Source organism: Mucilaginibacter sp. GW821-FHT07G05 (assembly GCF_059418565.1).
In genome coordinates this window covers 173,015-288,357 of the sequence record NZ_JBWKQC010000008.1, presented here as the reverse complement: position 1 = coordinate 288,357, position 115,343 = coordinate 173,015, and the positions used below count along the sequence as shown (strand labels likewise).

Annotated in this window: 108 protein-coding genes and 1 tRNA gene (2 of these 109 running past the window's edge); 56 read left to right on the top strand and 53 right to left on the bottom strand. The window is 44.3% G+C overall.

The window, feature by feature from the left end:
• The 5 genes from aspS to AC07NA_RS20235 all read left to right on the top strand — a co-directional run.
• Nucleotides 1-320 carry the 3' end of an aspartate--tRNA ligase gene (aspS, locus tag AC07NA_RS20255; protein WP_494899323.1) on the top strand. Its footprint begins 1,426 nt before the window's first position, so the window shows 320 of its 1,746 coding nt (coding positions 1,427-1,746); the start codon falls outside the window, past its left edge; its stop codon occupies nucleotides 318-320.
• Between the two features lie 131 nt (nucleotides 321-451).
• A complete protein-coding gene (locus tag AC07NA_RS20250; RefSeq protein ID WP_494899322.1) occupies nucleotides 452-934 on the top strand; it encodes an FKBP-type peptidyl-prolyl cis-trans isomerase in 483 nt (160 codons plus the stop codon).
• A gap of 69 nt (nucleotides 935-1,003) precedes the next feature.
• On the top strand, nucleotides 1,004-2,305 hold the full coding sequence (locus AC07NA_RS20245; RefSeq protein ID WP_494899321.1) for an amidohydrolase: 1,302 nt from the start codon (nucleotides 1,004-1,006) through the stop codon (nucleotides 2,303-2,305).
• Between the two features lie 466 nt (nucleotides 2,306-2,771).
• Complete coding sequence (locus tag AC07NA_RS20240; protein ID WP_494899320.1) at nucleotides 2,772-3,563, top strand: hypothetical protein; 792 nt, start codon at nucleotides 2,772-2,774, stop codon at nucleotides 3,561-3,563.
• The gene (locus AC07NA_RS20235; RefSeq protein WP_494899319.1) at nucleotides 3,563-4,228 is read left to right on the top strand and encodes a hypothetical protein; all 666 of its coding nucleotides are present in this window, start codon (nucleotides 3,563-3,565) and stop codon (nucleotides 4,226-4,228) included. Before AC07NA_RS20240 ends, AC07NA_RS20235 begins: the two co-directional genes overlap by 1 nt.
• A 69-nt stretch (nucleotides 4,229-4,297) precedes the next feature.
• On the opposite strand, the gene AC07NA_RS20230 is transcribed toward AC07NA_RS20235, so the two are convergent.
• Complete coding sequence (locus AC07NA_RS20230; protein ID WP_494899318.1) at nucleotides 4,298-5,815, bottom strand: serine hydrolase; 1,518 nt, start codon at nucleotides 5,813-5,815, stop codon at nucleotides 4,298-4,300.
• Nucleotides 5,816-5,917: 102 nt separating this feature from the next.
• Between AC07NA_RS20230 and AC07NA_RS20225 the strand changes: the two genes are divergently transcribed.
• Complete coding sequence (locus AC07NA_RS20225; protein ID WP_494899317.1) at nucleotides 5,918-8,095, top strand: S9 family peptidase; 2,178 nt, start codon at nucleotides 5,918-5,920, stop codon at nucleotides 8,093-8,095.
• 664 nt (nucleotides 8,096-8,759) lie between these two features.
• Here the strand turns inward: AC07NA_RS20225 and AC07NA_RS20220 are convergent.
• Genes AC07NA_RS20220 through AC07NA_RS20205 form a run of 4 tightly spaced genes read right to left on the bottom strand, consistent with a single transcriptional unit; the run spans nucleotide 8,760 to nucleotide 13,104 of the window.
• Entirely contained in the window at nucleotides 8,760-9,839 is a 1,080-nt protein-coding gene (locus tag AC07NA_RS20220) for a glutaminyl-peptide cyclotransferase (protein ID WP_345211667.1), read from the bottom strand.
• A 4-nt stretch (nucleotides 9,840-9,843) separates the two neighbouring features.
• Nucleotides 9,844-10,212: a YraN family protein gene (locus AC07NA_RS20215; RefSeq protein ID WP_494899316.1), complete on the bottom strand. Its 369-nt coding sequence runs from the start codon at nucleotides 10,210-10,212 to the stop codon at nucleotides 9,844-9,846.
• A complete protein-coding gene (gene dnaG / locus AC07NA_RS20210) occupies nucleotides 10,212-12,185 on the bottom strand; it encodes a DNA primase (RefSeq protein WP_494899315.1) in 1,974 nt (657 codons plus the stop codon). Before dnaG ends, AC07NA_RS20215 begins: the two co-directional genes overlap by 1 nt.
• Before the next feature lie 52 nt (nucleotides 12,186-12,237).
• The gene (locus tag AC07NA_RS20205; RefSeq protein WP_494899314.1) at nucleotides 12,238-13,104 is read right to left on the bottom strand and encodes a DMT family transporter; all 867 of its coding nucleotides are present in this window, start codon (nucleotides 13,102-13,104) and stop codon (nucleotides 12,238-12,240) included.
• Nucleotides 13,105-13,251: 147 nt separating this feature from the next.
• Here AC07NA_RS20205 and AC07NA_RS20200 point away from each other — a divergent pair, with 147 nt between their 5' ends.
• From AC07NA_RS20200 to AC07NA_RS20160, 9 genes are all read left to right on the top strand, one after another.
• On the top strand, nucleotides 13,252-13,743 hold the full coding sequence (locus AC07NA_RS20200; protein ID WP_494899313.1) for a DUF6252 domain-containing protein: 492 nt from the start codon (nucleotides 13,252-13,254) through the stop codon (nucleotides 13,741-13,743).
• A 33-nt stretch (nucleotides 13,744-13,776) separates the two neighbouring features.
• Nucleotides 13,777-15,213 carry an asparagine--tRNA ligase gene (asnS, locus tag AC07NA_RS20195; RefSeq protein ID WP_345211662.1) on the top strand — a complete coding sequence of 479 codons (1,437 nt, stop codon included), beginning with the start codon at nucleotides 13,777-13,779 and terminating at the stop codon, nucleotides 15,211-15,213.
• A gap of 318 nt (nucleotides 15,214-15,531) precedes the next feature.
• The gene (locus AC07NA_RS20190) at nucleotides 15,532-17,319 is read left to right on the top strand and encodes a glycoside hydrolase family 15 protein (RefSeq protein ID WP_345211661.1); all 1,788 of its coding nucleotides are present in this window, start codon (nucleotides 15,532-15,534) and stop codon (nucleotides 17,317-17,319) included.
• A gap of 348 nt (nucleotides 17,320-17,667) precedes the next feature.
• Nucleotides 17,668-18,138, top strand: a complete 471-nt coding sequence (locus AC07NA_RS20185) for a nuclear transport factor 2 family protein (protein WP_494899312.1) — start codon at nucleotides 17,668-17,670, stop codon at nucleotides 18,136-18,138.
• Nucleotides 18,139-18,620: 482 nt separating this feature from the next.
• Nucleotides 18,621-21,092 carry a TonB-dependent receptor gene (locus AC07NA_RS20180; protein ID WP_494899311.1) on the top strand — a complete coding sequence of 824 codons (2,472 nt, stop codon included), beginning with the start codon at nucleotides 18,621-18,623 and terminating at the stop codon, nucleotides 21,090-21,092.
• 108 nt (nucleotides 21,093-21,200) lie between these two features.
• Entirely contained in the window at nucleotides 21,201-21,824 is a 624-nt protein-coding gene (gene pnuC / locus AC07NA_RS20175) for a nicotinamide riboside transporter PnuC (protein WP_494899310.1), read from the top strand.
• A gap of 162 nt (nucleotides 21,825-21,986) precedes the next feature.
• Nucleotides 21,987-23,078 carry an acyl-CoA dehydrogenase family protein gene (locus AC07NA_RS20170; RefSeq protein ID WP_494899309.1) on the top strand — a complete coding sequence of 364 codons (1,092 nt, stop codon included), beginning with the start codon at nucleotides 21,987-21,989 and terminating at the stop codon, nucleotides 23,076-23,078.
• 43 nt (nucleotides 23,079-23,121) lie between these two features.
• Nucleotides 23,122-23,823, top strand: coding sequence for a hypothetical protein (locus AC07NA_RS20165; RefSeq protein ID WP_494899308.1), 702 nt, complete (start codon nucleotides 23,122-23,124; stop codon nucleotides 23,821-23,823).
• Nucleotides 23,824-24,040: 217 nt separating this feature from the next.
• Nucleotides 24,041-24,610: a thiamine pyrophosphokinase gene (locus AC07NA_RS20160; RefSeq protein ID WP_494899307.1), complete on the top strand. Its 570-nt coding sequence runs from the start codon at nucleotides 24,041-24,043 to the stop codon at nucleotides 24,608-24,610.
• Here AC07NA_RS20160 and AC07NA_RS20155 read toward each other — a convergent pair whose 3' ends face one another.
• Nucleotides 24,611-24,760, bottom strand: a complete 150-nt coding sequence (locus AC07NA_RS20155; RefSeq protein ID WP_494899306.1) for a hypothetical protein — start codon at nucleotides 24,758-24,760, stop codon at nucleotides 24,611-24,613.
• 333 nt (nucleotides 24,761-25,093) lie between these two features.
• Between AC07NA_RS20155 and AC07NA_RS20150 the strand changes: the two genes are divergently transcribed.
• The 6 genes from AC07NA_RS20150 to AC07NA_RS20125 all read left to right on the top strand — a co-directional run bounded on the left by AC07NA_RS20150 (nucleotide 25,094) and on the right by AC07NA_RS20125 (nucleotide 30,656).
• On the top strand, nucleotides 25,094-26,215 hold the full coding sequence (locus AC07NA_RS20150) for a DUF6515 family protein (RefSeq protein ID WP_494899305.1): 1,122 nt from the start codon (nucleotides 25,094-25,096) through the stop codon (nucleotides 26,213-26,215).
• A gap of 111 nt (nucleotides 26,216-26,326) precedes the next feature.
• The gene (locus AC07NA_RS20145; RefSeq protein ID WP_494899304.1) at nucleotides 26,327-26,674 is read left to right on the top strand and encodes a four-helix bundle copper-binding protein; all 348 of its coding nucleotides are present in this window, start codon (nucleotides 26,327-26,329) and stop codon (nucleotides 26,672-26,674) included.
• A 490-nt stretch (nucleotides 26,675-27,164) separates the two neighbouring features.
• Entirely contained in the window at nucleotides 27,165-28,475 is a 1,311-nt protein-coding gene (locus AC07NA_RS20140) for an ammonium transporter (protein ID WP_345211543.1), read from the top strand.
• A 110-nt stretch (nucleotides 28,476-28,585) separates the two neighbouring features.
• Nucleotides 28,586-29,344, top strand: coding sequence for a molybdate ABC transporter substrate-binding protein (gene modA / locus AC07NA_RS20135; RefSeq protein ID WP_494899303.1), 759 nt, complete (start codon nucleotides 28,586-28,588; stop codon nucleotides 29,342-29,344).
• On the top strand, nucleotides 29,341-30,036 hold the full coding sequence (gene modB / locus AC07NA_RS20130) for a molybdate ABC transporter permease subunit (protein WP_494899302.1): 696 nt from the start codon (nucleotides 29,341-29,343) through the stop codon (nucleotides 30,034-30,036). Before modA ends, modB begins: the two co-directional genes overlap by 4 nt.
• Complete coding sequence (locus AC07NA_RS20125) at nucleotides 30,033-30,656, top strand: ATP-binding cassette domain-containing protein (RefSeq protein ID WP_494899301.1); 624 nt, start codon at nucleotides 30,033-30,035, stop codon at nucleotides 30,654-30,656. Before modB ends, AC07NA_RS20125 begins: the two co-directional genes overlap by 4 nt.
• Before the next feature lie 231 nt (nucleotides 30,657-30,887).
• Here the strand turns inward: AC07NA_RS20125 and AC07NA_RS20120 are convergent, their stop codons facing one another.
• The 3 genes from AC07NA_RS20120 to AC07NA_RS20110 are packed head-to-tail and all read right to left on the bottom strand — an operon-like array spanning nucleotide 30,888 to nucleotide 32,062.
• A complete protein-coding gene (locus AC07NA_RS20120) occupies nucleotides 30,888-31,154 on the bottom strand; it encodes a hypothetical protein (protein WP_494899300.1) in 267 nt (88 codons plus the stop codon).
• 57 nt (nucleotides 31,155-31,211) lie between these two features.
• Complete coding sequence (locus tag AC07NA_RS20115; RefSeq protein ID WP_345211707.1) at nucleotides 31,212-31,481, bottom strand: hypothetical protein; 270 nt, start codon at nucleotides 31,479-31,481, stop codon at nucleotides 31,212-31,214.
• Between the two features lie 11 nt (nucleotides 31,482-31,492).
• Nucleotides 31,493-32,062 (bottom strand): sigma-70 family RNA polymerase sigma factor, encoded by a 570-nt coding sequence (locus AC07NA_RS20110; protein WP_494899299.1) that lies wholly within the window; start codon nucleotides 32,060-32,062, stop codon nucleotides 31,493-31,495.
• A 187-nt stretch (nucleotides 32,063-32,249) separates the two neighbouring features.
• Between AC07NA_RS20110 and AC07NA_RS20105 the strand changes: the two genes are divergently transcribed.
• The 3 genes from AC07NA_RS20105 to AC07NA_RS20095 are packed head-to-tail and all read left to right on the top strand — an operon-like array spanning nucleotide 32,250 to nucleotide 34,579.
• A complete protein-coding gene (locus AC07NA_RS20105; protein ID WP_494899298.1) occupies nucleotides 32,250-33,047 on the top strand; it encodes a DUF1223 domain-containing protein in 798 nt (265 codons plus the stop codon).
• 28 nt (nucleotides 33,048-33,075) lie between these two features.
• The gene (locus tag AC07NA_RS20100; RefSeq protein WP_494899297.1) at nucleotides 33,076-33,801 is read left to right on the top strand and encodes a cytochrome b/b6 domain-containing protein; all 726 of its coding nucleotides are present in this window, start codon (nucleotides 33,076-33,078) and stop codon (nucleotides 33,799-33,801) included.
• A 4-nt stretch (nucleotides 33,802-33,805) separates the two neighbouring features.
• Nucleotides 33,806-34,579, top strand: a complete 774-nt coding sequence (locus AC07NA_RS20095; RefSeq protein ID WP_494899296.1) for a molybdopterin-dependent oxidoreductase — start codon at nucleotides 33,806-33,808, stop codon at nucleotides 34,577-34,579.
• Here AC07NA_RS20095 and AC07NA_RS20090 read toward each other — a convergent pair whose 3' ends face one another.
• A complete protein-coding gene (locus tag AC07NA_RS20090) occupies nucleotides 34,580-36,415 on the bottom strand; it encodes a PAS domain S-box protein (protein ID WP_494899295.1) in 1,836 nt (611 codons plus the stop codon).
• A 174-nt stretch (nucleotides 36,416-36,589) separates the two neighbouring features.
• Here AC07NA_RS20090 and AC07NA_RS20085 point away from each other — a divergent pair, with 174 nt between their 5' ends.
• Nucleotides 36,590-37,936 carry an MFS transporter gene (locus tag AC07NA_RS20085; RefSeq protein WP_494899294.1) on the top strand — a complete coding sequence of 449 codons (1,347 nt, stop codon included), beginning with the start codon at nucleotides 36,590-36,592 and terminating at the stop codon, nucleotides 37,934-37,936.
• Between the two features lie 12 nt (nucleotides 37,937-37,948).
• On the opposite strand, the gene AC07NA_RS20080 is transcribed toward AC07NA_RS20085, so the two are convergent.
• The 6 genes from AC07NA_RS20080 to AC07NA_RS20055 all read right to left on the bottom strand — a co-directional run bounded on the left by AC07NA_RS20080 (nucleotide 37,949) and on the right by AC07NA_RS20055 (nucleotide 45,909).
• Complete coding sequence (locus tag AC07NA_RS20080; RefSeq protein ID WP_494899293.1) at nucleotides 37,949-39,076, bottom strand: alpha/beta hydrolase fold domain-containing protein; 1,128 nt, start codon at nucleotides 39,074-39,076, stop codon at nucleotides 37,949-37,951.
• A 76-nt stretch (nucleotides 39,077-39,152) separates the two neighbouring features.
• A complete protein-coding gene (locus AC07NA_RS20075; protein ID WP_345211715.1) occupies nucleotides 39,153-40,151 on the bottom strand; it encodes a glycoside hydrolase family 43 protein in 999 nt (332 codons plus the stop codon).
• Nucleotides 40,148-41,365, bottom strand: coding sequence for a DEAD/DEAH box helicase (locus tag AC07NA_RS20070; RefSeq protein ID WP_345211766.1), 1,218 nt, complete (start codon nucleotides 41,363-41,365; stop codon nucleotides 40,148-40,150). The genes AC07NA_RS20075 and AC07NA_RS20070 overlap by 4 nt, the downstream gene beginning before the upstream one ends.
• A gap of 359 nt (nucleotides 41,366-41,724) precedes the next feature.
• On the bottom strand, nucleotides 41,725-43,392 hold the full coding sequence (locus AC07NA_RS20065) for a M1 family metallopeptidase (RefSeq protein ID WP_494899292.1): 1,668 nt from the start codon (nucleotides 43,390-43,392) through the stop codon (nucleotides 41,725-41,727).
• Nucleotides 43,382-44,038 carry a M949_RS01915 family surface polysaccharide biosynthesis protein gene (locus AC07NA_RS20060; protein WP_494899325.1) on the bottom strand — a complete coding sequence of 219 codons (657 nt, stop codon included), beginning with the start codon at nucleotides 44,036-44,038 and terminating at the stop codon, nucleotides 43,382-43,384. The genes AC07NA_RS20065 and AC07NA_RS20060 overlap by 11 nt, the downstream gene beginning before the upstream one ends.
• A 2-nt stretch (nucleotides 44,039-44,040) precedes the next feature.
• Nucleotides 44,041-45,909, bottom strand: a complete 1,869-nt coding sequence (locus tag AC07NA_RS20055) for a CocE/NonD family hydrolase (RefSeq protein WP_494899291.1) — start codon at nucleotides 45,907-45,909, stop codon at nucleotides 44,041-44,043.
• A gap of 270 nt (nucleotides 45,910-46,179) precedes the next feature.
• On the opposite strand from AC07NA_RS20055, the gene AC07NA_RS20050 reads away from it, so the two are divergent.
• Nucleotides 46,180-47,607: an amidase gene (locus tag AC07NA_RS20050; RefSeq protein WP_494899290.1), complete on the top strand. Its 1,428-nt coding sequence runs from the start codon at nucleotides 46,180-46,182 to the stop codon at nucleotides 47,605-47,607.
• A gap of 46 nt (nucleotides 47,608-47,653) precedes the next feature.
• Here the strand turns inward: AC07NA_RS20050 and AC07NA_RS20045 are convergent, their stop codons facing one another.
• The 4 genes from AC07NA_RS20045 to AC07NA_RS20030 form a co-directional block, all read right to left on the bottom strand.
• Nucleotides 47,654-48,235, bottom strand: coding sequence for a Crp/Fnr family transcriptional regulator (locus AC07NA_RS20045; RefSeq protein WP_494899289.1), 582 nt, complete (start codon nucleotides 48,233-48,235; stop codon nucleotides 47,654-47,656).
• A 155-nt stretch (nucleotides 48,236-48,390) separates the two neighbouring features.
• Complete coding sequence (gene odhB / locus AC07NA_RS20040) at nucleotides 48,391-49,968, bottom strand: 2-oxoglutarate dehydrogenase complex dihydrolipoyllysine-residue succinyltransferase (protein WP_494899288.1); 1,578 nt, start codon at nucleotides 49,966-49,968, stop codon at nucleotides 48,391-48,393.
• A 113-nt stretch (nucleotides 49,969-50,081) separates the two neighbouring features.
• Entirely contained in the window at nucleotides 50,082-52,883 is a 2,802-nt protein-coding gene (locus tag AC07NA_RS20035; RefSeq protein WP_494899287.1) for a 2-oxoglutarate dehydrogenase E1 component, read from the bottom strand.
• A 273-nt stretch (nucleotides 52,884-53,156) separates the two neighbouring features.
• Nucleotides 53,157-53,858, bottom strand: coding sequence for a hypothetical protein (locus AC07NA_RS20030; RefSeq protein ID WP_494899286.1), 702 nt, complete (start codon nucleotides 53,856-53,858; stop codon nucleotides 53,157-53,159).
• Between the two features lie 237 nt (nucleotides 53,859-54,095).
• On the opposite strand from AC07NA_RS20030, the gene AC07NA_RS20025 reads away from it, so the two are divergent.
• The 3 genes from AC07NA_RS20025 (at nucleotide 54,096) to AC07NA_RS20015 (ending at nucleotide 57,278) form a co-directional block, all read left to right on the top strand.
• Nucleotides 54,096-54,794 (top strand): 3-keto-disaccharide hydrolase, encoded by a 699-nt coding sequence (locus AC07NA_RS20025; protein WP_494899285.1) that lies wholly within the window; start codon nucleotides 54,096-54,098, stop codon nucleotides 54,792-54,794.
• An 86-nt stretch (nucleotides 54,795-54,880) separates the two neighbouring features.
• Nucleotides 54,881-56,614: a GMC oxidoreductase gene (locus tag AC07NA_RS20020; protein WP_494899284.1), complete on the top strand. Its 1,734-nt coding sequence runs from the start codon at nucleotides 54,881-54,883 to the stop codon at nucleotides 56,612-56,614.
• A 16-nt stretch (nucleotides 56,615-56,630) separates the two neighbouring features.
• On the top strand, nucleotides 56,631-57,278 hold the full coding sequence (locus AC07NA_RS20015) for a gluconate 2-dehydrogenase subunit 3 family protein (RefSeq protein WP_494899283.1): 648 nt from the start codon (nucleotides 56,631-56,633) through the stop codon (nucleotides 57,276-57,278).
• A 595-nt stretch (nucleotides 57,279-57,873) separates the two neighbouring features.
• On the opposite strand, the gene AC07NA_RS20010 is transcribed toward AC07NA_RS20015, so the two are convergent.
• Nucleotides 57,874-59,178, bottom strand: a complete 1,305-nt coding sequence (locus AC07NA_RS20010) for a DASH family cryptochrome (protein ID WP_494899282.1) — start codon at nucleotides 59,176-59,178, stop codon at nucleotides 57,874-57,876.
• A 46-nt stretch (nucleotides 59,179-59,224) separates the two neighbouring features.
• Nucleotides 59,225-59,455 (bottom strand): DUF2256 domain-containing protein, encoded by a 231-nt coding sequence (locus AC07NA_RS20005; protein WP_494899281.1) that lies wholly within the window; start codon nucleotides 59,453-59,455, stop codon nucleotides 59,225-59,227.
• Nucleotides 59,456-59,542: 87 nt separating this feature from the next.
• Here AC07NA_RS20005 and AC07NA_RS20000 point away from each other — a divergent pair, with 87 nt between their 5' ends.
• From AC07NA_RS20000 to AC07NA_RS19985, 4 genes are all read left to right on the top strand, one after another.
• On the top strand, nucleotides 59,543-60,196 hold the full coding sequence (locus AC07NA_RS20000; RefSeq protein ID WP_494899280.1) for a TetR family transcriptional regulator C-terminal domain-containing protein: 654 nt from the start codon (nucleotides 59,543-59,545) through the stop codon (nucleotides 60,194-60,196).
• Nucleotides 60,197-60,386: 190 nt separating this feature from the next.
• On the top strand, nucleotides 60,387-61,709 hold the full coding sequence (locus AC07NA_RS19995) for an ABC1 kinase family protein (protein WP_494899279.1): 1,323 nt from the start codon (nucleotides 60,387-60,389) through the stop codon (nucleotides 61,707-61,709).
• A gap of 64 nt (nucleotides 61,710-61,773) precedes the next feature.
• Entirely contained in the window at nucleotides 61,774-62,769 is a 996-nt protein-coding gene (locus AC07NA_RS19990; protein WP_494899278.1) for a hypothetical protein, read from the top strand.
• 16 nt (nucleotides 62,770-62,785) lie between these two features.
• Nucleotides 62,786-63,118, top strand: a complete 333-nt coding sequence (locus AC07NA_RS19985; RefSeq protein WP_494899277.1) for a Dabb family protein — start codon at nucleotides 62,786-62,788, stop codon at nucleotides 63,116-63,118.
• A 51-nt stretch (nucleotides 63,119-63,169) separates the two neighbouring features.
• Here the strand turns inward: AC07NA_RS19985 and AC07NA_RS19980 are convergent, their stop codons facing one another.
• The 4 genes from AC07NA_RS19980 to AC07NA_RS19965 form a co-directional block, all read right to left on the bottom strand.
• Nucleotides 63,170-63,838, bottom strand: coding sequence for a MarC family protein (locus AC07NA_RS19980; protein WP_494899276.1), 669 nt, complete (start codon nucleotides 63,836-63,838; stop codon nucleotides 63,170-63,172).
• Nucleotides 63,839-63,950: 112 nt separating this feature from the next.
• Complete coding sequence (locus AC07NA_RS19975) at nucleotides 63,951-64,637, bottom strand: ATP-dependent Clp protease proteolytic subunit (protein WP_494899275.1); 687 nt, start codon at nucleotides 64,635-64,637, stop codon at nucleotides 63,951-63,953.
• A gap of 2 nt (nucleotides 64,638-64,639) precedes the next feature.
• Nucleotides 64,640-64,912 carry a hypothetical protein gene (locus AC07NA_RS19970; RefSeq protein WP_494899274.1) on the bottom strand — a complete coding sequence of 91 codons (273 nt, stop codon included), beginning with the start codon at nucleotides 64,910-64,912 and terminating at the stop codon, nucleotides 64,640-64,642.
• Entirely contained in the window at nucleotides 64,893-65,423 is a 531-nt protein-coding gene (locus AC07NA_RS19965) for an RNA polymerase sigma factor (RefSeq protein WP_494899273.1), read from the bottom strand. The genes AC07NA_RS19970 and AC07NA_RS19965 overlap by 20 nt, the downstream gene beginning before the upstream one ends.
• A gap of 413 nt (nucleotides 65,424-65,836) precedes the next feature.
• Here AC07NA_RS19965 and AC07NA_RS19960 point away from each other — a divergent pair, with 413 nt between their 5' ends.
• Entirely contained in the window at nucleotides 65,837-66,943 is a 1,107-nt protein-coding gene (locus AC07NA_RS19960; protein WP_494899272.1) for a hypothetical protein, read from the top strand.
• A gap of 93 nt (nucleotides 66,944-67,036) precedes the next feature.
• Here the strand turns inward: AC07NA_RS19960 and AC07NA_RS19955 are convergent, their stop codons facing one another.
• Nucleotides 67,037-68,209: a PepSY-associated TM helix domain-containing protein gene (locus tag AC07NA_RS19955; protein ID WP_494899271.1), complete on the bottom strand. Its 1,173-nt coding sequence runs from the start codon at nucleotides 68,207-68,209 to the stop codon at nucleotides 67,037-67,039.
• Nucleotides 68,210-68,211: 2 nt separating this feature from the next.
• Nucleotides 68,212-70,614, bottom strand: coding sequence for a TonB-dependent receptor (locus tag AC07NA_RS19950; RefSeq protein WP_494899270.1), 2,403 nt, complete (start codon nucleotides 70,612-70,614; stop codon nucleotides 68,212-68,214).
• A gap of 152 nt (nucleotides 70,615-70,766) precedes the next feature.
• Between AC07NA_RS19950 and AC07NA_RS19945 the strand changes: the two genes are divergently transcribed.
• On the top strand, nucleotides 70,767-71,390 hold the full coding sequence (locus AC07NA_RS19945) for a class I SAM-dependent methyltransferase (protein WP_494899269.1): 624 nt from the start codon (nucleotides 70,767-70,769) through the stop codon (nucleotides 71,388-71,390).
• A gap of 181 nt (nucleotides 71,391-71,571) precedes the next feature.
• Here AC07NA_RS19945 and AC07NA_RS19940 read toward each other — a convergent pair whose 3' ends face one another.
• Both AC07NA_RS19940 and AC07NA_RS19935 read right to left on the bottom strand, forming a co-directional pair.
• On the bottom strand, nucleotides 71,572-72,297 hold the full coding sequence (locus tag AC07NA_RS19940) for a hypothetical protein (RefSeq protein ID WP_494899268.1): 726 nt from the start codon (nucleotides 72,295-72,297) through the stop codon (nucleotides 71,572-71,574).
• Between the two features lie 136 nt (nucleotides 72,298-72,433).
• Complete coding sequence (locus AC07NA_RS19935) at nucleotides 72,434-73,489, bottom strand: hypothetical protein (protein ID WP_494899267.1); 1,056 nt, start codon at nucleotides 73,487-73,489, stop codon at nucleotides 72,434-72,436.
• A gap of 91 nt (nucleotides 73,490-73,580) precedes the next feature.
• Between AC07NA_RS19935 and murB the strand changes: the two genes are divergently transcribed.
• Nucleotides 73,581-74,603 (top strand): UDP-N-acetylmuramate dehydrogenase, encoded by a 1,023-nt coding sequence (gene murB, locus AC07NA_RS19930; RefSeq protein ID WP_494899266.1) that lies wholly within the window; start codon nucleotides 73,581-73,583, stop codon nucleotides 74,601-74,603.
• Between the two features lie 281 nt (nucleotides 74,604-74,884).
• Nucleotides 74,885-75,424, top strand: coding sequence for an RNA polymerase sigma factor (locus tag AC07NA_RS19925; protein ID WP_345211741.1), 540 nt, complete (start codon nucleotides 74,885-74,887; stop codon nucleotides 75,422-75,424).
• Between the two features lie 479 nt (nucleotides 75,425-75,903).
• On the opposite strand, the gene crtID is transcribed toward AC07NA_RS19925, so the two are convergent.
• Nucleotides 75,904-77,373 carry a bifunctional phytoene desaturase/3,4-desaturase gene (gene crtID / locus AC07NA_RS19920; protein ID WP_494899265.1) on the bottom strand — a complete coding sequence of 490 codons (1,470 nt, stop codon included), beginning with the start codon at nucleotides 77,371-77,373 and terminating at the stop codon, nucleotides 75,904-75,906.
• A 98-nt stretch (nucleotides 77,374-77,471) separates the two neighbouring features.
• On the opposite strand from crtID, the gene AC07NA_RS19915 reads away from it, so the two are divergent.
• The 4 genes from AC07NA_RS19915 to AC07NA_RS19900 are packed head-to-tail and all read left to right on the top strand — an operon-like array spanning nucleotide 77,472 to nucleotide 79,766.
• Nucleotides 77,472-78,308 carry a phytoene/squalene synthase family protein gene (locus AC07NA_RS19915; protein ID WP_494899264.1) on the top strand — a complete coding sequence of 279 codons (837 nt, stop codon included), beginning with the start codon at nucleotides 77,472-77,474 and terminating at the stop codon, nucleotides 78,306-78,308.
• A gap of 8 nt (nucleotides 78,309-78,316) precedes the next feature.
• Complete coding sequence (locus AC07NA_RS19910) at nucleotides 78,317-78,850, top strand: hypothetical protein (protein ID WP_494899263.1); 534 nt, start codon at nucleotides 78,317-78,319, stop codon at nucleotides 78,848-78,850.
• Nucleotides 78,847-79,530 (top strand): lycopene cyclase domain-containing protein, encoded by a 684-nt coding sequence (locus AC07NA_RS19905; protein WP_494899262.1) that lies wholly within the window; start codon nucleotides 78,847-78,849, stop codon nucleotides 79,528-79,530. The genes AC07NA_RS19910 and AC07NA_RS19905 overlap by 4 nt, the downstream gene beginning before the upstream one ends.
• A complete protein-coding gene (locus AC07NA_RS19900) occupies nucleotides 79,527-79,766 on the top strand; it encodes a cytochrome b5 domain-containing protein (RefSeq protein ID WP_494899261.1) in 240 nt (79 codons plus the stop codon). The genes AC07NA_RS19905 and AC07NA_RS19900 overlap by 4 nt, the downstream gene beginning before the upstream one ends.
• A 275-nt stretch (nucleotides 79,767-80,041) precedes the next feature.
• Here the strand turns inward: AC07NA_RS19900 and AC07NA_RS19895 are convergent, their stop codons facing one another.
• Nucleotides 80,042-80,956 carry a PfkB family carbohydrate kinase gene (locus AC07NA_RS19895; protein ID WP_494899260.1) on the bottom strand — a complete coding sequence of 305 codons (915 nt, stop codon included), beginning with the start codon at nucleotides 80,954-80,956 and terminating at the stop codon, nucleotides 80,042-80,044.
• An 86-nt stretch (nucleotides 80,957-81,042) separates the two neighbouring features.
• Between AC07NA_RS19895 and AC07NA_RS19890 the strand changes: the two genes are divergently transcribed.
• Nucleotides 81,043-81,116, top strand: a tRNA-Asn gene (locus tag AC07NA_RS19890).
• Between the two features lie 148 nt (nucleotides 81,117-81,264).
• On the opposite strand, the gene AC07NA_RS19885 is transcribed toward AC07NA_RS19890, so the two are convergent.
• Entirely contained in the window at nucleotides 81,265-82,170 is a 906-nt protein-coding gene (locus AC07NA_RS19885; protein ID WP_494899259.1) for a helix-turn-helix domain-containing protein, read from the bottom strand.
• 184 nt (nucleotides 82,171-82,354) lie between these two features.
• On the opposite strand from AC07NA_RS19885, the gene AC07NA_RS19880 reads away from it, so the two are divergent.
• A complete protein-coding gene (locus tag AC07NA_RS19880; RefSeq protein WP_494899258.1) occupies nucleotides 82,355-83,404 on the top strand; it encodes an NAD(P)-dependent alcohol dehydrogenase in 1,050 nt (349 codons plus the stop codon).
• Between the two features lie 62 nt (nucleotides 83,405-83,466).
• Here the strand turns inward: AC07NA_RS19880 and AC07NA_RS19875 are convergent, their stop codons facing one another.
• From AC07NA_RS19875 to AC07NA_RS19855, 5 genes are all read right to left on the bottom strand, one after another.
• Nucleotides 83,467-83,907 (bottom strand): sterol desaturase family protein, encoded by a 441-nt coding sequence (locus tag AC07NA_RS19875; protein ID WP_494899257.1) that lies wholly within the window; start codon nucleotides 83,905-83,907, stop codon nucleotides 83,467-83,469.
• A gap of 39 nt (nucleotides 83,908-83,946) precedes the next feature.
• A complete protein-coding gene (locus AC07NA_RS19870) occupies nucleotides 83,947-84,333 on the bottom strand; it encodes a four helix bundle protein (RefSeq protein ID WP_494899256.1) in 387 nt (128 codons plus the stop codon).
• Between the two features lie 149 nt (nucleotides 84,334-84,482).
• Nucleotides 84,483-85,886 (bottom strand): dihydrolipoyl dehydrogenase, encoded by a 1,404-nt coding sequence (lpdA, locus tag AC07NA_RS19865; RefSeq protein WP_494899255.1) that lies wholly within the window; start codon nucleotides 85,884-85,886, stop codon nucleotides 84,483-84,485.
• A 480-nt stretch (nucleotides 85,887-86,366) separates the two neighbouring features.
• On the bottom strand, nucleotides 86,367-86,831 hold the full coding sequence (locus tag AC07NA_RS19860; protein ID WP_494899254.1) for a hypothetical protein: 465 nt from the start codon (nucleotides 86,829-86,831) through the stop codon (nucleotides 86,367-86,369).
• A 3-nt stretch (nucleotides 86,832-86,834) separates the two neighbouring features.
• Nucleotides 86,835-87,296, bottom strand: a complete 462-nt coding sequence (locus tag AC07NA_RS19855) for a DinB family protein (RefSeq protein ID WP_494899253.1) — start codon at nucleotides 87,294-87,296, stop codon at nucleotides 86,835-86,837.
• A gap of 156 nt (nucleotides 87,297-87,452) precedes the next feature.
• On the opposite strand from AC07NA_RS19855, the gene AC07NA_RS19850 reads away from it, so the two are divergent.
• The 3 genes from AC07NA_RS19850 to AC07NA_RS19840 are packed head-to-tail and all read left to right on the top strand — an operon-like array spanning nucleotide 87,453 to nucleotide 90,956.
• Entirely contained in the window at nucleotides 87,453-89,171 is a 1,719-nt protein-coding gene (locus AC07NA_RS19850; protein WP_494899252.1) for an ArnT family glycosyltransferase, read from the top strand.
• A gap of 15 nt (nucleotides 89,172-89,186) precedes the next feature.
• Nucleotides 89,187-90,212, top strand: coding sequence for a lipid A deacylase (locus AC07NA_RS19845; RefSeq protein WP_494899251.1), 1,026 nt, complete (start codon nucleotides 89,187-89,189; stop codon nucleotides 90,210-90,212).
• A 24-nt stretch (nucleotides 90,213-90,236) separates the two neighbouring features.
• The gene (locus AC07NA_RS19840) at nucleotides 90,237-90,956 is read left to right on the top strand and encodes a DUF2490 domain-containing protein (RefSeq protein WP_345211731.1); all 720 of its coding nucleotides are present in this window, start codon (nucleotides 90,237-90,239) and stop codon (nucleotides 90,954-90,956) included.
• An 84-nt stretch (nucleotides 90,957-91,040) separates the two neighbouring features.
• On the opposite strand, the gene AC07NA_RS19835 is transcribed toward AC07NA_RS19840, so the two are convergent.
• Nucleotides 91,041-91,784 (bottom strand): head GIN domain-containing protein, encoded by a 744-nt coding sequence (locus AC07NA_RS19835; protein ID WP_494899250.1) that lies wholly within the window; start codon nucleotides 91,782-91,784, stop codon nucleotides 91,041-91,043.
• Nucleotides 91,785-91,951: 167 nt separating this feature from the next.
• On the opposite strand from AC07NA_RS19835, the gene AC07NA_RS19830 reads away from it, so the two are divergent.
• Both AC07NA_RS19830 and AC07NA_RS19825 read left to right on the top strand, forming a co-directional pair.
• On the top strand, nucleotides 91,952-92,617 hold the full coding sequence (locus AC07NA_RS19830) for a DNA alkylation repair protein (protein ID WP_494899249.1): 666 nt from the start codon (nucleotides 91,952-91,954) through the stop codon (nucleotides 92,615-92,617).
• 623 nt (nucleotides 92,618-93,240) lie between these two features.
• Nucleotides 93,241-94,578 (top strand): APC family permease, encoded by a 1,338-nt coding sequence (locus tag AC07NA_RS19825; RefSeq protein WP_494899248.1) that lies wholly within the window; start codon nucleotides 93,241-93,243, stop codon nucleotides 94,576-94,578.
• Here the strand turns inward: AC07NA_RS19825 and AC07NA_RS19820 are convergent, their stop codons facing one another.
• Nucleotides 94,579-95,157 (bottom strand): hypothetical protein, encoded by a 579-nt coding sequence (locus AC07NA_RS19820; RefSeq protein WP_494899247.1) that lies wholly within the window; start codon nucleotides 95,155-95,157, stop codon nucleotides 94,579-94,581.
• Nucleotides 95,158-95,302: 145 nt separating this feature from the next.
• On the opposite strand from AC07NA_RS19820, the gene AC07NA_RS19815 reads away from it, so the two are divergent.
• From AC07NA_RS19815 to AC07NA_RS19800, 4 genes are all read left to right on the top strand, one after another.
• Nucleotides 95,303-96,067 (top strand): SDR family NAD(P)-dependent oxidoreductase, encoded by a 765-nt coding sequence (locus AC07NA_RS19815; protein WP_494899246.1) that lies wholly within the window; start codon nucleotides 95,303-95,305, stop codon nucleotides 96,065-96,067.
• A gap of 46 nt (nucleotides 96,068-96,113) precedes the next feature.
• On the top strand, nucleotides 96,114-97,022 hold the full coding sequence (locus tag AC07NA_RS19810) for a helix-turn-helix domain-containing protein (RefSeq protein WP_494899245.1): 909 nt from the start codon (nucleotides 96,114-96,116) through the stop codon (nucleotides 97,020-97,022).
• A gap of 47 nt (nucleotides 97,023-97,069) precedes the next feature.
• Nucleotides 97,070-97,426: a hypothetical protein gene (locus AC07NA_RS19805; RefSeq protein WP_494899244.1), complete on the top strand. Its 357-nt coding sequence runs from the start codon at nucleotides 97,070-97,072 to the stop codon at nucleotides 97,424-97,426.
• A gap of 107 nt (nucleotides 97,427-97,533) precedes the next feature.
• Entirely contained in the window at nucleotides 97,534-98,064 is a 531-nt protein-coding gene (locus tag AC07NA_RS19800) for a hypothetical protein (RefSeq protein WP_494899243.1), read from the top strand.
• 55 nt (nucleotides 98,065-98,119) lie between these two features.
• Here AC07NA_RS19800 and AC07NA_RS19795 read toward each other — a convergent pair whose 3' ends face one another.
• The 3 genes from AC07NA_RS19795 to AC07NA_RS19785 all read right to left on the bottom strand — a co-directional run bounded on the left by AC07NA_RS19795 (nucleotide 98,120) and on the right by AC07NA_RS19785 (nucleotide 101,816).
• Complete coding sequence (locus AC07NA_RS19795) at nucleotides 98,120-99,361, bottom strand: carboxypeptidase-like regulatory domain-containing protein (RefSeq protein WP_494899242.1); 1,242 nt, start codon at nucleotides 99,359-99,361, stop codon at nucleotides 98,120-98,122.
• A gap of 34 nt (nucleotides 99,362-99,395) precedes the next feature.
• Nucleotides 99,396-100,607 (bottom strand): carboxypeptidase-like regulatory domain-containing protein, encoded by a 1,212-nt coding sequence (locus AC07NA_RS19790; protein ID WP_494899241.1) that lies wholly within the window; start codon nucleotides 100,605-100,607, stop codon nucleotides 99,396-99,398.
• A gap of 123 nt (nucleotides 100,608-100,730) precedes the next feature.
• On the bottom strand, nucleotides 100,731-101,816 hold the full coding sequence (locus tag AC07NA_RS19785; protein WP_494899240.1) for an acyltransferase family protein: 1,086 nt from the start codon (nucleotides 101,814-101,816) through the stop codon (nucleotides 100,731-100,733).
• A 132-nt stretch (nucleotides 101,817-101,948) separates the two neighbouring features.
• On the opposite strand from AC07NA_RS19785, the gene AC07NA_RS19780 reads away from it, so the two are divergent.
• Nucleotides 101,949-103,193 carry a Na+/H+ antiporter gene (locus tag AC07NA_RS19780; protein ID WP_494899239.1) on the top strand — a complete coding sequence of 415 codons (1,245 nt, stop codon included), beginning with the start codon at nucleotides 101,949-101,951 and terminating at the stop codon, nucleotides 103,191-103,193.
• A gap of 17 nt (nucleotides 103,194-103,210) precedes the next feature.
• Here AC07NA_RS19780 and AC07NA_RS19775 read toward each other — a convergent pair whose 3' ends face one another.
• Together AC07NA_RS19775 and AC07NA_RS19770 are read right to left on the bottom strand one after the other, a co-directional pair.
• Nucleotides 103,211-103,813, bottom strand: a complete 603-nt coding sequence (locus tag AC07NA_RS19775; protein WP_494899238.1) for a DUF1684 domain-containing protein — start codon at nucleotides 103,811-103,813, stop codon at nucleotides 103,211-103,213.
• A 122-nt stretch (nucleotides 103,814-103,935) separates the two neighbouring features.
• Nucleotides 103,936-104,730 (bottom strand): SDR family oxidoreductase, encoded by a 795-nt coding sequence (locus AC07NA_RS19770; RefSeq protein WP_494899237.1) that lies wholly within the window; start codon nucleotides 104,728-104,730, stop codon nucleotides 103,936-103,938.
• Nucleotides 104,731-104,858: 128 nt separating this feature from the next.
• Between AC07NA_RS19770 and AC07NA_RS19765 the strand changes: the two genes are divergently transcribed.
• Nucleotides 104,859-105,263: a winged helix-turn-helix transcriptional regulator gene (locus AC07NA_RS19765; RefSeq protein WP_494899236.1), complete on the top strand. Its 405-nt coding sequence runs from the start codon at nucleotides 104,859-104,861 to the stop codon at nucleotides 105,261-105,263.
• Nucleotides 105,264-105,333: 70 nt separating this feature from the next.
• Here the strand turns inward: AC07NA_RS19765 and AC07NA_RS19760 are convergent, their stop codons facing one another.
• Entirely contained in the window at nucleotides 105,334-105,492 is a 159-nt protein-coding gene (locus tag AC07NA_RS19760; RefSeq protein WP_494899235.1) for a GTP cyclohydrolase I, read from the bottom strand.
• A complete protein-coding gene (gene folE / locus AC07NA_RS19755; protein ID WP_494899234.1) occupies nucleotides 105,461-106,000 on the bottom strand; it encodes a GTP cyclohydrolase I FolE in 540 nt (179 codons plus the stop codon). The genes AC07NA_RS19760 and folE overlap by 32 nt, the downstream gene beginning before the upstream one ends.
• A gap of 185 nt (nucleotides 106,001-106,185) precedes the next feature.
• Between folE and AC07NA_RS19750 the strand changes: the two genes are divergently transcribed.
• Nucleotides 106,186-107,724, top strand: a complete 1,539-nt coding sequence (locus AC07NA_RS19750) for an MFS transporter (RefSeq protein ID WP_494899233.1) — start codon at nucleotides 106,186-106,188, stop codon at nucleotides 107,722-107,724.
• 88 nt (nucleotides 107,725-107,812) lie between these two features.
• A complete protein-coding gene (locus AC07NA_RS19745) occupies nucleotides 107,813-108,256 on the top strand; it encodes a hypothetical protein (protein WP_494899232.1) in 444 nt (147 codons plus the stop codon).
• Nucleotides 108,257-108,262: 6 nt separating this feature from the next.
• Here AC07NA_RS19745 and AC07NA_RS19740 read toward each other — a convergent pair whose 3' ends face one another.
• The 6 genes from AC07NA_RS19740 to AC07NA_RS19715 all read right to left on the bottom strand — a co-directional run.
• Nucleotides 108,263-109,114 (bottom strand): sugar phosphate isomerase/epimerase family protein, encoded by an 852-nt coding sequence (locus tag AC07NA_RS19740; protein ID WP_494899231.1) that lies wholly within the window; start codon nucleotides 109,112-109,114, stop codon nucleotides 108,263-108,265.
• Between the two features lie 871 nt (nucleotides 109,115-109,985).
• Entirely contained in the window at nucleotides 109,986-110,339 is a 354-nt protein-coding gene (locus AC07NA_RS19735) for a hypothetical protein (RefSeq protein ID WP_494899230.1), read from the bottom strand.
• A 115-nt stretch (nucleotides 110,340-110,454) separates the two neighbouring features.
• A complete protein-coding gene (locus AC07NA_RS19730; RefSeq protein WP_494899229.1) occupies nucleotides 110,455-110,838 on the bottom strand; it encodes a hypothetical protein in 384 nt (127 codons plus the stop codon).
• A 157-nt stretch (nucleotides 110,839-110,995) separates the two neighbouring features.
• Nucleotides 110,996-111,556 (bottom strand): hypothetical protein, encoded by a 561-nt coding sequence (locus AC07NA_RS19725; protein ID WP_494899228.1) that lies wholly within the window; start codon nucleotides 111,554-111,556, stop codon nucleotides 110,996-110,998.
• A gap of 247 nt (nucleotides 111,557-111,803) precedes the next feature.
• Nucleotides 111,804-113,657, bottom strand: a complete 1,854-nt coding sequence (locus AC07NA_RS19720; RefSeq protein WP_494899227.1) for an alkaline phosphatase — start codon at nucleotides 113,655-113,657, stop codon at nucleotides 111,804-111,806.
• Nucleotides 113,658-113,740: 83 nt separating this feature from the next.
• Nucleotides 113,741-115,343, bottom strand: the 3' portion of a protein-coding gene (locus AC07NA_RS19715; RefSeq protein ID WP_494899226.1) for an ABC transporter permease. Its footprint extends 806 nt past the window's final position; only the last 1,603 of its 2,409 coding nucleotides appear in the window; the start codon falls outside the window, past its right edge; it ends in the stop codon at nucleotides 113,741-113,743.

Sequence of the window (115,343 nt, the reverse complement as noted above, 5' to 3'; positions counted from 1 at the left end):
GCACCGAAATTGGCGGTGGTTCTATCCGTATCCACGAAAAGGGTTTGCAATCGTTAATGTTCAAACACCTGGGCTTTTCGCCTGAAGAGGCGCAAAAACAATTCGGCTTCCTGCTGGATGCCTTTGAGTATGGCGCTCCTCCGCATGGTGGTATCGCTTTCGGTTTCGACAGGTTATGCTCTATCTTCGCCGGACTGGATTCTATCCGAGACGTGATCGCTTTCCCTAAGAACAATTCGGGCCGCGATGTAATGATCGATTCACCGTCAACCATTTCTGACGCGCAATTGAAAGAATTAAGCATCAATACTACTGTTTAGTAATCAGTATTATACATATAAGGGAAGCCGCAAAGCTTCCTTTTTTTATGTTTGGCTGTAGCACTTTGCCTTGCATCAACGTTATCCTTATTATTGATACTTTTGCAATTAATTAACTGACATATAAAAAAATGAAAAAATACCTTTTAGTACTTCTTGTTGCTATCGCTTCATTATCAGCCTGTAAAAAAGATAAAAGCAGCTCTGCTAATCCCAATCAACCTGCAATAGATGATGCTACGATACAGGCTTATATAAAAACCTATAACGATACTACCAAAGCGGCTAAAATAAATGCCACCAAAGATGATAATGGCATTTATTACCAGGTAATTACTCAAGGCGCAGGTGGCAACCCAACTTCATCATCAACCGTTAGCGTAAATTATTCGGGCAAATTATTAAATGGCACTATATTCGACAAGGGTACCGGTTATACATCTCCATTATCAGCACTAATAAAAGGATGGCAGATTGGTATTCCTTACGTTAAAGCAGGTGGCCGTATTTTATTGCTTATACCTTCAGGGTTGGCGTATGGAAGCAGCGGAAGTGGAAAAATACCTGCAAATTCACCATTGTCATTTACTATCGACCTTTTAAGCTATAAATAATAGCTGATCAATAAATACATGTGCGGTATGTTTTACCTAAACTATTTATATTTAGGCAAAACATACCGCATGAAAAAGCTGCCTTTCCTTCTCTTTTCACTCTTCTCTCTTTCGGCATTAGCGCAAACCGATGCTATACGAACTTCAATAGCTAAAAAAGCCGATGCCTTGCAACCCAAACTGGTAGCCTGGCGCCGCGACTTTCACGAACATCCCGAATTAGGTAACCGCGAAACACGAACCTCCGCCATTATTGCCAAACATCTCGAAAGTTTGGGTATAGAGGTAAAAACTGGCGTGGCTACAACCGGTGTGGTTGGTATTTTAAAAGGCGGCAAACCGGGACCAGTGGTGGCCTTACGTGCCGATATGGATGGCTTGCCGGTTACCGAACGGGTTAATATACCCTTCGCATCAAAAGTTACTACACAATATAATGGACAGGATGTTGGCGTAATGCATGCCTGCGGGCACGATTCGCACATGGCCATACTGATGGGCGTGGCCGAAATACTCTCTGCCATGAAGAAAGACCTGCATGGCACCGTGAAATTTATATTTCAACCGGCCGAAGAAGGCACGCCGCGAGGTGAGAAAGGCGGAGCCGAAGAGATGGTAAAACAGAGCGTTTTAGAGAATCCCAAGGTTGATGTGATATTCGGCTTGCACATTAATTCGGCTATTGAGGTGGGTAAAATCACCTACCGCCCGGGCGGGACAATGGCTGGTGTAAGCGATATGCAGATCATTGTAAAAGGTAAATCATCGCATGGAGCATATCCGTGGCAAAGTATCGATCCGATAGTGGTATCGGCTCAAATTATCAATAACCTGCAAACCGTTGTAAGCCGTAATGTAGATGTTACCGAAAACCCTGCCGTGGTAACCGTGGGCGTAATCAAGGGCGGAACACGCTTCAATATCATTCCCGAAAATGTAGAGATGCTGGGCACGCTGCGCTATTTTACCGCAGGCGACGAAAAACTGGTGACCGAAAACGTGAGGCGCATAGCCATCAAAACAGCCGAAGCGCAGGGCGCGACTGCCGAAGTGAAAATACCTTTCAGTAACCATTACCCCGTAACATTTAACGATATAGCCCTTACCGCTAAAATGCTGCCTACCCTGCAAGCCACCGCCGGAAAAGAGAATGTAATGCTAAGGCCGCCTGTAACCGGCGCCGAAGATTTTAGCTTTTTCCAGGAGAAAGTACCCGGCCTATTCTTCTTTTTAGGTGGAATGCCCAAAGGCACGAACCCTGCAATAGCCCCATCGCACCACACTCCCGATTTTTACCTCGACGAAAGCGGCTTCGGCCTCGGTGTAAAAGCCCTGTGTAATTTAACGCTGGATTATATGGCTGGGAAATGAGGTTTTTCAGGTTTGGGATTTGAGGTTCGGGGTTTCAGTGACATTCATTCATGGCCTGTCACCCTGAGCTTGTCGAAGGGTGCGTGGGCGAAGGCCTCTGCGCGCGATCCTTCGACAAGCTCAGGATGACCCAATGCAAGTAAGCACATCCCTGCCATTCCCAATTAAACCTGATAGTAACGCATACCGGCCATGCGCCCAATGCCTGCAGGCGTATGAGTGAATAGCAGGGCTGCCGGAACCAACGGAGTACAGGCACTGATTTTCAAGTAAGCTTTAGTCGGTATAAACATATTAAAATTGTATAACCGTGGTAAATATTGCTGATAAAAGCTATTTTTAGCGAACGGATGCGCATCCGTTATGTTCCTGAACCATATCATATTGTTGCCTTATGTTGAGATCATTTTTCCTGCTAATTGTGTGTTGCTGCTGTTGCAGTGCATTTGCTCAAAAGCCCGATTTAGTGAAAACCGCCGATGCTATACAAAAAGAGGGCGAAGCGCTTTACCGCAGCGAATGGGCATCGTGGTACGGTACCGATATTTTTACCGCGCAGTGTGCTGACAAGGCCGGCAAGCAGGCGGGCTATCTATCGTACGATAATGGCAAGGGGCTGGTAAACGTATTCTACTCTAAAGATGCCGAACCTGTTGTTTTGGCTACCACTACGTTTGATTACAGTTACGACCCTAAACAGAATTATAAGCTCGACACTACCCGCAGGGCGCTTACCAAAAGTGAAAAGGAGCTTTATATTTTGCGTGCCGCGGCCATGAAAACCATAAATACCGATACCGTTTTTAAGTTTTACAATAATGCCAGTTTAAACCCTGTACCCTTTATTTACAATGGTATTAAAAAGGTTTATGTGTTAACCGGTCCGCATGTGAGCGGGGTGGTGCTTTTTGGTAATGATTACCTGATCAATTTTAACAAGAAAGATGAGGTAAGCGGCGTCACTAAATTACACAACAGCATTATCGTAGCTGACTACGGCAGCAAAACAGACAGCAGTAAAGCTATTTTAGGAGTGGTGCACTCGCATATAAAAGGTAAAGATGAGTTTATGACAGTAACGGATGTTTGCACCTTGCTGCTTTACCAGCGCTTTACTACCTGGAAAACATGTTCGGTAATATCAGAGAAATATGTATCGACCTGGGATTGCCTTAACAGCAAGCTCAGCATACTTACCCATGAAGAGTGGGAAAAAACTGATAAATTGAGACAGGCGCTTGAAACTTCAAAAAACTAATGATGGCAACTGAATTTTTAACCTTTAAAAAATTTAACGACGAAGCTTTGGCCGGGCAATTAACCGAAGTGTTGAAGCAAAATAGCATTGAATTTATTGTTGAGGTTGATGAATTGAGCTTTGATCCGTCGTTTAAGTTTAACAGCGAATTAGCTAAAGAGTACCTGGTTAAAATTGCCCCTGCCGATTTTACAAAGGCCGAGCAAGCTGTTAACAAGACCGAGGCTTTATACGTGAACGAAGTGGAGCCCGATCATTACTTATTTGGTTTTACCGATGAAGAACTAACAGACGTGATTGCGAAAAATGATGAATGGAGCAATTTTGATCAGCAACTTGCCCGTAAAATTTTAGCAGACCGTGGCTTTGATGTAAGTGAGGCCGTATTGACAGAGCTTACTAATAAACGCTTAGCCGAACTAAGTAAACCCGCGCCATCACAAAGAGGCCTGGTAATAGTAGGTTATATAACAGCTGCGCTTGGCGGGGCAATAGGTATTTTTATAGGCTGGTATTTAGCCAATCATAAACGCACCCTGCCCAATGGCAGCAGTGTATATGCCTACAGTGCCGCCGACCGAAAAAACGGCAGCCAGATATTTTATTTAGGCATTGTTGTTTTTGTGATAGTGATGATAATAAAAATCATTTATGGGGCCGATTAAAATCATCAGTCCAACATGTGAACACTTTTATCTTGCCTCCTGAATCTTAACTCTCGCTTCTCCCCAAAACTACATCTTCTTAAACTCGTAAGCGCCTTCTTCCACAAAGTCGGCTACTTTAACCCGTACACCTGTTACTTTGCCATTTTGCACGTTGAAAGGGAATATGGCTTTGCCGAAAACAGGGTCGCTGAAGGTGACGTAGAAACGGTTGCCGCCTAATGGTTGCAGCTTCGCGAACATTTTGGGGTGATGCTCAAAACGGATATTAAGGTCATTATTCTCACCTTTTTCTACAGTGAGGTTGCCGTATAATGGGTTATTGTATTTGCCTTCGTAGTTGTTGGTTGATAATGCCGGGCGCGGGTTGAGCAATACGCTGTCGCGGAGTTTTTTATCGGCTGCCAGTTCGGCTGCCTTGTAGGTTTTAAACTCGTTGAGCGATATGCCGCTGTAGTCGCGGTATGGCAGGTTCAGGTAAGCATCTATCACGTTCCAGTTAAGGGTTTCAATCAGGTTGTTTTGGTCGGTATTGGTTAAAATAACTATACCCAGGTTTTGATCGGGTACCAACGTTACCGACGATACAAAACCGCTCACCCCGCCGGTATGCCAAATTACCTTATGGCCATGATAGTTTTGTACTATCCAGCCGAGGCCATACAGCAGGAATTCGCCGTTCTCGTTTTCGCCAACAATATCCTGCGGTTGGCGGGTAGCCTGTATGGCCGCGTTAGGCAATACCTGTTTAGCGCCCACCTTGCCATTATTTAATAAAGCCATTACCCACTTACCCATGTCGCTCGCGGTTGAACTGATGGATCCCGCAGGCGCCATGTTGTCGATGTTAGCGTATGGTATGGCAATCAGCCTGCCATCGGCAATGGTATGCGGTACGGTACGGTTAATTGATTTGGGCATAGCCACGCTCAGGCCAAGGGTATTACCCATGCCCAGCGGGGCGAATATCTTTTCTTTCAGGTAGATGTCCCAGTTTTGGTCGGCCACTTTGGGTATGATCTCCCCGGCCGTTAAAAATGCCGAATTGGTATAGCCCCATTTGGTACGGAAGGGGTAAACAGCCTTCATCTGCCCCAGGCGGGTCATAATTTCGCTGCGGGTAAGGTTGCTGTTGTAAAAGGAAAAATCGCCCTGAAAGGTTTGAAAACCCAGGCGGTGGCAAAGCAGGTCGCGCACGGTAAGCAGTTCGGTAGCGGATTTGTTTTCCAGTTTAAAATCGGGCAAAAAACGGGTCACCTTATCATCCAGCGATAGCTTTTTATCTAAAAAAGCCATGGCCACTGCCGTTGCGGTAAAGGCTTTGGTGTTGCTGCCAATCATAAACAGGGTGTTTTCATCTACCTTGTTATTCAGCCCCATCTCCTTGATGCCATAGCCGCGCATCAGCACAATGCGGTTATCTTTCACAATAAAAACAGAGGCACCGGGGATGCGCCAGTTGGTGAGGGCGCGGGTAATATAAGTTTGCAAACTATCTGTAATAAACTTGTTGCGACCCGGGTTTTGTGCTTGTGTAGTGGCAAAAAGCATAAAAGAACAGGCGAACAGGATGAGTATTTTTTTCATTACAGATTTATTAAACAGGGTATAAAATGCTAATTTAACGCAAAAATTAAAGAGGCATTACTTCTTTATCAAATATTTCAATTCAATATTAAATACGTGTACATGAACATTAAAATTTATCGTTTGCCGGTTGTGGCACTGTTGTTTTTGCTTTCGTTGTTATCGCAAAATGTGCAGGCGCAATTTGGCAGAGGAACTAATTGGTTAAAAGACGGTTATCGCTACTACCGTTCGTTTGAGGGAGGCATTGCAGAGTTTGATGTGCGCGATGCCGATAAGAAAACCGTAATTGTAAGTAAGGAAGCATTAACCCCACAAGGTAAAAGCGCTATCAGCATCCGCAGGTTTACTATTACTGATGATGCAACCAAAATGCTGATCAATACCAATACCAAAAAGGTGTGGCGCTATGATACCCGGGGCGATTACTGGGTATATGATGTAACGGCCAAAACGCTTAAGCAAATTGGTAAAGATAAACCGTCGTCGTCATTAATGTTTGCCAAATTCTCTCCGGATGGCACCAAGGTGGCCTACGTGAGCGAGCACAATGTTTATGTGGAAGACCTGGCAACCGGCGCAACAAAAGCGCTGACTACCGATGGTTCATCAAGACTGATCAACGGTACGTTCGACTGGGCTTACGAGGAAGAGTTTGATTGCCGCGACGGCTTCCGCTGGTCGCCGGATAGCAAGAAAATAGCCTACTGGCAAATTGATGCCCGCAAAATTAAGAATTACCTGATGCTGAATACCACCGATAGCGGCGCGTATTCTTTCAATGTTCCGGTTGAATACCCTACTGCCGGTCAGGATCCAAGTTCATGCAAAATTGGTGTGGTTAGCGTTGATGGCGGCGCAACCCAATGGATTAATGTACCCGGCGATAACATACAGCATTACATTCCTCGTATGGAGTTCACTACCAACCCTAACGAGATCATTTTGCAGCAGCTAAACCGCGCGCAAAATGAATGCAAAATTTTCATCGGCAATGTATCAAACGGTACCACCCGCGGCATTTATAGCGAAACCGATAAAGCCTGGATTGATGCTAAAGGCGAAGCCATTGGCTGGGATTGGGTTAACAAAGGCAAGGAGTTCATCTGGTCGAGCGAGAAAGACGGCTGGAGACATCTTTACCGTATTAGCCGCGAAGGCAAGCAAACCCTGATCACTAAAGCGAACTATGATGTAATCAGCGTATCGCTTATTGATGAGCCGGGAGGTTTTATCTATTTCACGGCTTCGCCGGATAATGCTACGCAAGAATACCTGTACCGTGTTAAAATAAGCGGCGGTAAACCCGAGCGTATAACTCCGGCAGATCAACTGGGTTCGCACGATTATACGCTTTCGCCAAACGGTAAAATGGCTATTCATAATTTTTCAAATGCCAATACCGCTTACCAAAGTGAAACCATCAGTCTGCCCGATCATAAACACCTTACAGGCCAAACCATCGCGGTAGCTAAAGATGTAAAGAACCCTGTTGAGTTTTTTACAGTGAAAACGGTTGACGGTATTGATATTACCGGCTGGGTTAAAAAACCTAACAATTTCGACCCATCAAAAAAATACCCTGTTGTATTTTACGTGTACGGCGAACCGGCCTCACAAACTGCTGCTGATACTTATGGCGCAGGCATGAACCGCATGTACACCGGCAATATGGCCGATGACGGTTATGTTTATATCTCTGTGGATAACCGTGGCGCGCCTTTAGCCCGCGGCCGTGAATGGCGCAAGGCTATTTACCGCAACATTGGCGTTATCAACATCCGCGACCAGGCAATGGCTGCAAAAGAGATCCTGAAGTGGCCTTATATCGATAGCAGCCGTGTAGCCGTTTGGGGCTGGAGCGGTGGCGGTTCATCAACCCTTAACCTGCTATTCCAATTCCCTGAAATTTACAAAACAGGTATAGCCATAGCTGCCGTAGGTAACCAGTTAACGTACGATAACATTTACCAGGAACGCTACATGGGCGTACCAACCGACGACGAAGGCCGTTCATACTTTATAAAAGGGTCGCCCATCAGCAACGCTAAAAACCTTAAAGGTAACCTGCTGTACATACACGGTACCGGCGACGATAACGTGCACTACAACAATGCCGAGCAATTGATAAACGAGTTGGTTAAATACAACAAGCAGTTCCAGCTGATGTCGTACCCTAACCGTACGCACTCCATATCAGAAGGGCCGGGTACATCGTTGCACCTGCGCACGCTGTACACCCAATACTTAAAAGAACATTGCCCTCCGGGAGGCAGATAATGAGTTTAAAAAAAGTCCCTTTTCAATTTTTGAACAGGGACTTTTTTGTTAGTTGTGCTGTAAGAATTCCCCTCGGGACGGTAAGCTGAAAGCTTACGCCATGCACAAGTCACGAGTTACGCTCTGCTAAACTCGCGACAGCGTGGGGCTATTTTTAAAGTCCTCTCCTTTGGAGAGGATTTAGGTGAGGCCTCCTCCACGTCAGCAAACAGCTTCGGGCGAAAACGGGCAGAACTGTGGAGGCCAAGAGCGCAAAGGCGGGCATAGGAGCTTGTTGCATGAGGGCGGGGTTTGCGTATGGGGGCAAAAGTTCCAGCCCTAAGTTCTGCACGTTTTGCAGGGTGGGGGCTGTGCGGCAAAGAGGCCTTTTGCTGGACAAGCTTTTGTTACTTTTGAGCTCAAAAGTAATGGGGCCCTGCGCCCAAGAGCAGACTAACGTTAATTACAGCATTATCTTAACATAAAAAATACAGAACGTGACGAGATTGCTTCGTTCCTTGAGATGAGGTGTTAAAAAACTGTCATTCTGAACGTTTGAAGAATCTTCTTCAGTATGCTTATCTGCGATAGATGCTTCGTTCCTCAGCATGACAGTGGTTGTGAGCCATCGTCATTTTACCCTCAAAGTCCAAAAACAATTAAATTCTCGCTATGGCAAATTGCGCTACACTCCCTTCTTCACCAGCTTTATCTGGAACAACTTATCCCACTTTTTGCCGGTTACGAAGAGGCGTTTGCCTTTGGCGTCCCAGGCTATGCCGTTGAGTACGTCGGCTTCGAGGTTGCGTTTGTTTTGGGGGTACAGTTCGGTCAGATCGGCACGTTGCAGTACGGCACCGGTTTTGGGGTCAATCACCAGCAGGTCATTGGTGGTGTATACATTGGCGTATAGTTTGCCGTCGATATATTCCAGTTCGTTTACGTTATCAATTTGGTGTTCGTTATCATAAACGGCTATGCTGCCAATCTGGTGGTAATCGTTCTTATCTAACAGTAAAATAACGTTGCCGCTATCGGTATTGTAAATCTTTTCGCCATCAAAACATAAGCCCCAGCCTTCTTTACCGGCTGTGTAGCTGAAGGTTTTGAGCAGTTTAAAGGTTTTCAAATCGTACACATAACCAATCTTTTCGCGGTAAGTAAGCTGGATGATCTTATCGCCTATGATGGTGATGCCTTCGGCAAACACTTTCGGATCAACCAATACCTGCTGAACTACCTTACCGGTAGCCAGATCGGTTTTACGCAGACTCGATTGCCCAGTTACTTCTTCGTTAGGCGGAGGGGTTAAATAACCGCCATCGCTTTCATACAAAAAACCATCGTGGTATTCCAATCCCTCGGTGTATGAACTGGTATCGTGCGGAAATACTTTTTCTATCTTAAAAGTCAATTCTTCGGGCGCTTTGGCAGCCATCAGTACAATATTGGTAGAAGCCTCCAAACTGTTACCACCGGTAAACATACGCGCGGTAATTACCTTGGTGCCCAGCGGAATGGTATCGGTTTTAAGTGTTACGCCCAGTGTATCGGTACGGGTAGCGATCCGGGCAGAATCTAACAGGTATACTACCGAATCTATTTTGGCATCGGCCGGAAAGGTTACTTTGATATTTACGGGCGTGCCTGCATTATAGCTGGTACCTGCATCCGGACTAATACTCAGATCGGTTGTTTTTTTAGTGTCTCTACAGCTGCATGCAAATAACACAGCCGCGGCTAACAGTATATTTAGTTTCTTCATAAGTTTATTGGGCAGACGGCCAAAAGGCATCTTCAATATGCTTTAACGTATAAGTTGTATTTTTATTAAACAAGATAGCAATTATATCAAACCTCACCTCACCCTGGTGGTTCATAATATAAATGTACTCGTCGGCGGCGGTGGCAAGCAATTGCTGCTTGCGCTCGTTCACAAAATCTTCGGGCTCGCCAAAACCTGTGCCTGTGCGGGTTTTTACTTCGGCAAATATAATTGTACCGTTTTTATATGCAATAATATCAACCTCGGCTTTGCCATGGCACCAGTTTTCGTCGAGTATTTCGTAACCGAGGCTTTCGAGGTGCGCTTTTGCCAGTGCTTCGCCGCGGCGACCTAAATCGAGGTGAAGCGCCATTATTTAATAATAACTGAACCTAAATAATCGGAAATATGTTTTTCAACTTTTTTCATCCGCACATACTGGTTCAACAAAATCTCCTGATCGTGCTCGTTTTGGGTAACCTGTAGCTCATTGCGCAGGTTCTCCAGTATTTTACCAACCTTATGTTTTTTAAGGTGGAAGATAGCGCCCAGTATAGTCGCCTTCATGTTCGATTGCTCGTCGTTAACACCAATGCGGTGCATCTCGTACCAGTTTTCGCTCAAAATATACTTGGTAGCCAATGAAGTTACGGTAAGATCAACCACCTCTTTATCGGGATGATGTATGTAATGCTGATCTTCGGGCAGTACGCCATTCTCCACCTGCGCACGGTAATCTTCTACAAATATTTTGCAGGCAGCATTATCAAAGGCCACATCGCTCAACTCGGCAATCATAAACGGACCGATATAAGTATCGGCAATACCATCCCAATTGATCATGCGGCTGCCGTATAGTAACAACAGGCGGATAATTTCTTTCTCCTGATTATAATCTTCCTTAACTGCCTTTTGTTCGGCCTGCTGCGGCTCATCAAAAAACAGGTCGTCGGGCGGTGCATCCGGCGCGAAGCTGTTGCCGCCACCGTTGTTGCGATAATTACCTTGCTGATTATTTTGTTGCTGACCATCTTTTTTAGCTTTGGCCAGCTTCATTTTATTCAATTCGGAAAGCAGCGCACGCTCATCAATATGCATGATGTAACTGCACTCCTTTATAAATACCGATGCCTTGATAGAATCCGGGATCTTGGCGATACTTTCTACCACCTCTCGGATCACCTCGGCCCTCTTTATCGGGTCGTTACCGGCATCTTTCAGCAGGATATCGGTTTTATACAGGATGAAATCCTTACGATTTTCTGCTATATGAGTTTTAAAGGCATTGGTACCCACCTTACGCACGTACGAATCCGGGTCATCCCCGTTAGGGAACGATACCACCTTTACGTTGAGGCCTTCTTCCAATATCAGGTCGAGTCCGCGTAAGGATGCTTTTATCCCGGCCGCGTCGCCATCGTACAAAATGGTTATATTTTTGGTTAAGCGGCCAATAAGGCGAATCTGCTCTACCGTTAACGAGGTGCCTGATGAAGCCACCACATTTTCTATCCCTGCCTGATGCACTGATAGTACATCGGCATAACCTTCTACCAGGTAACAGTTATCCTCATCGCGAATGGCCTTCTTGGCAAAGAACAAACCATAAAGCACATTCGATTTATGGTAGATCTCCGATTCGGGCGAGTTAACGTACTTGGGTACGCTTTTATCACTTTTAAGGGTACGACCGCCAAAGGCGATCACCCTGCCAGTAAAACTATGTATCGGGAACATTACCCGGCCACGGTACCTGTCGTACAAAGTACCGTTATCGCGTTTTACCGAAAGCCCGCTTTCTACTAAAAATTCCTGCTGATAGCCCTCCTGTAAGGCACGCCCGGTGAAGGCTTCCCATTGATCGGGCGAGTAGCCCAGCTCAAACTTGCGCATGGTTTCGGCAGTAAAGCCGCGCTCCTTAAAGTAGCTTAGGCCAATGGCCTTGCCCTCGTCGGTATCCCACATGCTTTCCTGGAAGAATTTGGCAGCATAGCCCGACACGATCATCAAACTTTCGCGACGGTTCAGTTCTTCGAGGTTCTCCTTGGTTTCTACCGTTTCTTCTACCTCAATGCCGTATTTTTTGGCCAGCCATTTAAGCGCTTCGGGATAGGTGAACTTTTCGAGCTCCATTAAAAAGGTAACCGCCGAACCACCCTTGCCCGATGAAAAGCATTTAAAAATGCCCTTAGCCGGTGATACCGTGAACGATGGCGTACGCTCATTACTGAACGGCGACAGGCCTACGTAGTTGGCGCCGCGCTTTTTTAACTGCACAAAATCCCCTATCACCTCCGCAATATCGGTGGCTTCCATTATCTTGTCTACGGTGGATTTTGTGATCATAAGCGCTTACAAAGGTAGGGCAATTCATCCATTGCCATTAACATTGCATAAGTCAATTTACAATTTTATTTGATGATGAGGGCTTTAAAAATGTAATTGCTATGCCGCCAAGCACAATAACGCTGCCTATTATTTCGGTAAGGCCCAGCTTTTCGTGCAGCAGCCAAACCGCCAGTAAACCGGTAAACACCGTTTGGCTAAGCAGCGTAATAGATACGTTAGTTGACGGCAAATGTTTAATAGCGTAGTTAATGGTTAACCACCCCAATAACTGGCAAACCACGCCTGTGGCAACAAAATAAAACCAGGTAGCTGCCGAAAAAGCGACGAGGTTGTTCCCCTGAAAAAGATTAAAAATAAACAGCACAACAATAGAGCTTAGCATGCTGTAAAACATAAACGTAAGGGTATTAACCCTTTGCAGCACATTTTTGGTGAGCAATATATAACAGGCGTAAAAGAAACTGGCCAGTACTGCCAGCAGCACACCAATGTTAACCTGCAAGTGCATAATGTTTTGATAACCCACCAGTACTACCATACCCACTATGGCCACAGCTGTCCCCAACCAAAACAACCAGCCCGATCTTTTCTTTAAAATAATGAGGCTCAATAAGCCTACCCAAACCGGGGCCAGGTTGGCCAGCAAGGTTGATACCGTAGCGCTTATTTTGAGGATGGATATATTCCACACCGATATATCTGCCGCGAAGATGATACCGCTTAATATGGCTACGCCGATGTCTTTCCGGTCTATTTTCAACAGGCCTTTGTACAGGCAATAAGGCATCAAAAGCAGCCAGGCAAAAAACATGCGGTAAAAGGCGGAGGTAAGCGCCGGGGCATGGGCAAGCCTTACAAATATGGGGGAGAATGCGATGAACAATATCCCTAAAAATAAGCTTAGCCTTGGGTTCATTATTTAAAATATTAAAACGGACAACAAACTTATACAATCTGCCGGTATTAACAGGTATAGCTTATGTAAATTAGCGTTGTTAAATAATTGCAATTGGTTGTAGCGTTGGCGCATATCTACACGTAACTATTAAAAACACCAACCCCAATGAAAAAACCTGTTACCCTGCTATTACTTTTGGCTACGTTAGCTATTACTGCCTGTACTAAAGAAAAAGAAATAATTGACTGCTGCTTACCTCCCGGCGCTGAATTTTATTTGGCCGGCAAGCAAGGCGACTCTACCTGGTTTGGAAAGCCAACAGCTGTTTTTTATAATGATTCACTTAACGTGTACGCAGGCCATGGCGAACAACACATGAATATCCGCATTAAGTTTACCGGTAAAGGAAAATACAGCCTGAATAATACCAATGCCCTTTATTATGTTACCGTTGGACAAGATGTAATTGTTGCCAATTATTGGGCTGACAATACAGCCGATAACTGGATAACCGTTACCAATTACGATAAGGCCAATAACATTATAACAGGCGACTTTAATTTGAGCTTTGTACCGATGCGTACACCCATACAGGCTATGTACTCCTTTTATATAAATATTTCAAAAGGGAAATTCAGGGTAGCATTACCTAAATAATTGTATTTTTGCCGCTCGAATAATATAATTTATATGAGCCAGCGAATTAAAATTAAAGCGTTGTTGGAGAGCGATGAAACCAACATTGATGTAACAGTTAAAGGATGGGTACGCACCTTTCGTAATAATCAGTTTATTGCTTTAAATGATGGTTCAACCAATAATAACGTACAAATTGTTGTTGACTTTGAAAATACCGATGCCGCTTTATTAAAACGCATTACCACGGGCGCGGCTTTAAGCGTAACCGGTACGGTAGTGCCATCATTAGGTAAAGGCCAAAAAATTGATATAAAAGCCAAGGAAATTGAAGTACTGGGCGACAGCGACCCGGAGAAATACCCGCTGCAACCTAAAAAGCATAGTCTTGAGTTTTTACGCGAGATAGCGCACCTGCGTTTTCGTACCAATACTTTCGGCGCTATTTTCAGAGTGCGTAACAGCTTGTCTTTCGCTATTCACCAGTTTTTTCAGGATCGCGGTTTTGTGTACCTGCATACGCCGGTTATTACGGCTTCGGATGCCGAGGGCGCGGGCGAAACTTTTCACGTTACCAACTTTGATATTGCCAACCCGCCACGTACCGAAAGCGGCGAGGTTGATTACAAACAAGATTTCTTTGGCCGCGCTACCAACCTTACCGTATCCGGTCAGCTGGAAGGTGAGCTGGGCGCTATGGCATTGAGCGATATCTACACATTCGGACCAACCTTTCGTGCCGAAAACTCAAACACTACCCGCCACTTGGCCGAGTTTTGGATGATTGAGCCGGAAATGGCATTTGCCGATATTACCGACAACATGAACGTTGCCGAAGATTTGCTGAAATACGTGATCAGCTATGCGCTGGATAAAAACAAAGAGGATATTGAATTTCTAAGTCAGCGTTTGCAGGAAGAGGACAAGCAAAAGCCGCAGAACGAACGCCAGGAAATGACCTTGCTGGAGAAGCTGCAATTTTGTCTTGATAACAACTTTGAGCGCCTTACTTATACCGAGGCTATCGATATATTAAAGGAATCGACACCGAACAAAAAGAAGAAGTTCCAATACCCTGTTGAAGGCTGGGGAACCGATCTGCAATCGGAACATGAGCGTTACCTGGTAGAGAAACACTTTAAAAAACCGGTAATTTTAACCGACTACCCTAAAGAAATAAAATCGTTCTACATGCGCCAAAACGACGATGGTAAAACCGTTGCCGCTATGGATATCCTTTTCCCGGGCATAGGCGAAATTGTAGGCGGCTCGCAGCGTGAAGAACGCTTAGACAAACTGGAACAACGTATGGACGAGATAGGCATCCCGAAAGATGAGCTGTGGTGGTATTTGGATACCCGCAGGTTTGGCGCTTGTCCGCATGCCGGTTTTGGTTTGGGTTTTGAGCGTTTAGTGCTTTTCGTAACCGGCATGGGCAACATCCGCGATGTGATCCCTTTCCCAAGGTTCCCGAAAAACGCTGAATTTTAACCTTGATTTTTAGGATTTGATTGATTGGTGGGATTTATTTCTTTTTGGATTTCACAGATTATGATAGGGTGATTCCACCGATTTTTTGATTTTCAGACATCCGAAGTTTTAAAAACTTCGGATGTCTTATATAGTCTCTCTCCTATCCTCTAACTCAATCCTCAAAACACAACTCTGTGTCCTCCGCGTAAACCTCTGCTAACTCCGCGGTAAAAATTCGTTCCCTTGTGGTAAAACACACTAAATCACTTCCACCTAAAACAAAAAACACCTCCCATTTGATTTTATAAGCGGTAAGGCAATATGCTGCTACTGCTTATGGAAAAACACACCTATCAAACCGGTCTTATTGGCAATTGCGCTTTTTTGGCCCACGTACATAAAAACACTAATATCGCCTGGCTTTGCTGGCCTCGCTTCGATAGCACCTTCGTTTTCGGCAGCCTGCTGGATACCGAAAAAGGCGGCGAGTTCTCTATCCTCCCCGAAGGAGAATATACATCGCATCAGTACTATCTCGAAAATACTAATGTAATTTGCACCGAGATCACCTGCGAATCGGGCACGTACCGCATTACCGACTTTGCGCCCCGCTTTTACCAGTACGAGCGCTACTTTAAGCCGCTGATGCTGATCCGTAAAATTGAAGCGATTGAGGGCTTGCCACGCATCCGTGTAAAGTGCGAGCCGGTATGTGATTACGGCAGGCGTAAACAAAAAGCCAGACCGGGCAGCAACCACATTGATTACGCCGGCTGCGACGAAACCATGCGCCTTACCACCAACATACCGGTGAGTTATGTAATAGATGAACAATACTTTCAAATAAGCGAACCAAAATATTTGCTGCTGTCCTACGGCGATCCGCTGGAAGCGCCGCTGGTAAGTACCGCCGAACGCTTTTTACGAGCCACTACCGAGTACTGGCGCTTATGGATCAAGCATTCGGCCATTGCCGGGTATTTCCAAAAATATGTGATTCGCTCGGCCTTGGTTTTAAAAATTCACCAGTTTGAAGATACCGGGGCTATTATAGCCGCCAGTACCACCAGCCTGCCCGAATACGATAAAAGCGAGCGCAACTGGGATTACCGCTACTGTTGGCTGCGCGATACCTATTACGTGCTTACTTCGCTAAACCACATAGGTCACTTTGAGGAAATGGAACGCTATTTTGGCTATGTGGCCGATATATCTTTCTCAGATGGTGAAGATTTTCGTTATCAGCCGCTGTATGGCATTACCGGTAAAAAGGACTTGGTTGAGGTAATTATGGATCACCTCGATGGCTACCTTGGCAACAAGCCCGTACGTGTGGGCAACCAGGCTTACGAGCACATCCAGAATGATATTTACGGGCAGGTGCTGATATCGCTGCTGCCGTTGTATACCGATCACCGCTTTGTATTTACCGAGCGCAAAGATTCGGTACGGTGGATTGAATCGCTGTTGGGTAAAATTGAGCGCACCATTGATGAAAAAGATGCCGGGATATGGGAGTTCCGTAACATGGCTAACGTGCATTGTTATAGCAACCTGTTCCAGTGGGCGGGCTGTAATGCCGCTGCTAAAATGGCCTTAACCATAGGTAACCAGGAACTGGTAGACCGCGCCAATTCATTACGCGACCGTGCGGCAGCGCATATTGAAAGCTGTTACGATCCGGAACGGAAGGTATATACCAACGCGGCCAATAGTCCGCATTTGGATGCCAGTACCTTGCAGCTTATCATGATGAACTACCTCGACCCGGCATCACAAAAAGCGAAAGACCATTTGGCGGCGTTAGAAAAGGAATTAAAAACCCCGAATGGCCTGTTTTACCGCTATCTGCACGCCGATGATTTTGGCAAACCGAAAACTACGTTCCTTATATGTGCCTTTTGGTATGTAGAAGCCCTGGCCTGCGTAGGCCGTATGGATGATGCCATGCGCGAGTTTGAAAACCTCATGAAATATTGTAACCACCTGCTCCTCTTCAGCGAAGATGTTGACGAAGCAACCGGCAGCCAATGGGGTAACTTTCCGCAGGCATATAGTCACGTAGGGTTGATGAACGCAGCTTACCGTATTGCTATAAAATTGGATAGGCCGGTATTTTTGTAATCGCCGGTCTGCATTATACAACCTTGTCATGCTGAGGTACGAAGCATCTAATCGCCTGCTTGTATGGTGAAGAAGATCCTTCGCTACGCTCAGGATGACAGGTTTTTTTATGCCTTTTTTGTCATTTCGACCATAGGGAGAGATTTTCTTCGCTATGTAGGTCTGCTACCTACTTATGAGCAGAAGATTTTTCGCTATCAATCAAGAGAATAGTTTCTCCTCGTTCGGAATTACACCGTTTTCCAAAGTTTTTGTGAGGGAAGAAACGGGCGATCGCTCTATCACCAAACAAAAAAACAATACAAAGCAGCCAACAAAATGATATTGATCGTGGTTTATATGTACATCATGAAACGTTACACAACTATTTTATTACTGCTATTAGCCGGTACTTCAATTACAGCCAGCGCGCAATCAACCAAAAAAGCAGCTTCAAAATCATTATACAGCAAGATCATCGCATTAGATAAAGAAGTTTTTGATGCCTATAACAAATGTGATCTTGATAAATTTGAAGATTATTACGACAGCGATGTAGAGTTTTTTAACGACCGCACGGGCTACACCGAATCGCGCCACGACTTGATGAAATCTATGAAATCGGTATGCGAAAATGGCGGAATGATGCGCCAGCTGGTAAGTGCCAAGGTATATCAACTCGATTTTTATGGCGCCATGGAAATGGGCGAACACCGCTTTTACAAAATGGTAAACGGGAAAAAAGAACCACAAGGTTCGGCCAGTTTTATCACTATATGGAAACAGAAAGATGATAAATGGAAGATCACGAGGGTGATCAGCTACAATCATAAAGACTAACAAAAAATATTAACACCTGATTATCGAGAGCCAGGCGGGATATTCATTCCCGCCTTTTTTGTGCTTATTCCAACAATCTTTCTTCACTGTCTTTGTCCTAACTTTCCGTCTTACGACCTTTCTGACTTCCGGACTTTCGGTCTTTCGGACTTCCAGACTTACTCTCTTCCCCGACTTATTAAAAAAATTATATATTTGCGCTTATAATTCTCAAGGGGTGCCTTGCTTTGGTTGCAATAACGTACTGCAGAACGTTAATACCAAACTTAAAGACAGGCTGAGATCATACCCATTGTTTTGAGTTAAGAGTTACAGTTTTCAGTATCCGGTTAGTACATTATAACTCATACTGCATAAACGCCACTCGCAACCAAAACACGAACCTGATCCGGGTAATGCCGGCGTAGGGAGAGGTAACAAGTTAAGTGTACTGCGTATTGCCCTGATGCGGAGATGGTTTAACTAATTTTTATTATTAAAGATTGAAAAATTTATTTGCGGCGATATTCGCCCTGCTGCTGCCTGCTTTGGCATCGGCCCAGCTTTCCATATCCGGAAAGGTTACTAATCAAACCGGCGAAGTACTGCCCGGCGCTACCATTACTATTGCAAATCCTGCGCAAAGCAGCGTTGCCAATGCTGACGGAAAGTACAGTTTCAACAATTTAAACAAAGGCACTTACAATTTAACAGTAAGTTACATTGGTTATTTAGCCGTCAGTAAAACTATTACGCTGAACGCCGCCAGTCGTGTTGCTGATTTTACATTGACAAGCAGTTCGCTCACTACCGAAACCATTACTATTACGGCTACACGTGCAAGCAAAAACTCGCCTACGGCTTTTACCAACTTAAGCAAAAAAGACCTGGAGAAGAATAACCTTGGTCAGGATTTGCCTTACCTGCTTAACCAAACGCCGTCGGTAGTGGTATCGTCAGATGCCGGAACGGGCGTTGGCTATACGGGGATCCGCATCCGTGGGTCTGATGGTTCGCGCATTAACGTAACAGTAAATGGCATTCCGTATAATGATTCGGAAAGCCAGGGAGCTTTTTTTGTGGATGTTCCCGATCTGGCTTCGTCTGTAAACAATATACAGGTGCAGCGTGGTGTAGGTACCTCAACTAATGGTGCCGGTGCTTTTGGCGGTAGTATCAACATACAAACCGGCACCCGCCGCGATACCGCTTACGCCGAACTGAACAATACCATAGGCTCGTACAGTACGGTTAAAAACACGGTAAACGTAGGTACAGGCCTACTGGGCGATCATTTCACTTTCGACGGTCGTTTATCGCGCGTGCACTCTAACGGGTATATCGACAGGGCTTCATCAAATCTAAAATCGTACTTTTTAAGCGGCGCTTATTATGGCAAAACAGCTACTATCCGTGCAAACGTATTTACAGGTTACGAGCGTACCTACCAGGCCTGGAACGGCGTGCCCGACTATGTGATAGGCGATAATTCTATCCCGAACAACCGTCGTTACAATGAACTTGGATACATCTCCGAAAACAATTATTATAAAGACCAGGTAGATGATTATACACAGCATCACTACCAGTTGCTGTACGATCAGCGCATTACGCCCGAATTGACCTTTAGCGGAGCCTTGCACTATACCAAGGGCGCGGGTTATTATGAGGAGTACCGTAAAGATGACGACCTCCAAGGTACTTATAGCATAAAGCCGGTAATTGTTGGGGGCGATACCATCACCAGTACTAATTTGGCGCGTCGCCGTTGGTTAGATAATGATTTTTATGGCGTTACCTATTCCCTTAAATATAATCCCGGCAAGCTGAACCTTATTGTAGGCGGCGCTTACAACAAATACGATGGCGACCATTTTGGTAACGTGATCTACACGGAACAAAGCGCGGGCATCGGCCCCAACTATGAGTACTACCGCAACAATGCCAAAAAGAACGACTTTAACATTTTTGCCCGTGCCGAATACCAATGGGGCAAAGTATTACTATATGGCGATGTACAGTACCGCAATATATACTACAAAATTTACGGGCCCGAGAACAAGCAACAGTTTGTAAACGAACTGGCCAAATTCAATTTTGTTAATCCTAAAGCGGGTGTTACTTACCAGATTGATCAGCAAAACAACGTATACTTCTCTTTCGCGGTAGGTAACCGCGAGCCCAATCGTAATGATTATACCGACAGGCTGGCCGATCAGAACAAGCCAAAATCAGAAAATCTGAAAGATTTTGAGCTGGGTTACCGCACTACGCAGAGCAACTTTAGCGCGGGCATCAACGCTTATTATATGCTGTATAAAAATCAGTTGGTAATTACCGGTCAGCTAAATGATGTGGGTTCGCAGATCCGCAAAAACGTGGATGATAGTTACCGCGCAGGTATTGAGGTGGATGGCCGTGTAAAGATCACCAACCAGTTAAACTGGGCTGCCAATGCTACCATCAGCACCAATAAAATTAAAAACCTGAGCCAGGCTTTGAGCAATACTACTGAAGATTACGCCCCGCTACCGCCTGTGCCGCAGTTTTTCAGCAAAACCAATATCGCCTATTCGCCATCGTTTATCGGCGGCAGCGAAATTACGTTTGCACCGGTTAAACGCGGCAGCATCGCGTTCATCAGCAAGTATGTAAGCAAACAATATTTGGACAATACCTCGAACATTAACCCCGATGGCATTACCACTTCGCCGGATGTGGCCAATAATTCGTACGCGGTTAACCGTTTCCTGAAATCGTACTTTGTGAGCGATGTAAGGCTTAACTATAACTTCAGCGTAAGCGGTGTTAAAAACATAGGCCTTACCTTATTGGTTAATAATGTGTTCAGCAAAAAGTATGAGGCCAACGGCGCAACCTATCCGGGTGTAACCGCAGGTACGCTGTATAACTACAACTACTTTTTCCCGCAGGCCACACGCAATTTGCTGGCATCGGTTAGTTTAAGTTTCTAACATGTTAGAGTCAGGATACAAGAATTAAGAGACAAGACCCAAGCAATCTATGCTTCGTTATATCTTCTGATTCTTGTATCCTGATTCTTACCTCTTACATCTCACAAAATGCAATACTGGATAGATCTGTTTGTATCACAATTTAAAGAAACCACCTGGCTGCAATGGGTAGCTGTGGTGTTTGGCGTGGCCGAGGTATTGCTGGCGCGGGCTAATAAAATATGGCTTTACCCTGCCGGGTTAGTAGCCACCACCATATGGGTGTATTTACTGGTAGATGTGCAGCTTTTTGCCGAAGCCCTGCTGAACGTTTATTATATAGTGATGAGTGTTTATGGCTGGATATACTGGGTGCGCAAACGCGACCAGCCACCCATACCTGTAAGCTACAGTACCCGGAACGAATGGTATATTACACTGGCTATTGTGTTTGGCGGCTGGCTGGTGCTATACCTGGCGCTTAAGCACTTTACACCCTCAACCGTGCCGGTATGGGATGCCTGGGTATCATCAACCGCGTGGGCAGGTATGTGGCTGCTGGCCCGCCGCAAAATAGAGAACTGGATACTGCTTAATATAAGTAACCTGTTTGCGGTACCACTGCTGTTCCATAAGCAATTACCGCTGTTCGCCATGTTAACTATTATACTGTTTGTGGTAGCTATTTTTGGTTACTTTGATTGGAAAAGATCGGAGAGAGAAGCAGGAATTAAGATGCAAGAATCAAGATAGGAGGCTGAAGCTAACCTTTCTTAATTTACTTTCCTTCTTGTCTCTTGACTCTATACTTAAAAAAGAATCAGGAATTAAGATGCAAGAATCAGGGCAGAGGTCTGAAGCTGATCTTTCCTAATTTCTTTCTTGTCTCCTGACTCCATACTCTTTATTCTAAAAATGACGCATCCCTCAACATACTTAAAACCCGAATGGGTAAAAACCATCCGCGACGCGGTGCCTGTTGCCGAAAAGGCTGGCAAATTACAGCCCGATCAGCTGGCGCTTATTTATGAGCAGCAATGGTTTAAGTTTTTAGTCCCGAAGGCTTATTCGGGCTTGCAACTGGCATTGCCCGAACAGGTAAGACTGGAAGAAGCGCTAAGCTGGGCCAGCGGCAGTTTGGGTTGGGTGGTTACCTTGTGCAGCGGAGCAGGTTGGTTCGGTGGTTTTTTAGGGGCGGATGTCGCTGCCGAAATATTCAACAACCCGCAGCTTTGTTTGGCAGGCAGCGGCGCGGCAACCGGTACAGCTACAATTACCGATGGCGGCTACATCATTAACGGCAGCTGGATGTATGCCAGCGGCGCGCATCATGCCACACACTTAACGGCCAATTGCACAATTTATCAAGACGATGAACCTGTGTTAAATAGTGATGGCACTCCGCTGGTATTACCGTTTATTTTCGACAGGGCCGATGTTAGCCTTTTCTCCGCCTGGAAATATGTAGGCATGATGGCGACCGGAAGCGATGGCTATGAGGTAAAAAATCTGTTTGTAAAGCAGGACCGTTGTTTTAAGATAGATCCTGATTTTTCCGTGATTGATGACCCGCTTTACCGGTACCCTTTTCTGCAACTGGCAGAAGCTACCTTGGCCGCTAATCTGTCCGGATTGGCAGTACATTTTACCGACCTGTGCGGGCCCATATTTGAAGAAAGGGCAAGTCGCGAAAAAACGACAGAAGTGCAAAAAGCATTATTAAAGGAATTACTGCAACAAACCATAAGTAATTTAGAGCAATGTCGTTCGGCATTTTATGAAGCGCTTGATGCCTCCTGGCAAACTATCAGCAATAATATTTTAACCGAAGCCGAATTGCAACAGGTAAGCACAAGCAGCAGAAAATTGGCCAAAGCCGCCCGCGAAAGCGTGAACAGTTTGTATACCTATTGCGGACTGAAAGCAGCTAATCCGGATACGGAGATCAACCAGGTTTGGCGTGATATGCACACCGCCGGGCAGCACTCTTTGTTAACGTTTAGTTGATATGCCTTTCGGCAGATAATGCTTAATTTAGACAGCCTAAGCCATGCTGTATGAAAACGACCTCGACCTGCTTATTGAATACTACGAAACCGAAAAGCAAGCGCTGGAAACCCAGATAAAATTAGCGGTAGCCGAGGGCGATTATTTATCGGCAGATTATAACGCTACTGCCTTATGGGAGGTTAACAGGATCTTGTATCGCCTGAATGAATTTAAAACACCGGGTTATACGGAAGTACAGGAATTACGGCGGAGGATAAAAAATTTAGAAGTAATGCGTACCGACGGATCTGCTTATATGACATCAGCCGTATCTAAGCATATTGAACAGGCGCAAGCCACCATACAACGTAAGCTTGCCTTATTGCAGAACAAACCACTTTACGACACCCAGGAGATTGATGATGCCTTGTTCGCGCTGTACGGAGGTAGATGTACAGGCTTTAAACTGATCCTTAAAAAGTCCGTTGATATGCACTTTAGCTTTTCTTTACATAAAGCCAATCTATTGGTTATCTCGTTCCGGGTAACCGATGCCGTGGCACGGCACATGGGTTACGAGTATACGGAGCCGTTTACCAAAGCGGGCTTTATAGGGGGCGACAATAACCTGTTCACCTTCTATTATAATATGGCAAACTTTAAGGATGCCACTCCCATAAAAACAGAGATAGCTAAATGGCTATACGATATACTCTACAATGTAGCGTTTGATAATCCGGCCACGCTGGAGTATGTATATTAACATATCGCGCTTTCAACACTTCGTAAGTCTTTATCTAATTTCTCTCTCCTAACTCTGCGCAAGCCTCCTTAACTCCGCGGTAAAAAAATAACGAGCGCAAAAGATCTCTCACTGCGTTTCAAGATGAATAGGTATTCCCCATGTGCCCTGCCCGGGGCTCATACACCTTGATAAAACAATTGCTATTTTTGTCACATTAACATAAAACTAACATCCAATGTCATCCCATCATGTAGTGCGCGAAAAACAGGAACCTGCTTTACTGGTGCTCGGTTTAGATAATTTTGAGGATGAATTGTTGGGCCAGTTACTGGAGTGGAGCCCTACCGTGATCGTTACTCCCGATACGGCCGAGATACTCAACGCGCAAGGCATTAAGTACGACTGGTTGATAGCCAACCAGGCGGATGCCGACCTGCAATCGGATGTAAAACTGATGCCTGCCGGAGATGATAGCTTTGCGCTGGCAGCTATGAAGTATTTGGTAGCGCAGGGATATCCTTCGGTGAATATCGTTACCGATGAGCTCGATCTGCATAGTTTTGAGTTTTTTGTCGATAAGATCAACCTCGTTATCTACCACGATCATAAAAAGATTTACCCGGTAACCACAGGCTTTAGTAAATGGAAACCCGCTGGTGAAATTATCGAGCTGCTGCTACAGCCCCATAATGTTCAGCACAGCGGGTTGTCCGTTTTGGCGAAAGACAGGTTACAAACACTGCACGATGGCTTTTTCAGCCTGCAGTTTGATCAACCGTTCATCTTTATCGCCGAAGAGATCTGATCACAGCCCGTAGCTGTCGTCATCATCGTCATGCTCATTAGGGTCATGCGCTAATGTAAGATCACGTTGCTGATTGGCGGCATGGGAGCGCGCGCCGGTTTCATTTAAATGGTTGTCGCACTCATTTAAATGACTGTTGGTTATTTTCATAATTTTAGGTATATAATTATATACTAAGCTATTAAGTTATTATTTGGTTTCAAAAAATATTTTTTGTTGCGGACCTTACCTGATTTCCCTTGTCTTCTCGACGAGGAACGAGGAGAGATCTTCTGCTATTTACAGGTAGCAAACATAAAGGCGAAGAAGATTTCTCTCTGCGTTCGAAATGACAAGATGGAGAACTAAGCGCCCGCCAATGTGTTAATTAAATGACAGTCAATTTTCTTAACAAAATAATTTAAAGCACGTTAAACCGTTTAAACATACAATAGTCTATTACATATCAGTACAAACCAATACTGAGTGCTTAACATATTCAAAATGAAAAGGTCATATAAAAATTTGCTTTACATCGCCCTGAGCGGACTTTTATGTTCGTTTACTATACTCTCGGCTGATGCGCAACGCGGAGGCGGTGGTTCTCGTGGTGGCGGTGGTGGTGGTTCTCGCGGCGGTGGCGGCGGTAGTGTGGGTATTTCGCGTCCATCTTATGGTGGCGGTGGCGGCAGTTTTTCACGTCCTTCATCGAGCGGTAGTTTCTCTCGCCCGTCAGGTGGGAGTTTCTCTCGCCCATCAAGCGGTAGCTTTTCGCGCCCGTCGGGTAGTGCTGCTACGGTTCGCCCATCTTACGGTGGTTCATATAATAACCGTGTAGGTGTTGCGCCGGGTACGCGTCCTTCTTATGGCGTTAGCGGTAACAACAGGTACAATAATTCATACAATACACGTATAAGCCGTGGTGGTTATTACAACCGTGGCGCATATAACCAAAGGGTTTACCGTAACCCTTATTATGGCAACAACCGTGGTTACTATCGTGGCGGTCGTTACTATGGAGGCGGTTATTATGGTTATGGCAACCGTGGTTTTTATAACTACTATCGCGGCTATTATAACTCATATTATATGCCTCATATAGGTTTTAGTATTGGCGTTTTGCCTTATGGCTACTATCCTTTTTACTGGAATAACCTGCAATATTACTACAGTGATGGGTTGTACTACCAGCAACTGAACGATCAGTATACCGTAGTTGAGCCACCTGTAGGTGCCGAGATTAAAGAACTGCCTTCAAAAGCATCTTCAATAGTTATCAACGGGCAACAATATTACGAGATGAACGGTGTGTACTATCAGCAGGTAACTAAAGATGATGGCACCACCACTTACCAGGTAGCCGGTAAAGATGGTCAGCTAAATACTGATGAGGCCGGTTACGATGAGCAACTGCCGCTGGTAGGCGATATCGTTACCGATCTGCCTGCTGACACACGTAAGGTTAAAGTGAATGGTGAAAAACTGTTTGTATCTCCGGATGGCGTTTATTACAAAGAAGACCATGATGCTAACGATAATAAGGTATATAAAGTAGTAGGCGTACCATCTGACGAGGATGAAAATACCGCGCCCGCTGCACCTGTACCTGCCGATAGCGGACAATAAAAGTTTTAGTGATTAATAACAACAAGGCGGTGAACTTAGGTTTGCCGCCTTTTTTGCTTTTATAAAAACTATACACTGTTTGTGGTGGTACTTATTAATAAACTAACCACCATGAAAAACAATAGTGAATACCAGGACCTGATCAGAACACTGCTGGATTGTGTTTTGGCTTGCGAAAACTGCGCTTCGGCATGTTTGCAGGAGGATGATGTTAAAATGATGGCAGACTGTATCAGCCTCGATCGTGATTGTGCTGATATATGTGCCCTGGCCGCGAGGCTGCTGCAACGCGGATCTGATATTTCATTACAGTATTTATTGCTTTGCGAAGAAATTTGTAGCCAATGTGCCGCCGAATGCAGCAAACATGAGCACGTGCATTGCCAAAAATGCGCCGAGGCATGCAATAATTGCGCGCAGACCTGCCATAAATACCACGAACCTATAACACAGAACTAATTATTACATTTAAATATCCGGCCCGACTACTTCCAGTCGGGCTTTTTTGGTTTATGGAGTAGTTATATGTCTGTGTTTTTATAATTTATTAAGTTTTTATAAAAATATTCCAAATTGGAGAGGGAAATATGCTTTATTATTTCGATAAAGGTGTTTTGTTTTTTAATATTTAAGTTAGTAAAGGATGTTTATTCAGATTTTTTTAAAAAACTCTTTAAAATATTATAAATTTTATCAATATTGCAGAACTATTGAGAAAATTGGCAATCAAACAATGAGATAAATCATTAAATTGAATTATTTTCAAGATTTGACGAGGGGTTGATAAACAGATTATATACTGTTTTTTGGATGCGGCCAAATAATGTTTAACAAATACCTTTAAAAAATGGTAATTTTTAAAACGGAGCGATTAAATAAAGATGAAAGCCTTGAATTTAACCGCTTTGTATTAAACAATATAAATAACCCTAACTAAAAACTATAAAACATGAAAAAAATCCTACCCTTCTTATTACTTGTCGTAGTAGTGATCCTGGCGCTGGTTTATCCATCGGTAGATGTAACTACTGTAAAAGACAGCCAGATCGACAGCGGCGACACCGCATGGCTGCTGGTAAGTACCGCCCTTGTACTCATCATGACACCGGGCCTGGCCTTCTTCTACGGAGGTATGGTGAGCAAAAAGAACGTACTTTCTACCATGATGCAAAGCTTTGTTTGTATGGGCGTGATCACCATCCTTTGGGTGATCTTCGGTTTCAGCCTTGCCTTCGGTGATGATATCGGCGGCGGCTTTATCGGTAACCCGGGCACTTTCTTTATGATGAAAGGCATGCTGGGTAATGCTACCTGGTCTTTAGCCCCTACTATCCCATTGGTATTGTTCGCCATGTTCCAGTTAAAGTTCGCGGTGATTACCCCGGCTTTGATCACCGGCGCGTTTGCCGAGCGTATCCGCTTTAACTCTTATGTGATCTTCCTTTGCTTATTCATGATATTCATCTACGCGCCTTTGGCTCACGCTACCTGGCACCCGGATGGCTTCTTCTTTAAATTAGGCGTGCTTGATTTTGCAGGCGGTACCGTGGTACACATGTCTGCTGGCTGGGCTGCTTTGGCTTCTGCTATTTATTTGAAACAACGTACCGATAAAGCGCATTCACCTGCACGTATCAGCTATGTATTGTTAGGTACAGGTTTACTGTGGTTCGGCTGGTTCGGTTTCAACGCGGGTTCTGCTTTAGGTGCCAACGCGCTTGCTGCTACTGCTTTGGGTACTACTACTACCGCTTCTGCCGCTGCTGCCATCGCCTGGATCTTCTTTGATATGCTGCGCGGTAAAAAACCTTCAGTAGTTGGTGCCTGTATAGGCGCGGTGGTTGGTTTGGTAGCTATTACCCCGGCTGCGGGTTTTGTGACCATTCCTCACTCACTCATCATTGGTATAGTTGCTGCTGTGGTAAGTAACCTGGTAGTGATCTGGAGAAGCAAAACTTCTATCGATGATACTTTGGATGTATTCCCTTGCCATGGTGTAGGCGGTATGGTAGGTATGCTGTTAACCGGTGTTTTCGCTCATCAGAATGTAAATGGCGCCAATACTACCGGTAATGGTTTGTTCTACGGTGATACACATTTGTTCCTGATCCACCTGGCTGCTTTGGCAGGCGTATCGGTATTCGCTTTCGTTGGTTCTTTCATCTTGTTAAAAGTAACCGATATGATCAGCAAACTGCGTGTTACCCCGGAAGAGGAACTGGTTGGTTTGGATATTTCACAACACGACGAGGAATTGTAGTTATATAAGAATTTGATAAATATTAACTGACCTTTATATTTATTTACCAAGCTGTGCCTCATCAGGCACGGCTTTTTTTGTTTATAATTGAGTAGGTATAAATAGCGTATATGATCAATATTATATCCCCAATAAAAACAAAGCTGTGTATTACAGCTGTTTGCCTGTTTGCAATGCTGCAGGCATCGGCCCAAGCTATAAAGGTAGCCGCGGCTGCCAACCTGCAAACGGTAATTATAGCCCTGCAAAAAGATTTTAAAATGCGCACGGGTATCGATATAGAACCTGTTTCGGGTTCGTCGGGCAAACTGGTGGCGCAAATTAGCAACGGCGCGCCTTACGATGTATTCCTGTCGGCTGATATGGATTTTCCGGAGAAACTGTATAAAGACGGTTCGGCTACCGATAAGCCGGAGGTATATGCTTTGGGCAGCCTGATTATTTGCAGCAACAAGCAACTGGCCTTTAATAACTGGCAACAACTGCTGCAAAGCAAATCGGTAAAAAAAATAGCCATAGCCAACCCGGCGATAGCGCCTTACGGCAAAGCCGCCGAAGAAGCGCTGACAAAAGCCGGTATCCTAAATAAAATAAAACCCAAGGCGGTTTATGGCGAAAGCATATCGCAGGTAAATACCTACATCACCACCGGTGTGGTTGAGGTGGGTTTTACCACGCAATCGTTAGTGAAAGAAACGCAGCCTTTATATTGGAAAGCCATCGATACAAAAATGTACGCGCCCATGCAGCAGGGTATAGTGCTGTTAACCCATGCTAAGGACAATATACAGGCTCAAAAATTTTATCAGTATATATTAAGCCCCGTTGCAAAACGTATATTTAAACAATACGGTTATAAAACACTGTGAGCATAGCCCATATTTTTTTGATAGATCTTTCGCCTATATGGCTTACACTAAAGCTGGCGGGCATTACCACATTCATTTTGCTGCTGGTAGGTTTGCCTGTGGCCTGGTGGTTGTCAAAGGGACAGTCATTCTTTAAAATTATTATTGAGGCGGTTATTACTATGCCCCTGGTGTTGCCGCCATCGGTACTGGGTTTTTATTTGCTGCTGGCTTTTAGTCCGCAAAATGGCTTTGGTAAGTGGCTGCAGAATACATTTGATGTGCAACTGGTATTTTCGTTTGAAGGCCTGGTATTGGCATCGGTTATTTACAGTATGCCGTTTATGATAGGCCCTGTAAAGTCGGCCTTGCAGCAGTTGCCCGTTTCATTATCGCAGGCATCGTACACGCTGGGTAAAAGCAAGTGGCAAACTTTTGTAAAAGTGTTGCTGCCCAACATAAAGCCATCGTTGCTAACAGCCACAGTACTCACCTTCGCACATACACTGGGCGAATTCGGCGTGGTGCTGATGATTGGCGGTAATATCCCGAATACAACACGCGTGGCATCTATAGCGGTATACGATGCTGTTGAACAAATGGATTATGCTTCGGCAGGGAATTATTCGCTGATATTGCTGTGCATTACCTTTGTAATGGTGAGCAGCGTATTTATTTATAACAGGTACCAAGCCAAAAGCCCGCTGGAATGATAGTAGTAGATTTTGAAAAAAAGCTAAAGGCTTACAACGGGCAGCAGGCACTAAAGCTGAACCACCAATTCGCGGCAGGTAGCGTTACCAAAATTTACGGACCATCGGGCGCGGGTAAAAGCACGCTGTTGAAAGTAATAGCCGGTTTGATAAATCCCGAAGCGGGAAAAATTACTGTAAATGACGAAACATGGCTGGATACAGCTAAGCAGATCAATCTTTCGCCACAAATACGGCGGGTAGGCTTCGTGTTTCAGGATTACGCCCTGTTCCCAAACATGACGGTACAGCAACACCTGGAATATGCTACTACAGATGCAGACTGGATTAAACGCTTATTAACAATCGGACGCTTAGAGGCTTTCGCCACGCATAAACCTGCTTACCTATCTGGTGGGCAACAGCAACGCTTGGCCATACTGCGGGCCATCGCCATAAAACCCAAAATACTGCTGATGGACGAACCATTTTCGGCACTGGATAAGGAAGTTAAAGCTGCGCTGATAAGCGATTTAAAAAAGTTGTTCGCTGAACTGAATTGTAAAGTGTTGATAGTTAGCCATAATCAGCAGGAGTTGGAGGCTTTTGAGGGAACGGAATTGTACATTGCCGGTGAGTGACTCACCCCGCCTTTGCTTCGCTGGGCGACCCTCTCTTTGCAAGCAAAAAGAGGGTGGATTTCAAATAATTAGCTGCAGTCGCTACGGCTCCGGCCGAGTGACGACTATTACGCGGCGTCCCGCCGCCTTTACATGTTAACCAATAATGCACTACTCAATATAGATCGGGTGAGTTAAAACAAAAAAGAGGACCGAAGCCCTCTTTTTATCACAACTTTTTTTAAAAAGGAATTACATTTTGCCGGTATCCTTGCCCATCTTATCATCTCCCATTTTGTCCGACCCCATTTTGTCCATTTTGCCTTTTTTCTTGGCTTTCACTTTGTCGGCTTTCTTTTTTGTTTTGCCGGTATCGCTGGCAGTGGTAATATGCCCGCCTTTAATTGGGACGATGGTTGATGCCTGTACGTTAAGCACGCTGCCGATGGTAATTACAAATGCGGCAACTACTGTTAATAAAATTGATTTGCTGATTTTTACTGATTGATTCGTTTTCATTTTTATTTGTTTGTTTCCTGCTTAGTCGCAGGCGGCTTACAAACCTTACAGCATTTTTTAATTTTTATTCAGTTCATCATCAATCAGGTTTTGCAGACGCTGTTTGTAGGCATCATCCAGCCTGGTTTCGGCCGAGCGCCTGAACAGTTGCTTTACCATTTCGTTGATCTGCCTGCTTTGCTTGTTAAACAACCGGCACATAGAGCAACCGGTGAGATGAATGCGCAATTCTACCGTTTCTCTGAATGTAAGGCCATCGGTATGCTTCTTCTCTATTAAAAAAGTAGCGTGCTTACAGTTGTTTTGTATGTTTTTTAATCTGCTCATGTTACTTTAATTTATAGCCAGTGTTTTTGAAGGCATGCCCTTAAATTAAGCTTGGCCCGGTGTATAATAACCCAAAAGTTAGCCGCGCTCAGTTTCAGTTCGGTGCAAATGGTTTCGGTAGGCGCATCATCCAGGTGTTTCATGCTGAAAACCGACATCCACATTGGCGGCAGTTTTTGCATACACTTTTGCAGTATGTTGTTAAACTCCTTATTGGTTAGTAACGCGTTGCCATCGGCACCCCACGATAGTGGTTGGTGTTCGGCCTTCCAGTGTCCGGTATCTTCATCAAAAAAGTCCTGTTGCTCTTCAATCGCCTTGATCTCGCTAAAAGCCGGACTCCCCGCTTTTTTGCGGTAGGCATCAACTATTTTATTTTTAAGAATACTTACCAACCAAGTGCGTTCTGTACTGCGGTTTTCAAAAGTTCCTAATCGTTCTAACGCGGCCAAAAAAGTTTCCTGTACCAGGTCTTTCGCCTGTTCTTCATTGTTTAAGCGTGAAATGGCGTATCCAAACAGAAAATCGGCATAGTTATTAACCCACTTACCCGGGTCGGGTACGGGCGTGTTTACATCCATATATAATTACTATAGTGTTTTTGTCAGATGCTTAGTCGTATCCGGCTGCGTATCCTTACAATAAAATTGAAATTTAACTTCTTTATTTTGAGGTAGATAATAAAAAGATAAAATTTGTTGTAAGGTTTTATCCTCGCAGCCGACTAATTACGTAAATCATCATAGTAAATTAAACAGAAGTAGCCACATGAAAAATATAAAGTTATACAGCTTGCTATGCCTGGTAACCATATTGCTTACAGCAAGCGCTTTCAAAAACGGCAGTCACGCTGAATACGAAGAGAATAAGAAGCAAACAGGTTTTACGGTTATAGAGCTTTTTACATCAGAGGGATGTTCAAGCTGCCCTGCGGCAGATGCGGTACTGGCTAAAATACAACAGCAAAAGAAAAATGAGCCGGTATACATATTAGCCTACCATGTTGATTACTGGAACCGTTTGGGCTGGAAGGACGCATTTAGTAAACATGCGTATTCTGAAAGGCAATACAAATACACCGGTTGGATAAAAGGGGCATCGGTATATACGCCGCAGGTTGTGGTAAACGGCAAAACAGAATTTGTAGGTTCGCAGGAAGGAACGTTACGGAATGCAATTACCGCATCATTAAAGGAGCAACATAACGCGCGCTTATCATTAAGCGGACTAAAGGCCGATAAAAGTGGGGTAACCGTCAATTATGAAGCTGAAAATGCCGGTGATAAAACTATTTTATTATTTGCTTTGGTACAGAAAAATGCCCGTACCGTGGTGAAAAGCGGCGAAAACGAAGGCCGAACATTACCGCATGTGCAAATAGTGCGTGAGTTGCAACAAGTTACTGATAAAAAATCAGGCTCGGTTACCCTGCCATTACCTACAGGGTTTAATACCGCAGGTTACGAAGTAATTGGCTTGGTGCAAAACAGTGAAAACGGCGGTATTGAGGCGGCCTCAAAAATGGCCTTCGCAACCAACGGAACAATGGCAGTTATAAAACGTTGAAGATAGGTACTGAATAATTACAGCAACCATGAAGGTTATTAAAGAAAAACACCCTTTAGCCATACGTTGGGCACACTGGATAAATTTCCCGGTGCTGAGCATCATGATATGGAGCGGTATGCTGATCTATTGGGCTAACGATGCCTACAGTATCACGCTGTTCGGGCATACGTTTGTGAAGTTTTTCCCGGAGTGGTTTTATAAAACATTCCATATCACACGTCGCCTGTCTGAAGGGATGGCTTTCCACTTTTTATTTATGTGGGTCTTTTTGCTGAACGGTATCGCTTATGTGTTATACACTTGGTTTTCGGGCGAATGGCGGGAGTTGCTGCCAAATAAACACTCGTTTAAAGAGGCCTGGCTGGTGCTGCTGCACGATCTGCATATCCGAAAGATGGCTCCACCTCAAAAAAAGTATAACGCGGCCCAGCGCATTGCCTACTCAGCCATTATCGTAATGGGGTTCGGCTCCATTATTACCGGGTTGGCAATTTATAAACCGGTGCAGTTTAACTGGCTGGTTTGGCTGTGCGGCGGTTACCATTTGGCGCGGATATGGCATTTTGTGTTAACTATTGGTTATGTGCTGTTCTTTGTGGTGCATATTGTGCAGGTGATATTGGCCGGATGGAGCAATTTTCGATCGGTTATAACGGGTTTTGAAGTGGTTGATGAACCGGTAACTGTACCTCACACACCCATTATTGAGCCTGAACCTGAAATTATACCTAAAGCAGACGATGACAAGTAAACCCATGAAAAAGGTAAAAAAAGAACTCACCATTGAGCAAAAGATAAGCAGGCGGAATTTTATTTCGATGGGGAGCTTTGTTGTGTTATCAGGCGTGGCCTACGGTGGCTGGCGATGGTTGTACAAGTCACCTTTAGAAAAACCTTCGATAACCGGGCATGCTCACGAACCTTTACGCAGGGCACTTAATCAAACCGAACTATTTTTTCGCAGGCTGTACAGCAATAATAACCTTGTAAAAACCTACCCTAAGGCACGTGCAGCAAAACAGGTACGGGTAAATAGTTTTATAGGCTTAGCGGATGAAGATTTTGAACCTGCCGACTGGAAACTCCAGATCAATAAAGGCAGGGGGGACGTATTGCAGCTTTCGCTGGATGATTTGAAAGCCTTGCCCAAAACAGAGATCATCTTCGATTTTAAATGCGTGGAAGGCTGGGATCAGATCTCGCATTGGGCAGGCGTAAAGTTTACAGATCTGGTAGAGCATTATAACCTGCACGAACAGGCTAAACTCAGCTATGTAGGTTTGGCTACGCCCGATAAAAAGTACTATGTAGGGGTGGATATGCCCAGCGCCCTTCACCCGCAAACATTGCTGGCTTATGAGGTGAACGATAAGCCCTTGCCGATGGACAACGGGCAGCCCTTACGATTGATTATCCCGGTGAAGTACGGTATTAAAAATTTGAAACGGATAGGCTCCATCAGCTTTAGCGATACCCGCCCGCCCGATTACTGGGCCGAACGGGGCTACGATTATTATTCGGGTTTATAACTAATCCAGATCGATATATACGGCTTTGCCTACTTCTTCCAGCCATTGGCGGGCTTCGTCTTTATCGTTAAAGGTTTTAATCACGACATTGCCCTTTAGCGCACGTATAGCCATATCTGCCGAGAGGCGACTAAACGTGCTTGGTGAGTATGCCCAGGCTAAAAACTGCAGCCCGGCTTCTTCCAGCATCGGGAAACATTCTTTACCTACCCACTCGGCGGCATCTTCCCAACTGCCCATTACGTTAGCGTTATTATTGAGCACCATTTTGCAATCGTGCTTTTTCAAAAGATCGCATAATTTAAGGCACCCGGCTTTTATGGTATGCAGGCTCAAAAAGCCCCGCCAGTCCATCCGGAGATATTTGTTTTCCTCGTCGTAAGTGATCTCCAGTCCCGGATCGCGGTAGCTGTTGCAATCTGTTTTAATACCCGCCTTAATGGCCGACATGGTAGACAGCGGCAGCCTCACACTGAATACAGTGCCCTTGCCCGGCCTGCTCTCCACCCAAACATTGCCGTGATGGCGCCTGGTTACAGTTGAAACCTTGGCCAGGCCCTCACCTAACTCCCGCGACACATCCCTCTTTATAAAGCCTAAAAATATCTTGTTAAGTACCCGAGAATCAATGCCTTCGCCAAAATCCTGTACAGAAACCACTGCGTTTTGGTTTACCTTGCTTAAGGTTAGCACAACATGATCGGCATAAGGTGAAAACTTAATGGCGTTATCAAGCAGGTTCTCCACCGCTACACGTATACCATGTTTGCTGCCGTAGTACATAATATTGGCCGATGCTTTAAAAACAACACGGTGCGTGGGGTGGGTATTTTTATAATCGCATATCACATCTTTCAATAGATCGTTAATGCAAAACTCTGCCATTTCAAAAGCGAGTTCTTTCAGCCCGTCGCCGTCGTTTACTTTTTTGTTGATCGTTTTAATCACATCATCCAGTTCGTAACTGCATGCCTGTACCTGCTCGGCAATCTCCTTAAACTCCTCGGGGCGTATTACGTTCTCTTTTATTAAATTGGTGAGGCCCAACAGGCTTGCCACCGGTTTGCGGATATAATGTGAGTTAAGGAAGGAGATCTCCTTCAGTTGTTCTATTTTTTCGAGTAATACCTCCTGTGCCAGTTTAATATGGGTTACATCTCTGAAGTGTACCAATATACCATCTTCGCCAGGGTAGGCATTGGTAAAGAACCAGCGTTGTATGGGCCAAAAATATTCTGTAAACTCTACATTGACTTTGTGCGCAGAGGCTTTTTCAATGTAGGTGTAAAAATCAGAATGCACTGCTTCGGGGAAAACATCCCATATATTTTTGCCCAGCACATAGTCGCGGTTGTAGCCAAGCAATTTTTCGGCAGCGTTATTCCAGTAAGTAATATTGCCGTTTGGGTCCAGCTGATAAAAACCAATGGTGGTGCTATCCAGTAAACGGTTCAGTTTTGATTCGGTAAGCTGCAGTTTGCCTTGTATATCTTTTTTGGCCTCAATGCATTGCGCCTGAATCAGCTTTGCGGGTACATCATTGTAAACAATATCATAAGCCTGTATCTCTACATGGAAAATAGTGCCGCTTTTAGTAACATGCCTGAACTCCGATTCATAAATATCTTTCGGCCCTTTGCTGTTCAAAATTTCTTCAAGTAAGTGAATGTCTTCAACAGGCCGCAGGTCGCGGGTGCTTTTTCCAATGAACTCTTCGCGCGAATAGCCATAGCGCTTTATCGCGGCCTCGTTAACTTCCAGTATCAGCAGGGAGTTGATGGCGTACACCCACATTGGTTGCGGGTTTTGATAAAAAAGGGCATCCAGATTATTCATGGCAGATGAATTGAATATTCGTCTTTATAAAGCTACGAACGCGAAGCGATTATGTTTAATAATGCTGTAAATGAACATAATGAACAAATGCCGCTGAATTTAAGTTTAGCTTAAGATCGTATATAAATAAGAGCCCACGGTAAATTTTAGTAACTTAATTTGCATATTGCAGTGATGCCAATCGCTAAACTACCTTTCACCAAACAGCTTGCATACGCCTGCGGAATGACGGGTTGGAGCATGATGACGAATATCATCATTGTGATGCTTCCATATTATTATTTACCGCCATCAAATGCCGGGCTGATCCCTTTGGTACCACAATTATTGGTGTTCGGGTTGTTCAATATCATGTCGCTGATCGCGGCTTCCGGGCGTTTTGTAGATGCCTTGTTCGACCCCTATATCGCTTCGCTTAGCGATAAAAGTACCAATCCTAAAGGCCGCCGGATCCCCTTTATGAAGTGGGCCATATTGCCCGCTGTAATTGCGTGCTGCCTTACTTTTTACCCGTTGGTTAAGGGCGAGAGCATGCTCAACGCATCTTGGCTTACTACCACATTGGTGTTCTTTTTTATGGGAGCCACTGCCTACATTATTCCCTATAACGCGCTGATGCCCGAATTGACCGAAACGGCTGCCGAAAAGGTAAAGCTGTCATCATTTCAGCAGGTGGGTTTTGTGGTGGGAATTATCATTGCCGCATTCGTTAATAACTTTGCCGACTTGGTACAACGCAATTTTGATATTGCCGATCGTAACCAGGCCGTGCAGTATACCATTTGGGGGATAGCTGTAGTTGCCGGTTTGATCATGCTGATACCCGTACTGGCTATCGACGAGCGCAAATATTCCAACAGTAAGCCATCGCACTTGCCGTTGCTGCCGGCCATTAGCAAAACCTTCAGCAATCGTAATTTTAAATACTATCTTATTTCTGATTTTTCCTTTTACATGGCGCTCAGCATTATCTCCAGCGGTTTGTTGTTTTTTGTAACCGTACTGCTAAAACTGCCCGAATCCATAGGCGGTGTGCTGATGGGAGCTATGGTAGTGGGCTCGCTTTTGTTTTATCCGCTTATTAATTACCTGTCGAAAAAAATAGGGAAGAAACCGATCATCCTGTTCTCGTTCGGGTTGTTGAGCTTAATTTTTGTGGCGATATATTTCTTGGGGAAGTTCCCTTTTTCCTCAACTATACAAATCTACATGCTGGTGTTATCGGCCGCGTTCCCGCTGGCTTCGCTGGGGATATTGCCCAATGCCATACTCGCCGAAATTGCCCAGCAGGATGCCATTGATACCGGCGAAAACCGGGAGGGGATGTTCTTCGCGGTGAAATACTTGTTTGTAAAGCTGGGGCAAACGTTGGGTATAGCATTATTCGCTTTCCTTACCGTATATGGTAAAGACCCGGGCAACGATCATGGACTGCGTATGAACGGTATTTGCGGTTTCGCTTTGTGCATACTGGCGCTGATATTTTTCAGTCAGTTTAAGGAGCAAAAGCCAACTGCATAAGCTATTAGTGAGCTATTGTGTAACTGTATTTAAAAAGGTTTCCACAGTGTAGGTAGATAACTGGCCACCCGGTCCGTTCAGGTTATAATCAAACCCATGAGTAGCCCATGGCAGTTTAAGCCAGTAATGTTTAATGCCGTTTTGCTGTAGTTTGTCGTTTAATCGTCGGCTATGTTCATAAGCCACCAATACATCATTTGCCCCGTGAATAATAAGGGTTGGCGGCGATTGCTGATCCACAAATTCAATAGGCGAACTGGCTGCATAGTTTTGCGGAACCTTGTTGTATGGCCCGCCAAGGTATTTGTGCATCACCGCGCGCGAATCCATCACCCAAGGATTTGCCGGCAGCGAGTATCCCCAAACCATATCCGCAGGGCCATAAAAATCTATTACGCCTTTCAGGCTACTATGGTGTAACGTGTAAGCAGCAAGCAACGCGATTTGTGCCCCTGCCGACCGGCCAAGCAATACGAATTTATTGGTATCAATATGAAGCTTACCTGCATTTTGGCGCAGATAATTCAAGGCTGCCTTTACATCTTCAACCGGTGCAGGATTTTGATAAGTAGGAGCAAGGCGATAGTTGATAGACGCCACATTATATCCTCGTTTTGCCAAATAGCTGTTCAGTTCGGGCAATTGTTTACTATCACCGCTGCTCCACGAACCGCCGTGGATAACGATTACGCAAGGCCTTGTACCGGGCTGTCGCGATGGATAATAATCCAGCGTTAAACCAATACCGGGATAGGTTTTATACACCAGGCTTTGATAAGTAATTACGCTATCGCTGAATTTAAATAGTTTCCCCACGTTAAACGCTGAAGCATCGGTAGGTAATAAAGTTCCCGGTCCGAAGGCCGCTTGCATTTCGGTTTTAATGGAGCGCGAGATAATGAATGACCGGATGATAGGCGAGATGAACAGCAGTAGGGTAACTATCCCCAACACCGTACCCGCTGTACGGTACTTTTGCAGCCAATATCCTGATGCGGTTATCGCAACCGTAATCCCGGCAAATATCACAGGGAACTCGCTTACCATAATGGCCAGCAGCCAAAAGTAATAAGCCGGGGCATCAAACAGGTTAAGCAGCGAAGCAAGGAACAGTATGGTGAGTAATATTAAGCGTATCATCCCATTGGTTTTGTTGCTAACAGAAAAGCATCGCTTAAAAAACGATGCTTTTTGCTGTTAGTAACACTTCTGTTAATTATTTAATAACACGCGGCGCAACGCCTTCGTTGGTTATTTTAACTTCTTTTATCAGGCCGTCTTTATCAAAGTATAGTTTATCTATACAGGTAACACGGTGGTTGCCGTCGGTTTCGGTAAGTGGGCGACGGTGGTAAATAATATACCATTCATCAGTGCCCGGTACTTGTATCACCGAGTGGTGGCCTGCGCCTGTAGCAATGGTAGCGTCTTGTTTCAGTATGGTGCTGATGCGTTTGAACGGACCAACCGGAGAATCGCCAATGGCGTAAGCTACGCGGTAATCAGGGCCTGTCCAGCCGCCTTCCGACCACATGAAATAGTATTTGCCTTTGCGTTTAAACATCACCGGGCCTTCTACATAGTCCTTCGGAGTGATCGATTTAAATATCTCTCCATTTTCAAACGGAATAAAACCGGTAAAGTCTTTATTCAGCTTGGCTATGTTGCAATGGCCCCAGCCGCCATATATAATGTAATACTGGCCTTTATCTTTATAGATGAACTGATCGATAGGCTGTGCTTTGTTGATGATCTTATCGATAAGCGGTTTGCCCAAATAATCTTTAAACGGACCGGCAGGGTTATCAGCCACAGCTACACCGATGCCGCCTTTTTCGTTATCGTTCTGTATATCGTTAGCGCCGAAGAAAAGGTAGTATTTGCCGTCTTTCTCGGTAATGGCCGGTGCCCAAAGCGCACGCTTAACCCATTTTAGGGCGGCGGTGTCAACAATGTTGCTGTGTTTGGTCCAGTTCACCAAATCGGTTGATGAAAAGGCGTCAAAGTGCACCTGTTGGTTGTAAGGTGCCGAATAGGTTGGGTAAACCCAGTAAGTTTTGCCAAAAATGACAGCTTCAGGGTCGGCATACCAGCCTTCGGCAATAGGGTTGCCCGATGTTTTTTTCTCTTGTGCGCTGGCTGTAGTGCTAACAGCTATAAATGCATTTAGCATCAGTAATGATGCAATGTAGTGCTTGGCAATAAGTTTCCTCATGGCTTGTTTGTAGGTTTCTTCTTTTTATTAAATCTTTTCTTCTTGGCGTGGAAATGCACCTCATGCGGCGGACGGAAAACCGGCGATTCACCAATTTCTTCGGGCAAAGTTTTCTGCTCTATGGTTTTCTCTATCAGTTTTTCAATATTATTGAACTTGCCCTGGTCGCGCTCGTTCAGCAAAGTGATAGCGGTACCCGTAGTAGCGGCACGCGCGGTACGGCCTATGCGGTGTATATAATCTTCCGGATCGGGTGGTACATCGTAGTTAATTACCAGGTCGATACCCTCCACATCAATACCGCGCGATAAGGCATCGGTACCAATAATTACCGGAAGGTTTTTATTCTTGAAATTAAGTAAGATCTGCTCACGCTCCACCTGGTCCAAATCGGAGTGGAAAGCGCTTATTTTGATATTGGCAGCCTTCAGTTCTTTATAAACAGATTTTACTTTGTCTTTAGTGGATGAGAAGATGATGATACTGGTGTATTTGCCATCTTTCAACAAGTATTTGATCAGCGGTGTTTTTTGCTGATCGGCAACACGGTAAACCTGCTGATCAATACCTACAGCCGGTTGCGATAGCGCGATGTTTATTTGCTGCGGATTATTCAGTACTGTTTTTGCAAGCGTACGGATACGCCCCGGCATGGTGGCCGAAAACAACAGCGTTTGCCTTTTTTTAGGCAGATAGCTGATAATGCGCATAATATCATCCTGAAAACCCATGTCAAGCATGCGGTCGGCTTCGTCTAATATTAAGTGCTGTATATGGTTAAGTTTAAGCACACCCGATGTAAGGTGGGCTATAAGCCTGCCCGGGGTAGCTATAATAATATTTACATTGTTTTGGATACCCCGGCGTTGCTGTTCGTAAACAATGCCATCGCCGCCGCCAAATACCGCCAGCGAACTGATGCCCGTAAAATAAGCCAAACCTTCAACCTGCTGATCTATTTGCTGCGCAAGCTCGCGGGTTGGGGTAAGTATAAGTACAGTGGTTTGGTGGGTATGGTTTTGAGCAATATGGTTCAAAACCGGCAACAGGAACGCCCCGGTTTTACCGGTACCTGTTTGAGCACAAGCAATCAGATCCTCCCCGCCTGCTATCACGGGGATAGCCATTTCCTGTATGGGTGTTGGCTTGGTATAACCCATGCTCAGTACACCTTCTAATAAATGCTCGTTAAAATTAAATTCCTGAAAAGTCACTATCTGTATTAATACGGTAATGCGCAAGATAGGTAAAATTTGTTATAAGTAGTATGTTGCGAGTGGCGGGGGAAAAGATTCAAGAAATAAGAATCAGGATGCAAGAAAGAGATTCAAGAGTTGAGAAGCGGGATGCAAGAAAATTCGTTGGAGAGCGAGACTTACGAAGTTTTCAAAACTTCGTAAGTCTTCATTTATGCTATATAAAAGCGAAAAGCACCGACAACTCAATGTTGCCGGTGCTTTGGTATTTTGAATCTTGTCTCCTGATTCTCAACTCTTGAATCTACATAAAGAATCTTGTCTCCTGATTCCTAACTCTTGTCTCCTGATTCCTATCTCTTGACTCTATAAAAAACTCACTCCACCAGTACGCCTATGTAAAAGTTGAAGGTATCTACCTCTATATTATCCCTGGTGGCGCCTTCAATGGTTACCGGGCTTAGGCGGGTTTTAGGGTTGATGAACTGGTATTCGCCGCCTTTTAGTTTTACACGCACGGGCATGTCAAAGCTTTCTTCAGAGGCTATCCAGCGACAATATAATTTTTTGTTCATGGTTACAAATTCCAGTATCGGCAGTTCTTTGTGTTTGAGGTACTGCGCAAATACCGAACTGAAGTTTTTACCCGATTGCTCATTTACATAGCTCACCACGTCATCATAAGTAACGGTTTTGTGGTAGAAGGTTTTGTTGAGCCCGCGCAGTATGCCGCGCCATTTTTCGTCATCGCCTATAATGGTGCGGATCATGTTGAGCATGTTGGCGCTTTTAGGGTACATATCTCCCGATCCCTCTTTGTTTACCCCGTACGGACCAACAATTGGCGCGTCGTTAGCAATGCCTTTTCTTACGCCGTGCACATACTCTAAACCAGCTTCTTTACCCCAGTTATCTTCTATAAATAACGATTCGGAGTAATTAGTAAATCCTTCGTGGATCCACATATCGCCGATATCTTTAGAGGTGATGTTATTACCAAACCACTCGTGCCCGCTTTCGTGAATGATGATGAAGTCCCATTTCAAACCCCAGCCTGTACCCGACAGATCGTTGCCTAAATAACCATTAAGATACTTGTTACCATACGCTACGGCACTTTGGTGCTCCATACCTAAATGCGGGGTTTCTATCAGCTTATAACCATCCTCATAAAAAGGGTACGGGCCAAACCAGCGTTCAAAGGCCTTCAGCATAGGTTTTACATTAGCCGCGAAATGTTTTTTGGCTTTCTCCAGGTTATAGGTAAGTACCCAATAATCTAAAGATAGTTTGCCTTTTTCGCCTGCGTAGCTATCGCTGAAATGCGCGTAATCGGCAATATTGGCGGCCACATCGTAATTGTTGATGGGGTTTGCTACAAACCAGTCGAATTTGGTATAACCATCCTTTAACTGGGTGGTTTTACGCAGACGGCCGTTAGAAATATCCTTTAAACCTTTAGGTACGCTGATACTGATTAGCATGCTGTCCACCTCGTCGCTTTGGTGGTCTTTATTGGGCCACCATATACTGGCACCCGCGCCCTGGCAGGCAGTGGCTACCCATGGCTTGCCTAACGAATCGGTAGTAAATACCACGCCGCCATCCCATGGGGCGCGTTTGGCCACAGTAGGGTTACCCGAATAGTATACGGTAAATTCATCTTTTGCTCCCTTGCTTATCGCCTGCGGAAAGGTTACGAACACCGCGTTGAACTCACGGGTAAATGGCACTTCTTTGCCTTTGTAAACTACTTTTTCAACATTCAGGTTATCGTATAGGTCGAATTGTAGTTTGCTGATATCCTCGGTGGCGGTAAACTTGAACAGGTTGCTGCCACTGATGTATTTTTTGTCGATATCAAACTTCACATCCAGGTGATAATAATTGATATCATAACTGCGCAAAGGCGAAAGGCTGCCGCGCAAACTATCTGCACGGGTAAAGGTTTCTTTCTTCTGCATTAACTGCGCCTGTGCCGGTATCGATAATAAGCCTGTAAACAAGAGTGCCAGGCTGCCGATATATATATTCTTAATTTTCATTTATGAGTTTATTGTTATGGAATTGCTTCCACGTTTCTATTATGTTTTTTTGCCAAAGCTTGGCGGCATATTGCCTGAATACTTCCGGTCCGTTTTTAAAAACTTCATCAAAAGTGTATTTGCCGCCCTCTGTTTCCGTTGCCGAAAGCTTCACTTTATTGGTACCCCTTACTGCATATTTTTTATCGCCCTCGTGCATAATGATCTTCATATTACTCGGACTAACATCGCCATGGCATACCGTTTTGTACATCAGCCATACCTCTGCCTTGCCATTCTTATCAAGATCGGTTACCGCGAAAGTGCCTGGTATAAAACTGGCGTTAATATCTACCGGACAATCTTTTATAAAATCATAAGTTTGCCAGTTTAATTTATAAACGCCTTTGCCCTCAATTGTATAATGATAAGCGTACAAGGCTGCATCCCTGCCTTCCATCTCTGAATTTTTGGTGGGAGTTTCTCCTGTTTCAGTAGTTATAACTAAATGCTCGCCGCTGTTGTCTTTATATTTTACCGCGTCAATAATATGGCCGCTATATTTTACAGATGCAGGCACGGCCTTTTTATCAAGCTTAGTTACCTGTACCTGCGCGGATGCGCTTTGCATAAAAAACAGCAGTAATATTGGGCAAAATAGCTTTATCATTATTTTAATACTTCTACATCAATATAGCTATCATTAAATACCTGGTGTGTGGCTTTTATATAATCGCTTTCGTTGGCTTTGTATGGGTTATCCACAAATTTTTGCGGGTTACGCGCCACAATAGGGAACCAGGTGCTTTGTACCTGTATCATAATACGGTGCCCTTTTTTAAAGGTATGCAGTACATCCTGTAATTGAAAGTTAACATCGGTTTTTTGGCCGGGAACCATAGCTTCGGGTTTTTCAAAACTATTGCGGAAACGTGCCGGCATTACTTCCGAACGTACCATTTGCCAGTAATTGCTCAAAATGATGTTCTTGTTAGGCATGTACGGATGGTTCTGCTCGTCGGGCGGGTATACGTCTATCAGTTTCACTACCCAGTCGGCATCGCTGCCGGTGGTAGCCACTTTAAGGTGTGCCATAATTTCGCCGCCAAGGGTTACATCATCGGTAAGTACTTCACTTTGGTATACCAGCACATCGGGGCGACGGCCTGCAAAACGCTGGTCTTCGCTCATGTAATTATGCGGGGTGAAACCCATGGTGGTGCTGTTGTCTTCGGTATACGGAACCGGCTTCATCGGGTCGCTCACAAAATCAACTGAAGCGGCTGTCCCCGGTTGCGTGCCGGCCAATTTACCATCGGCACCTAAAAATAATTTGCGATGCTCGGCAGTAGGTACAGGCCATTTATCAAACGTAGCCCATTCTTTTTTGCCGGTGTTGTACATATAGGCGTTAGGCAGGCCCGAATTTTTATCGCCTTTACCTTTCAAAAAGTGGTTAAAGAATTTTGCTTCAATTTCCTTTTGGTAGAAGGTAGCGATGCTATCGCCAAAGTAAACGTTGCTGTGCAGGGTATGCCCGGTTTCGCGCGACCAGCGCCCGTGCCCGAACGGCCCCATCACAATGGTATTATACGCCGATGGATCACTCTTTTTAATTGTTTTATAAATAGCCAGCGGACCGGTAAGGTCTTCTGCGTCGAACCAGCCGCCTACCAGCATTACCGCGGGTTTTACTTTGCCGAAGTGTTTCAGCAAACCACGTTTCTGCCAAAAATCATCGTAGTTGGGGTGGTTAATGGTTTCCTGCCAAAAAAAGTTGTCTTTGTAGTATTTATCGGCATTTTTAAGCGGACCAAGATCAAGCAGAAACTGGTAGCCATCGCGGGTACCGGCGTTAAACATTTTGTCGGTAAACCACGATTTGCTGGTGGTATCCTTTTTTTGCACACCAAACACCGGGAAGGTGAAAAAGTAACCTTCAATGAAAGCGCCGTTGTGGTGAAAATCATCAAAAAAGAAATCAGATATAGGAGCCTGCGGCGATGACGCCTTCAGCGCCGGGTGGTTAGAGAGGATGCCCGCCGCGGTATAAAAACCCGGATACGAGATGCCCCATTGCCCAACTTTACCATTATTACCGGTAACGTTCTTGATCAGCCAGTCGATAGTATCATAAGTGTCAGAACCTTCGTCAACATCGGTCTTGCTTTTTTTATTGTCGATAGCCGGGGTCATGTTGGTCCAGGTGCCTTCGCTTTTGTAGCGGCCGCGTACATCTTGGTAAACAAAAATGTAGCCTTCTTTCATCATTAAAGCCGATGGGCCTAACTGGTAAGGATATTTAGTTTCGCCGTAGGGGCCAATGCTGTAGCAGGTACGCTGCATCATTATCGGGTACTTGTTTTTCGCCGTAGCGTCCTTGGGGGTATAGATAGAGGTGAACAGTTTTACACCATCGCGCATGGTGATGTACACATCCTTTTTGGTAAAGTGGTCTTTAACATAGTCTGTTTGCGCGAAGAGCACATTACAACAGCACAATGCCAATAACAATAAAGTGGTAAACTTTTTCATCATTAAAATTTATGAGGGTTACAGTTAATGCACCAAAGTACCAATTATTTAATAATTAGCGAAGGGGATGTAGTTTGTGTGATAAATATTACGGGCGGAGATCACGCCGCATGCGGAGAATATCTGTTTACTTACTATAAACACCCAAAAAGCGTGACAAATGTCAACGTCAAATTGTGTTATATGACTTCTTTTTGGGTGCGGATCTGTACCCACATTTGTTCAGTCGCCCGATGAGCAGGCGACCACATTTTTGAACAAAATTTAAAGTATATGGAAACGCAAAACAGTAAAACAGACCCTATCTATTATCAGGATGCAAGCACACTGGCTAAAATGATACGCACCCGCGAAATTTCACCGGTTGAAGTAATGCAGGCGCATCTTGATCGTATTGCAGTGGTCGACCCGGATATTAACGCGATAGTCACCGTCGCGGATAACGCGCTTCGGGAAGCTAAGGCAGCAGAAGCTGCCGTTTTAAGAGGTGACGAATTAGGCGCTTTGCATGGAGTGCCGTTTACCGTAAAAGATTCGATTGATACCGCACAGATCCTTACCCAACGTGGCTCGCCCATTTTCAAAGGGCGCGTTCCCGACGAAGACGCCACAAGTGTAGCGCGAATGAAAAAGGCAGGCGGTATTCTGCTGGCAAAAACCAATCTGCCGGAATTTTCTTACTGGATTGAAAGCGATAACCTCCTTAGCGGCAGGTCAAATAATCCCTGGGACTTGACCCGTACGCCCGGCGGCTCAAGCGGTGGTGAATCAGCAGCGATAGCGGCAGGCATGTCGCCACTTGGTTTGGGTACTGATCTCGCTATCTCCGTACGCGGTCCGGCGGCTCAAACAGGCATCATGTCGCTTAAGCCAACGCATGGCAGCATACCGATGACGGGAGTTTGGCCGCGGGTGCCGCGCCGCTTTTGGCATGTGGGGCCGATGGCGCGCAGCATTCGTGATCTCGAACTCGCATTCTCTGTACTTGCCGGTCCCGACGGCCTTGACGGGTTTGCCACAAGTACCATCCGCTTTGATGGCGGAATAAGTAACTTCCCTGATCGCCAGCTTCGGATAGGCTGGCTGGTTGAACCCGGTTTCGGTCCGGTAGACCCGGAAGTGGCAGCAACGGTTGAGGCGGCAGCTAATGCGTTAAAGGGGATGGGGCTGTTTGTTGAACCGGTGCGCATCCAGGCACTTGAACGCGATTTTGCACTTGATGTGTTTAACCTTTTGCATGTGATGGAAATGAAGGAAGCATTCAGAGAGGCGACAGCCGGCAGAAGCGAGGATGAAATTTACAAGATGGCCAAAACGATGCTTTCGCTGCCAGATACCTCAATGAAAGACTTTATTGGTGCCGAGCAGGCAGCGGAACGTCTTCGGGACGGCTTTGCCGGATATTTTCAGAAATACGATGTGCTGCTCACGCCAGTGCTACCTATCCCGGCACATAAGCATGGCGAAGAAGAGTTTATTATCAATGGCCAAAAAGTAAACGTGACGTATCTGCAAGGGGCAACAGTACCGCTTAACATCACCGGCCTGCCCGGTATAGCTATGCGTTTCGGTACGAGTAAGGAAGGATTGCCTATCGCCGTACAGATAGTAGGCAACTGGCTGGCAGAGGCAACTATTTTACACGTTGCTTCCCTGCTGGAAAACGTGAGCACGGTTCGCGATCTTCACCCTATTGCTTGATGAAACGCGAATTGATCTTTAAGCCTTTCGGAGCAATCCGGAAGGTTTACTTGTGTTTAGTAAAATCTTTCCTGATGCGGCTCAAGGTTTCGCGGGATATACCTAAATAGGAAGCGACCATGTGTAATGGCACTTTGTTAAATATACTTGGGTAGGTTTTCTGAAATTCAAGATATTTCTCTTCTGCCGAACTGCTGATCAACGAGTAGATACGCCGCTGGCTGGTTTCGTAGCCATTGGCTAAAAGACGCTCGTAGAATAATTTAAGCGCGGGGATAGTCGCCATTAATTCCAGCCATTTTTCTTTGGTCCAGATGATGACGGTACTTGCCGCTAATGCTTCAATATTATACTCGGATGGTGTTTCGTGATTAAAGCTTTCCTGGTCGCTTATCCACCAATTCTCCACACCAAAGCGTAGAGTATGGTCGGTGCCATCCTTGCCGAAGCGGTACAACCGGAAACAGCCATTGGTGATAAAGCAGGTGATCTTCCATACTTCGCCATCGTGGAGGATCGATTGCCATTTTCGCAGGTTTTTTTCGGTACTTGCCGCGCGGATCACTTCCAGCTCTTCATCTGAAATATCAACCCATCCGCGTAAGTACTTTTCAAAAACCTCAAACATATCCAAGCAAATCTAATCAAATAGGGCGACTAATTTAATGACGCAAATTGCCCAGGAGAGGCGCGGCGATATTAATCCGTATTATAAACCCCTCCAAAACAAAACAGGCTGTCATTTAAAAATAACAGCCTGTTTCGATATTCAGTTAGCGTTAATTATACGCCTAATAATAACCTTGTAGGGTCTTCCAGCAGTTGTTTAACACGTACCAGGAAGCTTACAGATTCGCGGCCGTCAATGATGCGGTGATCGTATGACAGGGCTACGTACATCATCGGGCGGATAACCACTTGTCCGTTTACGGCAACCGGGCGCTCAATAATGTTGTGCATACCTAATATGGCCGATTGCGGCGCGTTGATGATAGGGGTTGACATCATTGAACCGAATACACCACCATTGGTAATGGTGAATGTACCGCCGCTCATTTCGTCGATGCCTAATTTACCATCGCGGGCACGTACCGCCAGGCGTACTACTTCTTTCTCAATTTCGGCCAGGCTAAGGGTATCGGCATTGCGAATCACCGGAACCACCAAGCCTTTAGGGGCTGATACTGCTATTGAAATATCGGCATAGTTGCTGTAAACTACCTCTTCACCATCAATACGGGCACCTACGGCAGGCCACTCTTTAAGGGCTTCAGTAACTGCTTTGGTAAAGAACGACATGAAGCCTAAGCCTACACCATGTTTCTCTTTAAATTTATCTTTGTACTTAGAACGCACCTCCATTATCGGCGACATATCTACCTCGTTAAAGGTAGTAAGCATGGCGGTTTCGTTTTTAACGGCAACCAAACGCTTGGCCACTGTTTTACGTAACGACGACATTTTTTCGCGACGCTCGCCACGTTCGCCTGCTTTTGCAGGGGCGGCAGCAGGAGCCGATGCAGCGGCCGGTTTGGCAACAGGCGCAGGCGTTGCAGCAGGTTTTTGTGCGTTAATGGCATCCTCTTTAGTGATGCGGCCATCAACACCGCTACCGGCTACGCCTTTAGCGTCAACACCTTTTTCGGCTAATATTTTGGCTGCGGCAGGCGATGGAGTACCCGACGCGTAAGTTTTTTCTTTTGATACCTCGGCAGTTGCGGCCGGGGCAGCAGTTGGCGCCGCGGCAGGTTGTGCAGCAGGTGCAGCACCGCTGCCTGATATGCTGGCTACTAAAGCGCCAATAGGCAATACATCACCTTCGTTAGCCAGGGTTTTTAATGTACCGGCTTGCTCGGCAGTAAGTTCAAAGGTAGCTTTGTCTGATTCAAGTTCGGCAATGGCTTCGTCCATAGTAACGGCTTCGCCATCTTTTTTGATCCAGCGCGAAAGGGTTACTTCGGTAATTGATTCGCCCACGGCAGGTACTTTAATTTCTAAAGTGCTACCTGTAGCGGCGGCCGGTGCAGGTGCTGCTTCGGCAACCTGTGCAGGGGCAGATGGTGCAGACTCGTCGGCTTTATCAGCTTCAACTGCCGGTGCGGCTTCTTTAGCAGGTTCAGCAGCGCCGCCATCTTCAATGCTGGCAACTACAGCGCCTATAGCTAAAGTATCACCTTCAGCAGCTATTGTTTTTAAAGTTCCGGCTTTTTCGGCAGTAAGCTCAAAGGTGGCTTTGTCTGATTCTAACTCGGCAATTACTTCGTCCATGGCTACCTGGTCGCCATCTTTTTTGATCCAGCTCGACAGGGTTACTTCGGTAATTGATTCGCCTACCGGCGGAACTTTTATTTCTAAACTCATAGTATGTTAGTTGTAGTGTTCTCTTTTTATCTGGTTCGTGTGGTGTGGTTCGAGGTTCCTGTAAGGGCATGTTTGTCCTCACCCGAACCTCGAACCCCGTTACCCGCCACTGATCAATCTGCGCCGGCTTCGGCCATTTTTTTGGTTGTTTTGTCTATAGTGGCTTTAACATCTTTGCTGCCTTGTGTTTCAAAAGCTTTGTTGATGATGTACAGTTGCTGCGCGGCGTGCTGTTTGGCATAACCGGTTGCGGTGCTGCTGCCCTCAATACGCGATATAATATCGAGCTTAACCACCGTATCGTTATGGAACTTACGGCAAATGTATGGCCAGGCACCCATGTTTTCAGGCTCTTCCTGTACCCATATAAACTCTTTGGCTTTGTTGTATTTAGCCTTAACCTTTAATATCTGGTGTACCGGGGTTGGGTATAGCTGTTCTACACGTACAATGGCTACATCCTTACGTTTGTCTGTTTGTTGTTTCTCAAGCAGATCGTAATATACTTTACCGGTACATAGCAATACACGTTTTACCTTTTTAACATCGGCGTAGTTATCATCAATCAGTTCCTGGAATTTGCCTTTGGTAAAGTCTTCCAGCGGTGATGAACATTTAGGATTACGCAATAAGCTCTTCGGTGTAAAGATGATGAGCGGTTTGCGGAAATCGCGTTTCATCTGACGGCGTAAAATATGGAAGAAGTTGGCCGGGGTGGTACAGTTAGCCACCTGGATGTTATTATCGGCACAAAGCTCCATAAAGCGCTCCACACGGGCCGATGAGTGCTCCGGTCCCTGACCTTCGTAACCATGCGGCAACAACATTACCAAACCATTACCACGCTGCCATTTTGTTTCGGCACTGGCAATGTACTGGTCAATAATGATCTGCGCGCCGTTAAAGAAGTCGCCAAACTGGGCTTCCCATATCGTTAACGCGTTAGGGTTGGCAAGGGCATAGCCGTACTCAAAACCTAACACACCATACTCAGATAACAAGGAGTTGTAAATATTAAACTCTGCTTTGGCACCAAGGGTGGTAAGCGGGGTATACTCATCTTCAGATTCGGCCAGTGTTAACACCGCGTGCCTGTGCGAAAAAGTACCGCGTTTAACATCCTCACCGCTTAACCTTACCGGGTGCTCATCTTTCAACAAGCTACCGTAGGCCAAAAGCTCACCCATTGCCCAATCGAACACGTGGGTTTCGGTTACCATTTTATTGCGGTCTTCAAACAGTTTTTCAATTTTTTTGAAGAACACTTTATCTTTTGGCAGTTCGGTTAATTTACGGCCTATCTCCAGCAGTTCCTCTTCAGGTACCGAGGTATCGATAGGTACGTGCAATTCCCTGTCTGATGCCAGGTGAAGCCCTTCCCAGGCACCGGCAAACATCGGGATAGTATCTGTAAACCTATCCTGCGCTTTTACTTCGTTCAGCTGACCTTGTAACAGGTCGCGGAATTTCTTTTCGGCATCTTTGGCAAATTGCTCGGTAACGCTACCTTCAGCGATCAGCTTTTTCAAATACACCTCGCGCGGGTTAGGGTGCGCCTCAATGGCTTTGTATAATACAGGCTGGGTGAACTTAGGCTCATCAGCCTCGTTATGGCCATAACGGCGATAGCAAAGTATGTCGATAAATACGTCGTCGTGGAAAATCTGGCGGTATTCCATGGCCATGTTGATCACGTAGGCCAGGGCCTCAACATCATCACCATTAACGTGGAAAACCGGCGAAAGCACTGTTTTGGCCACATCAGTACAATAAGTACTTGAACGGGCATCTTTAAAGTTGGTGGTAAAGCCTATCTGGTTGTTAATAACAATGTGGATAGTACCACCGGTGCGGTAACCATCAAGCTTTTCCATTTGCAATACCTCGTACACAATACCCTGGCCGGCTATTGAGGCATCACCATGTATTAATATAGGAGCTATTTTGGTATGGTCGCCCTTGTATTTAAAGTCGATTTTTGAACGGGTTAGGCCTTCTACAACCGGGTCAACCGCCTCTAAGTGCGATGGGTTAGGACAAAGGCTTAAGTGTACCTTTTTACCGTTGGCTGCCGATACGTCGGTTGAAAAACCAAGGTGATACTTTACGTCGCCGCCAAATGGAGAGTCAGAATCATAGTTCTTCCCTTCAAACTCCGAGAAGATCTCTTTGTAAGTTTTCTCCATGATGTTGGCCAGCACGTTCAAACGGCCGCGGTGCGCCATACCGATGATAAACTCTTCGATACCTAACTGCGCGCCTTTTTGTATAACCGAATCAAGCGCTGGTATCATCGCCTCGGCACCTTCTAACGAAAAGCGTTTCTGGCCCAGGAATTTGGTGCCCAAAAAGTTTTCGAAGATAACCGCCTGGCTAAGTTTGTTCAGCATCAGCTTTTTATCGTCAACAGAAAATGCAGGCTTGTTGCGCTGCTTCTCCATACGATCTTCAAACCATTTGATTTTGATAGGGTTGCGAATATACCTGTACTCGGCGCCAATGGTACCGCAATAAGTTTCTTCAAGCAACAGGTGAATGTCGCGCAGCTTTGCCGGGCCTAAGCCTACCTCAACACCCGCGTTAAAGGTGGTGTCCAAATCAGCTTCGCTCAATCCAAAAGTATCCAGTTCTTTGCCCGGAAAGTACTTGCGGCGCTCGCGTACAGGGTTGGTTTTCGAAAATAGGTGCCCGCGGTGGCGGTACCCGTCTATCATGTTGAGTACGTTGATCTCCTTCAAAAAATGCTCAGGAGTTTCTGCACTTACTGCCGGGGCTTCAGATCCTCTACCGAAGTCGAACCCCTCAAAAAATTTTTGCCACCCAAAATCTACCGATTCAGGGTCTTGTTTATATGTTTCGTATAAAGAATCAATATAGGCTGCGTTTCCGCTATTTATATAATCCAGGCCACTCATTTAATTATAGTCTTTAAAACAGTGCAAAAGTAAACATATCGTATTACAAACCTTAAAATTAATTTGTAAATCATCTGTTTAACCTAACATATTACGGTCATTTATGATTTAGCTTAAATTTTATTCTTTCAGATAATGTATCACTATACTTTAACCCAACGGGGAGGAGTTTATTATAATGGTTGAAGATGATTACGGTTAGCCAATAAAATCACCCGGCTACCCGAACCTCAATCATCAAACCTGAACCACCCGAACCTCGCCACTCTTTTATTATTCCCAGTCTGCTTTATCGGGGTACATCCTTTTGTGTTTAAAATCTTCGAAACTGTTATAAAATTCGGTCTTGGGATAATTGTCTGCTTCTTTTTCTCCTCGCCATGTTAAATGCACAACAGCAAATTCTTTATCAGAGTGTTGTTTTCTGGTTACGAATAATACATCATCATTTCTTGAATCGGTGCATAATGCAGCCACGTCAAAGCCAGATAAAATATGATTGTTTGTCTTTACGTTAAAAAGCCCAAAGAATGTACTCTCACCATCTGTGCCTAATTCGGCCTTTAGCTCGTGTTCAAATGCAATCTTTTGTTCAATTGAGATTGCCTCCCATGGTTTTTCCACAAAAAACTCCGCGGTGGGCCGGAGAAAAAAATCTTCAATTACATGCCTGTCTACGCCGGCAATATCAATTCGTTTTGGCTCACTTTGCAATTGCTGAACATCATCAATAGCGATGCCGCCTACCGCGAAAAGGAAATAGCCATTATCAAGCCGGATATTAAAGTTTAGGGCAAGCCATTTTGAATAATTGGGTTTCCGTGTCGAGTTGAATTTCCAAACAGCTTTCTGAATATTGTTGTAGTAATCTTCCGTAGGCAAAAACTCTCCGTATAAACATCCCATGCTTTCATCTCCTAAATGTAATTCTGTAGTGCCTATGCACATTTCATGTGAAAATATTTTTGCTCGCATTTTCTTTTAGGTAATTATCGATACATATATAATATAAATCACCGGAACCACAAACCTGATTTCCGTAACCCAACCACCCGAACCTGAAACCCCGAACCCCGCCACTCATCTCCCCAAATAGTATCCATATTTTTACAAGGTGTTATACAATTAATATAGGGTGTAAATAAAAAAGCAATATATTTACCGGCACCTAAAATCATTAATCTTACATTTATTAGATATATATAATATAACATGAAAAAACTATTGTTAGGCATTCTTGCTTTTTCGGCTTCGGGTACGGTATTAGCACAGGCCCCCAATACTTTAACTGCTAAAGAAAAAAAAGACGGCTGGGTATTATTGTTTGACGGCACCACCACTACAGGCTGGCATACTTATAACCAAACTACAGTTGGCGAATCATGGAAAGTTACTGACGGCGCGTTAACCCTTACCCCGGGTGCCGAAGGCCGTGGCGACCTTACTACCGATGGTGAATACGAAAACTACGAACTATCATTAGAGTGGAAAATAGCCGAAGGCGGTAACAGCGGTATTATTTTCGATGTACATGAAGATGCTAAATTTGGCGCATCGTACCTAACAGGTATTGAAATGCAGGTGCTTGACGATGTTAAAGCCGAAGATAACAAACAGCCAAACCACCTGGCCGGTTCATTATATGATATTATTGCCCCAACCCGTGCGGCTAATGCTGCCGGACAGTGGAATACAGTAAAGATTCGCCAAAAAGATGGCAAGCTTACTTTTTGGATGAACGGCAGCAAAGTAGTTAACGTTGGCCTTTGGGATGATAATTGGAAAAAACTGGTTGCTGGCAGCAAGTTTAAATCCTTCCCTGATTTTGCCACTTACAAAAAAGGCCGCGTAGCCTTGCAAGATCACGGCGCTACAGTATCCTATCGCAATATCAAGGTAAAACAATTATAAAATACTCAAAACCCTATGATGCCTTAAAAACACCATAGGGTTTTTCAATTATGCCCTTGCTTATAAAGGGAGATGGGGAGAGGTTTATGAGCGAATTTCAAATTAAAAAATCAACGGTTACGTATGATGCCATAGTTGTTGGCTCAGGTGCCGGAGGTGGCATGGCCGGTTATGTTTTGGCGCATGCAGGTTTAAAAATATTAATGCTGGAGGCCGGGCCGTTCTTTGATCCGGCAAAAAACTCATCGCAGTTGAAGTTCCCCTGGGAATCGCCACGAAGAGGGGCAGGCACAACAAGGCCATTCGGCGACTTCGACGCGGCCTTTGGCGGCTGGCAACTGGATGGCGAGCCCTACACTACCAAAAATGGCACGGAGTTTCAATGGTTCCGCTCGCGGATGCTGGGCGGACGAACCAACCACTGGGGACGGATCTCATTACGCATGGGGCCGCTTGATTTTAAACCCAAGGATGGCCTTACCGAACCATGGCCTTTCGCCTACAATGAAATAAAACCCTTTTACGATAAAGTTGACCGCCTGATTGGGGTGTTTGGTACGGTTGAAGGTTTAGAGAACGAACCCGACGGTATATTTTTACCGCCACCCAAGCCGCGCCTGAACGAACTGTTTATAAAGAAAGGCGCGCAGAAAGCCGGTGTAACCGTTATCCCGAGCCGTGGCTCGGTGTTAACAGAGGCGTTGCCGGGTAATAAAGACCGTGGCGCCTGCTTCTTTTGCGGACAATGCGGCCGCAGCTGTAAAATCTATGGTGATTTCTCGTCGTCATCGTGCCTGGTAATACCGGCTATGAAAACCGGCAACTTACAGGTAATATCAAACGCCATGGTGCGCGAGGTACTTACCGATAAGAACGGCTTGGCCACAGGCGTATCCTATATTAATAAGGAGGATATGCTGGAGTACCAGGTGAATGCCAAAATTGTAATATTAGGCGCCAGCGCCGGCGAATCGGCACGTTTGCTGCTCAATTCGAAATCACCGGCACACCCGGGTGGTTTGGCCAACAGTAGCGGTGTGGTAGGTAAATACCTGCATGATTCAACCGGGTCAAGCGGTGGCGGTTTTCTTCCGCAATTGCTTGATCGTAAACGTTACAATGAAGATGGTGTGGGTAGTATCCACATTTACTCGCCATGGTGGCTGGATAATAAAAAACTCGATTTCCCTCGCGGATACCATATTGAATACGGCGGCGGCATGCGTATGCCATCGTACGGGTTTACATCGGGTATGCATGAGATGAACGGTACTGTACCCGGTCGCGATGGTAAAATGAAAGAAGCAGGCGGATATGGTGCTTCGCTGAAGGATGACTATCGTCGTTTTTACGGCACCGGTGTTTGGATGGCCGGGCGTGGTACCGCTATTGCCCGCGAGGATAACTATTGCGAAATAGACCCCGAAGTGGTTGATAAATTCGGTATCCCGGTATTGCGTTTCCATTATAAGTGGGCACCCGATGAGGTGAAGCAAGCCAAACACATGCAGGAAACTTTTGCCGAAATTATGCACAACATGGGTGCTATCGGTTTTAAACCGCAAGGTGCCGATACCAATTACGGTCTGGAAGCTCCCGGCAAGATCATCCACGAAGTGGGTACCGTGCGTATGGGCGATAACCCTAAAAAATCGGCACTTAACAAATGGAGCCAGGCGCATGATTGCAAGAACCTTTTTGTGGTGGATGCCGCGCCGTTTGTGCAACAGGGCGATAAGAACGCTACATGGACCATTTTGGCCCTCTCAATGCGTACCGCCGAGTATATTTTAGAACAACGTAAGAAACTAAACGTATAACATAAATCAATTATTTATGAACAGACGTGATTCGTTAAAAGCTATAGGCTTCGGTACATTATCTACCGGTTTATTGCTCGAAGCCTGTAAAGGCAAGGAAGAAAAGAAAGTAGTAACGCCTGATACCACCGCATCGGTACCAAAGCCAGAGGAAACGGCCGACGAAACCCGCCAGCCCTGGGAAACCGAACGCGATAAGGCGCTTAACGCTCAAAAGTTTTTTACCGCTACCGAAATGGCAACTATAACGGTACTGGTAGATATTATTATACCTAAAGACGAAAAATCGGGCAGTGCTACTGATGCCAAGGTGCCCGAGTTTATAGAGTTTATAGTGAAGGATATGCCTGATCACCAGGTGCCATTGAGAGGTGGCCTGCGCTGGCTCGATCTGCAATGCCTGCGCCGTTATAACGCTACCTTTACCGAGTGCACATCGCACCAGCGTATTGAAATGATTGACCAGATCGCTTACCCTAAAAAAGCGAAATACGATATGCAGCAAGGCGTAGCCTTCTTCAACCGCATGCGCGACCTTACCGCCACCGGCTTTTTTACCAGCGAAATAGGTTATAAAGACATCGGCTACCTGGGCAACTCCCCAACCAAATGGACCGGCGTACCCGCCGACGTACTGAAACAGTACGGTATGGAGCACGCTTAGGAGTTTGAGTTGTGTGTTGTGTGTTGTGTGTTGTAAGTTGTGGGGAACAGGTTTGGGGTTTCAGTATCGGGGTTCCGGTATGTGTGTGAAAATATGAAACATGCTAAGACAAGTCCTCTCCTTTGGAGAGGATTTAGGTGAGGCTTAATGCATGAATGAAACTTTGACAACTTTTAAAAAGTTGTCAAAGTGGATTGCCACCACAGTCGCTATGGCTCCAGCCGAGTGACTTTATTACGCGGCCTCCAGCCGCTATTCCATTGCGTCAATTAGTAAGCTGAAAGCTTACGCCATGCTATGTCACGAGTTACGCTATGCTAAACTCGCGACAGTAGAGAGCAGAGACGCCCCTCACGTCAGCAAACAGCTTCGGGCGAAAGCGGGCAGAGCTACGGAGGCCAAGAGCAGACTGACGTTAATCACAACACAAGCTAAACCTAAGTAGAGATTGCTTCGTTCCTCGCAATGACGATGGTTTATGTAGGAAGTGCAGAATGCGACGCGATTGCTTCGTGCCTCGCAATGACAATTAGCTGTAAATTAGATTTTAATGCTGAAACCCCATACAACCTTCAACACACAACCTACAACCCAATCAAGCGGCGGTAGTTTCATTTACAGATAACCAGGTATCAATAAAAGCGCTTTTGGTTTCCAGCTCTTCGGCGGTGCGGGTAATGAAGTTGCGGTTATCGCGCGGATCGTTGCCTACGCCGGCTACAAAGGCCCAGTTGCCCCAATTGCTGGCGGGGGAGTAGTCTATCAGTTTTTCCTCGAAATAAATAGCGCCGCGTGTCCAGTCTACCTTAAGGTCGCGTACTAAATAGCCCGCTACAACCTGGCGACTATAATTGTTGATATAGCCGGTGGCGTTAAGTTCGTGCATGGCGGCATCAACGTAAGGTACGCCGGTATTGCCGGTTTGCCATTGCTTAAATAACTTGTCCTGATTAGTGCCTGTTTCAGGCGCCTCAGTCTTAAACCCTTCGGAATTGAAGAATTTACGGCCATGCTTTTTAAACATGAAACGGAAATAATCGCGCCAAAGCAATTCGGTGATCAATGGGTTATTGTGCGAGTTGCTGCGTTCGTGCTTAACCACTTCCCAATAAACCTGTCGTGGCGAAATGCAACCCAAGGCCAGCCATGGTGACAGTTTCGACGAAGCTTCGGCTACAATTTGTGGATTGCGGGCCGCTTTGCTGTTCAGCGGTTCCTTATTAGTTAAGTATTGGTTAAGGTATTGCAGGGCTATGGTTTCGCCGCCTGTAAACTGCATGGTAGCACGTGGGTCATCGTACGGAGCTTCCAAACCCAGATCCTGCAATGTGGGCAGTTCACCGGCATCTGTAATTTCCGGAGTGCTGATCTGCTCGGGCGTAGCCGCTACGGGGCGAACGTTGCTGTCGCGCTCTACTTTCTTTTTAAATACCGCGAAGCTGTCCGGGATATCCTTTATCGGGAAGGGAAGGTCTTCTTTATGGTATAACGTATGCCCGATGAAATGCTTAAGATTGAGCCTTGTTTTCCACAAGGCGGCTTCTACCTGTTCGGATATGGCAGTTTCTTCAAAAGCTACCTCACGGTGATGATATACCTCGTTAACCTGGTATTCGGCAGCCAATTGCGGGATAATTTCTACGGGATCGCCTGTGCGGATAATAAGCTCGGCACCAAGGGCACGCAGGTTATTACGCAGGTCGGCAACAGATTCGATAAGAAAACGGGTACGGAAACCGCCTGTTTTTAAACCGCCGGTTTCGGTTTGCTTAAAATAGAACGGATCGAAACAAAAAACCGGTAATACCTTATCAGCTTTGCGGGTGGCTTCTAACAATATTTCGTTATCATGAACCCGCAAATCATTTCTAAACCATACCAGAATAGTTCGTTCACTCATCGGTAACAGGGGAATTAACTTTTGTGCAGTTCAACAAAAATGCGATTTATTTATTTCTTCTGCATCGTTCGCTGCAATATTTGACATCCGCCCAACATTTAGCCCACTTTTTTCGCCAACTGAAAGGCTTGTTGCAAACTTCGCATATTTTATGCGGCAGGTTGTGCTTTGGAGTGTGTTTTGTGCTTGCTGATGTGATACTTGCGAATTTACTTAACTTTTTACAGATGCAGCCATGGCATTTTATTCTTTTATAAAATTGGCTGTAATATAGCACTGCATCAGTCGTTTAATTATATACAGGTATGACAATTACATTGATTAATAAGTAGTAATTTTATATTGTATTTTTAAACCAAAAGCTATGGCTACCATTGAAAGCATACAAGCAGCATATATAGATCATGTGTTAACCGAAGGTGAGCAACCCAAATCGGTTTACGTTTTTGCCAAAAAGAATGAGCTTACCGAAGAAGAATTTTACCGCTATTTCGGTTCGTTCGACGCGGTGGAGCAAAATATATGGGCCGATTTCGCGAAGAAAACCCTTACCGAAATAAAAGGCCAGGAAGTATGGGCGCAATACAGCGCGCGCGAAAAAGCATTATCCTTCTTTTACGGTTTCTTTGAGTTGCTGAAAAGCAGCCGCAGCTTCGCGGTATATAGTCTTAAAAAGCAGCCAAGGGGTTTTAGTACCCCTGAAGTTTTTGAACCGCTGAAAAACATATTCGAGAATTTTGCAGGCGAAATACTGAACGAAGGTTTAGAAAGCGGCGAACTATCCGACCGTAAGTTTTTTGCCAAACGCTACAAAGACGCCCTTTGGGTACAGTTTGGTTTTGTGCTTAACTTTTGGGTGAAAGATAACTCGGCCGGGTTCGAGAAAACCGACGAAGCCATTGAAAAAGGCGTAAACGTAACGTTCGACCTGTTTCAACGCACCCCTATCGATAACCTGATAGATTACGGCAAGTTCCTGTACAAAACAGGCAACATTAAAGAGAAAATGGGCTTTTAGTTTAGTGAGTGATTTAGTGAGTGGTGAATGAGGGATATCGTTAGTGGCTATTGGTGAGTTGTGAATAAAGCAACCCACTTGTCATTACGAGGAACGAAGCAATCTCGTCGCTTGTCTAATCAACTATTAATTCTAAGTACACAAAAATCCCAAGCCTTTATTACGATTGCCATATCCTGATTTTAAACACATGAGTGATACCCCTAAAGAACAAAATAGTATACCCACCAGTAAAGTTGAACGCTCGGCCAAGTTTGTAAAAACGGGCTTTAAAATTGGCGGCAACTATATTAAGCACTATTCAAAAAAACTGTTCAATCCCGAAATGGATAAAACAGAGCTGAACGAGGATAACGCGGCTGATATATATCAATCATTAAGCGAACTGAAAGGCAGCGCCCTTAAGGTGGCGCAAATGCTCAGCATGGATAAGAACCTGCTGCCGCAGGCTTATGTTGATAAGTTCTCGCAATCGCAATATAATGCCCCGCCGCTATCCGGACCGCTGATCGTGCAAACCTTCCGCAAGCTGTTTAGCAAAACGCCCGATCAGATCTACGATAAATTTAACCTGCGCTCCACCAATGCCGCCTCGATAGGGCAGGTGCACCAGGCCGAACTGAACGGTAAAAAACTGGCAGTTAAAATTCAGTATCCGGGTGTGGGCGATTCCATATCATCCGACCTGAAACTGGTTAAGCCTTTCGCTTTTCGCTTGCTGGGTATGAGCGAAAAGGAGTTGGATATTTATATGCGCGAAGTAGAAGAGCGCCTGCTGGAAGAAACCGATTACGAGCTGGAAGTACGCCGGTCTATCGAGTTTTCTACCGCTTGTTCTATTTTAGATAATGTTGTGTTCCCAATCTATTACCCCGAACTTTCGGGCAAGCGCGTTATTACTATGGACTGGCTGGAAGGTAAACACCTGCGCGAGTTTTTGAATACCAATCCATCGCAGGAGTTGCGCAATACGATAGGGCAGGCGCTGTGGGATTTTTATAATTACCAGCAGCACGAAATGCGCGCCGTACATGCCGATCCGCATCCCGGTAATTTTATGATAACGCCCGATGGCAAATTAGGCGTGATTGATTTTGGCTGTATTAAAGAGATGCCCGAAGAGTTTTATACGCCTTTCTTCTCGCTTACCTCAACCAATTTATTGGATAATAAGGAGGAAACCATCAAGGCTTTCCGCCTGCTGGAAATGATACTGCCTAACGATACCCCGGCGCAGGTAGAGTTTTATTATGGTATGTATAAGCAGATGATCGGCCTATTCGCGATGCCGTATATTAATGAAACGTTCGATTTTAGCCAGTCGGAGTTTTTTGACGAGCTATACCGTTACGGCGAAAAAATATCAAAGATGCCCGAGTTTAAACAAGCCCGCGGCGTTAAGCATTTCATTTATGTTAACCGCACCAATTTCGGGTTATACAACATATTGCACGAACTGAAAGCCGAAGTGCGTACCAATACTTACAAACCGCACGTGGTGTTGGAGTATTAAATATAAGAATTTTCATTTGTTAAGAAGAATAGTTATTTTGTGTCATTAAACCTAAAACAATATCATGATGCAAGAAACTACAACAGCATTAGCTAAAAATGATGCATTTGAAAACCAAACAATTGAACATTTTAAAACTTTATACTATCTTTTAAATGCAAAGCCTGATTCCCAGATTAGGGTGCTTGAAGGGAAAAAATCTGTAGAGCTAAGTGATTTTATTGATATCAATAATCGGATCATTACCAAATTAAGGAATCACCAATTAGAAACATCTATAACTTTGATAAGCTTGATTTGTGAAAAAGATGTTTTTAACTATGCAAATTGGTCAGAGTTTGAAATAAAAAATTGGGATTTGGAAAATGAAACGATTAGACATGTAAGCATATCATGGGATATTAATATTCAATTACCTACTTATAAACTTCCTCAACGCCATACCTTAAAACTGAAGATAGGTGATTCATTACCGCCTAAAGATATGTTCCAAATATTATTTAGTTCTGATGATGAAACGGAAATAATGGAAAACAGGGCAGATGCTGTGTGTAAGATAGATTTTATAAATCAAGTAATTGCTACAGAGTTACTGGATATTATAAATAAATGGTATGATGGCTTAAAAGATATTCCTAACACTTGGATGCATGACTTTTTAAAAAAACGTTACGAGGAAGTTTTATATCCTATTGATAAGCTTATGCCAGTCTTTCTTCCTTTTATTTTATTCTTGTTTTTTAGTCAAATACAAAATTTGGGTCTTTTTAAAGAACTTTCTTTGGATACATTATTGAGTTTAACTATTACTGTATTAGTTCTTTATTCTATAGGTAATTTGATTAGCAGATTCTGTATTAAGTATCTTTCAAAAAAAATAAACTCTATAAAACAGGTTAAGCCATTTGTAATAAGTAAGGGAGATAAAAATTATAAAGACAAAATAGAAAAAGAAAACAAGACTATTATAGGTCAAATTAAAATGAAACTTGTAATTACAATTCTATTATTGCCAATCACAGTCATTATTAAATTGGTATTAAAACATTTCGGGTTATAATAAACAACCAATTATCATGTTACTTAAAAACACTTTTACCCACCACGTACACTTTTGGTTAAAGAACCGTGGCGACCGCGAACTCCTTATTGAAGGTTTGCATGCTTTGGCACCCATTACCCATATTCGCGAATACCATGTGGGCATTCCTGCCGATACCTTTGGCGATGTGGTTGATCGCAGTTATGATGTATCGCTGCTGATATTATTTGATGATATCGACGCTCATAACGCTTACGATGCAGACCCTATCCACCAGGTATTTGTAGAGAAATACGCCAGGCCGCTTTGCGAAAAGATTGTAGTAACCGATAGCATAAACGCCTTAAACAACAAAATAGCTTATTGATATTGCATACTTACCCTGACTGAAACAGGTGTATAGAATTATCAGTCGGATTTATAAATGGAGTATGGTTGTCAGGCCGGAGAAGCCTATTTTTAAACCCACGCAAAATATCAGGAAAGCGGATATACGGTTCACTACCATCTCGCCGTTTTCGCCCAGGTAATGGATCAGTTTTTCGGTGTTGAGGTAAAAGATATATACCAGCACGCACATCGCGGTGATGGCCAAAATGATCGATAGCATATTCATATAATACTCTCGGCTGCCAAAAACGGTTACGTGGGCACCAAGTGTAAACAGTACCGATATAGTGCCCGCCCCCGTGGTGATAGGGAAGGTAATGGGGTAAAACAACCGATTGGCTATGCTTTTGAAAGGAACCACGGCGGGCTTTTCTACACCCTCTGCGGTGTCTTTTTTATCATCAGTTGACAAGAACTCCCAGCCCATCTTACAGATCATGATGCCCCCGCCAAGCTGTACGATAGGCATAGAAATGCCGAACAGCCTTAAAATATACTGCCCGGCAAACAGCGAGATAATGCAAATAAAGAAAGCGTAAATAGTGATCTTTTGTACGGCCACACGTTTATCCGCCGGGCAAAGGTGGGCCAGGTAAGGTGATACCATAAATGCCGAGCCGATAGGATTGATCACCGGGAACAGGGCGATCATGCCTAAGAAGATAAGATTGATGAAAGAGTTATCTATTTGAAACATATACAGCTACATTTACCTGCCGGTAATGGTGAAGATAATGAAAAAGCAATATAATAAGCTCATTATCTTCGACCACTTTTCTATCCGGGCCGGGTTTATGCAGGTAGCTGTGTTAATCTATATCTCCCAAAACCTCGTCGACCATGCCGTGTTGCTTTGCTTCGGGGCCTGTCATCCAGTAGTCGCGGTCAGATGCTTTGTGCACCCAATCGTACGTTTGTCCGCTATGTTTAGCGATGATCTTATAGAGATCCTGCTTTACTTTTATCACCTGCTGCGCTGTAATTTCAATATCTGCCGAAACGCCCTGCACACCACCCGAAGGCTGGTGGATCATCACGCGAGAATGCTGTAAGGCGGCTCGCTTACCGGCCTTACCCGCGCAAAGTAAAATAGCGCTCATAGAGCAGGCCATGCCAATACAAATGGTGCCCACATCAGGTGTGATCAATTGCATGGTATCATAAATCCCCATCCCTGAATATACATCGCCACCCGGCGAATTGATATACAACTGGATGTCTTTCTTAGCATCTACCGATTGCAAAAAAAGCAGCTGTGCCTGTATGATGTTTGCCATTCTGTCGGCAACGGGTTCGCCTAAAAATATGATGCGGTCCATCATCAACCGCGAAAAAACGTCCATTTGCGCTATGTTCATCTGGCGCTCCTCTGTAATGTAAGGCGTCATGTTTTTGGGGATGTTTATTGCACGACCGATATAGCTATCCACATGCTGGCTGCCTATGCGATGATGTTTAACCGCGTATTTTCTAAATTCGTTATGATTGATATCCATTTTTAATGCTTTTTGAACAGGTTAACAATGCGCTGTATAAAATCCCGGTGTTGCGGTGCAGCGGTTAATTTTTGTTGTGCCGAAATAATCTCCGCCTTTATTTTTTGCCGGCCGTATTGCCTGATGGTTTCATGAGTGAGCCGCTGATGCGCTGTATCGCTTGCCAAATCATCATTTAATAACATGTTGGCTTCAAACAAAAGCTTGTCGGCGGCGGGCATATAACCTAAAAGGTAATCGTCGATCGTTTTAATGTTATTCAATGAAGTCCGCATAGGTTAATGATTTTTGTTTAACGGTTTCTCTTACTTTTTCGAGGCATTTATACTTCGCTACCGTTGCCGAGTGCGTGCCTGAGTAGCCGAAAAGGGTAGCCACATCACCAACCGGTAAATGATCGTAATAACAAGCCTTAAGCAGTTCCATACATTTTTTACCGGCGGTTTCGAGGTAGCGCATTATTTTGCCGGTGGCAGGTTGTTCATCGGTAATGGCTTCGGTGTCGAACCCGTTTAAAGGCTGGTTCTTGCTGCCGGTTTTATAATGCTGCAACCACAGCCTTTTAGCAATACCTAATAAATAAGCCTTTTCATTCAGTACGTTGGCCTGTGTTGACGCAACCTTTTCGTAATATATAACCAGCGTATCCTGAAAAATATCCTGCGCTTCTTCAAGGCTGCCGCCCATTCGGGCCACATAACGGGCAACGGGCGAAAAGGCCTTTTTATAAAGCGCCATAAAGAAAGCTTCACGCAGTTCAGCCGTTGATAATCTGTTGTTATTCATTGCTTATCATGAGTGTTTATTACTATGTGTAATATATGTACGAATTATCACCCATCAAATTGCAAAATATTTAAAAGGTGAATAAATCTGTTAAATAGATATAAGAAGTAATGGAGCCAAAATACCAACGACATTGACCGAATGGCAATTTAATTAACAGATGGAAAATAATTCAAAAAGTATTTGGCGGTTTAAAAGCAATAATTAACTTAGAGGCAACCAATTGCCTTATCAAATTCTTTGCACATGTTAACCTGCACCTTTCATAAAACCATTCAAAAATTAGCTAAAACATTTAAGCAATTTAATACCGCCTTCCTTTATCCATAGCATTCTACTGAATAGCGCCCATGCTTACCTATGCATGCGTTAGCTTAAATACACCAATTTATAAACCATTTATTTGAAAAGAAATGAAAAACAATCGTGTTATGAAAAACATGGCATTTATTGCCCTGCTCTTATTTGCCTTTGGCTGTAAAAAAGATGCCAAAGCACCACAATCTGCCGAAAAGGTTGGTAATAAGCCAACAGCCAAAACATCAAGCACCACTGTTGATGTACACATTGCTGCCCATTTCAGCAGCGGTGGTGTTGGCAGGCTATATGCCCGATATTTTCTCAATACCGCCAGCCCGGTAACCTTACCCTCAAGTACAGCCGACGCTCATGCTACCGGTATAAAAATAGCTGGTAATGACGTTTATATTTGCGGGTATGAATCGCCCTCTGGTTCCTGGCAGCCACGTTATTGGAAAAACGGCGTTGTGGTAAATTTACCGGCATTACCTAATTCATCGTCTAATCAAGTTAACAGCATTTTTATAGCCGGAACCGATGTATATGTAGTGGGTACGTCTACCATAACTCCTCCCGGTGGTTCGGCTATGGCACGTGCTGTGGTATGGAAAAACGGCGTATACACAATAATTGGCTCCGGTAGTTACAAAACTTATGCTACAGATATAACCGTTGTTGGCAGCGATGTGTATGTTGCAGGTAGCAAACAGTTACCAACCGGTTACAATACCGGCATATACTGGAAAAACGGTATAGAATATGGCTTAACCAGTAGTAATAATGTACATAGCGCGCGCATTGCAGTGGTAGGATCAGACGTATACATTGCCGGAACCGGAACAAATACACTCTACTTTTGGAAAAACGGTGTTATTGTTCCGCTAACCGGTGGCCCCGCTAATAATGGCCAAAGCAGCATTGGCCTCGCTGTTTCAGGTACTGATGTATATGTAAGTTGCGTGGGATATAATTCAACGGCTCCTTATTCAAGCTTTTTTATATGGAAAAATACCGGAAGCCCGGTATTAACTGTTAGCTCATCAGCTACCAATGGCAATGTGGATAGTACCCCCGGCAGCCTCGCGGTTTCAAGTACAGGTGATATATACGTATCGGGTCGTGATCAGTTCTTAGGTTGTTATTGGAAAAACGGCGTTAAAACTGTTCTTACCAATAGTGCTTACACTTATCCCTACGGCATAGCCCTTAAAGAGTACTAAGATATTATTTCAAAAGCTATTCAGCACGAATGAAAAAGGCTGTTCCCATATTACCGGGAGCAGCCTTTTTTGTAGATGTTAATATTAAGTGCTTTATGACGCATTTATAGAAACAGGTTTGTGGCGCACGCTGCGTTGCCGTGGCTTGCGTTTGTTATACCATATGATAAAACCGGTAACAGGTAACGAAGCGCAAATAAATGAAGCGATAAAAGCAAGTATTTTGGTAGGGATGCCCGAATAAGCGCCGGTGTGCAGGTCGTAATTCATACTTCTTATGTTTTCGCCGCCTTTTAAGTTTTCGTTTCCATACTTCAGTAAAAGCTTGCCGGTGTTACGGTCAAAATAATACCATTCAAACTCATGCGTACGTTTTTCTGCTAACCTTACCTGAACATCAAAAGGATCGGTCTTCTTCTCCCGGAAACGTATGGAAAAAGCATCGGCATCAGGGTAGCTGTTAAGCAAGCCGGCAACAGCGCTATCTATCGCGTTCCAATTGTAATTAGTGTTTGGTGTTGATTTGGGGATCTTCCGCTTTTTTACCACCTGCGCGCCGTTAGCCAGGTATTGTACAGAACTATCGGCCCAATCAAAAGCGAAAACCAACCCGGTGATACAAATAATGAGGGCCGGTATCAGAACATAAAAGCCAAGCACGGTATGCAGATCGTAATTGAACCTTTTTTTGCCGGTACCTTTTTTTATAAAGACTTTGGCTTTCAATGCTTTCTTTTTCCACTTGGCAGGCCACCATATCACCAGGCCGCTTAACAATATCACAAAAAAGCAGGCCACAGATACACCGGTGATCATGCCGCCTATATGTTCGCCCAAAAGCAGGTTGAGGTGTAAACTCAGCACCAATTGAAAAAACTCGTTGCGGGTCTCTTCAACATAAGCCACCTTGCCGCTTACCGGGTTAATGTAAACGCGGTAATAGTACTTGTAATAGTTCCAATGCCCAAACGCTTCGGCATTGGTTTTGGAGGCCCTGAAAATCCAGTTACGGTTGGTTGCAGGGTAAACCTCGCAACGGCTTATCTTGTATTTTTCACCAAGGGCGTTCTGCGCGTTGGCACGCAGAACGCTGAAGTTTTGCACCGGCTTGTTTTCAACCGGTCTGAAGTAGCGGTCGTGATAAAAGTATTCCTTTAGTTCGTCGGCAAAAACGTTGATGCAGCCCGTCACACTTACAATGATCACAACAATACCGGTGACCAGCCCTAACCACCTGTGCAGCCACAGAAACGCTTTTTTCGCCATATTTAAAAATTGTAGTAAAGATTCAGGTTAGCTGTTGCCCCATTGCCGCGAACATACTCGGCATCGATAGCACGATACTGGCTAACTACCGGATAGTAGGAATTATTGAACAGGTTCTCCACACCTAAGCCTGCCGAAAATTTACTGGTGAACTTATAGTTGGCTACAAAGTTGAACAAATTGATTGACTTTACAGGCCCTTCGCTGTTAGCATATAAACCGGTAGAACGTACATCGAAGCGGTCTCTGCTGCCGGTGTAAACCCAAAAAAGTTTCATATCAAGCTTGCTGTAAGGGCGGTAGCCAAGGTAACCGGTAGCCTTTGGCGGCGCTATACGCAAGCCATTCAGGTATACTTTTGTGCCGTTGGTTTGCTCTGATTTACCTTCTACATAGGCGTAGCTACCACCAACTGTCCATTGCGGACTAAGCAGCAGGTCGGCAGTAAGCTCATAACCATGTATGTTTTCGGGTTCGCGCTGTGCCACCAATACGCCATTGCCGTTATCAACTAAGTTGGCACCCAGGTTTGATTTACTGATATAGTAAGATGCCGTTAAATTCAATTTACCTATCGTGCTGCTGAAACCTGCCTCGTAGTTATTGGTAATAATAGGGTCGGTAGTAATACTTTCCAGCGTATTGCTCGTAGCGCTCCTTAATATCCGTCCAAGCTCATTAATGGCAAAGCCTTGCGAAAAGCTTACGAAAGGGTTAAATATTTCATATTTGTTGTAGCGCAAACCAGCATTAAAAGTAGTGGTTTTGTAAGGGATCTTACCGCCTGTTACCGCAATGCTGCCCTCGTTATTTGGCCCTTTGGCAATGGTGCTGTAGTCTTTCACCTTAACATTGGCATTTTCATAACGGATGCCCGCCTTCAAAATAAAGTTGGTTAACAGGTCGAGCTTCATTTGCGCGTACGGGGCCAGGTTAACCATGTTCATGTCGGGTATGTAAACACGGCCATCAGTAAGTATTTGGTCGGTACGGTCGTTTAACAGGTCGAGGCCGTAGGTTACTTCGCCATCACCTAAAGCGCCCATTGTCCATGGGGTATTCAAGGTAACACGTAAGCCTTTCTTGAACGATTGTATTTTAGTTTGACCCGGCCCGTACCATGCGCTTGCCTGTGCCACATAACGGTTCATGGATATAAAACCGTTGTAATAGCCCGAAAGATCAAGCGTGGTATTATATGGCAGCGCCTTGTTATGGTACGATACCAAAACATTATGGTTATAAGGCGTACCGGCCGGTTCGCCCGGGTCATCACCTTTTTGGCCAACTGACGGGTTAACGCCGTATTTGCCTATCACGTTCACATAATCGCTGTTTTGGGTGCTTCTGAAAAGGTTATATGAGGCGGTTACGTCGCTGTTATCATCAATGTGATAACCCAATTTAACAAAGGTATTGTAAAGCGCGTTTTCGCCAAGTCCGTCGGGTTGGGCGTTCACATTTCCTTTGGCGTCGCGCTGTACCCCGGTGTAATTGTACGTGCCATTCACCACATACGAAAAGCGGTTAATAGTACCCGCGAAAGATTGCGATACACGGTAGCCTAACGTATTGGCCGTGTTGGCGAGGTTGCCGCTCATGCCAATACTTGAGGTGCCCGAAAAAGTTTTATCAGTAGCAGGTTTTTTGGTAATGAAGTTGATAATACCGCCTGCCGAGCCGTTACCATAAATAGAGGTAGCGCCTTTGATCACCTCTATACGGTCAATCACTGCCGGGTCAAGCGTGCGGATATCGCGGCTGCCGTTCATTAACGGCGTTGATTGCGGGATTCCGTTTATCAGTACCAGTACCTGGCGTCCGCGCAGGGTTTGGCCCGAATTGGTGGCTTTGTTGGTGGCTGTACCTAAACCGGGTATAGTATTACCTAATATAGATGCTACAGAAGGATTTACATTGAGTTGCTCCCTTACCTGGCGGGCGTTTAATATACTCACCGATGAAGGTACTTCATTAATGCTCTCCGCTTTCCGCCCGGCGGTTACTACCACTTCTGATAAGGCATTGCCGCCTTGCAGTTCAAATGAAACTTCAACACTGCTATTGGCAACAAGTTCTACATTTTTAGTCACAGGCTGATAGCCAACCATACTAACGCTAACCTGGTGAACACCGGCTGTTAAGCCTTTAAATTCAAATTTGCCTTGTTCATCTGTACGGCCATTGGTACCGCCGGATACGCTAACTGTCGCGTAGGGCAAAGCGTGACCTTCGGAATCAGTTACCGAGCCATTAACAGCGGCGTTTCCGGCATTGGATGTTTGCGCCGATATAGTAAACGGAATAGCTAAAAATAAAATAAAAAGGGAGGCTGTAATTTGGAGTATTCTGCAATAAGTGCGCAAAACACCGCCTTTTTGAACGGCTAATTGATGAGATAGCATAAATTGTGGTATGAGTAAAGTTTTCGGCAAAGATATCTTATTTAGACCAAATATAAACAAGGTGATGTGATTTACCTTGCACTGCTCATTTAAGCGCTGAATGATGTTTATTTTCGTGCGAAATCATTTTAATAAAAACAGCATTTATAGATATGGCAGATACATGGACCAATAGGTGGAACGACCGTTACAGTGATAGCGAGTTTGCTTACGGAGAGCAGCCCAATAATTACTTAAAAGAGCAACTTGTGAAAATAGATCCGGGGAAAATTCTTTTCCCGGCAGAGGGGGAGGGAAGAAATGCCGTATTCGCCGCTCAACTTGGGTGGACAGCATATGCATTCGACATTAGCACGCAGGGGCAAAAGAAAGCAGAACAATTGGCTCAAAAAAATCAGGTAACTATCGACTACCGGGTAGGAGAGTTGGAGACATTGGGGTATAATGAAAATGAATTTGATGCCATCGCTTTGATATATGCCCATTTCCCGGCAGCTATAAAGTCGCGCATGCACATAACACTCAATAAATACCTGCGGAAGGGTGGTATGGTAATTTTCGAGGCATTTAGTAAAAAACATCTCCATTATTTGGCGCAAAACGAAAAAGTGGGTGGCCCTAAGGATCTTGATTCACTGTTTTCTATTGATGAAATAAAGGCCGATTTTAGTAATTATGACTTTATAGAATTGGAGGAAACCGAGATACTTCTTAACGAAGGCGCATACCATAACGGGCTTGGTTCTGTTATTCGTTTTGTAGCTTGTAAGAGGTGAAGTTGTCGCTGGGCCTTTTATTATATTCCGTGTCTCTTCCTGTAATATAGTTAACGCATTGAATTGAAAGTAACCCGGCATAACTTGAACCCGGTTAATATATTCTCTAAAAAGTTTTTAACCTTCTGGTGACCTGGCAGTAAGTGGTTTAAGCGGGAGCTATCTCATCTGTATATCTATTCTATTTATCTTGTTTTTTAGGCCACAGCTTGTCAAAAAGCGTATTAGTTGATTCAAAAAAGTTTTTGTTGAACATAGGTACAGCTATGGTGCCGGTTTTAACATCGTATATAAAAGGTATCGTACTATCTTCCCCATCGAACTTTTTGTCGCGGTTGGTATCTACCCTGGCACTGATAAGGATTTTACCTGTTTGGCGGGTAACTTTCCAATTGGTTACATGGTAGCCATCGGGCGAGATCTGCCTGAAATTCTTTCCTATTTTGTTTGATATAAACAGGTAGGATGGATCTTCAAGATTCAGCTTTCCGTCTTGATTATAATCTGCAACTTTCACATCGTAATAAATGAGCGTATCCTTATCAGTTATCGCATCCTCATCTAAAAAGCTGTACGACTCGATACTCATTTTACGGTCGGTACTAAGCAGGTGATACTCTTTTGTTTCCGTATTATAAAAGGAGATATTCCAGTAATTGTATCCTCCGGAACGTTTTGATGAAGAATATTCATCATACTCCGCTTGTTTTTCATCGAGCGAAAGCGGGTACATAACATATGCCGAACTATCAATTTGGATGCCTGCGGTATTAAAGGTTTTTACGGATAAACTGTCGGGTATAACCTCATCGTGTGAAGGCTGATCAGCCACATCAGATTCTTTTTTATCAACGCAGCTTGATAAGCAAAAGGTTATCAGGATAAAGCACAATGCAAAATTTCTCATAATGGATAAAGGTTTAGTATGGTGCAATTTAGCATTTAGAGGCGTCAAACAATCTGTTGTTACATTTATAAATTCATTTTCTTTCTGCCATATTCAACCCCAATAAATTATATGAGCACCCTAATTGGCGGGATACTTATAGATAACGCTTATAACTTCTTTTAAAACTATATTTTGCATCAGGCTCATTCGATATTTTAGGTAAAAAGAAGTGGCTATCATAATAGTGCATAACGGTAGGCAGCAAAACCAATGTGCACCAAATAACGAAATTTGCAGGTAGCACCCTAAAGAAATAGTTTGCGCCAAAAACAACTGTTGTAACAGCGATTATTGCGAGTCCGTGTATTTTTTTCAACTGCCGCGAACCAACCCTTGATACATGTATATCTATCAATGCTCTTTTTTCTTCTCGATAGTCGGCCTCATTTAAATTTCCCTTACCTGCAAATAAGCTTAACACCACTATTACAGCATTGGTAATGTATAAAACCGAAACACCTAATAAGAAATATTGGAGGGTTAAAAATACTATTTGTGTAGTGCTGGCTGCATCTTCTATTTTAATGCCGCTAATTACTTTGTATGTATTGTCGATACCTATTATAAATACGATTATACAGCTCCATGTACTCAGTAACAGTTTGCCGGTGCGCGAATGAGGACTGTAAGTAAATATTTGAAGGAGTGTATATAGGGCAAGAAAAATACCGGCGACAAAAAATATGTCGGTGAACCAATTATATTTAAAAGAATTATCGTTTGCTGCTGCCCAATAAATAATGGCTACGGTTTGCAATAGTACTACGCCTTCGTTTATCCGTGGCATAAAATCTTTGCGATGTATTATAACTACTCCAAGGATCAGGATACCAATAAAGGACATCGCCCAACCCTCTATGCCCTCCTTATCAATTACTCCTTTGTACAATAATGGTATCAAAAGAAAGAAACTCGCTATAAATGCACCCAATAAGATGAGAACTAATTTTTTCCAACTAAAATACCGCCTGTACTCCGAACTTATACCTGCAACAATAATTATACTGCTGATAGGGATTAGTGTTTCTTCTGCCCTGTATAGTTTATAGAGTAGTAAACTCAGCACTGGTAACGAAACAACAGCACCAATAATGATAAAGAAAATTTCCAGATCTAACGTTTTTCTTTTGCGGGATTTAGGTTGTTGCATGTAACGAATTAAAATATAATAATAGAAAATTTTATTCAGCGTGCTATTATATTAATTACGAAATTCGCCACTTGTACCCGAAATTACTGCCATGCTGCAAATCCAACAAAACGTATCCCTTAAAAACTTTAACACCTTCGGTATTGAAACTTATGCGAAATACTTTGTAGAGATCAATCACGAGGAAGAGTTGCAGGAACTGTTTGCCGATCCGCAATGGTTACAGGCTGATCGTTTGGTTTTGGGCGGCGGCAGCAACATGCTCATGGTAGCCGACTTTAACGGACTGGTGATCCGCATGAATATTCGCGGTATCGAGCATCGCATCAACCACAACGAGGTATTTGTAGAGGCGGGCGGCGGCGAAGTATGGAACGCCCTGGTGAATTACGCTGTCGACCACAGTTATGCCGGTATGGAAAACCTGAGCCTTATCCCCGGTTCTGTTGGCGCATCGCCCATACAAAATATAGGAGCCTACGGCGTGGAGTTGAAGGATGTATTTTACAGCTGCCATGCCTTTGAAATAGCTACAGGCACATTCCGCACGTTTACCAAAGATGAATGCAAGTTTGGCTACCGCGAAAGTGTTTTTAAAACCGAACTGAAAGGGCAATACATTATTACATCGGTAAAGTTCCTGTTATCGCTTCAGCCCAACCTTAATTTAAAATACGGCGCTATTGAGCAGGAGCTGAACAACAGGGGTATTACCGCGCCTAATATTAAAGAGGTATCGCAAGTGGTTGCCCACATCAGGGTATCAAAACTTCCTGACCCATCAACTATTGGCAACGCAGGCAGTTTCTTTAAAAACCCGGTGATCAGTGTTGATAAGTTCGAGGTGTTGAAAACTAATCACCCCAATGTGGTGAACTATCCGGCGGGCGAAGGGTTAGTTAAATTAGCAGCAGGCTGGCTCATTGAACAGTGCGGCTGGAAGGGCAAAGTGGTAGGCAATACCGGTACCTGGAAAAACCAGGCGCTGGTGGTGGTAAATCACGGCGGCGCTACCGGACAGGAAGTGTATGCTTTTTCGTCGCAAATCATAGACAGTGTGTATAGTAAGTTTGGCGTTCAACTGGAACGCGAGGTGAATATTATTGGCCAATAAACTTTCGTTAAAGTAAACTTTGTGAAAAACACGCTACTTAGAGCGGTCTTTCTAATGCGGTTTTAATTAAGTTATAATTAAAATTCTGCTAATGTGTACACTTTTCTGCCTATCAATACACCCTGTATTGCACTAATTGCCTGTTATATTATCTAAATATTAACTGCAATGCGTGTTTCATTATAAAATGCGCTGTTTTAAGGCCAAATAAGGCCAATTATTTAAAGTTTGGCAAAGTGGTATCATAATTGCCTTAACTCAATCACATAAACACTACTACTATGACAAAGATTGAGTTTAACACCCTGGTATTACGTCAAGCAAGTTCATTAAGGTCTTATGCGCTACATTTTACCCATGATGCTGACGATGCCAACGACCTGGTACAAGATACCATGCTGAAAGCCATAACTTACTACAACAAGTTTAAAGAAGGTACTAACCTTAAAGGGTGGTTATACACAATCATGAAAAATACTTTCATTAATAACTACCGCAGATTTGTAAAAATGAGCACTTTCGTAACCAAGTCAGATGAGATATCATCACCAAACCTGGTTTTCAGCTCAACAAAAAACCAAGGCGAATCAAAATTCGTGATGGACGATATCAAAAAAGCTTTAGACAAACTGCCTGAAGATTACTATGTACCATTTACCATGTACTTTGAAGGCCACAAATATCATGAAATTGCCGATCACCTGGATATCCCGATCGGAACAGTAAAAACCCGTATCCACGTGGCACGTAAACTGTTAAAAAAGAACCTTAAAGCATATGATAACGGAGTAACCAAAGCCGTTTATGCCGAAATTGACTAATCAATACAATTAAACTCAACATATATAGTAAAAACCCGCCCCACAAGGCGGGTTTTTACGTTTGGGGTTTGCTCGATATCTGCGCACTCCCCACGAGAGATGCCATCTATTTCTATAACTATAAATGTAAGTCCTCTCCCTTGGAGAGGATTTAGGTGAGGCGTTTTCCGTCAGCAAACAGCTTCGGACAAAATGATGATCGAAAGCTCAAAGAGGTTTTAAGGTTTGACAACTTTTTAAAAGTTGTCAAACCTCACAGTCGTTAATAAACGCGACGAGATTGCTTCGTTCCTACCTATGACGTGTTAAAAAAACTGTCATTCTGAACGTTTGAGGAATCTTCTTCGCTATGCTTATCTGCAATAGATGCTTCGTTCCTCAGCATGACAGTGGAGAGTAGTTGTGAGCTATCGTCAAAAAGAATTAAAATTCTTCGCAATGACAAAAACTCCAAATCCCCACAACTTACAACCCATAACCTACAACTTCCCTACCTCCCCGGCCACAACCTGCCCCGAAATTAATGCAGGCGGCACACCCGGTCCCGGTACGGTAAGCTGACCGGTGAACAGTAAATTCTTGATATGTTTCGCCCGCATGGATGGCTTCAAAAAGGCCGTTTGCGATAGCGTGTTGGCCAGACCGTAGGCATTGCCTTTGTAAGAATGGTAGTCAGCCTTAAAATCATTCATGGCATAGCTGCGTTTCACTACGATGTTGTGGCGAATAGATTGGCCGGTAACGTGTTCAAAGCGTGTAAGCATCAAGTCGAAATACTTTTCGCGCATGGCTTCGCTGTCTTGCAGACCGGGTGCTAATGGCATCAGGAAGAACAGGTTTTCGCCACCTTCGGGAGCAACGGTGTCGTCGGTTTTTGAAGTGCACGATACATAGAACAGCGGTTTCGACGGCCATTGCGGCTCGGTGTAGATCTCGCGGGCATGCTGCTCAAAATCTTCGTCAAAAAACAAATTATGGTGTTCAATGCCCTCCACCCTTTTATTGGTACCAATGTAAAACAACAAACTCGATGGCGACATGGTGCGGCTATCCCAATATTTGCCGGTATAGTTTCTATACGGTTCGTCAATCAATTGCTGATCTACGTGTTCATAATCGGCCCCGGCAATTACCACATCGGCTTTAAAATCACCTTGGGTAGTAGCTATATTAGTAACAGCTTTATTTTCGACATGCAGTTTGGTAACCTCGGTATTCAGGCGGATATCCACGCCCAGCTCTTTGGCTATGCTCACAATGGCTTTCACAATTTCGTTCATGCCGCCCATGGGGTACCAGGTACCGAGGGCAAGGTCGGCATAGTTCATCATGCTGTACATGGCCGGGGTATTTTGCGGGGTAGCACCTAAAAACAAAACGGGAAACTCCAGTAATTTAATGAGCTTCGGGTTTGTAAAGTACTTGCGCACGTGTTTACTCATACTGGTAAGCAACTGTATGCCGAAACTTTTTTTGATCAGGTTAAGATCGAAATATTCGGCAACGGAATGCGACGGACGAAACACATATTCGCCCATGCCCACTTTGTATTTGTATTCGGCTTGACTTAAAAACTCGCGCAAGGCTTTGCTGCTGCCCGGTTCCAGTTGTTCAAAAGCAGTTTCAATGGCGGGCATATCCGCAGGAACATTCAGCAAATCATCCTTACCAAAATAAACACGATAGCCCGGATCGAGGCGTTTGAGGCTGTAATAATCGGCAGGTTTTTTACCAAACAGGGCGAAAAAGTTTTCGAACACATCGGGCATCCAATACCAGCTTGGCCCCATATCAAACCGAAAACCATCCTGCTCCCAGATACGGGCACGACCGCCCGGTTGGTCGTTCTTTTCCAGCACGGTTACCTTATGCCCCTGTTTGGCCAGTACGCAAGCTGCCGAAAGGCCTGCAAAACCCGAACCTATTACTACAATGTGTTTGTTGTTCATCACCACTAATTAACCCAAAGTAAGCAAATTGTTTCACTGTGGTAAAAAACAATGCCGCCCTTATTTTGTAGTTTTGAACATAACCCGTGATTTAGCGTATGATGCAACTGTATGATGATACCTGCTTTGAGTGCAGTAAATTAATAACCAACAAATACAGTACATCTTTTAGCTCGGGTATTAAGGCGTTCGACGAACAATTCAGGAACCCTATTTACGCTATTTATGCCTTTGTGCGCTACGCGGATGAAATTGTAGATACCTTTCACGATTACGACAAAGCAACCCTTATCAGCGATTTTAAAACGGAAACCTTTGTAGCCATTAAGCAAAAGATAAGTCTTAACCCGGTACTGCACTCCTTTCAACTGGTGGTGAACCGTTACGGGATAGACCACGATCTGATCGATGCCTTCCTGATCTCGATGGAGATGGACCTCTATACCCAGCGGTACGACGAAGATGGCTACAAAGCCTACATATACGGTTCTGCGGAGGTGGTGGGGCTGATGTGTCTGCGCATATTTTGCCAAAACGACGATCAGGTTTACCAGTCCCTTTTGCCAAAGGCCTGCAGTTTGGGTTCGGCATTTCAAAAGATCAATTTCCTGCGGGATGTAAAAGCCGACCATGAAGAACGCGGTCGCACCTATTTCCCTAATATCGATTTTAACAACTTTACCGAGCAGGATAAACGGAATATAGAGCTGGATATTAAAAAGGATTTTGATGACGCCCTTGAAGGTATAAAAGCGCTGCCGGCCGGCGCCAAGCTGGGGGTATACATCGCTTATACCTACTATACCAAACTTTTTGATAAAATAAGCCGTACCCCGGCAGGTGTAGTATTGCAGCAACGCATCCGTATATCTGATGTACAAAAGATCACGTTATATTGCAAGGCTGTTTTACAGCACAAGTTTAACATGATATAATTTTTTTAATGAAGCGTTTATTGCCGGTACTGTTTTTTTTGCTGCTGTTCCCCTTTTTTAATGCTGATGCACAAACCCCTCACGAGGTACGAAAACAATTGGTAGCGGCCCTCAAAAGCAGCAAAACTACCGACTCATTATACACCAAGCTGGATGCCGTAAAAGAGAAATCGGGCTTAACCATTGGCTATATCGCTACTTTACAGGCACTGAAAGCGGTGCATACCTGGAACCCGTACTTCAAGATTAAATATCTGAACAATGCCGAATCAAGCTATAAAAAGGCCGTTGCCATGGATGTACATAATATCGAGATCCGGTTTATGCGCTTTTCGGTAGAGCACAACGTACCCGGCTTTTTGGGCTACAATAAAAACCTTACCGATGACAGGGAAACCATCATCCATCAGCTCAAAAAGAAAAATTACGGCTCGGCAGACCACGAACTGGTGCAGGCCATTGTTAAGTTCCTGCTCGAATCAAAACGCTGCACGTCCGCCGAAAATGAGTATCTTACACAGCAATTAGCCCCGCCCAAGTGAAATATACTTACCTGCTTATAAACTTTCTTACAGTAGTTTTCCCGGTAGCGCTATCGTTTGATAAGCGTGTGGCATTTTATAAAACCTGGCGCTTTATTTGGCCGGGCATGGCTATTACGGGGCTTGTGTTTTTGTTTTGGGATGTACTGTTCACCGTAAAAGGCGTATGGTCGTTCAACCCGGAACGTATTACAGGCATCACCTTTTTTCAGCTTCCGCTGGAAGAGATTTTGTTTTTTTTAACTGTGCCCTTTTCCTGCATATTTATTTATGCCTGTTTAAATTATTATGTAAAATGGGAGATCAGCAACCGGTTGTCGCGCATTATCTCCAACCTGATCCTCATACTATCATTATACCTGCTGATATTCAATTATTATAGGCTATATACAACGGTAACTTTCAGTTTGCTGTTTGTGCTGATAGCTTATTTGCAGTTTAAGGCCAAAGTGCAATGGATGCCCCGTTTTTATATGGCCTATTTGGTATCCTTAATTCCGTTTTATATTGTGAACGGTATACTGACGGCCATCCCGGTGGTAATGTACAATAACGACGAAAATTTAGGCATCAGGGTAACAACCATCCCGTTTGAAGATCATTTTTATTCGATGGCCTTACTGGTGATGAACGTAGGTTTTTATGAGTATTTTAAAAACAGAAAGAACATAACAAAATGAGCGAGCTGCCGGTATATACCAAATCGCAACTGGCCCTGCGCAACGGGCAGGATAAGCCGCAGATATGGGTGGCCTTTGAAGGTATTATATACGATGTAACCGAAAGTCGCCTGTGGCGCAACGGCAAACACTACGAACACTGGGCCGGCCAGGACCTCACCCCCGAACTCGCCGACGCCCCGCATACCCAAACGGTATTCGAGAAGTTTGAAAAGGTAGGAAGACTTTTGGTTTAGATTCAAGAACAGAGAGTCAGGAATCAAGCCTGACTTCAATTAACCTCTCAAAGTTGTCATCTCGACCGTAGGGAGAGATCTTCTTCGCCCTGTAAGTCTGCTACTTGTCCGGAGCAGAAGATTTCTCCTCGTACCTTGTTTCGATGACATCGTAAAAATAAGCCCTACAAAGTAAAACTTTGTAGGGCTCGCTAAAAGTTATTTATCTTGTCTCCTGATTCTTTACTCTCGAATCATAATACCTACAACACACAACCTCCAACTCACAACCAATATTAAATCTCAAACTTGGATAAGGCCACAAACTGCTGTACCCTTTCGTTGATCTCTTCTTCGGTAAGGTTCTTTATTTTTTCGGGACCGAACTTCTCTACGCAGAACGATGCCAGCGCAGAGCCGTAGATAAGGCCATTCTTCATGTTGTTAAAGCTGATGGTGCCTGCTTTAGCCAGGTAGCCGATAAATCCACCGGCAAAGGTATCCCCTGCGCCTGTAGGGTCAAATACTTCGGCAAGCGGCATGGCCGGGGTAGCAAATACGGTATGCTCATCAAATAATAAAGCGCCATGTTCACCTTTTTTAATGATGAGGTATTTAGGACCCATGGTTAATATTTTACGGGCAGCCTTAACTAAAGAGTACTCGCCGGTGAGCTGGCGGGCCTCTTCGTCGTTAATGGTAAGGACGTCTATCAGCTTTAAAGTTTCCAATAATTCATCTAAAGCGATGTTCATCCAAAAGTTCATCGTATCCATCACGATCAGTTTCGGGCGATTTTTTAATCTTTTTATTACCGTTTGCTGCACCTGCGGCGATAGATTACCCAACATCAGGTACTCGCAATCCTGATAACTCTCAGGAACGATCGGATCGAAGTCTGCAAGCACATTAAGGTCGGTTATCAGCGTATCCCGGCTGTTCATATCGTTATGGTATTTACCGCTCCAGAAGAAAGATTTCTCACCTTTTTTAACCTGAAGCCCCTCGGTATCAATGCCGTGACTATTAAAGTCGGCGATGTCTGTTTGCGGAAAATCATCACCCACAACGGCTACAATTTTCACCTTATCATAGAAATATGATGCCGACAAGCCCGCATAAGTAGCAGAGCCGCCAATAATTTTATTTGTTTTACCAAAGGGTGTTTCAATGGCGTCAAATGCCACAGTACCAATCACTACCAAACTCATCCGATATTTTTTTTAATTTTTTTTTCGCAAATATTGTGAAATTACCGCAGAAATTATACTTTTGCACCACTCCAAACGGAAAATACTCCTGAGTAGCTCAGCCGGTTAGAGCATCTGACTGTTAATCAGAGGGTCGCTGGTTCGAGCCCAGCCTCAGGAGCACAAGCCCCGCAAGTCCGCGGGGCTTTTTTTATGTCTTAAAGTTTGATTTACGGTAATATTGAAGGCACACGCGGCATGCGTGCACCAGCTTGCGGCTTATTTAATGACAGCATATTCTATATGCCCGTAGCTTAAATTTAGTAAAATCAGAAGAGTTGATTCTTCCTGTACAGTTTTGGCGTTAACTGCTGGTTCCTTTTAAAGAAATTGATAAAATGCGGGAGGTCATCAAATCCCAGGCTCCAGGCAATCTCCGAGATATTCCAATCAGTGTGTTGAAGCAGGCTTTTGGCTTCCTGCATAATTCTTGCAGCGATGAGTTGAGAAGTTGTTCTGCCGGTAACCGCTTTTAACGCATGGTTCAAGTGGTTAACATGAACCGATGATTGGTTGGCAAACGCTGTAGGATGGCGCAGTTCCATTCGCTGCATGGTTGATTCGATAGGGAACTGACGTTCCAGTAACTCCGTAAATATGGAAACTATCCGTTGTGAACCGTTTGAATCTTTGTAGAGTTCAAAACGTGCAGGCTCTAATTTTAAAGCAGCGAATATCAACTGCAACACCATCGACCTTAGTGAATCATATTTATAACTAAACTCAAGCGTGATCTCGCCGAGCATCTGTCTAAAAATATCCTCAAAAACAACAAACTGTTCTTCATTAAGATGAAAGAATGGCGTATGCCCGGGTTTGAAGACCGGATAGTCTTTAATGGTGATGAATTGGTCGAAGAAATCTTCGGTAAATACGCAGAAGTAAGCAACTTGCTCAGATTCTAAATGTTCCCAGGAATAGGGGATGTTGGGATTGGTAAATAACAAGCCACGGTCAAATTCAATAGTTTTATCTGCATAATCGAGCCTCGTTTTACCTTCCAACAGACTAATCTTGTAAAGCGATTTTCGGTTGAATGGTTTACAATTGAACTTATCGTCCCGGTTATGTTTCACATGAAAAACGTTGAAACGCTGAACATCCTTGCCGATCTCGCCGGGCATCCACACGCGCTTATCATCTTTCAGATCTTCATTCAAACTTATTGAATTCATCAGAACAAAAATACCTAATTGTAAGCTATTAGAATTGAGAAAATCAAAGCAATAACTGTAAAAATCAAATAATTAAAAAGAACAGTGTGCTTTGATTTTTACAGTTTTCTATTTGATAAGCACAACTGTTCAGCATATTCATCACTCTACCTTTGCTTATCTGTAAACGTAAAATTCAAATAGTATGATAACCGTAAAAGGATATGCAGTGCAAAGCGCGAATGAAGAACTGGCTCCATGGACTTTTGAAAGAAGAGAGGTAGGCCCGCATGATGTACAAATAGATATTTTATACTCGGGAGTTTGCCACTCCGACCTCGCTCAAATTAACAATGAATGGTTTCCGGGAGTATTCCCCATGGTACCAGGGCACGAAATTGTGGGCCGGGTGGTAAAGGTAGGAGAACATGTAAAAGCATTTAAGGTTGGTGATCTTGCAGGTGTTGGTACATTAGCCAATTCGTGCAGGCATTGTGCTCCCTGTAATGATGGAGAGGAAGTTTATTGTGAAAATGGTGTAATACCAACTTATAATGGCTTGGATAAGTACACAGATAACCAGCCAACCTACGGAGGTTATTCAAACATTATTGTTTCTGATGAACGATTCGCGGTGCGTGTACCAGAAAACCTGGACCTGCCGGCGGTAGCACCATTGTTATGCGCTGGTATTACCACATATTCGCCGTTAAAGCATTGGAAAGTTGGCAAAGGGCACAAATTGGCAGTACTTGGCCTGGGAGGGCTTGGACATATGGCTGTAAAGTTCGGTGTTGCTCTGGGTGCAGAAGTGACCATTTTAAGTACCTCGCCTAAAAAGGCTGAGGACGCAAAGAAATTAGGCGCACATCACTTTGTGGTTACCACCAATGCCGAAGAAGTAGAAAAGGTAAAAGGCTCATTTGATTTTATTATTGATACCGTGAGTGCCCAGCACGATTTTGATTTCTATGGTTCCTTGTTAAGGCTTAATGGCGTTCACATTCTTGTAGGCATCCCGCCAAAGGGTTTTGATATTAAAAATGTAGGCGGCTTGCAGCTTGGCCGCAGGAGTATTGTAGGCTCGGCATCGGGCGGATTAAAAGAAACTCAGGAAATGTTAGATTTCTGCGCAGAAAACAACATCGTTGCTGATGTAGAATTGATCAGTAAGCAGGATATTAAAACAGCCTTTGAGCGTATGGAGAAAGGTGATGTAAAATATCGTTTCGTTATTGATATGGCGACATTATAAATCTGCCGTTGGCAAAACAAAGGTAGCTGTCAATTTATTAGCTGCCTTTGTTTTGAATTTTGCTACCGCCTAAACCACTTCTTATTAGCCACCAGCAATCCAAATTCTTCCGAAGGATTCTTCTCCGTTGATTTGTGGTGGATTTTGTGTGCGCGGCGAATACCCATCAGGTAGCGGTTATTACTTTTGAAAGCCTTAAAACGGTTGTGGATAAACCAATCGTGAAAGATGAAATAGATGATACCGTAAATGCTGATGCCTGTACCTATCCAAAAGCGATAGTCTAAGCCAATATGCCCCAGCCACATCAGCCATAAGGCTAAAGCCGCGAAGCCGATGCTAAACAAATCGTTCAGCTCGAACCAGCCATGCCTTTGCTGGTGGTGCGTTTTATGAATAAACCACAACGGCCCATGAAACAAATACTTATGCATCGCCCACGAAAGCAACTCCATCAGACCGATGGTAGCTATTAATGTGGCTATGTTAATTAATATGTTCATTGCTTTGTTGGAATGTTTTAAAGTTGGAATGTTGAAATGTTATTTTTTCTTTTTCTTCGCTTCAAACTTCTTTAAGTAATCGATCAACGATTTTGTTTTGCCAGAAAACTCAACACTTTTAAAATACATACTGTTAAAAACAGCTTCGTCGATCTTTTTGGCACCGTGTAGTATGATCAACTTATTTCTGAACTCTCCTGATGAGCCCTTTGCGTAGTTCAGGAACCTGATAAAGTCGGGATTGTTGTTATATTCAAACCCCTCGGCAATATTGTCTGACATGGAACAAGCCGCTCGCCTTAACTGGTCTTTCATACCCCAGTCTGATTTCAAGGGCTCGGTATCACACAATAAATATGTTTCAATAGCAATAGCAACGGCCAATTTCCAAATCTCTAAATCTTCAAATTTTTGAAATTTAGCCATTGCTATCTATTTTGTGTTTACTAAGTTAACAGGTAAAATAACATTACAACCTTCTAACATTACAACCTTCCAACAAAAGACTTATATATCCAGTTATGCAGATAAAATAACATTAAAACATTCTAACATTACAACCTTCCAACCAGAACTTATATATGTATCGCCCTGTTTTCCGTTGCCGCTAAGCATGCTTCGCGCATGGCTTCGGTGTAGGTAGGGTGGGCGTGACTGGCGCGAGTTACGTCTTCGGCGCTGGCGCGGTATTCCATGGCTATTACGGCCTCGGCAATCATATCTGCAGCACGCGGACCGATCATGTGTACACCTAATATTTCATCGGTAGTGCTATCTGCCAACACTTTCACAAATCCATCCAAATCGCCGCTGGCACGTGCACGGCCGCTGGCTTTGAACGGGAACGATCCTGTTTTGTATTTAACGCCTGCCGCTTTCAACTGCTCTTCGGTTTGGCCAACGCTGGCAACTTCAGGCCAGGTATATACTACGCCCGGTATCAGGTTGTAATTGATGTGTGGTTTTTGGCCTGCAATAATTTCGGCTACCAAAGTACCTTCGTCTTCTGCCTTGTGGGCAAGCATGGCGCCTTTAATTACGTCGCCAATGGCGTATACGCCTTTAACGCTGGTTTCGAGGTGTTCGTCAACGGTGATCTTTCTGCCGCGTTCTTCAACGGTAAGGCCAATTTTATCTAAACCTAAACCATCGGTATAAGCAATACGGCCAACAGCTACCAGGCAGTAATCGCCTTTAAGTTCTTTCTTTTCGCCTTTAGGGCTATCAAAACTTACGGTTACCTCTTTACCTTTTACAGTAGCGCCGGTTACTTTATGACCCAGGTAAAACTCCATACCCAATTTTTGCAGTACTTTTTGCAGCTCACGGCCCAGGCCTTTATCCATAGTTGGGATAATACCGTCCATAAACTCAATTACCGACACCTTTGAACCCAGGCGCGCGTAAACCGAACCCAGTTCCAACCCGATAACACCACCGCCGATGAGCACCAAATGCTTAGGGATCTCTTTAAGGGTTAGTGCCTCGGTTGAGGTAATGATGCGTTTTTTATCAATAGGTAAAAATGGTAATGCCGATGGTTTTGAACCGGTAGCGATAATTACGTTTTTACTGGTTACTTCTTGGATTGTACCATCGCTTTTGGTAACAATGATGGTGTTTTTATCTTTAAAAGAACCTACACCGGTGTATACATCGATCTTGTTCTTTTTCATAAGGTAGGTGATGCCGCTGGTATTGGCATTAACCACTTCTTCCTTACGTTTTATCATCTGCCCGAAATCAATACTCAGATTATCTAAATTGATACCGTGTGTTTTAAACGCGTGAGCAGCGTTATGATAGTGCTCTGATGAATCAAGCAGGGCCTTCGATGGGATACAGCCTACATTAAGGCAGGTACCGCCAAGGGTATTATATTTTTCAACGATAGCTGTTTTTAAACCCAGTTGGGCGCTGCGTATTGCGGCTACATAGCCACCCGGGCCTGAACCTATTACGATAACATCATATTGCATAGTAGTGTATTTTATGGTTGGCAAAGTTAAACATTATCAGCTGCTAAAGAAAGCCGAAAGGAGAAGCTGAAAGGAAAAAGGTTAAAGCCGAAAGGAGAAAAGTTAAAGCTGAAAGGGAAAAGCAAAAGGCCGAAGACCGCTTTTGCACTTTACGTCAGCAAATAGCTTCGGACGAAAGCGGGTGGAACGATTAAGGGCCTGAGCGTTGGCGGGCATAGGAATTTGTTGCATGTGGAGTGGGAGTGAGCGGCGAAGCAAGGGGCAAAAGTTCCAGCCCTGATCGTTCCGCCTGCTTTGCAGGGTAAGGCCTTGTGCGGCAAAGAAGCCTTTTGCTGGACAGGCCTTTTTGTTACTTTTGTGGCGACAAAAGTAATGGGGCCCTGCGCCCAAGAGCAGACTAACGTCAATTACAGCACAACCCTTACATAAAAGAGCCTCAGATTGCTTCGACCAATAAAACGCGTTTTTAGACAACGCCCTTTACTTCGCTAAACCCATTGCCTTCTTTATATCACGATCAATAAAATTCATCTCTACCCGGGTAAACAAAATAAACAACGCCAGGAACGCGAAAGGGATCAACGCGTTTTCGGGGCGGTTCTTGTTCATTAATACCGACGCGATGGCCAGCAGGAACCCCGCCGAAAGCAGGCAGAAGAATACAGTCGACATGATGCTGTAGCGCACCTTGTAATAATTTTCGGTTTCGCTTTTGGGCAGACTGATAATGAGCTTGGGTAAATAATTCTCTACCAGGTAGCGGATACGGGTAAACTTAATATCATCGCCGCCATCCTGTCCCAAAAACAATTTGCCCGAGCCCTCAAGGCTCGATCCGCTGAAATCAATAGAAGGCGGACTTTTCAGCGCGAACTTGCGCATGGCCTGTTCCACGGCCTTCTTTTCGCCTGCGTCGTTCAGGTATACTTTTTTAAAGTAGATCATCGCTTACTTGGTTAACACCTTCCGTATCGACATGATGTAGCCAATGTGCAGGCCATCATGAAAAGGTAAAAAGTTAATAGCGTTATCAATATTACCCAGTTCAACACCGTAACGGGTAACCACCGGGGTGTATTCCTTAAATATTTGATTGGTATAATCCAGCTCAAGTTGCTCTAAGGTGGATAACATGAGGCCTTTTATATGCTTTATGCCATCGGCATCAACAAACTGCTCGGGCTTGGTGCCGGGTTTGTAGGCGTCAAAAAAATCTTGTTCAACCAAAATGGGCACGCCGGTACGTACATAGCATATACCTTGTTGGGCGGCAACCATGTGGCCAAGGTTCCAGATGATGTTGTTGTTGAAACCCGCGGGCACTTCGTTAAGTTGTTCAACGGTATAATTCTCTAAAATATTGAGTACGTATAAACGTGGTTTTTGCAGTATTTCAATAGCTCGCAGCATGGGTGTAACAGTATTGTTTTAACGGTGCTAAAGTAAGGTTATTAGCGCAATTATCAAGTTGTTTACACAGTGTTACCCTTGTTATCAAATTGTTTAAAAGCGGGTTATTATAGGTTTTATTATACCTTTACACCGTAATTATCTATCAACTACTACATGCAGGCAACGGCTGTTAATAAACCGGCAGATCAGGAAAAACTGATATGGTACTTTTTATCATGCTGGACCCTCCTGAACATTGTACAGGCCTGCACCCTGCAATTACACCCCGACGAAGCTTATTACTGGATGTACTCGCGCCTGCCGGCCTGGGGTTATTTCGATCATCCGCCTATGGTGGCCATGTTCATCCGCCTTGGCGATAACATTGTTCATAACGAGTTTGGTTTGCGCCTGGTTAACGTACTGGCCAGTACGGCATCATTATACCTGCTGTGGCGCATTGCTAAAAAATACAATGCCGATGCTTTGCGTTTTATACTCATCACCGGCGGTATATTCACTTTCCACATTTACGGCTTTATTACCACACCCGATGGGCCGCTGCTGTTTTTTACTGTGCTGTTCTTTTATTTTTACCGTAAATATTTAGAGAAAGACGGACTGCTGCCTGCCATTATATTAGGCCTGGTTGTAGGCGGGTTGCTGTACAGTAAATACCATGCTGTATTGCTGATAGGGTTTACAGTGCTGGCCAATATCAAAATACTAACACGCTGGTCGTTTTGGGTAATTGTGCTGCTGGCTACCGGGCTGTACCTTCCGCATATTATGTGGCAGGTAAACAACGATTACCCTTCGCTGGCCTATCACCTGTCCGACAGATCGGCGCGCAGTTACCAGATCGATTATACGCTGGTTTACTTCCTGTCGCAAACGCTGATGGCGGGGCCGCTTATTGGCTGGTTCCTGTTTTACAAGAGCGCCACCGTTAAAATAAAGGATGCCTTTACCCGTGTTTTGCTGGTGAACGCCATCGGTATTATCCTTTTCTTTTTAATTACCTCCATACGTGGCGAAGTACAACCGCAATGGACCATCATCGCGTTAGCCGCTATTGTTTTACTGGTGATGATACGTTTTGGACAGGATGCCAAAGTATCGCCCTGGTTCAACCGTGTAGCTATCGCCAATATGACCATTTTGGTGACGATCAGGCTGCTGGTGCTGTCGTCGCTGTCTTTTGTGGAGCATATTGCCGCTATGGACCGCTTTTTTCATAAAAAGGAATGGGCGCAAACCATCCACCAAAAAGTAGGCGATAGTTATCTGGTGATGAATACCGGCTTCCAGGAACCCGCACGTTATAACTTTTACACCAATACGCTAAAAGGCTTCTCGTACGATTCGCGCTATTACCGCCTTACCCAATTTGAGATTTGGCCGTTGGAAGACAGCATACAGCATAAACGGGTTTACTACCTGGCATCGAGCCCTATGCCCGGCATTACAAAAGATACCATTAAAACTGCCGACGGCGATTACTTTGGTGTTTGGGTTGATGATGTGCGCACATACCAAAAGGTGAATTTTGTATCGGGTATTAAAAAGATGGTGTCATCGCCGGGTAAACAATTTAAGATAAGGCTATCGGTTACCAACCCCTACAACCACCCCATCACCTTTACCAATACAGGCTATAAAATGCACGTGTTTTTAGAGGCCTGCTTTGTGCAGGGCGACGCGGAAGTAAAGGTTGAACCTGCCGGAGATGATTTTCATAACATCAGCCTTAAACCAGGCGAAACCACCAGCTATGTATTTAACCTCACCGCGCCCGATAAAAAGGGTGTTTACGACCTCATGTTCTCCCTGCGTACAGGCCCATTTCAGGGGAGTAAAAACGGCAGGGTTATTAATTTTTCGGTAGAATAAAGATACCTTTGCGGCATGTATAAAAAGATATACCTGCTTTTCACGCTACTGCTGCTTACCGGTGCCACTGCTATGGCACAAAGCCTCGATATAAATTTTAACGGCCTCGGCTTTTTAGATAACCGCGAATACAAGGTTTTTCTGCAACGTTCACGTACCTATTCGGGCACCCGTTTGGCGCTCGACCTCGGCTTGAATATTGATAGCGTTAACCGCTTTGTGGTGGGTATAAACGGCATACATGAGTTTGGTGCCAAGCCTTATTTTTTAAAGGTAGATCCCGTTGCTTACTACAATTATCACAGCAAAAACTGGACGTTTGATGCCGGTATGTTCCCGCGCGAAGGTGTGCTGAGCAATTATCCGCGTGCTTTATTGAACGATACTTTACGTTACTACCGCCCCAACGTGGAGGGTTTATTGACCCAGTTCCACAATGAGCACATTACCGAAACCGTTTGGCTGGATTGGGTAAGCCGCCAAACCCTTACCGACCGTGAGCAGTTCCTGTTCGGGTTTGCAGGTAAGTACAAACCGGCCGTTAACGGTCCGTTTTATATAGCCCATTATTTTGTGATGCTACACGATGCCGGCGCCGAGGTATACGACCCCGAAAAACCGATACAGGATAACGCAGGCGCGCAGGTGCGTCTCGGGCTTGATCTGAGTCACCGTGGCAAGATAGATTCATTAACATTTGAGGCCGGTGGTATGTTATCGTTAGAACGCCAGCGTGGGTTGAGCGGCTTTCAAAAACCTACAGGTTTTGTAGCCAGTGCCTATGCCAGCTACAAACGTATTGCCTTGTGCGATGAGTTTTATGCAGGCCAGGGGAACTTTGTTATCTATGGTGATTCGTACTACTCACGCAAAATGTATAACAGGCTCGATGTTATTATTACCCCATTCCTGTTCAAAAGGGTTAAGGGGCAATTCATATTCAGTTTCCACCAGTCGCCCGCGCACCTGAACGATAACCAGCAGGCTTTCCGTGTAACGGTCGACTTGGGCAGGCAAACGCTTGTAAAGTTTAAGAACTAACGCAATTTTACCATATCCTAAATCATGAAAATATCTCTTAAACTATTTTTACTCGCCTTAACATTATTTGTAAGCAGCGGCAAATTGTTTGCGCAAAGCACACAATACAGCCTGTGGGGTGCGTGGTTCTATAATCAAAAACTATCAGAACACTGGGGCGTAGGCGGCGATGTGCAATTCCGTTCGGCTAACCATGCCGATTATTTGCGGAACATACTGATCCGTCCGCAGGTGAATTACTATTTCAATAAAAACAAGTTTGCCAGTGCCGGTTATGCCTATATAGCTACCCATGGCCGCACCGCTACTGATGATAAAACCTTTCGCCCCGAGCACCGCAGCTGGGAGCAATTTACACTGGTACATAAAGTGGGTGCAAATACAGCGGTATCGCACCGTTTCAGGTTAGAGCAACGCTACATGGGCAATACCACCAACCGTAACGACAGCTACTTTTCGCAGCGTTTCCGTTATTTTGTGAGGGCGGTTGTACCGTTCAAAAAAGATTCGGTATTTACCAAAGGTCATTTCCTGGCCTTGCAAAACGAAGTATTTGCCAACGTGCAGAACAAGCACAAGGTGAACAACCATTTCTTTGATCAAAACCGTGCTTACGTAGCATTCGGCTATCGCCTTAATAAAGGCCTTGATATTGAAGCCGGATACTTAAACCAATACACCAAACAAGCCACCAGCGGGGTTACTAACCACGTATTGCAGGCGGTATTGTATACAAGGTTTTAAAGCAAACTTTACAGCAAGCTGAAAGGGCGCCGGGATTGATCCCGGCGCCCTTTCTACATAATTATATAATTGAGATAGATCAGGTTAAAACCTGCTGATATCGCCGCTGCCTGCTTTTGAGGTGGAGATATCTTTAACACTGCCGGTGTAGTGCACATCGCCGCTGCCTACTACCGAGGCTTCGATCTTTTTGCTGGCATTTACCCTTGCATCGCCGCTGCCGGCTACCTTAACAATAGTATATGAAGTAACCAAACTGCCTGCGGTAAAATCGCCTGAGCCTACTACTTTAACGGTAGAGTTTTCGGCAGTGCCGGATAGTTTGATGTCGCCTGAGCCTGATACGCTGCTTTCCAAATTTTTAACGTTCACCTTGCCCGCGATATCGCCAGAACCTACTACTTTCAGTTCCAGGTCGTCGCCTTTTATGCCATCTTTAAAGTATACATCGCCCGAACCTGATAAGCTTACCGCTTTGATGGTTTTGGCAGTTACATAAATGATCAATTTTTTATTACCGCTCCAATTCCAGCTATTGTTGCCGTCATTTTTTGAGTATATCTTCAGTACACCATCTTTAACCTCGGTGATAATGCGGCCGATAATGTCAGATGGCGCCTCAACCTTAACCGATTCGGTAGAACCCTGGGTAATAAATACATCGTAAGAACCAGCGACCGCAACGGCTGTAAAACCCGAAAGGTGTCGATCTTCAGTTTCTTGTGCCGGTTTTGATACGGCTGTATGATGGCTGTTTTTAGCGAAAGTAGTATAAGTGCTGCCTGCAAGTAAAGCAGCTACGAGCGTAATTTTGGTTAGTGTTCTCATGGTGAATAGTTAATTGTGTTAATGCTATTTTAGCTATTAGACGCAAGCCTGTTACAAACGTTGCACGAAATATGAAAATAAATGAACGGCGATACTTTTTATACGGACGCGATATAACTTATCTGCCAAAAACTTAAATTCGGGTAAATTATAACTGTTAACAGATCATGACCGTAGCTGAAATTCTAACAAAACTAAAAGCGCTTGCCGACCAAAAGGTGTATGCCCATAATGTAAAGTTTGGAGCAGGTGAAAATCAGTTTGGGGTAAAGATGGGCGATATCAGAACGCTGGCCAAAAAGCTGAAGACCGATCATGAACTGGCCAAAGCGTTGTGGGAAACCGGTAATGTGGAGGCCAGGCTGCTGGCTACCTTGCTGATCAACCCTAAACTATTGTCGCAGGCAGAACTGGATGGGATGGTGCGGTCGGAGCGTTTTTCACAGGTGGCCGATTGGCTGAGCGCTTATGTAATAAAGGAATATCCGGACAAGGAACAGTTGCGTGAACAATGGATGCTTACCGATGACCCCATGGCAGCCCGTGCAGGCTGGAGCCTTACCAGCGGAAGGGTAGCAAGAAGCCCGGATGGAATTGATATATCGGCTCTTTTGGACAGGATAGAGGCCGAAATGCCTGTTGCCCCGCCCGAAGTGCAGTGGACCATGAACAGCACGCTGGCTCAGATCGGTATAAATCACCCGGCTTACCGCGAGCGTGCCTTAGCCATAGGCGAACGCTTGGGTATTTACCGCGATTATCCCACGTCAAAAGGCTGTACATCGCCATTTGCCCCTATCTGGATCAATGAAATGGTGCGGCGGCAGGGGTAGATAGATCAGTTGATTTTATATTTGAATGTTATTGCGAGAAGTTTAATCCTTTTGGATTTTGCAGGTAAAATGACGATGGCTCATACCCTCCCTCCACTGTCATGCTGAGGAACGAAGCATCTATCGCAGATAAGCATGGCGAAGAAGATTCTTCACTGCGTTCCAGAATGACAGTTTTTTAACACGTCATGGGTAGGAACGAAGCAATCTCGTCGCGTTCTTCTGTCTTTGTTGAGGTTGTGCTGTAATCTACGTTAGTCTGCTCATTGCCGCAGAGGCTACTACTTTTGGCTGTGCCCCAAAAGTAGCAAAAGGGCATGTCCAGCAAAAGGCTTCTTTGCCGCACATGGCCATGCCCTGCAAAACAGTCAGAACTTCGGGGCTGGAACTTTTGCCCCGCCGCTCATTTCCTACCCACATGCAACAAGTTCGCTATGCCCGCCTTTACGCTTCTGGCCTTAAAGTTCTGCCCGTTTTCGCCCGAAGCTGTTTGCTGACGGGTAAGAAAACATAAAGCCCTCTCCTGTGGAGACAGGTGGAAAATCACTATTAAATTGGCGCGTTGAGTTAAATAGTACTGAAATAATAGTATTTTAAACCAAACTATTGACAGCCAGTACAAAATGAGCGAGAAATTTGCGCGCAGCGCTCCCAAATTAAAGAAAACCCTGGGCGTGGCCTTTGGTGTATCCATGATTATTGGCGGCACCATTGGTGCGGGGATATTGCGTACACCGGGTAGTGTTGCAGCATTATTGCCAAACGAGGTTCTAATCCTCAGCTGTTGGCTCATCACCGGGTTGTATATCCTGCTGTCGGCCAGTTCGTATGCCGAGCTCACTACTATGCTGCCCAAGGTAGGCGGGGCCTTTAATTACATACAGCGGGCTTTTGGCCATTACACCGGGTTTGTTACCGGCTGGTTTGATTTTGTGCAAAACGCTATTGCACCTGCCTTTTTTTGCGTTGTACTCGGCGAATACACCGCCATGCTTTTTCCGCAGCTAATCGGACATTCAACCTTACTTGCTGCCGGCTTTTTAACCTTGTTCACACTCATTAATTTGCCGGGGGTAAAAAGCGGCAGTACTACACAGCAAATCACCAGCTTTTTAAAGGTTCTTTTGTTTTTGGTGTTAATAACAGGCTGTTTTTTAGTAAAACCGGCAGCAAGGCAGGCTTTACCTGTTAGCACAATGCCAATATTTAACGGGGCTATAGTAGTGGCTTTTTTTAAAGCGATGCAGCTGATTTTGAGTACCTACGATGGCTGGATGTCGGCATCGTTTTTTGCCGAGGAAAATGATGATCCGGGTAAGAGCATACCACGGTCGTACTTTATTGGCGCATCGGCAATTATCGTATTGTATATACTGGTGAATGCGGCCATATTGTATATACTGCCGGTTAGTACGGTTGCCGGGGCGCCCCTGGCAGCATCGGCCGCGGCGAAGATCGCCTTTGGCAGTTGGGGAGGTATGTTTATTAACATTGTGGCCATTTTTACTATCATCAGCATATTAAATGCCTATATGATGATACCGCCGAGGATACTTTTCGGCATAAGCCGTGAAGGTTTCTTTATAAAACAGGGAACTTATTTAAACAAGGGCGGCACGCCGTATTACAGTATGCTGGTTTGCTATGGGTTGTCTCTCTTGCTTATCCTCAATAACTCTTACGAACAGCTTTTTGGTTTGGGCGCTGTAATGCTTACCGTTGTTACCTCATTCTCGTTCGCTGCGCTGTTGTGGCTACGCAAAAAAGAACCCGATCTGCCACGGCCTTACAAGGCATGGGGCTATCCTTACATGACTATCCTTGCCCTGCTGGTTACACTGGTGTTATTGGTTGGTTTTATGATCAACGATGTGCGCAGCTTTCTCATCGTGGCATCACTGTTTATCGTGTCGTGGCCATTTTATAGGTTGATCATCAGGCTTAATGGTGTTAAGGGTTAGTTAAGAACTGCATCTTTCAAAAATGATAGTTCTCTTGTCTTTTAGAAACGCGACCTTAAACCACTGTTTTTTCTTGTTGAGGAATACCACACCTATATCGTTATCTTTTATTTTTTTGGTGACATCGTAAAACCCCGAGTAAGTACCAATTTTTTGTGAGTTCTTATCAATATCAAAATCGGGTTTGTTTGTAATTTGATTTTTTACTTTGGCGTAATCACTTGCATCCAGTTTAATTATTGCCGTTGCGCAATAATCTCCGTGTATATCCGGGTAGGATGAATCTTTATCAGCAATGCTGGCTGAATCTGGTAGTTCGATACCTGTATTAAATTCAAATTCATCCTTATAAAAACTGTCATCAGGAAAAATGGCGGTATAGGTTTCGTATCCGGATATTAACAAAATAATTAAAACGTAAATGCGGTTTATCAAACGGCTTTTTGATGCAGTCAGTTTACCTGATCGAAGCAACCAGTTCCTTATAGGGAAATATATGAGGTAGAGGATGCCTCCGGCAATACCAACAATAATAAATATGATAAAAAATAAAAGTCCGCTTGATATATAGTCATTCATGTGGTTCTTGCAATAAGGTTATTTGTCCTCATAAAGCTAACGTTTTTGTATCGATTATTTGAAATTCGCAAATAACAGATTGATTCGTTCAAACACTTGGCCTTAATTCCTCGCCATCTTTGTATTGTAAAAAATTAGATACAATATGGAAACAAAAAATAAGATAGCCCTCGTAACCGGCGGCAGCCGTGGCCTGGGTAAAGACATGGCCCTGCGTTTGGCCGAAAAAGGCATAGATGTAATCATCACCTACAACAGCAAAGCCGACGACGCGCAAAAGGTAGTAGAACAAATTAAACAAAGCGGACGGAAAGCCGCCACCCTGCAACTCAGCACCGGTGATATTAAAAGCTTTGACGCTTTTGCAGCGCAATTAAGTGAAGTTTTACGCAGCGATTTCGCGACCGATCACATCGATTTCCTGGTGAATAACGCGGGCATCGGCGGGTACCAACTCATCAGCGATGTTACCGAAGAGTTTTTCGACGAATTACTGAATATTCACTACAAAGGAGTTTACTTTTTAACGCAAAAAATGCTTCCGCTGATGAATGATGGCGGCGGTATTGTTAATGTATCCAGCGGCCTTACGCGCGTGGCCATGCCACGGTCGTCGGCTTATGCGGCTATGAAAGGCGCGGTAGAAGTGTTTACCCGTTACCTGGCCAAAGAGCTTGGTTCACGTGGCATCAGGGCCAACACAATCGCCCCCGGTGCCATACTAACAGATTTTGGCGGCGGCCATTTAAGAGCGAGCGAGCAAACTCAAAAAATAGTGAGCGAAATAACCGCCCTGGGCAGGCCCGGCGAAGCCGATGATATTGGCGGCGTTGTAGCGTTTTTATGTACCGATGATGCCCGTTGGGTAAACGCGCAGCGCATAGAAGTATCGGGCGGTATGCTGGTATAAACCTTAACGGGTTAAAATTGTTAAATTTGAATAGAGCAAACACATTATGATCACCAATTCTTCACTCGATGACTTTTATCAGCGAAACGGCGCGCCGCTTCCTGATGGTATCCATAAAGAGATCGGTCATTTTAATGTGTTTGAAACCGAAAAGCTGTTTGATAAGAAAACCGGCGACAGGATAATGCCTTATAGCCGGCGCGCTTATTATAAAATAAGCTGGCTGCGGGGAAAAAGCAAGGCCGAGTATGCTGATAAAGTAATTGACATCAGCGAAAGCGCCCTGCTTTTTGCAACGCCCAAAATACCCTATCACTGGCTCCCGGCAGATGCCGACCAAACGGGCATGTTCTGTATTTTTACAGCCGATTTTCTTACACCCCACAAAGCAGGTGTTACGCTGGATGATCTGCCGATATTTCAACCCGGGCAATTACCCGTTTTTCAGCTTAACCAAACCGAAGCGCAGGAGGTGGAATATATCTTCCGGAAAATGCTTAAGGAACTGGGCGCAGATTATAAGTACAAGTACGATCTGCTGCGCAATATGGTATTGGAGCTGATCCATTACGGGCAAAAACTACAGCCTTTGTCGGCACTTAGCGCGGGGCAGAATGCGGCGGAACGGATCTCCTCTTTATTTATCGAGCTGCTGGAGCGGCAATTCCCGCTGGAGCCATCACAGCAAAGGCTTGGCCTGCGTACCGCTAAAGATTATGCCGACCGCCTGGCCGTGCACGTAAACCATCTCAATAAAGTACTGAAAGAAGTTACAGGCAATACCACTACCCAGCTCATCAGCAAAAGGGTGATACAGGAGGCCAAGATATTGCTGAAGCAAACCCACTGGAACATCGCCGAAATATCATACACCCTCGGTTTTGACGATCTGGCGCACTTCTCTAACTTTTTTAAAAAGCAAACTTCCTTTACGCCGGTTGCATTTAGGGCCTAATAATCTTATTTTAGTTGATAATTATAACCAATTAATTAACCAACGAAATGATAAGGAATATACTGGGCATTATTGCCGGCTATGCCATTTTTGCCGTTCCGGCTGTATTGCTGTTTCAATTATCGCATCAAAACCCGCACGCATCCGCAAGCTTAGGGTTTAAACTTTTTACCGTGGCGTACGGTGCCTTCTTCGCTTTTTGGGGTGGCTTTATTTTACAGCTGATAGCGGCAACCAAGCGTTCACGCATGAATGTTATCCTGTCTTTTATTATAGTGGCATTCGCTGTTTTTTCGCTTACCCAATCAGGCGGCAGCCATTGGACGCAGTGGTTCGCTATTTTTATTTTCGCGCCTATGTCCTTTTTCGGCGGCTTTTTGTTTTTAAGGCGAAATAGTAATTGATTATTAGGGTTTTATATCAATTTTAGTATATTTATAAAAGTATTGCGCGGCCCCTCGCAACGGCATGTTTGTTAGCATTGTTACTTATTTATTTAAACCTATAATCAATGAAACAATCACTATTGCTGCTGCTTTTATGCGCGGCTTTCGCCGGATGCCAAAACAAGGCCACTACTACAACAGAATCAACGGTAGATACTACCTCGAAACTCAATTATCCCTTTAAAGCCAAGTATTCGTTAAACTGGCAAAAAGGCGATGAAAAGAACGCGCTTATCGTACTCAATTGCCTTAAAAATTATAATGCCGGAGATGTAAAGGCCGCCGCTAAAGATTTTGCCGATACCGTAACCTTTGTGGCCGACGACTTTTACTTTAAAGGCAAGCGCGATAGTTTAGTAGGTATCCTATCGCAAATGAGGAGCGAAATTACGGATGTATCCAAGGAGTTTGACACCTGGATGACCACCTACTATCCCGAAAACAAAGAAACCTGGGTTACCTTATGGTACGTTGAAAAATGGACCGACAAAAAGGGTAAAAAAGATTCACTCTACTATGTCGACGATGTATTGCTTAAAAACGAAAAGATTGTAGTGTACGACGAGAAGATAAGGCATTATCCGGCAAAGAAATAATGGGATAAACCGTAGAGGTTATTACATAAGTTTATTGGGGCGATAATCATCCACGTTATCGCTTGGCTTGCTGCAACGGGTCTTCTGTTGGTTCAAAATCGGCAGGTAAAAGCTCGGCAACGCGTTGATTGCCCCAGTAACCTTCCATTTTTATGGCCGCCGGGTTCACAAACACACCATTCAGGTCGAAAAATACATAGGGCTCATTAAGCGTTAGCGTCGTATTCCATTTTCTTTGGTCATTATTGTTAGGTAAGTTGATAGCCAGGTAGTTGAATTTAACTGACGAGTCGGTTTCGCATGGAGGTGTTTTATAGGTAACGTATATGCTTGTTGGGTAGCTGATAGCATACAGTGATTTTTGATCGGTATGCGAAACAAGAATTTTGGTATTCAGCTTACAAGGGCAATAATAGTGCAGTCGTGGCATAAGTTGTACTGCTTTCCAATAATTTAAAGAATCTTTCGCAGCCAAAAGCTCTCTTCCTGTTGTTCCGGGCCGACTGAATTTTTTGAGCTTTTGATTAATAAGGCTATCCTGCGGACGGTTAGGGTTAGAGCCAAGTTCAAATACTGTAAAACCCTGTTCTTTCATATCATTAGCTAAAATGGAACGTAAAAAGTGTTGAGATGACCCCAGGTAGGTTATCATGCGGTTGTGCTTCCAGTGTTTTTGCTGAACAGAATCGCCTTGCATAGTTTCAAATTGTACATAGCCTTCATAGTAAACATATTGTTTGTTGGCATCCCGTATAAATTCATTAACCAGGTATTTCAGCTTATAACCTAAAGCCTTATTCTCAATTATTAAAAAATCTGATGTGCTGCCGGTTAGTGTTTTTTCGGCCGAGTTATAATGTATATCAATCACGTTAGGGTTGATAATTTCGCATTGCCTGGCAAAGGCCGACCGGCCTATCAGTTCGTCTTTAAACGCGCTGATATCCTTTTTTAATACTGGTCGGGGTTTGATATTTACGCCTGCGAGCGAAGTGGCTTTTGCTTTTAAAAAGATCGCAGGAATCCTGGTATCTCCATCCGTTTTAACGGTATACCGGAAAGTTTGGTAACCAACCATTGATACGATCAGCTCATATTGGCCCAGTTTTACATTATTTATAACAAATGTGCCTTCACTATTGCTTTGGGTGCCGTTAGTGGTATTATTCAAAAATATATTTGCGCCCGGCAGCGGTTTTTTATCATCTGCATCATAAACCTTACCTGTAATTTTGTATTGAGCAAAGCCGGTTGTAGTTAAAAAGAGTAACAAAATAGTTAAGTAACGTTTCATCATTTAAGTTATAAATACTTACAGGGATATTAAAATATCACAGGTTGGTTTCAGCAGGTTCAAAATCGGTAGGTAAAAGCTCGGCAACACGTTGCCTGCCCCAGTAACCTTCCATTTTTATAGCAGCCGGATTGGCGAATACACCATTAATATCAAAAAAGGCGTGAGGTTCATTTATGGTTAATACTGTTTCCCATTTGCCTAAGCTATAGGCCTGATCGGTACCCGCAAAATTGGACGAACCACCGATAGCCTTATTACGTTTTGCAATTTGATAATTTACGTAGAATGGCAGAGGTGATGTTATGGCGTATAACGAGCGTTGATCGGTTGGGGAAATGATAGATTTGGCACTTATTTCATTTGTTAAAAAATAAAGCGGTAATAGTTGTTTGGCCTTCCAATATTTAAGAGAATCCTTAGGGCCTAAAACGTTAGCGTATGTAGCGTTATTTACACCAAACTCGTTAAGTTTCGCGTTTATCAGGCTATCTGGTGGCCTATCGGGATTGCGCCTCAATGTATATATTTTAAAGCCGCTGTCCTTACTGTCGTTCGCCAATATAGAACGTAAAAAATGCCGCGACGAACCTGTATATGCTGCCAGGCGATTACGTTTCCAGTTTTGCTGTTGTATGGCATTGCCTTCCATGGGTTCAAATTGTACATAGCCTTCGTAATAAACATATTGCTTATTGGCATCCCTTAAAAAATCAATAACAAGGTATTTTACCCTATATCCTAAAGCCTTGTTCTCTATTATTAAAAAATCAGAGGTGTTGCCTGTAAGTATCCTTTCGGCAGAATTGTAATTTAAGTCGATCACATTCGGATTAATGATCGCGCATTGCCTGGCAAAATTTGATCTGCCTATCAGTTCGTCCCTGAAAATACTGATATCCCTTTTAGAAACCGGGCGTGGTTTGATCTTTACACCGGCAAGCGTAGTAGATTTTACCTTTAAGGAAATTGCCGGAACCCTGGCATCTTCATTTACCTTAACAGTATAACGATAAGCTTCATAGCCTACCATTGATACAATCAGTTCATACTGCCCCGGTTTTACATTGGTTACGGTAAACGAGCCATCATTGCCTGTTTGGGTGCCATTGGTAGTGTTGTTTAAAAATATGGTAGCGCTGGGCAAAGGCTTTTTATCATCAGCATCATATATTATGCCCGTAATTTTATATTGTGCGAAGCTGGTAATGGTTAAAAAAAACAGCAGAATAGTTAAACAAGGTTTCATTATTTAAATATAAATACTAACCGTTGTTAATTTAAAATTTAAAAAGCGGGGTTTGTATAAATTAAACAATAGTAACATAATTGTTAGGTATAACCGATTATGATGCATTGTAAATGAGTCGACTCATTTCAGTGTGGATCTTTTTAGACGGATCATTAGCGGCTTTTCTACCAACGTATATACTAACATACCGCCGAAAATAGCAATTGCGGTAAATAACAGTATAATGAGCGACGGATCTATCGCACCAAGCCATCCCTTTTTTAACAAAGTACCAATAGCCAGTGAAAACAATCCGTGTGTTAAGTAAACGGAGTACGATGCATCGCCTAAATAGATCAAATACCGGTTAACTGCCGACCTTACCGGGCGCAGCATTGCCGCGGCAAGCACCATTAAGCCCGCCAAAGGCGCACGGTATGCTACTCTTGAAAAGTTATCAGGTTCGAAGTAAAGTGCCAATAAGGCAATTGTAATTAGCAAGGCACACAGGTAGTTACTTTTAAAGAGCGGCTGGCTTTTTTGCAGATAAAGAAACAATCGCGCCAGCAAAACACCTAAAACAAACTCTATAATAAGCGGGGAACTGATAAGGCCTGTAACCGGTGGATAAACGCTTTTAAACATTAGTGCCAAGCCTGCTAAAGCGGCCAGGCTGATGCACAGGTAGGGGATAAAATGTTTTTTCTGCTTCAAGAGTATCCCTAACGAAAAGATGAGATAGAAGTATAGTTCGTAAGCAAGTGTCCAGCCTTGCGATACAATGGGGTGGATGAAGCCATGGTGCCCGGGCTTATCAGCCGGGATGAGCAGGTAGGATGATATGGTGTATAATGGCGTTATCGGGTTCGATCTGAATGCCAGTCCGCTTAAAATGAGCAGTACATATACCGTTGTGACCAGCCAGTACAAAGGGTATATGCGCAGTGCGCGTTTCAGCATAAATGCCGGTGCGCTGTCGGCATGCCTGTTTTTGTTAACCGTGGTGGTGTAAATGATAAAGCCACTGATCACAAAAAATATATCAACGCCCGATGTACCCCATAAAATAAATTGCTTTTTAGCAAGCAACGATTGGCCATGATCATAATTATACACCGCGTTAACCACATGGCAAAACACAACCATAGCCGCTGCTATGCCACGCAGCATTTGTATGCCCTCAAGTTTTCGCGGTTTTGCAGGTATGATGTTGGTACTTTCGGTCATGTTTGCTTTCGGTACTATTATAGCAAAAAACAGCGGCACATAGGCTGCTTATTTATCGCCGGACCATAGCCGTAAAACTATTGGCTTGAAAGCTGTGTTATCTTTCAGTATTTTGCCAACCTAAAGCACTGAATGGAGAATTACAGCATAGTTATATTTATACTCGCCATTATGATTGGGCTATCGGCTATTGCCGATAAAGTGAAACTACCTTACCCGGTGTTGTTGATCATTGCAGGCATAGGTGTGGGCTTTGTACCCTCCATCCCCAACATCGCTTTAAACCCCGAAATAGTTTTCCTGATATTTTTGCCGCCATTGCTGTATGATGCCGCGTTCAATATATCGTACCCTACTTTTAAAACCAATATCAATACCATAAGCACACTGGCTATAACGCTGGTATTTATCACGGCATCGGGCATAGCGGTGGTGGCGCATTATCTTATTCCGGGGATGACCTGGCCATTGTCGTTCGTGTTGGGTGCCATACTTTCTGCTACTGATGCCGTAGCTGCCATGAGCATCACCAAAGGGCTCGGCCTTTCGCATAGCACCAATACGATATTAGAAGGAGAGAGCCTCGTAAACGATGCCTCGGCACTGGTGGCTTATCGCTTCGCTGTAGCCGCAGTAACGGGTACCGTTTTTGTGTTTTGGAAGGCCTCTTTAGAGTTTGCCATATTGATGGCAGGTGGGGTTTTGGTAGGCCTTGTTATGGGTAAAATACTCGCCTTTATTATTAACCGGGTGCATAATAACAGTATGGTAACCATCAGCTTTATGTTGCTGATGCCTTTTGTAACCTATTTAATAGCCGAAGACCTGCATGTTTCGGGGGTGATAGCGGTAGTGCTGCTTGGCCTGAGTATTGCCCGGTTCAGTAAAAAGGTATTCCCCGAAAAGTTGAAACAGCAATCAAAATCCATTTGGGATGTGATCATATTTCTGCTGAACGGGTTGATCTTTATTTTAATAGGATTACAGTTTCCGTATGTTATAAAAAGCATCAGCCCAAGCCAAGTGTTGCCTTATATTGGTTACGCCTTTATTATCACCGTACTGGCGCTGTTGTTACGTATGATCCGTGTGTTTTTGCAGCGCATTAACCTGCAAAGAGCGTTCGATAAAGGCAAACATCGTATTACCGAGGAGGCACTGCTCAACATGAAAGATAGTTTGATCATCAGTTGGTCGGGCATGAGGGGGATTGTTTCACTGGCCATTGCCATTGGTTTGCCGCATGAACTTGCCGACGGTACTCCGTTCCCGCAGCGGGATGCTATTATATTTATATCGGTAGTGGTGGTATTATTTACGCTGATAGGGCAGGGGCTTAGCCTGCCGTGGATTGTGAAGCGGTTAAAAAGCGAATAAGTCAAACTGCTTTACACTTAATGCTTCTTCTCTCCCGAATATTGCTTTTCGCCTGCCTCCACTTTTAGTTTAAGACTGTTCTCCGATGGTGGTTTTGGGCATTGATAACCATCAGCATAAGCACAATAGGGGTTGTAAGCCTTGTTAAAATCGATCTCTACATGGCCGTCATTAATATCCTGCACTTTCAGGTCGATATAGCGGCCGCCCCCGTAAGTTTCGTTGCCATTGGTTTCATCGGTAAAAGGCAGAAAAAGATAGTCCTTGTATTCTTCCATTTTTGACAGGCGCGGATTCCTGTAAATGGTTAATTGTTGCGGTTTACCATTAAGTGTGAACGATATTTTGGCAAAGCGTACATATTGTTGATTGCTGCCGTTGAACGTCGGAATTTGAAAAGTGGCTTCGTTCAGCAATATTTCAGCATCGGCTATTACCTGGTAAGTGCTGTCGGCATCATAAAAATGGAGGTTCTTCAGGTCGGTTTGTTTCAGGGGCGAATTGGCATCCTTCAAAAAATCATCTTTATAATTTTGGCGATGAGCTGCCAGTACGGTGTTGTAATTTTGCGCGAAGCTGTTTGTAGCGACAAGGATAAAGAGCAGGAATAAATATTTCATTGTTTGTTGAACGTGTTCTGTTTCAGCTTGCAATTTATTTATTTAGCGGGATTTGTTATAAAAAAAATAAAAGCCCCGCGATAATTAAATATGCAGGGCTTCGGATATTAGTTACACTTTAATTAGAGTGTAGGCACGGTACCGCCATCAATAGTAAATTCGCCGCCGTTAAGGTACGCGGCCCTGTCTGATACCAGGAAAGCCACCAGCTCGGCCACTTCTTCCGGCATGGCCGGTCGGCCCATCGGTATCCCGCCCAGCGAGTCCATAATTATTTTTAATGCGGCCTCGCGCGAACCGGCTGTTTTGGCGATGTTATTGATCATGCCTTCCGCGCCCGATGTTTGTATAAAACCCGGCGCTACCGAATTTACCCGCACACCCTTAATGGCCACTTCTTTTGATAGCCCCTTGCTATAATTGCTAAGCGCAGCCTTGGCCGCGGCATAGGGTAAGGTAGCCTCAAACAAGGGCATCTTGCGTTGTATAGATGAAATGTGCAATATTACACCAGCCTTATTCTCTAACATATAAGGCAAAAAAGCACTGTCTAACCGTACTGCCGATAACAGGTTTATGTTCAGGGCATCCATCCAGTCATCATCACTTAATGCCATTACGCCGCCGCTTGGCGCTGTTGAGCCACCTACCGAATTAATTAGAATATCAAGCCCTCCCAATTTGTCAAACACTTCGCGGGCTATGTTCTCAACACCCACCTTTGTGCTTACGTCGGCCAGTACAAAATTTTCGGCTGCAATATTGCCGGGGTTTGAGCGGGCGGTAGTGACAACGCTTGCGCCGCCTTGTAACAAACGTTCAAATATAGCCTTGCCGGCACCTTTAGTGCCGCCTGTTACCAGTATCCGTTTGCCGGTAAATTCATTGGTGTCGATATTGATCTTTGCTGTTGTCATCTTTTTTGTATTTAATGTTTATGCAAAGTTCTGTATGGCAAACGGCCTGCACAATAACGGAAAAGCTATTCAATAGGGATAAATTATTCCGTATAGGCATTTGTATACCAATAACTTATTTTTGTGTTATGTATGAAAAGAAGATACCTATAGCGTTTGATTGCGGGCTTGACCTGTTTAGGGAAGTGCTTAACGGCAAATGGAAGATCATGTTGCTGTACTACATATCGCAGGGAATAAAACGCCCCGGCGAATTACAGCGGGCAATTCCGGAAGCATCCCGCAGGGTGTTGAACATACAACTAAACCAGTTGGAGCATCACGAGCTGGTTAGTAAAAAGGTATATGATCAGTTACCGCCAAAGGCAGAGTACAGCCTCACAGGTTTCGGGCAGTCTATCATCCCGGTAATTACACTGATAGGGCAATGGGGCGACGATAATCGCGAAGAACTACAAAGAGTGATCGGCAAAACCATGCCTGTTGAACCACCGCAAGAGGCAAAGATACGTTCTATGAATGGCCCGGTATGAGGGTGTAAGTAAGCGGGTTTGATTAATGTGATTTGTTGTTTTATTAGTTATAGATATTTTCTATTTATTGCTACCTGATATATTGAAGAAATTCATCGCGCTTTGTTGCCTCTAAAAACGCGCCCGAATATTCGGCCGTAATGGTGCTACTGCCAATGTCTTTTACCCCGCGCGATGCTACACATAAATGCTCGGCATCAATTACTACGGCAATATCTTCGGTTTGCAAAAACGGTTTTTAGTTCGTTGGCTATTTGTATGGTTAACCGCTCCTGCACCTGCGGCCTTTGCGCGTAATATTGTACAATTCGGTTAAGTTTTGAAAGCCCTATTACCTTGCCCGATGATATGTAGGCAATATGCGCCTTTCCTATTATCGGTACAAAATGATGTTCGCAGTTGGAGTACACGGTAATATTCTTTTCCACCAGCATCTGGCTGTACCGGTACTTATTATCAAACAAGGTTACCTGTGGTTTATTGGCAGGGTTAAGTCCGCCGAAAATTTCTTTAACATACATTTTCGCTACACGGCCGGGAGTACCCTTCAGACTGTCGTCGGTAAGATCGAGCCCCAGCGTTTGCATAATTTCCCTGAAATGATAACTGATGGCCTTTATCTTCTCTTCGTCGGTAAGGTTAAAAGCATCGCCGCGCAACGGGGTATCGTAGCTGGTGCCCACGTGCTGCTCGCCTAAAATGTCTTCTATATCTGTTAAAGAAAGGTTGCTATCCATACAATTCAACTATTTGGCTTGCAACTTAGCTATTAAGCGTTAATGATGAATGTGTTAATTTGGCTTATTACATTTGTTAAACATTTTGTAGGTGATTTTTGAAAGCCTTCACCGCAATACTGCAAATAGCAAACCTTTTCACCAGGCCTTTGTAGTATTGATATCAATCTGCTAACCATGGTTTTATGGCTACCGTAGCGTTAAATAGTTCGGGGGGTAAATGGGTAATGGTGTCGGCTATACTGGCATCGGCTATGGCATTTATTGATGGTACGGCGCTTAACGTGGTGCTGCCCTCCTTGCAGCAAAGCCTGCACGCTACCGGTGCCGATTTGTTTTGGATACTGAACGCTTACCTGCTGATGCTCGCCTCGCTCATTCTTATCGGTGGCTCGCTTGGCGACAGGCTGGGGCGCAAAAAAGTATTCATGGCGGGTATCTTCATTTTTATAATAGGTTCGGCAGCTTGCGGACTGGCGGCAGATGTTACCCAACTCATCATTTTTCGTATTGTACAGGGCATTGGCGGCGCGTTTATGATTCCCGGTAGTTTGTCACTTATCTCGGCATCAATTAACGAGCAGGAGCGGGGCAAGGCCATCGGCACTTGGTCGGCAATAACTACGGTAGTTACCCTTGGCGGGCCTATACTGGGCGGCGCGCTGGGCGATGCCGGTTTGTGGCGGTACATCTTTTTCATCAATATCCCTATCGGCGCAGGCGCGCTGGTGGCCTTATGGCTTAAGGTTAAAGAAAGCCGTGAAGAGGATACCGGCCAAACGCTCGACTTATGGGGTGCTATCGCGATAGCTGTCGGACTGGCGCTACTCACTTTCGGTTTCCTGCGGATCCCGGCTATTGGCTTTGCGCACTGGCAGGTATATGGTTCTTTAGGCGGCGGAATATTATTGCTGATCGCTTTTATCCTGATAGAAAAAAATAGCAGGTACCCCATGATGCCGCTGCAACTGTTCAGTAATTTAACCTTTAGCGGCGCAAACCTGCTTACGTTTTTTCTCTACGCTGGCCTTGGTGCGGGGATGCTCTTTTTATCGCTTAATTTGGTACAGGTACAGGGATATACCCAGTTGCAATCGGGCTTAACATTTTTACCTTTTACCATACTGATGATCACCATTGCCCGGTTTGCAGGCGCGCTGGCAGATAAGCATGGCCCCCGCTGGCTGCTCATTTGCGGACCGGCCACGGCAGGCCTTGGCTTGCTTATTCTCTCCTTTGTACAACAAACCAATGGCCCCGGCGATTATTGGACAACTTTTTTTCCTGGTGTAATTGTGTTTGGGCTGGGCATGTCGTTCACGGTGGCGCCGCTTACCACGGCGGTAATGGGTTCGGTAAGTGATCATTTTTCGGGCACGGCATCAGGTGTAAATAATGCCATAACCCGCATTGCCAATGTTTTTGCTAACGCGATATTCGGCGCCTTGGCGGTATTGTTTTTCATAGGGGCTTTAGAAACACAGGTGAAAGAAATTCCCATGAACACCAAACAAAAGCAGGAGATAATGGCTGCCGCCGCCGATTTGGGGAATGCCAAAGTTCCTGCTGATATCAGTGGCAATGATAAAGCGGTTGTAGAAAAAGCTTACCATCAAAGCTTCATCAGCGCCTATGGCAGCATTATGCGCATCTCCGCCGGTTTAGGTTTCTTAGGCGCGTTAATGGCTTTTCTATTTATAAAAAATGTTGTTGTTAAAAAATAATGACATAATTGAAAGATTGTCCACCTTTTTGTTTGTAAGCGTATGGGGTATAATTAATACATTCGTATAGGATATTACCTAAACGTTTATGACAACATTAGAACAACCACTACACGAAGAGGCATCTGCAAGGAAAATTTATAAAGAAAAGGCAATTCAATTAGGCACTTTTTTGGGTGGGCCTATTGTGGCTGCATATTTACTCGCCGAAAATTTCAAAACCTTTGGGAAGCCTGAAAAAGCAAGGACAGTGTGGATGTGTGTAATTCCTTTTACCGTAATAATGTTAGCCGGGGCATATTTTATGCCGGATAATGTTAGATACCCTAAAGTAGTAATTCCGTTAATTCTTTCAGGTGCTGCTTTTTATGCGGCACAATACTACCAGGGGAAACAAATTAAAACGCACCTCACCCACGGCGGAAATTTATTTGGCTGGGGCAGGGTGGTATTAATTAGCCTGATCGGCATGGTTATTACATTGGCTTTGGTTGTTTTGTTTGTGTTGTTAATGGATATAATCTCAGCCTGAATTACTTTACAACCCATACTCCGCTGCCTTCGCTTTCATAAATTCCAAACTACCTTTTGCCAACGCGTCGGCATCATATTTTGACGGGCGCCACAGGCTTACGGCTTCGGCCATGCCTGGCACTGATGAAGAAAAGTTTTCAAGTACCAAAGCCCCCGAATAATTAACAGCCGCTAATCCACGGAAAAGATCGTCCCAGTGTACGTTACCTTCGCCCAGCATGCCGCGGTCGCTTTCGGTCATGTGCAGGTGTTTGAGTTTTGGGCCGGCATTGATCACCGGATCATAAAAATTGCTTTCCTCAATATTCATGTGGAAGGTATCCAGATGTACACCCAGGTTGGCAGCGCCGGTACGTTCGGCCAGTCGCAGCACGTCGGCGGCAGTGGTGCATACATAACTTTCATAACGGTTGATGGGTTCAACGGCTATATCGATACCCAGTTTGGCGGCGTGATGAGCTACGTCGGTCCATACTTCGCAAACAATATCTTCTTCTTGCGGTGTAAGCACATGTCCGCTGAATACGCCGATACCGCCATGCAGTACGCCCCCTAAAAGGTTTACTTCCAGTTCGGCGGTTTTATCTAAAGCGGTTTTGATGAGGGAGGTAGCTTCTTTAGGACGAAAGGGAATATGGTGAGCCGACGACAGGTTCAGCGAGCAAATAGCTTCGATGCCATGCTGTTTTTGCTGCGCTTTTACTGTGCGCGTGTCGATATCCATAGCCCTTGGCAGCAAGATCTCCAGCACGTCGAAACCTGCCGCCGCTGTTTTTTCAATAGCATACAAACCACCCTCGGCAGTCCACAAAGGAGGTATCCACGACAGGATAGAAGCACCAAATTTTACACCCATAATTTTTACTTTGTTTTAGAAAACTATTAAAGACAAAAAGAGGGCGTCATTGCGAGGAGGAACGACGAAGTAATCCCCGATATGCAAGACTACTCTGTACAGTATAGATTGCTTCGTGCCTCGCAATGACGCGTTTTTTGTTACATTATTTCCAAAACTATTTTTAAACGGTTCTGAAGTTAGAAGATTAAATATCATGTTATAGTTTTTCATTTCCTACAAGCAATGGATATTTAAATGTTTATCATTTGCGCTTTAGTTGACGGAGTTAAGTAAATCTCAATCAAAACCTCGTGATTTGATGATAAAAGTATCCTTATAAAAACAAATTATAAAACATGTTAGCGAGACAAGCAAATATGCAATACTATCTCTTCCTGCGTAATTAACAGAGGTCATTAAGGTATAATAGATAAAATCAGACGAATAAACCCCTAATAAAACAATGGCTGACAAAGGGAAGTTTCTAACCTTTAAAGAATAGTGAATGGGGTACATAAACACAATAGCCGGAACAACTACCATAAGTATTGATGCAAATAGCAGGTAAACCATTGTGCCGGCAATATATCTAAGCTCAACGAATTTGAAATCCCAATTAACAAACATTAGCGCTATAAATAAAACTATATACTTTACGAAAAAATATATAATGATATTCTTGTAAGTGGGTTTAAGCATAGCTAATTTCTATTATACCGGTGAAAAGGTAAATACTTTCGTTGACGAACGCGTACAGCGTTTGCGTTATTAATTTCAATCACATAAAGTTTCACACGCGACACGCATGCGTCAATGTGGGGTGTCTTTTTTTGTTACAAGAATGTACCTCACATTTGCTTTGTAGTGGTTTAGGCAAGCAATAGAGGTACTAAAGCAATTTCCCAACCGGAAATTCATGTTCATTATAGATGCGTCGCCAGTAATTTTTAGTCATATCTAATAGACTGTTTTTGGCAGACGACTTTATAACATAAAGAAACTTCTCTTCTATCTCACTATTGTCGCTTCCGTTTAAAATAGCATCATTATATGATGCTACGATCAACTCGAAAACGTAATACTGCATGAGATCATTTAAATTATTATTGTTAAAATAATTGATAAACTCGTTTACTCTTTTTGAATCAGAATTGATGATACCCCAGTCTTGCACATCACTTTCATTAAATTTGATATTTAAATCTTCACCAATGATCTGTAATTGTTTTTCGTTGGTATCCATTTTCGTTATTGGTGTTCTTTCCTTTTCTCTGGCCCTTCCTGGCGCACGCGTTTGCCTTATTAATTTCAATCACATAAAGTGTCACACGCGACACGCGTGCGTCAATGAGATCGGATTAGTGTTTGTTAAGTATGGCTCCGCCAATTGTAATAATCCAGGGTAGAATTAATAAAAATAACACGCCGGTACCCCTTGTGATGATCTGCATACGACTCTCATTTCCCCAACGTTTTTTATATAAACTGAATTTATTTTTATAACGATAGTGATTACTTGCCGCAATAATCAGAAATAATATGGCGAATGAATAAGCTAAAAGCTTGGAATGATGAGCTGTTTCACTTTGCCCAATTATTGAAATAAGTAGAATTATAGCCACATCAGTAAAAAGCATCGACTGAATCATACTCACACCTAATATTGCGGTAATACCCTTTCTTCCATCCCACTTAAAATAAAATTTTGTTAGCCTATAATATACGTAGTCAAATATTTTCATTTCCTTCACTGGGCACACTTGTGCCTTTTCTGTTCAGCCAATATAAACAATAACAGTTTATTTCTCCCTTCGCTGGCGCACGCGTGTCGCGTGTGACTTAAAACAATTTCAAGACATAAAGCGTCACACGCGACACGCGTGCGCCAGCCACTTGATATTATTTTATACGCCCAGCCTTTTTTAAATCACTACACCACTTGCCATTTAAAGTTTCTTTTATATTAGTTTTAAGCTGTTCTGATATATGTTTATTACTTAATATTTTGCCTAATAAATCCCTTACTTTAGGATTTTTATAATGTTTCGCTATTCTATATTCAGTGTCAAATTCATTATATATACAATTACTTAATAATCGCTCGTCAATACAGCTACTATTAAATAATCCGAGATAAGAATTTAACATCTCTATATAATCAGTAAAAGGAAGCTGTGCCATTGAGCATACGGCAACGTATTTATTGTGAAAAGCTTCTTTCTTTTTCAAATAGACTAATACTGAATCTTTATATTTTAAAGGATTTAGGTACACCTCATTAAATTGACTTATGTGATGTAACGCAGAAATGCTTATTTCATTAACGAGCCTTAAGTGAATCATCTTTATTCGTGACTCAAAACGCAAACTATCAGTAGTTATACTTTTATTCATTGCCAACGTGTTGTTACAATAAATCGCATAAAGAAAAAATATGAATATAAAACTTTTTCTTTTCATCTTACTAAATTTTATGGTCCTACATACCGTCTAAAGAAAACCCATCCGCCTTCATCCCCCTCGCTGGTGCACTCGTGCCTCGTGTGCGTTTTTACTCATCTAATATAATGCTTAAAATGGTAGCAGCATCTCGCCTTAACAATTTCAAGGCCTAAAGTGTCACACGCGGCACGCGTGCGTCAGTGAATTGGCGGAGATATTCATCTTACACTAATTTCACCCAATATAAAAATAAAACAGGAGTAGTTTATCTCCCCGCAGTTATCAATTTCAATATCTTATGATAGATCTCGGTGTTTTGATAAGTGCCGTTAAACTCTGCCGAATGCGGGCCGTAGGCAAATACGGGTACGCTGATGCTGGTATGGTCGTTAGTGCTAAAATTGCCGAGCACCATGCCTTGGGCGGTTGAGGCATCCAGCAGGGTAAGTCCGCCGGTTTCGTGGTCGGCAGTGATGATCACCAGGGTTTCGCCATTCTCGTCAGCAAATTTGAGGGCCTCGCCAACGGTTTGGTCAAAGTCGTGCAGTTCGGTAATTACATAAGGTAGGTCATTAGCATGGCCGCCGTAGTCAATCTGCGCGCCTTCGGCCATCATAAAAAAGCCGTTCTTGTTGCCTGCCAGTAAACGGATACTTTGCAATACCGATTGCTTAAGCATATCGCCACGGCCATTTTTAACCGGGCGTGTTTCGGCATCATTCAGCAGGATAACCTGTTTATCGCTGTTAGATGCTTTCAATTCGTCCATGGTTTTGGCTACATGATAGCCTTTTTTGGTGATCTTATCTACCAATGCCTTATCGGTATTCTCAAAAAAGCTTTTTTGGTTCGATCCTATCAGGATATCCACATGGCTATCCAAAAAGTTGGCGGCTATGTTAAGCGATTGCTCGCGGTCTTGCACATGCGAGTAAAATGCCGCGGGGGTGGCATCGGTAATATCGGCACAGCTGATAATGCTTGTTTTTATACCATAATGCGCCAGTGTATCGGGCAGGCGGGTAAGCGGTTTGCCATGGCTATCCATACCTAAATAGCGGTTGTTGGTTTTTTGTCCGCTGGCCATTGCCGTGGCCCCGGCCGCCGAATCGGTATTGTCGCTATTGGCAGCCTTTGTTTGTGAAAGGCCTATGTTACGGCATTGCAGCATGTTCAGCTGACCGTGGTTGGCGGTTAAGGCAGCTTGTATTTGCGCCAGCCCCATGCCATCGCCAATTAATAATATTACATTTTTGATCTTTTTATTGGCACCATCGGTTTTGTAAGTAGGCCGGTAAACAGGGTATGCCGGACCGGGATTAATATATTCGAGTTTGGCGCGGTTCACCAAAAAATCGTGCAGTTGCTGCGGATGGTCGGTATTGATCCAGTCGGCACCCATTTTCTCCAGGTTTATCCACGTATTGGGGCTGTCCTGTGTAGCCCAAAAGCGGAAGGGTTTGCCTTTGCTGTGCGCGGCATTGATAAGGCCCTGCAATTTGGCCGAATCCGGCGCGGTTGGTGTGCCTTTGCCGTTCCATTTGGTGTATTCGCCAAGGTCGTCGCTTATCATGGCTACACGCTTTAGCTGGTCGGCAGTGTAGGTAATGTACGGGCGACCGTCGAAACTGATATAATCCGGGTATTGTTTAAAATCGGCAGGTTCGGGCATATCGCCGCTCAAAACTATTTTTACGGCGTGCTTATTGGCCGGGTTGTTAAATACTTGTTTGTATGGTTTCAGCGCGTTAATTAACGCGGGTATCACATGCGCGCGATCTTCCTTAATGTCAATTACCAGCTGTAACGACCGGGTAGAATCGGCATACGGCCTGTTGCCGTTTTTGCTGAACATGGCCGCGAGCGGCTTCAAATATAATTCGGTAAGCGTACGGCCGGGGGCTATCTCGTTTTTTTCGTGCGCTACAAACAGCTGGCCGTCCATAAAAAATACGTCGGCCTCAATAGAACCCGCTCCGGCAAAATAAGCCTGCAAAAAAGGGATGTTCTGACGGTAATCGTTATGGCTGTGGCCTCGGTTGGCGGTGAGTGACTGCGCTGCTGCTGCGGTGCCTAAAAAACTGGAAATTAGTGCTATAAATAGGGGGCGGATGTTCATAGCCCGCAAATGTATGGCTTCGCGGTTAAATAATTGTTAGCTTAACATAAATTATACTAAACCCGAAGCCATGCCGGCTAAGGCTATTCGCTCCGCAGACCTTTTATCGGGTTCACCAACGCCGCTTTTAATGATTGCGAACTGATGGTAATAAATGCTATCGCGATAGCTCCCGTGCCCGACAGCGCGAATACCCACCATTGTATATTGGTGCGGTAGGCAAAACCCTGTAGCCATTGCTGCATACACAACCAGGCCAAAGGAGCGGCAATTACAAGGGCAATGAGCACCAGCTTAATAAAATCTTTTGACAGCATGGCCACAATGCCGCCCATGCTTGCACCCAAAACTTTACGAATGCTGATCTCTTTGTTGCGCTGCTCGGCAGCATAAGCAGCCAGACCGAACAGGCCTAAACAGGCAATAATAACCGCCAGTGAAGTAAACACGATGAACAGCTTACCCATGCGTTGCTCGGAACGGTAAAGGGCATCAAAATCTTCATCCATAAACGAATAATCAAAATGCTGATCGGGTGAGAGGGTTTTCCATTTTGCCTGGAGGGTACTTAGTAGTGCGGTAATATTTGCCGCGTTGGCACGGATGCTGAGCGCGCCGTTATCTTCGGTAAGTACCATCACTACGGGGCTCACATTGTTTCGTAAGGATGCGAAGTTGAAATCTTTAACCACACCTATTACATGGTACTCCTTTATATGTTCGTTAATGGGGCGGTACAATTTTTTATTAAGCGGATCATTCAAATAACCCAGCATTTTCGCCGCGGCCTCGTTAATAATAATCCCGGCCGAATCGCTGGCCAGATCTTTTGAAAAATTGCGACCGCTGGCCATGCTCATGCCCATAGTTGGCATGTAATCTTCATCAACAGGCCAAATTTCGGTAAACAAGGCATTTTTAGGTGCAGGGTCGGGTTGACTGAAAACGCCATCGGGGTTGCGGGCGCCGTTGGTAGGTGAGTAACCGCTTAGTGTAGCATTCAATATCCCCGGCAGCTGTTTAATTTCCTGCTTCAATATTTTAGCCTGGCTGCCCAGCACATGCGTATTTTTTATGGTAAGCACCTGGTTGCGGTTAAACCCAAGGTTTTTGTTTTGGATGTATTGCAATTGATTGTAAATGATGAGCGTGCCGATGATCAGGAAGATAGAGATCGAAAACTGGAACACCACCAAAAAGCTGCGCAAGCCGCCTCCCTTAAACCCGGCCGAAAGCTTTCCCTTTAATACATTGATAGGCTGAAAACCCGACAGGAAGAACGCCGGATACGCCCCGGCCAATATCCCGATAACAAGTACACCCACAAAGGCAGAGGGTATCAGCCATGCTAATGTATGCGCATTAATGGAGAGCGTTTTGCCCGATATATCATTAAAATATGGCAGCAATACCCACGCTGCCAAAATGGCTATCAGCGTAGCGAAAAGAGTTACGATAAGTGATTCGGACAGGAACTGCGCCACCAAATACTTGCGCGATGACCCCAGCACTTTACGTACCCCCACCTCGCGGGCCCGGTTGGCTGAGCGTGCGGTGGAAAGGTTCATGAAGTTTACGGAGGCTATCAGCAATATAAACAGCGCGATGGCCGAAAATATGTAGATGTACTGCATATTGCCGTTCACACCAAGCTCATACATTCGGTTTGATTGCAGGTGGATCTCG

Excerpts from the sequence above, each read along its gene's own strand:
- AC07NA_RS20250 (WP_494899322.1), top strand. The coding sequence starts at position 452 with ATGAAAAAATACCTTTTAGTACTTCTTGTTGCTATCGCTTCATTATCA.
- AC07NA_RS20245 (WP_494899321.1), top strand. The coding sequence starts at position 1,004 with ATGAAAAAGCTGCCTTTCCTTCTCTTTTCACTCTTCTCTCTTTCGGCA.
- AC07NA_RS20235 (WP_494899319.1), top strand. The coding sequence starts at position 3,563 with ATGATGGCAACTGAATTTTTAACCTTTAAAAAATTTAACGACGAAGCT.
- AC07NA_RS20230 (WP_494899318.1), bottom strand. The coding sequence starts at position 5,815 with ATGAAAAAAATACTCATCCTGTTCGCCTGTTCTTTTATGCTTTTTGCC.
- AC07NA_RS20225 (WP_494899317.1), top strand. The coding sequence starts at position 5,918 with ATGAACATTAAAATTTATCGTTTGCCGGTTGTGGCACTGTTGTTTTTG.
- AC07NA_RS20220 (WP_345211667.1), bottom strand. The coding sequence starts at position 9,839 with ATGAAGAAACTAAATATACTGTTAGCCGCGGCTGTGTTATTTGCATGC.
- AC07NA_RS20215 (WP_494899316.1), bottom strand. The coding sequence starts at position 10,212 with ATGGCGCTTCACCTCGATTTAGGTCGCCGCGGCGAAGCACTGGCAAAA.
- dnaG (WP_494899315.1), bottom strand. The coding sequence starts at position 12,185 with ATGATCACAAAATCCACCGTAGACAAGATAATGGAAGCCACCGATATT.
- AC07NA_RS20205 (WP_494899314.1), bottom strand. The coding sequence starts at position 13,104 with ATGAACCCAAGGCTAAGCTTATTTTTAGGGATATTGTTCATCGCATTC.
- AC07NA_RS20200 (WP_494899313.1), top strand. The coding sequence starts at position 13,252 with ATGAAAAAACCTGTTACCCTGCTATTACTTTTGGCTACGTTAGCTATT.
- asnS (WP_345211662.1), top strand. The coding sequence starts at position 13,777 with ATGAGCCAGCGAATTAAAATTAAAGCGTTGTTGGAGAGCGATGAAACC.
- AC07NA_RS20190 (WP_345211661.1), top strand. The coding sequence starts at position 15,532 with ATGGAAAAACACACCTATCAAACCGGTCTTATTGGCAATTGCGCTTTT.
- AC07NA_RS20185 (WP_494899312.1), top strand. The coding sequence starts at position 17,668 with ATGAAACGTTACACAACTATTTTATTACTGCTATTAGCCGGTACTTCA.
- pnuC (WP_494899310.1), top strand. The coding sequence starts at position 21,201 with ATGCAATACTGGATAGATCTGTTTGTATCACAATTTAAAGAAACCACC.
- AC07NA_RS20170 (WP_494899309.1), top strand. The coding sequence starts at position 21,987 with ATGACGCATCCCTCAACATACTTAAAACCCGAATGGGTAAAAACCATC.
- AC07NA_RS20165 (WP_494899308.1), top strand. The coding sequence starts at position 23,122 with ATGCTGTATGAAAACGACCTCGACCTGCTTATTGAATACTACGAAACC.
- AC07NA_RS20160 (WP_494899307.1), top strand. The coding sequence starts at position 24,041 with ATGTCATCCCATCATGTAGTGCGCGAAAAACAGGAACCTGCTTTACTG.
- AC07NA_RS20155 (WP_494899306.1), bottom strand. The coding sequence starts at position 24,760 with ATGAAAATAACCAACAGTCATTTAAATGAGTGCGACAACCATTTAAAT.
- AC07NA_RS20150 (WP_494899305.1), top strand. The coding sequence starts at position 25,094 with ATGAAAAGGTCATATAAAAATTTGCTTTACATCGCCCTGAGCGGACTT.
- AC07NA_RS20145 (WP_494899304.1), top strand. The coding sequence starts at position 26,327 with ATGAAAAACAATAGTGAATACCAGGACCTGATCAGAACACTGCTGGAT.
- AC07NA_RS20140 (WP_345211543.1), top strand. The coding sequence starts at position 27,165 with ATGAAAAAAATCCTACCCTTCTTATTACTTGTCGTAGTAGTGATCCTG.
- modA (WP_494899303.1), top strand. The coding sequence starts at position 28,586 with ATGATCAATATTATATCCCCAATAAAAACAAAGCTGTGTATTACAGCT.
- AC07NA_RS20125 (WP_494899301.1), top strand. The coding sequence starts at position 30,033 with ATGATAGTAGTAGATTTTGAAAAAAAGCTAAAGGCTTACAACGGGCAG.
- AC07NA_RS20120 (WP_494899300.1), bottom strand. The coding sequence starts at position 31,154 with ATGAAAACGAATCAATCAGTAAAAATCAGCAAATCAATTTTATTAACA.
- AC07NA_RS20115 (WP_345211707.1), bottom strand. The coding sequence starts at position 31,481 with ATGAGCAGATTAAAAAACATACAAAACAACTGTAAGCACGCTACTTTT.
- AC07NA_RS20110 (WP_494899299.1), bottom strand. The coding sequence starts at position 32,062 with ATGGATGTAAACACGCCCGTACCCGACCCGGGTAAGTGGGTTAATAAC.
- AC07NA_RS20105 (WP_494899298.1), top strand. The coding sequence starts at position 32,250 with ATGAAAAATATAAAGTTATACAGCTTGCTATGCCTGGTAACCATATTG.
- AC07NA_RS20100 (WP_494899297.1), top strand. The coding sequence starts at position 33,076 with ATGAAGGTTATTAAAGAAAAACACCCTTTAGCCATACGTTGGGCACAC.
- AC07NA_RS20095 (WP_494899296.1), top strand. The coding sequence starts at position 33,806 with ATGAAAAAGGTAAAAAAAGAACTCACCATTGAGCAAAAGATAAGCAGG.
- AC07NA_RS20090 (WP_494899295.1), bottom strand. The coding sequence starts at position 36,415 with ATGAATAATCTGGATGCCCTTTTTTATCAAAACCCGCAACCAATGTGG.
- AC07NA_RS20085 (WP_494899294.1), top strand. The coding sequence starts at position 36,590 with ATGCCAATCGCTAAACTACCTTTCACCAAACAGCTTGCATACGCCTGC.
- AC07NA_RS20080 (WP_494899293.1), bottom strand. The coding sequence starts at position 39,076 with ATGATACGCTTAATATTACTCACCATACTGTTCCTTGCTTCGCTGCTT.
- AC07NA_RS20075 (WP_345211715.1), bottom strand. The coding sequence starts at position 40,151 with ATGAGGAAACTTATTGCCAAGCACTACATTGCATCATTACTGATGCTA.
- AC07NA_RS20065 (WP_494899292.1), bottom strand. The coding sequence starts at position 43,392 with ATGAAAATTAAGAATATATATATCGGCAGCCTGGCACTCTTGTTTACA.
- AC07NA_RS20055 (WP_494899291.1), bottom strand. The coding sequence starts at position 45,909 with ATGATGAAAAAGTTTACCACTTTATTGTTATTGGCATTGTGCTGTTGT.
- AC07NA_RS20050 (WP_494899290.1), top strand. The coding sequence starts at position 46,180 with ATGGAAACGCAAAACAGTAAAACAGACCCTATCTATTATCAGGATGCA.
- AC07NA_RS20045 (WP_494899289.1), bottom strand. The coding sequence starts at position 48,235 with ATGTTTGAGGTTTTTGAAAAGTACTTACGCGGATGGGTTGATATTTCA.
- odhB (WP_494899288.1), bottom strand. The coding sequence starts at position 49,968 with ATGAGTTTAGAAATAAAAGTTCCGCCGGTAGGCGAATCAATTACCGAA.
- AC07NA_RS20035 (WP_494899287.1), bottom strand. The coding sequence starts at position 52,883 with ATGAGTGGCCTGGATTATATAAATAGCGGAAACGCAGCCTATATTGAT.
- AC07NA_RS20030 (WP_494899286.1), bottom strand. The coding sequence starts at position 53,858 with ATGCGAGCAAAAATATTTTCACATGAAATGTGCATAGGCACTACAGAA.
- AC07NA_RS20025 (WP_494899285.1), top strand. The coding sequence starts at position 54,096 with ATGAAAAAACTATTGTTAGGCATTCTTGCTTTTTCGGCTTCGGGTACG.
- AC07NA_RS20020 (WP_494899284.1), top strand. The coding sequence starts at position 54,881 with ATGAGCGAATTTCAAATTAAAAAATCAACGGTTACGTATGATGCCATA.
- AC07NA_RS20015 (WP_494899283.1), top strand. The coding sequence starts at position 56,631 with ATGAACAGACGTGATTCGTTAAAAGCTATAGGCTTCGGTACATTATCT.
- AC07NA_RS20010 (WP_494899282.1), bottom strand. The coding sequence starts at position 59,178 with ATGAGTGAACGAACTATTCTGGTATGGTTTAGAAATGATTTGCGGGTT.
- AC07NA_RS20000 (WP_494899280.1), top strand. The coding sequence starts at position 59,543 with ATGGCTACCATTGAAAGCATACAAGCAGCATATATAGATCATGTGTTA.
- AC07NA_RS19995 (WP_494899279.1), top strand. The coding sequence starts at position 60,387 with ATGAGTGATACCCCTAAAGAACAAAATAGTATACCCACCAGTAAAGTT.
- AC07NA_RS19990 (WP_494899278.1), top strand. The coding sequence starts at position 61,774 with ATGATGCAAGAAACTACAACAGCATTAGCTAAAAATGATGCATTTGAA.
- AC07NA_RS19985 (WP_494899277.1), top strand. The coding sequence starts at position 62,786 with ATGTTACTTAAAAACACTTTTACCCACCACGTACACTTTTGGTTAAAG.
- AC07NA_RS19980 (WP_494899276.1), bottom strand. The coding sequence starts at position 63,838 with ATGTTTCAAATAGATAACTCTTTCATCAATCTTATCTTCTTAGGCATG.
- AC07NA_RS19975 (WP_494899275.1), bottom strand. The coding sequence starts at position 64,637 with ATGGATATCAATCATAACGAATTTAGAAAATACGCGGTTAAACATCAT.
- AC07NA_RS19970 (WP_494899274.1), bottom strand. The coding sequence starts at position 64,912 with ATGCGGACTTCATTGAATAACATTAAAACGATCGACGATTACCTTTTA.
- AC07NA_RS19965 (WP_494899273.1), bottom strand. The coding sequence starts at position 65,423 with ATGAATAACAACAGATTATCAACGGCTGAACTGCGTGAAGCTTTCTTT.
- AC07NA_RS19960 (WP_494899272.1), top strand. The coding sequence starts at position 65,837 with ATGAAAAACAATCGTGTTATGAAAAACATGGCATTTATTGCCCTGCTC.
- AC07NA_RS19955 (WP_494899271.1), bottom strand. The coding sequence starts at position 68,209 with ATGGCGAAAAAAGCGTTTCTGTGGCTGCACAGGTGGTTAGGGCTGGTC.
- AC07NA_RS19950 (WP_494899270.1), bottom strand. The coding sequence starts at position 70,614 with ATGCTATCTCATCAATTAGCCGTTCAAAAAGGCGGTGTTTTGCGCACT.
- AC07NA_RS19945 (WP_494899269.1), top strand. The coding sequence starts at position 70,767 with ATGGCAGATACATGGACCAATAGGTGGAACGACCGTTACAGTGATAGC.
- AC07NA_RS19940 (WP_494899268.1), bottom strand. The coding sequence starts at position 72,297 with ATGAGAAATTTTGCATTGTGCTTTATCCTGATAACCTTTTGCTTATCA.
- AC07NA_RS19935 (WP_494899267.1), bottom strand. The coding sequence starts at position 73,489 with ATGCAACAACCTAAATCCCGCAAAAGAAAAACGTTAGATCTGGAAATT.
- murB (WP_494899266.1), top strand. The coding sequence starts at position 73,581 with ATGCTGCAAATCCAACAAAACGTATCCCTTAAAAACTTTAACACCTTC.
- AC07NA_RS19925 (WP_345211741.1), top strand. The coding sequence starts at position 74,885 with ATGACAAAGATTGAGTTTAACACCCTGGTATTACGTCAAGCAAGTTCA.
- crtID (WP_494899265.1), bottom strand. The coding sequence starts at position 77,373 with ATGAACAACAAACACATTGTAGTAATAGGTTCGGGTTTTGCAGGCCTT.
- AC07NA_RS19915 (WP_494899264.1), top strand. The coding sequence starts at position 77,472 with ATGATGCAACTGTATGATGATACCTGCTTTGAGTGCAGTAAATTAATA.
- AC07NA_RS19910 (WP_494899263.1), top strand. The coding sequence starts at position 78,317 with ATGAAGCGTTTATTGCCGGTACTGTTTTTTTTGCTGCTGTTCCCCTTT.
- AC07NA_RS19900 (WP_494899261.1), top strand. The coding sequence starts at position 79,527 with ATGAGCGAGCTGCCGGTATATACCAAATCGCAACTGGCCCTGCGCAAC.
- AC07NA_RS19895 (WP_494899260.1), bottom strand. The coding sequence starts at position 80,956 with ATGAGTTTGGTAGTGATTGGTACTGTGGCATTTGACGCCATTGAAACA.
- AC07NA_RS19885 (WP_494899259.1), bottom strand. The coding sequence starts at position 82,170 with ATGAATTCAATAAGTTTGAATGAAGATCTGAAAGATGATAAGCGCGTG.
- AC07NA_RS19880 (WP_494899258.1), top strand. The coding sequence starts at position 82,355 with ATGATAACCGTAAAAGGATATGCAGTGCAAAGCGCGAATGAAGAACTG.
- AC07NA_RS19875 (WP_494899257.1), bottom strand. The coding sequence starts at position 83,907 with ATGAACATATTAATTAACATAGCCACATTAATAGCTACCATCGGTCTG.
- AC07NA_RS19870 (WP_494899256.1), bottom strand. The coding sequence starts at position 84,333 with ATGGCTAAATTTCAAAAATTTGAAGATTTAGAGATTTGGAAATTGGCC.
- lpdA (WP_494899255.1), bottom strand. The coding sequence starts at position 85,886 with ATGCAATATGATGTTATCGTAATAGGTTCAGGCCCGGGTGGCTATGTA.
- AC07NA_RS19860 (WP_494899254.1), bottom strand. The coding sequence starts at position 86,831 with ATGATCTACTTTAAAAAAGTATACCTGAACGACGCAGGCGAAAAGAAG.
- AC07NA_RS19855 (WP_494899253.1), bottom strand. The coding sequence starts at position 87,296 with ATGCTGCGAGCTATTGAAATACTGCAAAAACCACGTTTATACGTACTC.
- AC07NA_RS19850 (WP_494899252.1), top strand. The coding sequence starts at position 87,453 with ATGCAGGCAACGGCTGTTAATAAACCGGCAGATCAGGAAAAACTGATA.
- AC07NA_RS19845 (WP_494899251.1), top strand. The coding sequence starts at position 89,187 with ATGTATAAAAAGATATACCTGCTTTTCACGCTACTGCTGCTTACCGGT.
- AC07NA_RS19840 (WP_345211731.1), top strand. The coding sequence starts at position 90,237 with ATGAAAATATCTCTTAAACTATTTTTACTCGCCTTAACATTATTTGTA.
- AC07NA_RS19835 (WP_494899250.1), bottom strand. The coding sequence starts at position 91,784 with ATGAGAACACTAACCAAAATTACGCTCGTAGCTGCTTTACTTGCAGGC.
- AC07NA_RS19830 (WP_494899249.1), top strand. The coding sequence starts at position 91,952 with ATGACCGTAGCTGAAATTCTAACAAAACTAAAAGCGCTTGCCGACCAA.
- AC07NA_RS19825 (WP_494899248.1), top strand. The coding sequence starts at position 93,241 with ATGAGCGAGAAATTTGCGCGCAGCGCTCCCAAATTAAAGAAAACCCTG.
- AC07NA_RS19820 (WP_494899247.1), bottom strand. The coding sequence starts at position 95,157 with ATGAATGACTATATATCAAGCGGACTTTTATTTTTTATCATATTTATT.
- AC07NA_RS19815 (WP_494899246.1), top strand. The coding sequence starts at position 95,303 with ATGGAAACAAAAAATAAGATAGCCCTCGTAACCGGCGGCAGCCGTGGC.
- AC07NA_RS19810 (WP_494899245.1), top strand. The coding sequence starts at position 96,114 with ATGATCACCAATTCTTCACTCGATGACTTTTATCAGCGAAACGGCGCG.
- AC07NA_RS19805 (WP_494899244.1), top strand. The coding sequence starts at position 97,070 with ATGATAAGGAATATACTGGGCATTATTGCCGGCTATGCCATTTTTGCC.
- AC07NA_RS19800 (WP_494899243.1), top strand. The coding sequence starts at position 97,534 with ATGAAACAATCACTATTGCTGCTGCTTTTATGCGCGGCTTTCGCCGGA.
- AC07NA_RS19795 (WP_494899242.1), bottom strand. The coding sequence starts at position 99,361 with ATGATGAAACGTTACTTAACTATTTTGTTACTCTTTTTAACTACAACC.
- AC07NA_RS19790 (WP_494899241.1), bottom strand. The coding sequence starts at position 100,607 with ATGAAACCTTGTTTAACTATTCTGCTGTTTTTTTTAACCATTACCAGC.
- AC07NA_RS19785 (WP_494899240.1), bottom strand. The coding sequence starts at position 101,816 with ATGACCGAAAGTACCAACATCATACCTGCAAAACCGCGAAAACTTGAG.
- AC07NA_RS19780 (WP_494899239.1), top strand. The coding sequence starts at position 101,949 with ATGGAGAATTACAGCATAGTTATATTTATACTCGCCATTATGATTGGG.
- AC07NA_RS19775 (WP_494899238.1), bottom strand. The coding sequence starts at position 103,813 with ATGAAATATTTATTCCTGCTCTTTATCCTTGTCGCTACAAACAGCTTC.
- AC07NA_RS19770 (WP_494899237.1), bottom strand. The coding sequence starts at position 104,730 with ATGACAACAGCAAAGATCAATATCGACACCAATGAATTTACCGGCAAA.
- AC07NA_RS19765 (WP_494899236.1), top strand. The coding sequence starts at position 104,859 with ATGTATGAAAAGAAGATACCTATAGCGTTTGATTGCGGGCTTGACCTG.
- folE (WP_494899234.1), bottom strand. The coding sequence starts at position 106,000 with ATGGATAGCAACCTTTCTTTAACAGATATAGAAGACATTTTAGGCGAG.
- AC07NA_RS19750 (WP_494899233.1), top strand. The coding sequence starts at position 106,186 with ATGGCTACCGTAGCGTTAAATAGTTCGGGGGGTAAATGGGTAATGGTG.
- AC07NA_RS19745 (WP_494899232.1), top strand. The coding sequence starts at position 107,813 with ATGACAACATTAGAACAACCACTACACGAAGAGGCATCTGCAAGGAAA.
- AC07NA_RS19740 (WP_494899231.1), bottom strand. The coding sequence starts at position 109,114 with ATGGGTGTAAAATTTGGTGCTTCTATCCTGTCGTGGATACCTCCTTTG.
- AC07NA_RS19735 (WP_494899230.1), bottom strand. The coding sequence starts at position 110,339 with ATGGATACCAACGAAAAACAATTACAGATCATTGGTGAAGATTTAAAT.
- AC07NA_RS19730 (WP_494899229.1), bottom strand. The coding sequence starts at position 110,838 with ATGAAAATATTTGACTACGTATATTATAGGCTAACAAAATTTTATTTT.
- AC07NA_RS19725 (WP_494899228.1), bottom strand. The coding sequence starts at position 111,556 with ATGAAAAGAAAAAGTTTTATATTCATATTTTTTCTTTATGCGATTTAT.
- AC07NA_RS19720 (WP_494899227.1), bottom strand. The coding sequence starts at position 113,657 with ATGAACATCCGCCCCCTATTTATAGCACTAATTTCCAGTTTTTTAGGC.